At 36.3% G+C, this 115,343-nt stretch carries 102 protein-coding genes, 1 other RNA gene and 1 riboswitch (1 of these 104 running past the window's edge); of the genes, 66 read left to right on the forward strand and 37 right to left on the reverse strand.

What is annotated here, in order from left to right; all coding sequences use genetic code 11:
- Positions 1-219: 219 nt before the first annotated feature.
- From F5ESL0259_RS03850 to def, 4 genes are all read right to left on the reverse strand, one after another.
- Positions 220-1,170, reverse strand: coding sequence for a diacylglycerol kinase family protein (locus F5ESL0259_RS03850; RefSeq protein ID WP_122037537.1), 951 nt, complete (start codon positions 1,168-1,170; stop codon positions 220-222).
- A 45-nt stretch (positions 1,171-1,215) separates the two neighbouring features.
- Positions 1,216-2,895, reverse strand: coding sequence for a ribonuclease J1 (gene rnjA / locus F5ESL0259_RS03855; RefSeq protein ID WP_122037538.1), 1,680 nt, complete (start codon positions 2,893-2,895; stop codon positions 1,216-1,218).
- 5 nt (positions 2,896-2,900) lie between these two features.
- Positions 2,901-3,125: a DNA-dependent RNA polymerase subunit epsilon gene (locus F5ESL0259_RS03860; protein ID WP_046324764.1), complete on the reverse strand. Its 225-nt coding sequence runs from the start codon at positions 3,123-3,125 to the stop codon at positions 2,901-2,903.
- Between the two features lie 174 nt (positions 3,126-3,299).
- The gene (def, locus tag F5ESL0259_RS03865; RefSeq protein ID WP_122037539.1) at positions 3,300-3,854 is read right to left on the reverse strand and encodes a peptide deformylase; all 555 of its coding nucleotides are present in this window, start codon (positions 3,852-3,854) and stop codon (positions 3,300-3,302) included.
- Positions 3,855-4,108: 254 nt separating this feature from the next.
- Here def and typA point away from each other — a divergent pair, with 254 nt between their 5' ends.
- The 9 genes from typA (at position 4,109) to holA (ending at position 13,659) form a co-directional block, all read left to right on the forward strand.
- Entirely contained in the window at positions 4,109-5,950 is a 1,842-nt protein-coding gene (gene typA, locus F5ESL0259_RS03870; protein WP_122037540.1) for a translational GTPase TypA, read from the forward strand.
- Between the two features lie 101 nt (positions 5,951-6,051).
- Entirely contained in the window at positions 6,052-7,230 is a 1,179-nt protein-coding gene (locus F5ESL0259_RS03875) for an FtsW/RodA/SpoVE family cell cycle protein (protein ID WP_122037541.1), read from the forward strand.
- Complete coding sequence (locus F5ESL0259_RS03880; RefSeq protein ID WP_122037542.1) at positions 7,227-7,568, forward strand: YlbG family protein; 342 nt, start codon at positions 7,227-7,229, stop codon at positions 7,566-7,568. The genes F5ESL0259_RS03875 and F5ESL0259_RS03880 overlap by 4 nt, the downstream gene beginning before the upstream one ends.
- A complete protein-coding gene (gene rsmD, locus F5ESL0259_RS03885) occupies positions 7,565-8,113 on the forward strand; it encodes a 16S rRNA (guanine(966)-N(2))-methyltransferase RsmD (protein WP_122037543.1) in 549 nt (182 codons plus the stop codon). Before F5ESL0259_RS03880 ends, rsmD begins: the two co-directional genes overlap by 4 nt.
- 7 nt (positions 8,114-8,120) lie before the next feature.
- Positions 8,121-8,600, forward strand: coding sequence for a pantetheine-phosphate adenylyltransferase (coaD, locus tag F5ESL0259_RS03890; RefSeq protein WP_122037544.1), 480 nt, complete (start codon positions 8,121-8,123; stop codon positions 8,598-8,600).
- Positions 8,597-9,646, forward strand: coding sequence for a SepM family pheromone-processing serine protease (locus F5ESL0259_RS03895; protein ID WP_122037545.1), 1,050 nt, complete (start codon positions 8,597-8,599; stop codon positions 9,644-9,646). Before coaD ends, F5ESL0259_RS03895 begins: the two co-directional genes overlap by 4 nt.
- A 59-nt stretch (positions 9,647-9,705) precedes the next feature.
- A complete protein-coding gene (locus F5ESL0259_RS03900; protein ID WP_122037546.1) occupies positions 9,706-10,419 on the forward strand; it encodes a helix-hairpin-helix domain-containing protein in 714 nt (237 codons plus the stop codon).
- 208 nt (positions 10,420-10,627) lie between these two features.
- Positions 10,628-12,676, forward strand: coding sequence for a DNA internalization-related competence protein ComEC/Rec2 (locus F5ESL0259_RS03905; RefSeq protein WP_233558040.1), 2,049 nt, complete (start codon positions 10,628-10,630; stop codon positions 12,674-12,676).
- The gene (gene holA, locus F5ESL0259_RS03910; protein WP_122037548.1) at positions 12,673-13,659 is read left to right on the forward strand and encodes a DNA polymerase III subunit delta; all 987 of its coding nucleotides are present in this window, start codon (positions 12,673-12,675) and stop codon (positions 13,657-13,659) included. The genes F5ESL0259_RS03905 and holA overlap by 4 nt, the downstream gene beginning before the upstream one ends.
- A gap of 78 nt (positions 13,660-13,737) precedes the next feature.
- On the opposite strand, the gene rpsT is transcribed toward holA, so the two are convergent.
- A complete protein-coding gene (gene rpsT, locus F5ESL0259_RS03915) occupies positions 13,738-13,989 on the reverse strand; it encodes a 30S ribosomal protein S20 (protein WP_046324775.1) in 252 nt (83 codons plus the stop codon).
- 200 nt (positions 13,990-14,189) lie between these two features.
- Here rpsT and rpsO point away from each other — a divergent pair, with 200 nt between their 5' ends.
- The 7 genes from rpsO to yihA all read left to right on the forward strand — a co-directional run bounded on the left by rpsO (position 14,190) and on the right by yihA (position 22,058).
- Positions 14,190-14,459: a 30S ribosomal protein S15 gene (rpsO, locus tag F5ESL0259_RS03920; protein WP_034979304.1), complete on the forward strand. Its 270-nt coding sequence runs from the start codon at positions 14,190-14,192 to the stop codon at positions 14,457-14,459.
- Positions 14,460-14,619: 160 nt separating this feature from the next.
- Entirely contained in the window at positions 14,620-16,404 is a 1,785-nt protein-coding gene (locus F5ESL0259_RS03925) for a ribonuclease J (RefSeq protein WP_122037549.1), read from the forward strand.
- On the forward strand, positions 16,405-17,238 hold the full coding sequence (locus tag F5ESL0259_RS03930; protein ID WP_122037550.1) for a tetratricopeptide repeat protein: 834 nt from the start codon (positions 16,405-16,407) through the stop codon (positions 17,236-17,238).
- Between the two features lie 185 nt (positions 17,239-17,423).
- Positions 17,424-18,614, forward strand: coding sequence for an elongation factor Tu (tuf, locus tag F5ESL0259_RS03935; protein ID WP_045928030.1), 1,191 nt, complete (start codon positions 17,424-17,426; stop codon positions 18,612-18,614).
- A gap of 143 nt (positions 18,615-18,757) precedes the next feature.
- Entirely contained in the window at positions 18,758-20,083 is a 1,326-nt protein-coding gene (gene tig, locus F5ESL0259_RS03940; protein WP_122037551.1) for a trigger factor, read from the forward strand.
- Positions 20,084-20,206: 123 nt separating this feature from the next.
- The gene (clpX, locus tag F5ESL0259_RS03945; RefSeq protein WP_046324779.1) at positions 20,207-21,484 is read left to right on the forward strand and encodes an ATP-dependent Clp protease ATP-binding subunit ClpX; all 1,278 of its coding nucleotides are present in this window, start codon (positions 20,207-20,209) and stop codon (positions 21,482-21,484) included.
- Entirely contained in the window at positions 21,474-22,058 is a 585-nt protein-coding gene (gene yihA, locus F5ESL0259_RS03950) for a ribosome biogenesis GTP-binding protein YihA/YsxC (protein WP_046324780.1), read from the forward strand. The genes clpX and yihA overlap by 11 nt, the downstream gene beginning before the upstream one ends.
- A 38-nt stretch (positions 22,059-22,096) precedes the next feature.
- Here yihA and F5ESL0259_RS09035 read toward each other — a convergent pair whose 3' ends face one another.
- Positions 22,097-22,219 carry an SPJ_0845 family protein gene (locus F5ESL0259_RS09035; RefSeq protein WP_255409580.1) on the reverse strand — a complete coding sequence of 41 codons (123 nt, stop codon included), beginning with the start codon at positions 22,217-22,219 and terminating at the stop codon, positions 22,097-22,099.
- A 212-nt stretch (positions 22,220-22,431) separates the two neighbouring features.
- Here F5ESL0259_RS09035 and uvrC point away from each other — a divergent pair, with 212 nt between their 5' ends.
- From uvrC to F5ESL0259_RS03990, 8 genes are all read left to right on the forward strand, one after another.
- Positions 22,432-24,234: an excinuclease ABC subunit UvrC gene (gene uvrC / locus F5ESL0259_RS03955; RefSeq protein WP_122037552.1), complete on the forward strand. Its 1,803-nt coding sequence runs from the start codon at positions 22,432-22,434 to the stop codon at positions 24,232-24,234.
- Between the two features lie 66 nt (positions 24,235-24,300).
- On the forward strand, positions 24,301-25,605 hold the full coding sequence (obgE, locus tag F5ESL0259_RS03960) for a GTPase ObgE (RefSeq protein WP_122037553.1): 1,305 nt from the start codon (positions 24,301-24,303) through the stop codon (positions 25,603-25,605).
- A 21-nt stretch (positions 25,606-25,626) separates the two neighbouring features.
- Positions 25,627-27,546, forward strand: a complete 1,920-nt coding sequence (locus tag F5ESL0259_RS03965) for an acyltransferase family protein (RefSeq protein ID WP_122037554.1) — start codon at positions 25,627-25,629, stop codon at positions 27,544-27,546.
- Positions 27,547-27,557: 11 nt separating this feature from the next.
- The gene (rnz, locus tag F5ESL0259_RS03970; RefSeq protein WP_046324784.1) at positions 27,558-28,499 is read left to right on the forward strand and encodes a ribonuclease Z; all 942 of its coding nucleotides are present in this window, start codon (positions 27,558-27,560) and stop codon (positions 28,497-28,499) included.
- A complete protein-coding gene (locus F5ESL0259_RS03975; RefSeq protein WP_122037555.1) occupies positions 28,492-29,286 on the forward strand; it encodes an SDR family oxidoreductase in 795 nt (264 codons plus the stop codon). Before rnz ends, F5ESL0259_RS03975 begins: the two co-directional genes overlap by 8 nt.
- A gap of 8 nt (positions 29,287-29,294) precedes the next feature.
- Complete coding sequence (locus F5ESL0259_RS03980) at positions 29,295-29,516, forward strand: lipopolysaccharide assembly protein LapA domain-containing protein (protein ID WP_046324786.1); 222 nt, start codon at positions 29,295-29,297, stop codon at positions 29,514-29,516.
- Positions 29,517-29,625: 109 nt separating this feature from the next.
- A complete protein-coding gene (rpmF, locus tag F5ESL0259_RS03985; RefSeq protein ID WP_034979275.1) occupies positions 29,626-29,817 on the forward strand; it encodes a 50S ribosomal protein L32 in 192 nt (63 codons plus the stop codon).
- 91 nt (positions 29,818-29,908) lie between these two features.
- Positions 29,909-31,456, forward strand: a complete 1,548-nt coding sequence (locus F5ESL0259_RS03990; RefSeq protein WP_122037556.1) for a bifunctional UDP-sugar hydrolase/5'-nucleotidase — start codon at positions 29,909-29,911, stop codon at positions 31,454-31,456.
- A gap of 36 nt (positions 31,457-31,492) precedes the next feature.
- On the opposite strand, the gene F5ESL0259_RS03995 is transcribed toward F5ESL0259_RS03990, so the two are convergent.
- Positions 31,493-31,699: a YjzD family protein gene (locus F5ESL0259_RS03995; RefSeq protein ID WP_046324788.1), complete on the reverse strand. Its 207-nt coding sequence runs from the start codon at positions 31,697-31,699 to the stop codon at positions 31,493-31,495.
- A gap of 107 nt (positions 31,700-31,806) precedes the next feature.
- Between F5ESL0259_RS03995 and F5ESL0259_RS04000 the strand changes: the two genes are divergently transcribed.
- From F5ESL0259_RS04000 to F5ESL0259_RS04075, 16 genes are all read left to right on the forward strand, one after another.
- Positions 31,807-34,947 carry a DNA polymerase III subunit alpha gene (locus tag F5ESL0259_RS04000; RefSeq protein WP_122037557.1) on the forward strand — a complete coding sequence of 1,047 codons (3,141 nt, stop codon included), beginning with the start codon at positions 31,807-31,809 and terminating at the stop codon, positions 34,945-34,947.
- Between the two features lie 163 nt (positions 34,948-35,110).
- Positions 35,111-36,070, forward strand: coding sequence for a 6-phosphofructokinase (pfkA, locus tag F5ESL0259_RS04005; RefSeq protein ID WP_110446052.1), 960 nt, complete (start codon positions 35,111-35,113; stop codon positions 36,068-36,070).
- 29 nt (positions 36,071-36,099) lie between these two features.
- Positions 36,100-37,869 carry a pyruvate kinase gene (gene pyk, locus F5ESL0259_RS04010; RefSeq protein WP_122037558.1) on the forward strand — a complete coding sequence of 590 codons (1,770 nt, stop codon included), beginning with the start codon at positions 36,100-36,102 and terminating at the stop codon, positions 37,867-37,869.
- A gap of 173 nt (positions 37,870-38,042) precedes the next feature.
- Positions 38,043-38,930, forward strand: a complete 888-nt coding sequence (locus tag F5ESL0259_RS04015; RefSeq protein ID WP_122037559.1) for a S1 RNA-binding domain-containing protein — start codon at positions 38,043-38,045, stop codon at positions 38,928-38,930.
- Complete coding sequence (gene xerD / locus F5ESL0259_RS04020; RefSeq protein ID WP_122037560.1) at positions 38,923-39,822, forward strand: site-specific tyrosine recombinase XerD; 900 nt, start codon at positions 38,923-38,925, stop codon at positions 39,820-39,822. The genes F5ESL0259_RS04015 and xerD overlap by 8 nt, the downstream gene beginning before the upstream one ends.
- Before the next feature lie 9 nt (positions 39,823-39,831).
- Complete coding sequence (locus tag F5ESL0259_RS04025) at positions 39,832-40,191, forward strand: reductase (RefSeq protein WP_110446055.1); 360 nt, start codon at positions 39,832-39,834, stop codon at positions 40,189-40,191.
- Positions 40,188-40,925 (forward strand): ScpA family protein, encoded by a 738-nt coding sequence (locus F5ESL0259_RS04030; RefSeq protein WP_122037561.1) that lies wholly within the window; start codon positions 40,188-40,190, stop codon positions 40,923-40,925. The genes F5ESL0259_RS04025 and F5ESL0259_RS04030 overlap by 4 nt, the downstream gene beginning before the upstream one ends.
- Complete coding sequence (scpB, locus tag F5ESL0259_RS04035) at positions 40,915-41,523, forward strand: SMC-Scp complex subunit ScpB (RefSeq protein WP_046324796.1); 609 nt, start codon at positions 40,915-40,917, stop codon at positions 41,521-41,523. The genes F5ESL0259_RS04030 and scpB overlap by 11 nt, the downstream gene beginning before the upstream one ends.
- Positions 41,524-41,525: 2 nt before the next feature.
- A complete protein-coding gene (locus F5ESL0259_RS04040) occupies positions 41,526-42,242 on the forward strand; it encodes a pseudouridine synthase (protein WP_046325201.1) in 717 nt (238 codons plus the stop codon).
- Between the two features lie 29 nt (positions 42,243-42,271).
- Positions 42,272-42,386: riboswitch (FMN riboswitch) on the forward strand.
- An 82-nt stretch (positions 42,387-42,468) separates the two neighbouring features.
- Positions 42,469-43,155 (forward strand): ECF transporter S component, encoded by a 687-nt coding sequence (locus F5ESL0259_RS04045; protein ID WP_110446702.1) that lies wholly within the window; start codon positions 42,469-42,471, stop codon positions 43,153-43,155.
- A 103-nt stretch (positions 43,156-43,258) separates the two neighbouring features.
- The gene (locus tag F5ESL0259_RS04050; protein WP_122037562.1) at positions 43,259-43,747 is read left to right on the forward strand and encodes a LysM domain-containing protein; all 489 of its coding nucleotides are present in this window, start codon (positions 43,259-43,261) and stop codon (positions 43,745-43,747) included.
- Positions 43,748-43,785: 38 nt separating this feature from the next.
- The gene (gene cmk / locus F5ESL0259_RS04055) at positions 43,786-44,472 is read left to right on the forward strand and encodes a (d)CMP kinase (RefSeq protein ID WP_122037563.1); all 687 of its coding nucleotides are present in this window, start codon (positions 43,786-43,788) and stop codon (positions 44,470-44,472) included.
- Positions 44,473-44,532: 60 nt separating this feature from the next.
- The gene (rpsA, locus tag F5ESL0259_RS04060; protein ID WP_046324799.1) at positions 44,533-45,738 is read left to right on the forward strand and encodes a 30S ribosomal protein S1; all 1,206 of its coding nucleotides are present in this window, start codon (positions 44,533-44,535) and stop codon (positions 45,736-45,738) included.
- A 58-nt stretch (positions 45,739-45,796) separates the two neighbouring features.
- Positions 45,797-47,104 carry a ribosome biogenesis GTPase Der gene (gene der, locus F5ESL0259_RS04065; protein WP_122037564.1) on the forward strand — a complete coding sequence of 436 codons (1,308 nt, stop codon included), beginning with the start codon at positions 45,797-45,799 and terminating at the stop codon, positions 47,102-47,104.
- Between the two features lie 184 nt (positions 47,105-47,288).
- Positions 47,289-47,564: an HU family DNA-binding protein gene (locus F5ESL0259_RS04070; protein WP_046324801.1), complete on the forward strand. Its 276-nt coding sequence runs from the start codon at positions 47,289-47,291 to the stop codon at positions 47,562-47,564.
- Between the two features lie 116 nt (positions 47,565-47,680).
- On the forward strand, positions 47,681-48,937 hold the full coding sequence (locus tag F5ESL0259_RS04075) for a lipopolysaccharide assembly protein LapB (RefSeq protein WP_122037565.1): 1,257 nt from the start codon (positions 47,681-47,683) through the stop codon (positions 48,935-48,937).
- A gap of 141 nt (positions 48,938-49,078) precedes the next feature.
- Here the strand turns inward: F5ESL0259_RS04075 and F5ESL0259_RS04080 are convergent, their stop codons facing one another.
- Positions 49,079-49,966: a YitT family protein gene (locus tag F5ESL0259_RS04080; protein ID WP_046324803.1), complete on the reverse strand. Its 888-nt coding sequence runs from the start codon at positions 49,964-49,966 to the stop codon at positions 49,079-49,081.
- Positions 49,967-50,050: 84 nt separating this feature from the next.
- Here F5ESL0259_RS04080 and F5ESL0259_RS04085 point away from each other — a divergent pair, with 84 nt between their 5' ends.
- Positions 50,051-51,250: a CCA tRNA nucleotidyltransferase gene (locus F5ESL0259_RS04085; RefSeq protein WP_122037566.1), complete on the forward strand. Its 1,200-nt coding sequence runs from the start codon at positions 50,051-50,053 to the stop codon at positions 51,248-51,250.
- Position 51,251: 1 nt separating this feature from the next.
- Here the strand turns inward: F5ESL0259_RS04085 and F5ESL0259_RS04090 are convergent, their stop codons facing one another.
- A complete protein-coding gene (locus F5ESL0259_RS04090) occupies positions 51,252-51,917 on the reverse strand; it encodes a hemolysin III family protein (RefSeq protein WP_110446703.1) in 666 nt (221 codons plus the stop codon).
- Positions 51,918-52,038: 121 nt separating this feature from the next.
- Between F5ESL0259_RS04090 and F5ESL0259_RS04095 the strand changes: the two genes are divergently transcribed.
- The 11 genes from F5ESL0259_RS04095 (at position 52,039) to F5ESL0259_RS04145 (ending at position 63,035) form a co-directional block, all read left to right on the forward strand.
- Complete coding sequence (locus F5ESL0259_RS04095; protein WP_122037567.1) at positions 52,039-52,899, forward strand: DegV family protein; 861 nt, start codon at positions 52,039-52,041, stop codon at positions 52,897-52,899.
- Positions 52,900-52,902: 3 nt separating this feature from the next.
- The gene (locus tag F5ESL0259_RS04100; protein ID WP_046324806.1) at positions 52,903-53,133 is read left to right on the forward strand and encodes a YozE family protein; all 231 of its coding nucleotides are present in this window, start codon (positions 52,903-52,905) and stop codon (positions 53,131-53,133) included.
- Between the two features lie 51 nt (positions 53,134-53,184).
- Positions 53,185-54,024, forward strand: coding sequence for a ribosome biogenesis GTPase YlqF (gene ylqF, locus F5ESL0259_RS04105; protein ID WP_046324807.1), 840 nt, complete (start codon positions 53,185-53,187; stop codon positions 54,022-54,024).
- Entirely contained in the window at positions 54,021-54,776 is a 756-nt protein-coding gene (locus F5ESL0259_RS04110) for a ribonuclease HII (protein ID WP_122037568.1), read from the forward strand. The genes ylqF and F5ESL0259_RS04110 overlap by 4 nt, the downstream gene beginning before the upstream one ends.
- A 45-nt stretch (positions 54,777-54,821) precedes the next feature.
- The gene (gene dprA, locus F5ESL0259_RS04115) at positions 54,822-55,652 is read left to right on the forward strand and encodes a DNA-processing protein DprA (RefSeq protein WP_122037569.1); all 831 of its coding nucleotides are present in this window, start codon (positions 54,822-54,824) and stop codon (positions 55,650-55,652) included.
- An 81-nt stretch (positions 55,653-55,733) separates the two neighbouring features.
- Positions 55,734-57,845, forward strand: a complete 2,112-nt coding sequence (gene topA / locus F5ESL0259_RS04120) for a type I DNA topoisomerase (RefSeq protein ID WP_122037570.1) — start codon at positions 55,734-55,736, stop codon at positions 57,843-57,845.
- 85 nt (positions 57,846-57,930) lie between these two features.
- Entirely contained in the window at positions 57,931-59,247 is a 1,317-nt protein-coding gene (gene trmFO, locus F5ESL0259_RS04125; RefSeq protein ID WP_122037717.1) for a methylenetetrahydrofolate--tRNA-(uracil(54)-C(5))-methyltransferase (FADH(2)-oxidizing) TrmFO, read from the forward strand.
- Entirely contained in the window at positions 59,248-60,174 is a 927-nt protein-coding gene (xerA, locus tag F5ESL0259_RS04130) for a site-specific tyrosine recombinase/integron integrase (protein WP_122037571.1), read from the forward strand.
- Complete coding sequence (hslV, locus tag F5ESL0259_RS04135; protein WP_046324812.1) at positions 60,174-60,698, forward strand: HslVU peptidase proteolytic subunit; 525 nt, start codon at positions 60,174-60,176, stop codon at positions 60,696-60,698. The genes xerA and hslV overlap by 1 nt, the downstream gene beginning before the upstream one ends.
- Before the next feature lie 18 nt (positions 60,699-60,716).
- Entirely contained in the window at positions 60,717-62,126 is a 1,410-nt protein-coding gene (gene hslU, locus F5ESL0259_RS04140) for an ATP-dependent protease ATPase subunit HslU (protein WP_110446070.1), read from the forward strand.
- Between the two features lie 18 nt (positions 62,127-62,144).
- Positions 62,145-63,035 carry an aldose 1-epimerase family protein gene (locus tag F5ESL0259_RS04145; protein WP_110446071.1) on the forward strand — a complete coding sequence of 297 codons (891 nt, stop codon included), beginning with the start codon at positions 62,145-62,147 and terminating at the stop codon, positions 63,033-63,035.
- A gap of 154 nt (positions 63,036-63,189) precedes the next feature.
- Here the strand turns inward: F5ESL0259_RS04145 and plsY are convergent, their stop codons facing one another.
- Positions 63,190-63,825: a glycerol-3-phosphate 1-O-acyltransferase PlsY gene (gene plsY, locus F5ESL0259_RS04150; RefSeq protein ID WP_046324815.1), complete on the reverse strand. Its 636-nt coding sequence runs from the start codon at positions 63,823-63,825 to the stop codon at positions 63,190-63,192.
- Between the two features lie 95 nt (positions 63,826-63,920).
- On the opposite strand from plsY, the gene parE reads away from it, so the two are divergent.
- From parE to F5ESL0259_RS04170, 4 genes are all read left to right on the forward strand, one after another.
- Positions 63,921-65,879, forward strand: a complete 1,959-nt coding sequence (parE, locus tag F5ESL0259_RS04155; RefSeq protein ID WP_194240777.1) for a DNA topoisomerase IV subunit B — start codon at positions 63,921-63,923, stop codon at positions 65,877-65,879.
- A gap of 16 nt (positions 65,880-65,895) precedes the next feature.
- Positions 65,896-68,349: a DNA topoisomerase IV subunit A gene (parC, locus tag F5ESL0259_RS04160; RefSeq protein ID WP_122037572.1), complete on the forward strand. Its 2,454-nt coding sequence runs from the start codon at positions 65,896-65,898 to the stop codon at positions 68,347-68,349.
- Positions 68,350-68,488: 139 nt separating this feature from the next.
- Positions 68,489-69,424 carry a LysR family transcriptional regulator gene (locus F5ESL0259_RS04165; protein WP_122037573.1) on the forward strand — a complete coding sequence of 312 codons (936 nt, stop codon included), beginning with the start codon at positions 68,489-68,491 and terminating at the stop codon, positions 69,422-69,424.
- A 128-nt stretch (positions 69,425-69,552) separates the two neighbouring features.
- On the forward strand, positions 69,553-70,482 hold the full coding sequence (locus F5ESL0259_RS04170) for a manganese-dependent inorganic pyrophosphatase (RefSeq protein WP_122037574.1): 930 nt from the start codon (positions 69,553-69,555) through the stop codon (positions 70,480-70,482).
- A 41-nt stretch (positions 70,483-70,523) separates the two neighbouring features.
- On the opposite strand, the gene F5ESL0259_RS04175 is transcribed toward F5ESL0259_RS04170, so the two are convergent.
- Positions 70,524-70,883, reverse strand: coding sequence for a helix-turn-helix domain-containing protein (locus tag F5ESL0259_RS04175; RefSeq protein WP_034979176.1), 360 nt, complete (start codon positions 70,881-70,883; stop codon positions 70,524-70,526).
- A 1,501-nt stretch (positions 70,884-72,384) separates the two neighbouring features.
- Between F5ESL0259_RS04175 and xerS the strand changes: the two genes are divergently transcribed.
- Complete coding sequence (gene xerS / locus F5ESL0259_RS04180) at positions 72,385-73,470, forward strand: tyrosine recombinase XerS (RefSeq protein WP_110446075.1); 1,086 nt, start codon at positions 72,385-72,387, stop codon at positions 73,468-73,470.
- A gap of 18 nt (positions 73,471-73,488) precedes the next feature.
- On the opposite strand, the gene F5ESL0259_RS04185 is transcribed toward xerS, so the two are convergent.
- From F5ESL0259_RS04185 to F5ESL0259_RS04195, 3 genes are all read right to left on the reverse strand, one after another.
- Entirely contained in the window at positions 73,489-74,124 is a 636-nt protein-coding gene (locus F5ESL0259_RS04185) for an NUDIX hydrolase N-terminal domain-containing protein (RefSeq protein WP_122037575.1), read from the reverse strand.
- Between the two features lie 48 nt (positions 74,125-74,172).
- Complete coding sequence (locus F5ESL0259_RS04190) at positions 74,173-75,051, reverse strand: DegV family protein (RefSeq protein WP_122037576.1); 879 nt, start codon at positions 75,049-75,051, stop codon at positions 74,173-74,175.
- 88 nt (positions 75,052-75,139) lie between these two features.
- Complete coding sequence (locus tag F5ESL0259_RS04195; protein WP_174794452.1) at positions 75,140-75,541, reverse strand: MarR family winged helix-turn-helix transcriptional regulator; 402 nt, start codon at positions 75,539-75,541, stop codon at positions 75,140-75,142.
- A gap of 338 nt (positions 75,542-75,879) precedes the next feature.
- On the opposite strand from F5ESL0259_RS04195, the gene F5ESL0259_RS04200 reads away from it, so the two are divergent.
- A complete protein-coding gene (locus F5ESL0259_RS04200; protein ID WP_110446078.1) occupies positions 75,880-77,568 on the forward strand; it encodes an NFACT family protein in 1,689 nt (562 codons plus the stop codon).
- A gap of 31 nt (positions 77,569-77,599) precedes the next feature.
- On the opposite strand, the gene F5ESL0259_RS04205 is transcribed toward F5ESL0259_RS04200, so the two are convergent.
- The 10 genes from F5ESL0259_RS04205 to F5ESL0259_RS04255 form a co-directional block, all read right to left on the reverse strand.
- Complete coding sequence (locus tag F5ESL0259_RS04205; protein ID WP_122037577.1) at positions 77,600-80,776, reverse strand: carbamoyl phosphate synthase large subunit; 3,177 nt, start codon at positions 80,774-80,776, stop codon at positions 77,600-77,602.
- Positions 80,777-80,778: 2 nt separating this feature from the next.
- Entirely contained in the window at positions 80,779-81,834 is a 1,056-nt protein-coding gene (locus F5ESL0259_RS04210; protein WP_046324826.1) for a carbamoyl phosphate synthase small subunit, read from the reverse strand.
- Positions 81,835-82,746, reverse strand: coding sequence for an RluA family pseudouridine synthase (locus tag F5ESL0259_RS04215; protein WP_122037578.1), 912 nt, complete (start codon positions 82,744-82,746; stop codon positions 81,835-81,837).
- Positions 82,736-83,203 (reverse strand): signal peptidase II, encoded by a 468-nt coding sequence (gene lspA, locus F5ESL0259_RS04220; protein WP_122037579.1) that lies wholly within the window; start codon positions 83,201-83,203, stop codon positions 82,736-82,738. The genes F5ESL0259_RS04215 and lspA overlap by 11 nt, the downstream gene beginning before the upstream one ends.
- Before the next feature lie 9 nt (positions 83,204-83,212).
- Complete coding sequence (locus F5ESL0259_RS04225) at positions 83,213-84,889, reverse strand: formate--tetrahydrofolate ligase (RefSeq protein WP_122037580.1); 1,677 nt, start codon at positions 84,887-84,889, stop codon at positions 83,213-83,215.
- A gap of 547 nt (positions 84,890-85,436) precedes the next feature.
- Entirely contained in the window at positions 85,437-86,666 is a 1,230-nt protein-coding gene (locus tag F5ESL0259_RS04235) for a metallophosphoesterase (RefSeq protein ID WP_122037582.1), read from the reverse strand.
- Positions 86,653-87,786: a class I SAM-dependent RNA methyltransferase gene (locus F5ESL0259_RS04240; protein WP_122037583.1), complete on the reverse strand. Its 1,134-nt coding sequence runs from the start codon at positions 87,784-87,786 to the stop codon at positions 86,653-86,655. Before F5ESL0259_RS04240 ends, F5ESL0259_RS04235 begins: the two co-directional genes overlap by 14 nt.
- Positions 87,787-87,851: 65 nt before the next feature.
- Positions 87,852-88,221: RNase P RNA component class B (gene rnpB, locus F5ESL0259_RS04245), an RNA gene on the reverse strand.
- Positions 88,222-88,247: 26 nt separating this feature from the next.
- Positions 88,248-88,688: a DivIVA domain-containing protein gene (locus F5ESL0259_RS04250; protein WP_122037584.1), complete on the reverse strand. Its 441-nt coding sequence runs from the start codon at positions 88,686-88,688 to the stop codon at positions 88,248-88,250.
- 92 nt (positions 88,689-88,780) lie between these two features.
- Entirely contained in the window at positions 88,781-89,347 is a 567-nt protein-coding gene (locus tag F5ESL0259_RS04255) for a DUF1273 domain-containing protein (protein WP_046324835.1), read from the reverse strand.
- A gap of 69 nt (positions 89,348-89,416) precedes the next feature.
- Here F5ESL0259_RS04255 and recU point away from each other — a divergent pair, with 69 nt between their 5' ends.
- Positions 89,417-90,049, forward strand: coding sequence for a Holliday junction resolvase RecU (gene recU / locus F5ESL0259_RS04260; protein ID WP_046324836.1), 633 nt, complete (start codon positions 89,417-89,419; stop codon positions 90,047-90,049).
- Complete coding sequence (locus F5ESL0259_RS04265) at positions 90,039-92,405, forward strand: transglycosylase domain-containing protein (RefSeq protein WP_122037585.1); 2,367 nt, start codon at positions 90,039-90,041, stop codon at positions 92,403-92,405. Before recU ends, F5ESL0259_RS04265 begins: the two co-directional genes overlap by 11 nt.
- Before the next feature lie 39 nt (positions 92,406-92,444).
- Here the strand turns inward: F5ESL0259_RS04265 and F5ESL0259_RS04270 are convergent, their stop codons facing one another.
- From F5ESL0259_RS04270 to F5ESL0259_RS04305, 8 genes are all read right to left on the reverse strand, one after another.
- The gene (locus F5ESL0259_RS04270) at positions 92,445-92,645 is read right to left on the reverse strand and encodes a DUF3923 family protein (RefSeq protein ID WP_122037586.1); all 201 of its coding nucleotides are present in this window, start codon (positions 92,643-92,645) and stop codon (positions 92,445-92,447) included.
- A 60-nt stretch (positions 92,646-92,705) separates the two neighbouring features.
- Positions 92,706-93,335 (reverse strand): endonuclease III, encoded by a 630-nt coding sequence (nth, locus tag F5ESL0259_RS04275; protein ID WP_122037587.1) that lies wholly within the window; start codon positions 93,333-93,335, stop codon positions 92,706-92,708.
- The gene (locus tag F5ESL0259_RS04280) at positions 93,336-93,977 is read right to left on the reverse strand and encodes a DnaD domain protein (RefSeq protein ID WP_046324840.1); all 642 of its coding nucleotides are present in this window, start codon (positions 93,975-93,977) and stop codon (positions 93,336-93,338) included.
- A 73-nt stretch (positions 93,978-94,050) separates the two neighbouring features.
- Complete coding sequence (gene asnS / locus F5ESL0259_RS04285; protein ID WP_122037588.1) at positions 94,051-95,349, reverse strand: asparagine--tRNA ligase; 1,299 nt, start codon at positions 95,347-95,349, stop codon at positions 94,051-94,053.
- Positions 95,350-95,416: 67 nt separating this feature from the next.
- The gene (locus F5ESL0259_RS04290; protein WP_122037589.1) at positions 95,417-95,899 is read right to left on the reverse strand and encodes a hypothetical protein; all 483 of its coding nucleotides are present in this window, start codon (positions 95,897-95,899) and stop codon (positions 95,417-95,419) included.
- Positions 95,886-98,675: a helicase C-terminal domain-containing protein gene (locus tag F5ESL0259_RS04295; RefSeq protein WP_122037590.1), complete on the reverse strand. Its 2,790-nt coding sequence runs from the start codon at positions 98,673-98,675 to the stop codon at positions 95,886-95,888. Before F5ESL0259_RS04295 ends, F5ESL0259_RS04290 begins: the two co-directional genes overlap by 14 nt.
- A gap of 21 nt (positions 98,676-98,696) precedes the next feature.
- Entirely contained in the window at positions 98,697-102,338 is a 3,642-nt protein-coding gene (gene addA / locus F5ESL0259_RS04300; protein WP_122037591.1) for a helicase-exonuclease AddAB subunit AddA, read from the reverse strand.
- A 2-nt stretch (positions 102,339-102,340) separates the two neighbouring features.
- The gene (locus F5ESL0259_RS04305) at positions 102,341-105,814 is read right to left on the reverse strand and encodes a PD-(D/E)XK nuclease family protein (RefSeq protein WP_122037592.1); all 3,474 of its coding nucleotides are present in this window, start codon (positions 105,812-105,814) and stop codon (positions 102,341-102,343) included.
- A gap of 75 nt (positions 105,815-105,889) precedes the next feature.
- Here F5ESL0259_RS04305 and mvk point away from each other — a divergent pair, with 75 nt between their 5' ends.
- From mvk to fni, 4 genes are read left to right on the forward strand one after another with little or no spacing between them, the layout of a single operon-like run.
- Positions 105,890-106,798 carry a mevalonate kinase gene (gene mvk / locus F5ESL0259_RS04310; protein ID WP_122037593.1) on the forward strand — a complete coding sequence of 303 codons (909 nt, stop codon included), beginning with the start codon at positions 105,890-105,892 and terminating at the stop codon, positions 106,796-106,798.
- A gap of 3 nt (positions 106,799-106,801) precedes the next feature.
- Positions 106,802-107,761, forward strand: a complete 960-nt coding sequence (gene mvaD, locus F5ESL0259_RS04315; RefSeq protein ID WP_046324847.1) for a diphosphomevalonate decarboxylase — start codon at positions 106,802-106,804, stop codon at positions 107,759-107,761.
- Between the two features lie 36 nt (positions 107,762-107,797).
- Positions 107,798-108,880 carry a phosphomevalonate kinase gene (locus F5ESL0259_RS04320; protein ID WP_122037594.1) on the forward strand — a complete coding sequence of 361 codons (1,083 nt, stop codon included), beginning with the start codon at positions 107,798-107,800 and terminating at the stop codon, positions 108,878-108,880.
- 9 nt (positions 108,881-108,889) lie between these two features.
- Entirely contained in the window at positions 108,890-109,906 is a 1,017-nt protein-coding gene (gene fni / locus F5ESL0259_RS04325; RefSeq protein ID WP_122037595.1) for a type 2 isopentenyl-diphosphate Delta-isomerase, read from the forward strand.
- A gap of 64 nt (positions 109,907-109,970) precedes the next feature.
- Here the strand turns inward: fni and F5ESL0259_RS04330 are convergent, their stop codons facing one another.
- From F5ESL0259_RS04330 to F5ESL0259_RS04345, 4 genes are read right to left on the reverse strand one after another with little or no spacing between them, the layout of a single operon-like run.
- Positions 109,971-110,756, reverse strand: coding sequence for an HAD family hydrolase (locus F5ESL0259_RS04330; RefSeq protein ID WP_122037596.1), 786 nt, complete (start codon positions 110,754-110,756; stop codon positions 109,971-109,973).
- Positions 110,757-110,771: 15 nt separating this feature from the next.
- Positions 110,772-112,157, reverse strand: a complete 1,386-nt coding sequence (locus F5ESL0259_RS04335; protein WP_122037597.1) for an RsmB/NOP family class I SAM-dependent RNA methyltransferase — start codon at positions 112,155-112,157, stop codon at positions 110,772-110,774.
- Positions 112,150-113,115, reverse strand: coding sequence for a hypothetical protein (locus tag F5ESL0259_RS04340; protein WP_122037598.1), 966 nt, complete (start codon positions 113,113-113,115; stop codon positions 112,150-112,152). Before F5ESL0259_RS04340 ends, F5ESL0259_RS04335 begins: the two co-directional genes overlap by 8 nt.
- The gene (locus F5ESL0259_RS04345) at positions 113,105-113,863 is read right to left on the reverse strand and encodes an SAM-dependent methyltransferase (RefSeq protein WP_122037599.1); all 759 of its coding nucleotides are present in this window, start codon (positions 113,861-113,863) and stop codon (positions 113,105-113,107) included. The genes F5ESL0259_RS04340 and F5ESL0259_RS04345 overlap by 11 nt, the downstream gene beginning before the upstream one ends.
- Positions 113,864-113,947: 84 nt before the next feature.
- On the opposite strand from F5ESL0259_RS04345, the gene lepB reads away from it, so the two are divergent.
- A complete protein-coding gene (lepB, locus tag F5ESL0259_RS04350; protein ID WP_110446101.1) occupies positions 113,948-114,526 on the forward strand; it encodes a signal peptidase I in 579 nt (192 codons plus the stop codon).
- A gap of 62 nt (positions 114,527-114,588) precedes the next feature.
- Complete coding sequence (locus F5ESL0259_RS04355; RefSeq protein ID WP_046324857.1) at positions 114,589-114,780, forward strand: LBP_cg2779 family protein; 192 nt, start codon at positions 114,589-114,591, stop codon at positions 114,778-114,780.
- A gap of 266 nt (positions 114,781-115,046) precedes the next feature.
- Here the strand turns inward: F5ESL0259_RS04355 and F5ESL0259_RS04360 are convergent, their stop codons facing one another.
- A protein-coding gene (locus F5ESL0259_RS04360; RefSeq protein ID WP_122037600.1) for a hypothetical protein crosses the window boundary here: on the reverse strand, positions 115,047-115,343 show its 3' end. 540 nt of this gene lie beyond the right edge of the window; only the last 297 of its 837 coding nucleotides appear in the window; its start codon lies beyond the right edge, outside the window; its stop codon occupies positions 115,047-115,049.

The following is a 115,343-nucleotide window of genomic DNA, read 5'->3' on the forward strand; positions in this document are numbered from 1 at the left end:
CCATCAATAGATCTATGTGATGTGATATGTAATTTCTCTTGAATTTCTTTTGTACTAAATCCTCTTTGATACAAATCTACTGCTTCTAATTTTGTTTTTAGTAAATATTTAGACATAAGAAAACCCCCGAATTGGAATCTTTGTCCAATTCTAGGGGTTAACTTCATAGCAAATGCTCGGTTTTTGTGTTTTTTCTAGGTAGTGACAAAACTAATTTTTTTAGCGTAAAAGATTAAAACTTGAAACAGAAAAATTAATGTTAAAAATATTACGTTTAATTTCTTCCCCATCTACTTGGGCATATTCTTTTTTTATTGTTGTTACTTTAACTTTATTAGTTTCAAAATAATGAAATTGAGGGTCATTGACATGTGAGCCATCTTTAAGGAGGTTGATAAATAGTTTAATCAATTTGGCTAAGCTAAATTTTTCAACCACCACGGTGTATATTTTATGGCTGTCAATTCTAGCACTGGGTAAAAGGGGAAGACCTCCGCCCAAATAGGGATGATTAGTTGTGGTAACCATAAAAGCATCGTCAAAATGGAATTTTTGACCATTTTTTTCAATATCGACAATAAAAGTATCTTGCTTGGTAACAGTTGCTAAAACATTACAGCCGTAAATTAATTTACCTTCACTAAGATGATTCAGAACCTTTTTCAATTTTGAAATATTACTATTATGGTTGACAAATGCGTCAAAGCCAATGCCAAAGCTATTGGCAAAATAATACTTCTTATTAGGGGCAATATCAGGAAAAATAAAAGTCCCGCAGTCTATCCGCTCTGGTTTAAATTCTTGTTGTAAATGATCTATAAGAACTTTCGGATCATTAGTTAAGTTAGCAGCGCGCGCAAAGTCATTACCTGTTCCTGCAGGTAGGTAGGCAATAGGAGTTTTCGGATTTTTGGATCTTTTAATTCCGTTTAGCACCTCATTAAGAGAACCATCACCACCAATTACCAACAAAATTTCCGCGGGCGAATGCTTTTGGTCACCATATTCTTGCGCAATGTAAATAGACTCACCGGCATAAGTACTTTTTCGCAAGTCAAAGTTAATGTTTTCATTGATTAATAAAGCAGTAGTCTTCTTGAGTGCTTTTTTAGCACGACCGTTACCAGCTACTTCATTAACCAAAAGATGTATTTTTAATTTGTTATCCATAAAATTTCATTCATTACATAAAAAGCCCTTAAAAAGGGCTTTTCGTTATTTTTTCTCAACTAACATTGGTAAAATCAGCGGCCGTCTTTTTGTCTTAGAATATAGAAAATCAGAAAGGTTAGTAATAATGGCATTGCGAATTACACTGTCTTTAGGATGCTCCGTTTTGTCCATTTCAGACTTTATAATGTGATAAATATGCTTTTGAGCCTGGTTGATTAATTCAGTAGATTCCCGCATATAAACAAAGCCTCGACTCAAGACATCGGGTCCAGCTAAGACACGTTTGTGCTTGTAATCAACTGTTGCCACTACAACTACTAAACCGTCTTCGGATAAGACTTGGCGATCATGAACGACGACATTGCCTACATCGGCTGTGCCAGATGTATCAACATAGACATCGCCAGCTGAAATATGACCAGCTATGCGGGAGCCTTCTGGTCCAAAACAAATGACTTCACCATTTTCCAAAACAAATGTATTTGCGGCTGGAACTCCTGCTGCTTGTGCCAATTCAGTATGAATGACTTGCATGCGGTATTCACCGTGAACCGGAATCATGTACTTAGGTTTTGTTAGACGAACCATCATCTTTAATTCTTCTTGACCACCGTGTCCTGAGGTGTGGACATTATTAATGCGGCCATGAACTACGCTGGCCCCACCTTCCATTAACTTGTTAATCAAATGATTGACACTTAACGTGTTGCCAGGTATTGGGTTTGAAGAAAAAATCACTGTATCGCCGGGCTGTAAACTAATTTGTCTGTGAGTACCATTTGCTATTCTGGAAAGAGCAGCTAAAGGTTCGCCTTGTGAGCCGGTACATAGAATCATCACTTGTTCAGCTGGTGTGTGATTTATTTCATTAGCATCTACAATCAAACCATCAGGAACATTCAAATAGCCTAAATCAATGCCATTTTGCACACCGTTTTCCATACTGCGTCCAAAAATGGCAACTTTACGTCCAGTATCTATTGCTGCCTGGATAGCAGTCGATACGCGGTAAAGATTAGAGGCAAATGTAGCAAAAATTATGCGACCGTGGATCCCCGTAATGATGTCATGCAATGATTTAGCTACAAAACGCTCGGACTTAGTAAATTGGGTGACTTCAGCGTTAGTTGAATCGGATAATAGCACCAAAACTCCCTCGTTACCTAATTTAGCCATCTTTTGAAAATCCGGAGCAGGTTGGTTCATTACCGGTGTTAAATCAAATTTGAAGTCTCCTGTAAACACGACCGCACCTAGCGGGGTATGAACAGCTATGCCTAAGGTATCCGGAATAGAGTGAGTGGTTCTGAAAAAAGTAACCGTTAGTTTCTTGAATTTAAGAACAGTGTCCTCGTGCTCTTCGTGTAATTCTGTTGTTCGCAAAATGCCGTGTTCTTCAAGCTTGCCCTTAATTAAAGCTAAGGCAAATGGTGTGGCATATACGGGAATTTCCGGAATCTTTTCAAGCAGAAATGGTATTCCGCCAATATGATCTTCGTGTCCGTGGCTAACAACAAGTGCTTTAATCTTTTTGCGGTTTTTAATTAAATATGAATAGTCAGAAATGACGTAATTAATACCAAGAAGATCATCTTCAGGGAATTTAATTCCGCAATCCATAATAATAATTTCGTCTTGGTACTGTACACAGTACATATTCTTGCCTATCTCGTGCAACCCCCCGATTGCAACGACGGCAACTTCATTATTTTTTATTCGCACAGATATTACTTCTTACTCTCAAAAGAAGTTAGCTTAAAATCAGCATGCTCCTTTTCGTAAGTCAGTGAATTGCCGGCTAATTCTTGGATGAGTTCAATATTATAGGGGGTATTTTCCTCAACCATAGTCCTTGCGGCGACCAAATTTTCTGCCTCAAGGTAAAGAGTTTTAGTTGTTTCCCGTCTAGGATTGACAACCTTGTCTTTTTGATACAAAACTTTGTAGATCATATTTGTATTCTCCTTATTCAGTTAATAAAACGTTCTAATTTTGGACAGCTTAAAGCTTCCAATAGCTAGTAAAATTCTACCATACATGCAAAAACAAGTATAGAATCAAGTTTTGCCAGCTTTATTAAAAAAGCCGTCAAAACGATAGCTGACGACATAAATATTTGTGAAAAATTAATAAATGACTACGGTATCTTCATCTAATTTAAAGGGGTCTTGCTTATTGATGCGGTCGTAAAAAAGGTGGCCTCGCAAATGTTCAATTTCATGTGACGCTACGATTGCAGGATAATCCTTTAACCGAACTGTTTTTTCTTCACCAGAAACAGTATAATAATGAATTTTCAATTTATCAGGACGGGGCACATAGCCATCAATTACTTTATCAACGCTCAGACAGCCTTCACCTTCGCTTAAACAAGCCTGTCTGACAGATTCGGACAAAATTTCCGGGTTAACAAAAGTTTCCTTGAAAACTATTTCATTTTGATCATTTGGTACTAACAATGAGGCCATCTGGACGCTCTCACCAACTTGAGGTGCGGCTAAACCAACGCCAGCACGTAATTGGTGCTTTTTTGCAATTTTAGTATCTTGGGAGTTAATCAAATATTCCATCATTTCTTTTGCTAAATTTTGATAATGTTCGCTTAAAGGAAAAGTTAGTGGTTTGGCTACCTTGCGTAATACCGGATTTCCATCTCGGGTAATATCTTTCATTAAAATCAATTACATTCACTCTTTCATAAAAGTTTATAGTTATATTTGTAACATAAAATAAACTAATTTGTCTGCTTTTTATTCTATACTAAATTTTTAATTTGAAAAAGAGGGATAAACGTTGACCCTTAAACAGTTAGGTGGTAAAATCAATGAGCGTAAATATACAGATATGAAACACTTCGATCAGCATGTTTTTGACGTGCCGCCGAAACTGTGACCACGTCACAGTTTTTTTATTGAGGAGTGGAGGAGGAATACTTTTGTCAGAAAAAAGAAGAAACGATATTAGAAATATAGCTATCATAGCGCACGTTGACCATGGTAAAACTACCTTGGTTAATCAATTATTGAAGCAATCCGACACTCTCCCTGAACATATGGCTCTGGAAGATCGGGCAATGGACTCCAACGATATTGAGCGTGAACGTGGTATTACTATTTTATCTAAAAATACAGCGGTTAAGTATGGTGACACTACCATCAATATTTTGGATACTCCAGGGCATGCCGATTTTGGTGGTGAAGTTGAACGAATCATGCATATGGTCGATGGTGCTTTATTGCTGGTTGATGCTTACGAAGGAACTATGCCGCAAACTCGTTTCGTACTAAAAAAGGCATTAGAGGCTGGAGTTAAGCCCATTGTGGTTATCAATAAAATTGATCGTCCAGGTGCTCGTCCGAAAGAAGTTCTTGATGAAGTTTTGGAATTATTTATTGAACTTGGCGCTAACGATGAACAACTTGATTTTCCAGTAGTATATGCATCTGCCTTGAATGGTACCTCATCCTATGATCCAGATCCTGCTAAGCAGGAAGAAACGATGAATCCTATTTTTGACACTATTATTAAGGCTATTCCTGCGCCTGTTGACAATGCTGATGAGCCTCTGCAGTTCCAAATTACAATGCTTGACTGGGATGATTATGTTGGTCGAATTGGCGTTGGCCGTATTTATCGCGGTAAAGTTAAAGTTGGCGATAATATCACTGTGATGAAGCGTGACGGTTCTACCCAAAACTTTAGGGTTACCAAATTATTTGGTTTCTTCGGTTTGAAGCGTAATGAAATTACTGAAGCTAAAGCAGGGGATATCATTGCCATTAGCGGTATTAACGATATTTTTGTTGGTGAGACTATTGCTTCTGCCGAAAATCCGGAAGCATTGCCACTTCTTAAAATAGATCCGCCAACTTTGCAAATGGATTTTGTTGCCAATGACTCACCATTTTCTGGTCGTGAGGGTGACAAAGTTACGCCTAAGAAGTTAGAGGATCGACTAATTAAGCAAACACGTACCGATGTGTCGTTAAGAGTTGAGCCGACAGACCAATTGAATGCCTGGACTGTATCTGGTCGTGGTGAATTGCACCTTTCAATTTTAGTTGAAGAAATGCGGCGGGAAGGTTTTGAATTACAATTATCAAGACCAAAGGTAATTTATCGTGAAATTGACGGAAAAATGTGTGAACCATTTGAAGCTGTCCAGGTTGATACTCCTGATGAATATGTTGGCTCTGTCATTGATTCTCTTTCACAAAGAAAAGGTGAGATGAAGAATATGACTTCAACAGGCAATAATCAAACCCGTTTAGACTTTTTGGTTCCTTCTCGTGGCTTAATTGGTTACAATAATGAATTTATGTCCCAAACTGGTGGCTACGGCATTATGAACCACAGTTTTGATTCATATAAGCCAGTTGTCAAAAATTGGGAACCGGGCCGGCAAAATGGTGCTTTGGTGTCAATTAGCCAGGGCAAATCAACTACATATTCTCTACAAACTGTTGAACAACGTGGTGAATTATTTATTGGTGCTGGAGTAGAAGTTTATGAAGGGATGATTGTTGGCCAATCTTCTCGTGATCGTGATATTGCGGTCAACGTTATTAAAGGTAAGAACTTAACAAACACTCGTGCTGCCGGTAAAGACCATGCCGCTGCAATCAGAACTCCTAAGACCTTAACTCTAGAAGAGGCTATTGAATTTTTAAATGATGATGAATACTGTGAAGTAACTCCTGATTCAATTAGATTAAGAAAGAAAATTCTCAATACTTCAGAAAGACAAAAAGCTGATAAGAAACGTAATAAAAAATAAATAAATGTTTTAGAAGGGCACTCACTGATGAAGTGGTGCTCTTTTTGTTTTATAATGCTTATAATAAAGGTAGATTAAGTTACAGAAGGAGAGGTCGGCTAGTGCGGCAAAAACTTCACCATTTAAATTACAATATTTTCATACCTTATATTCTCTTAGTCGTTTTTGGAATAGTAATGGTTTATTCGGCTAGTTCGGACATATTATTAGTTAATGGCTTTAACCCGGCAATATATGGTATTCGCCAGGCTCTGTATGCCGTCTTTGCCGTTTTTGTCTGCTGTGCTCTGTGCTTTTTCCTAAAACTAGAAATTTTTAAGAGTCGCAAATTTGTTATCTGGTTTTTAGGTCTTAGTTTTTTGCTGCTCATTTACCTAATTCTCTTGAAAATTTTTAAGGGATCTGCCGCAGCTGTAAATGGTTCTGTTGGCTGGATTGATTTAAAGATAATAAAGATTCAACCATTAGAAATTGCCAAACTCTCGCTGATAATTTATTTAGCATATTTTTTAGACCGTCATGATGGAGCTTTTAAAAAAGGCCAAATTATTCATAATTTATATAGGCCAGCAATCTTAGCTGCTTTTATGATGTTTTTGGTTATACTTGAACCGGATTTTGGCGGTACTGCTATTTTAGCCATGATTGTGATTATCATGTTTTCTGTTTCTGGTGTTCCTGCTAAAAATGCAGTATTATGCTTAATTGGTATTGCAGTTGGAATATATTTGTTTATCTTCCTGGTTATCAAATTGAATCCTGCTTTCTTACAAAATAAGTATCAGTATCACCGTTTTATGTCTTTTCTGCACCCTTTTGAACTTGAGCAAAAGGGTGGTGCACAGCTAGTTAATTCGTATTATGCTATTCATAATGGTGGTTTGCTCGGGGTAGGATTGGGCAATAGCATGCAAAAACGGGGATATCTTCCGGAACCATACACAGACTTTATTTTAGCCATAATTGCGGAAGAAATTGGCGTTATTGGTGCTTTAGTCGTACTAAGTCTTATGTTTTATCTGATATGGAGTATCATGGAAGTTGGTATCCATGCCAGTTCTCAATTTAATGCTCTGGTATGTTTTGGAGTTACTACAATTATCTTTATTCAAACTCTGTTTAATGTAGGGGCCGTGCTTGGTCTATTGCCTATAACCGGGGTCACGTTACCTTTTATCTCTTATGGTGGCTCTTCTTTAATTATCTTATCGGCTGCTATTGGGATTGTACTGAATATATCAGCAAATGAACGAATCGAAAAAGAAGGAAGTTTTAAATGAGCATCAAGCAAGACTTAACCAATAAAAATATTAGCCAAAGGCTGAGCATTATTGTTTATTTAAATTCAGTCAGCAACCAATATAAGCTAAGGCATTATGGTGATATAGTATATTTTTCTAAAAAATTTGGTTATTGTATTTTATATGTAAATCAAAATGAGATCGATCAAGTTATGCGGAATCTGAATGCACTTGATTTTGTTGACAGGGTTGAAAGATCAAAATGGGATCAAATCGATCTTTCAAGTGATCATATTGAAAAACAGATTACGGATTTAGCAGCAGATGCTGAAAGAAAGTTACAAGAACGTCAGGAAAATACAGAACAACTATTATGAGAATTATTTCTGGAAAATATGCTAAAAGAAATTTATTTACTTTAAAGAGTCAAAAGACAAGACCGACTAGTGATAAAGTTAAAGAGTCACTGTTTAATTCATTAGGTCAATCTTTTTCTGGTGGTGAAGTTCTTGATCTATATGGTGGAAGTGGTGCTTTAGCAATAGAAGCCGTTTCGCGGGGTTGTCAGCATGCTGTGATAATAGACATTAATTACCAGGCCGTAGCAATTATTCGCAAAAATGTTGCCTTGACTAAAGAGCCAAACCTTTTCTCTGTATATAAAATGACCAGTAAAGCCGCCTTGAGTAAATTGGCTGAAGAGCAACAGAAATTTGACTTAGTTTTTTTGGATCCACCATATGCTAAGCAAAAAATTGCGTCTGATATGGCAAAAATGCGTGATTTAGCTTTGCTACATCGAGGAGCAATAATAGTAGCTGAAACAGATGATCGGACTGATTTAGCAGCAGTTGCGGGTTTTGAGCTTATTAAAGAAAAGCACCTGGGTAAAACTATTATCCGTTTTTATCGAAAGGAATAAAAAAATAATGAGTGTAGCAATTTTTCCGGGCAGTTTTGATCCTGTTACTAATGGACATGTTGATGTTATTGAGCAGGCAGCTGCAATTTTTGATCAAGTTTATGTTGTAGTAATGGTTAATACGGCCAAAAAATATCTTTTTAAAGATAAAGAAAGGCAAAAATTATGTCAGGCTGCTGTTAAAAAGTTGCCAAATGTTGAAGTCCTGCTAAAGCCTGATCAGCTGACAGTTAAGGTAGCACGAGATTTACACGCAAATGCCATTGTGCGCGGGGTCAGAAACACGACAGATTTTTTATTTGAACAACAGATTGCAGAAATGAATAGAAAAATGGCAAATGATATTAGTACAGTCTTGCTTTTTACTAAACCGGAAAATAGTTATGTTGCCTCAAGTATTATTAAAGAAATTGCCCAATTTAATGGTGATTTTAATAGTTTCTTGCCCAGCGAGGCTGCAAAGGCTTTAAAGGAAAAATTTTTATGAACAAAGTAGAAAAACATGCTAAAAAAAATAGTAAGACACGAAAATGGCTGCTTTTTATTCTAACTATTTTTCTGGTTTTTATTGGGTTGAACTGGCCGACAAATTATTATATTGAAATGCCGGGAAGCGCAGTGCCAGTAGGACAATTTGTGAAAAGTAAGGCTAAGGCTCCCAATAATTTCTATCTTGTTACAGTTAGTGAAACTAGCCAGCCGGCATCTGTCTGGGAATATCTTTTTAGTTATACGCAAAAATATACCAGTCGCATTCCCAAGTCTGAATTACTGGGTAATTCAAGTAACAGTCAGTATCAGGAACTACAAAATTGGTATATGCAAACAAGTCAGCAAAATGCACTTTATTGTGCGGCAAAAAAGGCAGGCCTTAAGCCTAAACTGCATTATAAAGGCGTATATGTGATGCAGGTGCAAAAGGGTTCCAGTTTTAGAAATAAGTTGCAAATAGGAGATACCGTGTTAGGTGCGAATGGTCATAAATTTCGCTCTACTGAAGAAATGATCAATTACTTTCAAAAGAAAAAGATTGGCTCTGAAGTTGTGATTAATGCTTTGCGTGAACAGAAAAGAATAGATTTTAAAGGCAAAATCGTTAAAGTTGCAGGAACTGGGAAGCCAGGTATTGGCATTCAATTGGTCGAACATTTACAGGTAGAAACCAATCCTCAAGTAACGATTAATGCTGGCGCAATTGGCGGTCCTTCAGCTGGTTTAATGTTTACCTTGACCAGTTACGAAGTCTTTTCAGGTAAACACTTAGCTCCAGGACATAAAATAGCTGGGACTGGAACTATCAGTCCTACTGGCAAAGTTGGCATGATTGGCGGTGTAGATAAAAAAGTAGTAGCTGCTGACAAGGCTGGTGCTGAAGTGTTTTTTGCCCCGACTGATACGGCAGGAATGAAAAAAGTCACCAGCAATTATTTATTAGCTAAAAAAACAGCTAAGCAAATTGGAACTAGAATGAAAATTGTTCCTGTTCGTACTTTTGATGATGCTCTCCATTATTTACAACGAAATTATCATTAAATACTAAAAGCCCAAGTTTTTGGGCTTTTTTTGCGTACTTATAAATGGGGGTTGAAAAAATGAACTGGGAAAAAATTAAAGCTTTTATTGAGGAACACAAACAATATTTTTTGATTGGAATGGTTCTTTTAGTCATTGTTCTAGTAGTTTGGTCTAAAAGGCCAAACTCAAATGACACTTTTGACGAATTTGATTATAAAAATGAGAACACTGTGCAAAATAAAAATAAAACCGGCAGTGATTCAAGCAAACAGTTGTCAAATACTGAATCTGTTACCAAAAAAGTAGCTGTAACTAAGCCTAAAGATGTGACCTGTGACATATCAGGCGCGATTAATCACCAAGGCGTTTATACATTAAAAAGTGGAGCACGTTTAAACGATTTAATTGCGGCCGCAGGGGGAATTAAGAACAATGCTCAACTAAAGAATGTTAATCGAGCATTGATATTGAAAGATCAAGATAAAATTCACATTCCATACAAAGGTGAAAAAATTAAAGCAGAACAAGTCGTTGAATCGGTTTCTGCCAATGCTTCTAATTCTGCCCCTGAGACAACAAGTGACCAAACTAATGCCGATAACAAGGTGAATATTAATACTGCAAACGTAAGTCAACTGCAACAACTAAATGGTATTGGTGAGAAAAAGGCTCAGCAAATTATTGCTTACCGTCAAAAAAGCGGAAAATTTAAATCTATTGAAGATTTGATGCAGGTATCAGGAATTGGAGAAAAAACTTTTGCTGCGCTTAAAGACCAACTGGAAATTTGATATTCTGCGACCTGGGTTTTTCCTGCTACTGGCCTTATTACTAATTAATTTAAGTTTCTTGGAATATCAATGCTATACCTTTGTGCAAAAATGTACTTGCCTATTAATAGTTTTTTATTTAGGTTTTTTACTTTTATGTAAATTTAATTCTTTAAAATGGCTAATTTTTATTATTCTTTTGGCTACTATTTTTGGTTTTCACTCTGACATGAGTAAAACTAATTTTGCACTTAAACCCAATACAGCTATTACCTTTTTTCCAGACAAAATGAAGATTTCCGATGACTGGTTTACGGTTGAAGGGCAGACGGCTGGAAGTAAGATTTTAGTTTCTGGCAAATTGAGTTCAAGTCAGCTAAAGCAATTAAATTATGGCTATAAAGTTATATTACATGATTTGTCTGGTGAGGTTAACCCAATTGAACCAGCTCCTAATTATGGAGAATTTGACCAGCAAAAATATTATCGCAGTAAAAAGATTACTCAGCAAGTTAATTTAACGAGCTTTAAGATTCAAATTAAGAAAGGAGGATTAGCAAATTACCTGCATTACTGGCGTTTTCAGTTAAAGAAATTTTTGCAAAAGTTTCCACCGATTTTGTCTTTTTTTAGTAATGAACTTATATTGGGAGAAAGCCCTGACCAGAAATTCCAAACAATACTCAATAATTATCGTGACCTCGGTGTCATTCATATCTTAAGCATTTCTGGTTTGCATGTTGGTATTTACACGCTGGTAATAAGCACAATGTGCTATTACTTTAAATTAACTGAAAAAGAAACTTTCATTTTTTGCTTGTTGATCTTATTAGTCGGTATTTTTCTGAGTAATGGTCAAGCTGGATTTATTAGAGCGAGTTTAACCTATATCTTGGGGCAAATTTTTTCGTTGCATAAGCTAAAAATTAATAAGGCAGATCTGCTAGGATTAACGGCTGTTTTGCACTTGGCTGTCAATCCTCGGCTCATGATGAGTACTGGAGCTCTTTTAAGTTACACTTTGGCCATGGGCCTTGAAATGACTAAAAACCTGAGTAAGTTTAGACAGTCCTGGGCTTTAAACAATTTGTTATTGCCACTACTTTTATTTCATTTCTTTCAGTTTAATCTGCTAACGGTCTTTTTTAATTTGTTGGTTGTGCCATATTTTAACTGGGTTGTTATGCCTTTGACTTTTTTTAATTTAATTATCTTTAGCATTAGTTCACGAAGCAGTTACTTTCTTGAAAAGATACTTGAACAGGGAGAGAAAGTGATTGCGAAAGTTTCAAATAGTAAAATTGGTCTTTTAACATTCGGAAAAATTAATTGGTGGCAATGTCTGTTTTTATTACTGTTAACTGCTATATTGTTAGCGTTAATAAATGAAAAGTCTAAAAGTCAAAAACTGATCAGACATCTTTTTAAGCTTGCGTTCATTATGTATGGATTAATCTTCTTAACGATTCATTTTCCCATCAAAGGTCAAGTAACTTTTATTGATGTAGGACAGGGAGATAGTATCTTAATTTCTACGCCCATTTTTAGGCACGTTTATCTCATTGACGTTGGTGGAAAGTTAAATTTTAACGGTAAAAAAATAACCCCGCAGATTAATAAAATCACCGTGCCTTTTTTAAAAGCACAGGGAATAAATAAAATTGATGGAATTTTTCTTAGCCATCAGGATGCTGATCACGTAGGGGACTTAAGGCCACTTTTGAGTCAAATACGAGTAAAGAAATTGTATATGGCGGAGGGATTGATCAGAAATCCTTCATTTTGCAAAAGAATAACAGGTCGAATTCAAAAAGGGCAGATTGTACAGCTGCTAGCCGGTGAAACAATAAATGAGCCACAAATTTCTTTCAAAGTTGTATACCCCTTTAAGCCAGGTATTGGTAAAAATGAAGATTCACTTTCGTTATTATTTAAATTAGCAAACAAAAGCTGGCTTTTTACTGGAGACCTGGGCCAAAAAGGGGAACTGGAAATATTGAGCCGTTATCATTTACATGCTGATTATTTTAAGTTAGGACATCATGGAAGTCGAACCGCTTCCAATAAAGAATTTTTGCAAGCTTTGCAACCAGAAAGAGTCTTTATTTCTGCTGGCCGCAAGAATCGCTTTGGGCACCCTCATCCAGAAACTATTGCTACTCTTCGAAGCCAACATATTCCATGGGCTTCGACTCAGGACTGTGGTATGATAACTTGGAACTATGGTGTTTTAATAAAACCCAAATTTAAAAGATTTTTGCCGGTGATTAAAAAATGACATTACTTTCTTTATTTAAAAACTCAAATAAAAAAATTTTGCATACTTTAATTAATGGAAATGATAGTTTTTTAAATGAATATCTTACTAGCTCGTATATACATGATGAGATTTTCGCAGACTATGAAAAAGTATCCGTTGATTGCGAAGCAGAGGGGCTAGACGAATTAATTGCTGATCTTACTGAATCAAGTCTTTTTAGCCAGAAAAAAGTAATAACAATTAAGAACCCTTTTTTCTTAACGTCAAAGGTTTCCAAAAAATATCAAAAGCAGATTACCCAGCTGCAAAATATTTTTGTAAATACTGCAAAACTTGAAGATGTCATAGTTATTGTCGCCTCTTATGAAAAATTAGATCGGCGCAAAAAAATAACGAAGTCCGTCACGCAAAATTTTAACGTTGTTGAGACTCAAGTTCGGCCTTATGATCTGAATAAAGTAATTAAAGCAATTATAACGACCGAGGGCTATCATATTACAAATTCTGCTGCAACATTGTTGCTTGAACGCAGTGACCAAGTTTTAGATATAGTTTTAAGTAATTATAATAAGCTGAAGATGGTAGCTGTTGACAGGAATATCACTACTGAAATAGTTGAAAAGAATGTTGATTTATCACTAGCACAAAATATTTTTGCAATTTTAGATTCAGCTTTAGCCCAAAACTACCAAGAAGCTATTGCGCGGTTAAATAATCAACTTCAAAACGGAAATAATCCAATTCAAATACTTGCGGTTTTTGAAAATCAATTAGAAATGATTTTGCTAGTTAAAATACTTAAAGCTAGAGGGAGAAGTGAAGCTGAAATTGTAAGAAAACTTGGTGTTCATCCTTATCGTGTTAAGTTGGCGCTAAAAAATAAGTTAGCAAAAGAAAAAGTAGCACAGTTATTAGAGCAAGCAATTAAGCTGGATTATAAGTATAAAAACGGTCAATATCGAGCCGATAATTTTTTGAAGCTCTTTATTCTTAATGTCTAATTACGTATAAATTTTGGTAAATAAAAAGACAGAAATGATTTTCACTTCTGTCTTTTTGATTATCATTTAATCAAATTATTATTTTGCAAGTTTAGCTAAACGGCTCTTATCACGGCTAGCTTTATTCTTGTGAATAAGTCCTTTTGAAGCTGCCTTGTCAATAGCACGAGCAGCAGCTACATGTAATTCGGAGGCGTTATCAGCACCAGCAGCTTGAGCAGTCTTGAACTTCTTAACGGCAGTTCTTAACTTGTTCATTTGAGCAGCATTGCGCTTTCTAGCAGCATCTTGAGTCTTAACACGCTTAATAGCTGATTTGATTTGTGGCATAAAATTCACCTCCATTGATCGTAATTCTACTTTATAGATTATACTGAAAGATAATTGCAGATGCAAGATAAATTATACTTGCTTTTTAAAAAAATTGTCTGTATTATACTATTGTTGTGAACCGTTAACGCTGTTTGCACGCTCACACCTGACGGTTAACGTTGTTAACGGCAATTATTTTAGTGAAAGGTGAAAATATTATGGCAATTTCAAAAGCTGAAAAAGATGAAATCATTCAAAAATTTGCGACTCACGAAGGTGATACAGGTTCAACTGAGGTTCAAGTGGCAATCTTGACTACAGATATTAACAATCTGACTGAGCATATGAGAAATCACTCACATGACCACCATTCTTATGTTGGCCTGTTGAAGAAAATTGGTCACCGTCGTAACTTGCTTCGTTATTTACAAAACAAAGATATTAATCGCTATCGTGAATTAATTAAGAAGTTAGGCTTACGTCGTTAATTTTAATTGAGATCTAAAAAAGCTGGTTCGAGTATTGAATCGGCTTTTTTATTTTTGTCATAATACCATTTTATGCTAGAATAAAAAAAGATACTTTTTACGTTGTGATCATCTGATCCATAAATAACAACTGAATAGCAATTAAAGAAAAGGAAATATAATGACTGATCAAGTTAAAATTATGATTCTGAGCGGTGTTCGTGAGCAAGGAAAAGACATGTTCGCTGTTCAAGTTAATGATGAAATTTTTGTTCTTGATGCCGGCCTTAAATATCCCGACAGTACATTGTTTGGAATAGATCTGGTTATTCCAGATCTGGATTTTTTCGAGCAATATGGTGATCAGGTAGTCGGCATCTTTTTGACACATGGACATGCAGATTCAATTGGGGCACTGCCTTATATTCTACGAAAATATGACATTCCAGTTTTTGGCTCCCAATTAACAATTGAATTGGCTAAGATAACAGTAAGACGTGAGAATAAACGGTGTAAAAACAGTCTCTTTCACGTGATTGATGCGGAAACAGAGATTGAATTTAAAAACGCCAATATCTCTTTTTTCCCAACTACGCATTCCATCCCTGATTCTCTTGGTATTGACGTGCATACTCCAGCCGGAGAGGTGGTTTACACAGGCGATTTTAAATTTGACCCTTCCGCTGCTCCTAAATACCGGACTGATCTAGATCGATTAGCTGAAATTGGTCAAAAAAAGGTATTGGCTTTATTAAGTGATTCTTCAAATGCAGAGGCATCTTTACCAAATGTTGCTGAACAGGACATTGGAGATTATGTTACAAAAGTTTTTCGTAATGCCAATGGTCGGGTAATTGTTGCTGCAAAAGCCTCGAATTTGATTAGAATTCAAGAAGTTTTAAACGCGGCCTATCAAACGGGTAGACATGTTTTACTGACTGGAAGAGATTTAGCCAAAATCGTTCGTACTGCAATGAATCTGGGTTATTTGAATGTCCCTAAAGGTTTATTAATGAGGGTTAAAAATTTAAAAGAAACTCCAGATGAAAAGACGGTTATTTTGGAAACCGGTCAAATGGGTGAGCCCTTAAATTCATTGCAAAAAATGGCTAAGAACCGTCACAGCATGATCACAATTCATAAGGGCGACCTAGTCTTTATTGCGACAACACCTTCTCATTCTGTGGAAACGGTTGTGGCACAAACCAGTGATCTGGTTTATCGTGCTGGTGGGACCGTTATTCAATTAGGTAAGGCAAAGCATACCAGTGGACACGCGACAGGCCGTGATTTGCAACTACTTATTGATATTTTGAAACCGCAATTTTTAATTCCCGTTATTGGTGAATATCGACTGCTTGAAGTACACAAGGACTTAGCTATTAGGGCAGGAATGGATAAAGATAATATTTTTATTAACAAGAATGGAGATTGCTTAAGCTACGATTTCAATCAAAAGCGCCTTTATTTAACAGATCCGGTCCCAGGTGAGGATACGATGATTGACGGTTCTGGTATCGGGGATGTTGGTAATATTGTTTTACGAGACAGAGAAGTATTATCAGATGACGGTATTTTCATTGCTGTAGTCACAATTGATCGCCGTAAGAAAAAGATTATTGCTCAACCACAAGTTACCAGCAGAGGCTTTGTTTACATTAAGGCCAATCAGCAACTGATGCGTGACAGCATTGAATTGATTAAAAAAACTATCAATAATAATTTTGAACATAAAAAATTTGATTGGACTGAAATTAAGCAGGATGTTCGTAATGATTTGGAAAAGTTTCTCTACCGCAAAACGAATAGACGCCCAGTAGTTTTACCAGTAGTAATGGAGGTTAACCAAAACCGCCATCGTGCTATGCAAAAGAGAAACAACAAGAGCGAGTTGCCCAAGAAAGAAACCCATCATCCTGTTGATGTCAATAAAACCGGTCAGAGAATTATCAAGAAAGATAAATAAATGACCTCATTAAGTCAAAAAAATCTGCTTAGTTTAGCCCAAAAATCCGCAGCAAAAGGAGATTTTGCTCAAGCAATACAAAATCTTGAAGAGGCATTAAGAATTGGACCAAGTAATGAAATCGTACTTTGTCTTTGCGAGCTTTATCTCAAGGATAAACAAAATTATTCAGCTTATGAGTTAATTAAAGAAGAAAAAGACTTGTTTACTAATCCTAAAATTTTTCGTGAATACAGTAGAATTCTGAAAATGAATCACTTTGCTATTGAAGCATTAGAGGTAAAAAATATTACTGCCTACGAGTTACCGGATTTAGTTGAACCTGTTAGTAAGACGAAGCAGCAGCAAATAATGGTTACTTTCAAGCAAAAAACTAAGCCGACAAAATTTGATTACGAACAATTATTTAAGTTAGATTTACCAAATTTTAAAAATTTTGCTCAGAGTTTGTTGCTGGATCCCAGTTTAAACTTTGCAATTCGGCTGGTTTTAATTGAGGATTTGTTTCGACTGGGACTTCAGGAAACATTTAGGGTTTTGGTATTGGGGCAGGAAGAGCAATTTATTCCACAAAAAATAAATTTACTCGAAAAAGATGCGATATATCGAGAAGTTGTATCAGGCATCGGCTCTCGGTATTATCATAAACCGAGCCAGCTTCCTGCAGTTTTAGGCGAAGTAAATTTGATTTTAGGCAGTCTTTATCCTAAACTATATAAGTATGTTGATAATCCCGACAGTTTTGCCAGCGATATTGCTTCTTATATTGAAAATCATGATGGCCGAAGCAATCAAAAACTGTTTGAGAAAATCGATAATAATATATCCGAATAAAATTGGATAAAATGTCTTTACTTTTTCAAAGTATTTAGTATAATAGCAAAGGACGTTTTCATTAGGCATGGCTCTATGCATTAAAATACTAGGCATTTGCCTATGAAAGTAGTACAATATTCAACAGAGAACTATCCGTTACTTACTCAACGGACTTCTTGCAAATTTACAGGAGGGTCATTTTAATGGCAGAAAAAGAACATTACGTTAGAACAAAGCCACACGTAAACATTGGTACTATCGGTCACGTTGACCATGGTAAGACCACTTTAACAGCGGCTATTACTAAAGTTTTATCAGAAAAGGGCTTGGCTAAGGCAGAAGATTATTCAGAAATCGATGCAGCTCCAGAAGAAAAGGAACGTGGTATTACTATTAATACTGCTCACGTAGAGTACGAAACTGAAAATCGTCACTACGCCCACATGGATGCCCCAGGTCACGCCGATTACATCAAGAACATGATTACTGGTGCCGCACAAATGGATGGAGCTATTTTAGTTGTTGCCGCAACTGATGGTCCTATGCCACAAACTCGTGAACACATTTTACTTGCTCGTCAAGTTGGTGTTAACTACATCGTTGTTTTCTTAAACAAGACTGACTTAGTTGACGACCCAGAATTAATTGACTTGGTTGAAATGGAAGTTCGTGACTTGTTGACTGAATACGATTATCCTGGTGATGACATTCCAGTTATCCGTGGTTCAGCATTGAAAGCTTTACAAGGTGACAAGGAACAAGAAGAAGTTATCATGAAGTTGATGGACACAGTTGATGAATACATTCCAACTCCTGAACGTCAAACTGATAAGCCATTCTTGATGCCAGTTGAAGATGTCTTCACTATTACTGGTCGTGGTACTGTTGCTTCTGGTCGTATCGATCGTGGTACAGTTAAGATTGGTGATGAAGTTGAGATTGTCGGCTTGGTAGATAAAGTTCTTAAATCAGTTGTAACTGGTTTGGAAATGTTCCACAAGACTTTGGACTTAGGTGAAGCTGGAGACAACGTTGGTGTATTGCTTCGTGGTATTGACCGTGACCAAGTTGTTCGTGGACAAGTTTTGGCTGCACCTGGCTCAATTCAAACTCACCACGAGTTTAAAGGCCAAGTTTACGTTTTGAAGAAAGAGGAAGGCGGACGTCATACCCCATTCTTCTCAGATTACCGTCCACAATTCTATTTCCACACTACAGATATTACTGGAGAAATTGAATTACCAGAAGGTACTGAAATGGTTATGCCTGGCGATAACACAGAATTTACTGTTAAATTAATTAAACCAGCAGCCATTGAAAAGGGTACTAAATTCACTATCCGTGAAGGTGGTCGTACTGTTGGTGCTGGTCAAGTTACTGAAATTCTTGACTAGTTCGTTAAAAACAGTTTAAAAAGATGTACTTCTTCATAGAAGTACATTTTTTTTTGCCTAAGTTTGTTTTTTGCGAGCGTTTAATGTAAGATAATTTAGTATGTAACGATGCAATTTAACTTGACATTGGAGGTATTTAATTAATGTCTGTAAAATGGAATAAAACCGATAAAACTACCGGTGAACTTACTTTTGATATTCCCCAAGCTGATGTAAAGCGTGGGCTAGATCAAGCCTTTAAAAGGGTAAAGGGTAGCCTGCGTGTTCCCGGCTTTAGAAAGGGACATGTTTCTCGTGTGATCTTTGATCAATATTACGGTGAGGAATCTTTATATGAAAATGCATTAAACATTGTGCTGCCAAATGCTTATTCTGCAGCGGTTAAAGAAGCTGGTATTGCTGCTGTAGGTCAACCCCAAATTTTGCCGGTTTCAATGGAAAAAGGTCAAGATTGGCAAATGAAAGCCACTGTTACTATTGAGCCAGAAGTAAAATTGGGTGAATACAAGGGAGTTGAAGTTCCAAAACAAAACACTCGTGTATATGCTAAAGATGTTGATGCCAAATTAAAAGAAGAGCGTGAAAAGAATGCTGAATTAGTATTGAAGAAGAGCGCAGCTGCTAACGGAGATACTGTTACTATTGATTATAAGGGAACAGTTGATGGTAAGGCATTTGAAGGCGGTTCAGCTGATGATTATTCACTTAGTTTAGGTTCAAATACTTTTATACCAGGCTTTGAAGATCAATTGGTTGGTCATAAGGCCGGTGACGAAGTTGATGTTGTTGTCACATTTCCTGAAGACTATGGTGCAAAAGACTTAGCTGGTAAAGAAGCTCATTTTGCTACTAAGATTCATGAAGTTAAAACTAAGCAATTGCCTAAGCTAGATGACGAATTTGCTAAAGATGTAGACGATTCAGTTGATACTCTTGATGATTTAAAAGAAAAAATCAAGAAGGACTTAAAGTCTCAAAAAGAAGAGGCTGCAAGAGACGAAATCGAACAAGCTGCTATTGAAGGTGCAGTTGCTAATGCTACTATCGATAAGATTCCGGATGCTATGATTCAAGAAGATATCGACACGCAAATTAATCAATATTTAGGCAATATGCAGCGCCAAGGCATCAGTCCTGAAACATATTACAAGATAACTAATACGACAGAAGCACAATTGCGTTCACAATTCAGTAAAGATGCTGAAGAAAGGGTTAAAACTAACCTTGTCCTTGAAGCTATTGTCAAAAAAGAAGATATTAAAGCTTCACAAGAAGAAATTGACAAGGAAATTAAGGACCTGGCAGCCGAATACAACATGGATGAAAAAACTGTGCGCAATACTTTGACTGATGATATGCTTTCACATGATATCAATGTTCGTAAGGCTATTAAAATTGTTGCTGACAGCGCAAAGCAAGTTGCTAAATCCAAAACAAAAAAAGATGAAAAAAAGTCTGACGAAAAATAGGATTTTAATATCTAGGTAAAAAGGTGGTGTCAAACTGCCTTTTTATTTTTCTCCAAGCAAATAATTCATATACATAGCGCAATTTATGCTAATCTAGGACTTGTAGATATTAGGAGGAAAAGAATGGCATCACAATTTACTGATCAAGAGGAAATAAGATGTTCCTTTTGTGACAAAACACAAGATCAAGTTAAAAAGATGATTGCGGGCAACGGGGTTTATATTTGTAACGAATGTGTTGATCTGTCTAAGAGAATAATTGATGATGAACTAAAATCTGATTCTTTGAAAAAAGCACAAGATTTACCTAAACCAATGGAAATCAAAAAGCAGCTTGACCAATATGTTATTGGCCAAGAACGTGCCAAAAAGATTCTTTCAGTAGCTGTTTATAATCATTATAAACGGATTACTCAAATGGATGTTGACTCTTCAACAGAATTGCAAAAATCGAATATTGCTTTAATAGGACCAACTGGTTCTGGCAAAACTTATTTGGCACAAACTTTGGCACGAATTTTGGATGTGCCTTTTGCGATTGCTGATGCAACGACTTTAACAGAAGCCGGTTATGTCGGTGAAGATGTCGAGAATATTTTGCTTAAGCTTTTGCAAAATGCTGATTACGATATTGAACGTGCAGAACGTGGCATCGTTTATATTGATGAAATTGACAAGATTTCCAAAAAATCTGAGAATGTTTCAATTACAAGAGATGTTTCAGGTGAAGGCGTTCAACAGTCTTTACTGAAGATTTTGGAAGGAACTGTTGCTTCTGTTCCCCCTCAGGGCGGGCGTAAACATCCCCAACAAGAGTTAATCCAGATAAATACTACTAATATTTTATTTATTGTTGGTGGAGCTTTTGACGGTATTGAGCAAATCGTTAAAAGTCGTCTGGGCAAAAAAATAATCGGTTTCAGTGCCGAAAAAGAACTTAATAAGGTTCAAGATGATTCTTGGATGAAACATTTGACAACCGGGGACCTCGTCAAATTTGGCCTGATTCCAGAGTTTATTGGACGTATTCCGATTATCGCAACACTTGATAAACTTGACAGAAACGATCTTGTAAGAATTTTAACCGAACCAAAGAATGCTTTGGTAAAACAATATAAAAAATTGCTATCACTTGATCAAGTTAACTTGGAGTTTACACCAAGTGCTTTGAACGCTATTGCAGATTTGGCAATTGAACGCAATATGGGGGCTCGTGGTTTAAGAACCATTATAGAAAATGCAATGATGGGTATTATGTATCAAACACCGAGTGAGCCTGATATTGAGAGTGTCAGAGTTACAAAAGAAGTGATAGAAGATAGTGCCGAACCGGTAGTAACTCGTCGCTCAAATGATGAACAAGACGACGGAGAAGAAATTAAGGCAGCCAATGATCATTAAAAATAGCTCGTATGCGATTAGTGCCGTGCGTGAAGACCAGTATCCAACAGATAATTTGCCTGAAATCGCGCTTTCCGGTCGTTCAAATGTAGGTAAATCCAGCTTAATAAATACACTGCTGAGTCGCAAAAACTTAGCAAGAACATCAGCACAGCCTGGGAAAACTCAAACACTAAATTTTTATTTGGTAAACCAAGAGTTTTACTTAGTTGATGTACCCGGTTATGGTTATGCTAAAGTTTCGCAAAAAAAGCGACAGCAGTTTGGAACTATGATTCAGGATTACCTTGAAACGCGAGCAAACTTGCAAGGGCTAATTATCTTAATGGACTCACGGCATGAACCTACCAAAAATGATGTGGCCATGTATAATTATGCACTTTATCTGAATTTACCTATTTTGATAATCTGTACCAAAATTGATAAGGTCAAGAAAAATCAGCAAAATCAAGTTATTAATACTTTAAAACAAAAGATAAACTTAAATTATGACAATGTAAGTGTAATTACTTTTAGTTCTGTTCAAAAGTTGCATGTAAAAGAAGTATGGCAATGGATAGAAGAAAATCTGTAAATTTGTAAGAAAAAATGGTTCTCGTTGTAGAACCATTTTTATTTATTATCTTTGACTTTCTGATTGTTTTTAGATATTTTTTTCTTTTTATCTTCAGGAACAGTAGCAAATTTATCAAATAATTTTTCTAATTCATCTTGTTTTTTAAAAGTTAAACCCATAATAATTTTCCTTTCTATTTTTATTATATTAAAAATAGCATTAACAAGCTAGAAAAACAGGTTTTAATTAACTTGAAATAATTAATTTTATGTAAAATAATTTACAATAAAATATTTTTATCCTTTACTTAATCTGAATCGTTAAGCAAAAGCAAATTTCAAATTACGAATTGTATGTTAAAATATGATAGCGAATTTGGGGGAGTGATTTTTTGGCAACTCAGTTAATTGAAAACAAATTAAAACTTTTGCCGACTAAACCAGGCTGTTACTTAATGAAAGATGTTAACGGTAAGGTAATATATGTCGGTAAGTCGAAAAATCTTAGAAGCCGTGTACGGTCATATTTTAAGAGTACCCAAGTTGGCAGAAGGGCAGAACTGGTCGAAAATATTCGCGATTATGATATTATCACCGTTTCAACCGATAAAGAAGCCTTTCTACTTGAAGTAACTTTAATTAAAAAATACCAACCGTATTATAATGTGCAGTTAAAGCAAGGTACTGGCTATCCCTATATTGAGATTACTAACGAGCGGGATCCCCAGACCAAATTAACTAGTATTATTAGAAAAGACGGAGGCTATTATTTCGGACCGTATCCAAATGTCTACGCTGCACAGGCAACTCTTAAGTTTATTCAAAAAGTTTTCCCTTTAAGGCGCTGTCATGGCAAACAGGGAAGACCTTGCCTGTACTATCATATGGGACAATGTTTAGGTGCTTGTTTTAAAACAGTACCAAAGTCTGTTTATGAGGCACAAATAAAAAAGATCAAAAGCTTTTTAAACGGTGATATTGGCTGGGTTAAAAAAGACCTTAACCAAAAAATGGCTGTTGCATCCAAAAATCTTGAATTTGAGCGTGCTGCCGAAATTCGTGATCAACTTAATTACATTGAAGAAACAGTTGAGAAGCAGAAAATTATTTCTCACGATAATACTCAACGTGATATTTTCAATTTCTACGTTGATAAATCATGGATAGCTATTCAAATTTTCTTTTTAAGGCAGGCAAAGCTGCTTAGAAGTGAAACCAGAATGTATCCTTTGACCGATACTAATGACCCCGAAGATACATTTTCCTCATTTATTGTTCAATTTTACGGGCAAAGAAACAGAATCGTACCTAAAGAAGTTTTAGTACCTGCTAAAATTGATAATGAAGCCCTAAGTGAAGTTTTGCATGTACCGGTCAGAACACCTAAGAGAGGGCAAAAACGGTCTTTGTTAAATATGGCTAAGGATAACGCCAAACTTAAATTAGATGAAAAGTTTCGTCTCTTAGAGCTGGGCAATAGGAAAACTAAAGGCGCACAAAAAGAAATTTTCGATTCTTTAGGACTGCCATATGGTCATGTGATTGAAAGCTTTGACCATTCGCATATTCAGGGAGCCGACCCCGTTTCTGCTCTAGTTGTCTTTAAAGACGGTGAACCTGATAAAAATTCCTATCGCAAATATAAACTAAAAGGTGAAGTAGAACACCAAAATGGTGGCGATGAAGTGCGCAACACTCGTGAAGTGGTGCGCAGAAGATACAGCAGACTACTTAAAGAACATAAACCCATGCCAGATTTGATTTTGATGGATGGTGGCCAAATCCAAGTAGATGCTTGTGAGGATATTTTACGCAATGAATTAAATCTTAATATTCCTGTTGCCGGTATGGTAAAGGATAACAAGCACAGGACTAATCATTTACTTTATGGCGATCCTATTAATGGTATACCCTTGAAACTAATTCCTTTAGATCCTAAATCTCAAGGCTTTTATTTAATGACTAGAATTCAAGATGAAGTACATAGATTTGCAATCACTTTTCACCGAAGAACACATGCTAAAAATGCTTTGTCCAGTAAACTAGATGCGATCAAAGGAATAGGTCCAAAAAGTAGAAATAAGCTTTTAAGACAATTTGGCTCTCTAAAGAAAATTAAGGAAGCTTCTATTGACGAGTTACGTTCTGCTGGTTTAACTTTGCCTCAGGCGCAAACAGTTAAGTTAACCTTATAACAAGTGATATTAAACATAATAGTGTGGTATAGTAATGTAGTTAAGAAAGACGGAAGGAGATTCTATATGCCTACATTTGTCGATCAAACTAAGATTGAAGTCCAAGCTGGTAAAGGCGGAGACGGCATGGTCGCTTTCCGCCATGAAAAATATGTGCCGAATGGTGGCCCTGCCGGCGGCGATGGTGGCCGCGGCGGAAGCATTATTTTTATTGCCGATAGTGGCCTTAGAACATTAATGGATTTTCGTTATCGCCGTAAGTTTAAAGCTGAAAATGGTGAAAATGGTCGTATTAAGTCCCAATATGGTCGCGGAGCTAAGGACTTATACTTAAAAGTGCCAATTGGAACGACTGTTTATGATTTCAACACTAATGAAGAAATTGGTGATTTAACTAAGAATAAACAAGAATTAGTTGTAGCCCGCGGTGGCCGTGGTGGTCGCGGCAACATTCACTTTGCAACGAGTGTCAATACTGCGCCCGAAATTGCAGAGAATGGGGAACCGGGAGAAGACCGTGTTTTACGCCTGGAATTGAAAGTTTTGGCTGATGTCGGACTGGTGGGCTTTCCCTCAGTTGGTAAGTCAACATTATTATCAGTCGTAACTAAGGCTAAGCCGAAGATTGCAGCGTATGCTTTTACCACCCTAACACCAAATTTGGGTATGGTAATTTTACCTGATGGCCGAGATTTTTCAATGGCTGATTTACCCGGCTTAATTGCAGGAGCCAGTCAGGGAGTCGGGCTTGGTTTACAGTTTTTGCGTCATATTGAGAGAACAAAAGTAATTTTGCACTTAGTAAGTATGGATCCTAACAATGGGCGAGATGCAATCAAAGACTACCAGACTGTTAGGCAAGAACTACTTGAATATGATCAAAGTCTTAAAAACAGGCGCGAGATTATCGTAGCTACTCAGATGGATCTTCCAGGTTCTGCTGAAAAGTTGCAGCAATTTAAACGCGACTTAGAAGATCAACAAATTAAAAAACCTGTATATGCTGTTTCCAGTGTGACACATCAAGGCGTTGATCAGTTAATGCAGGATACAGCATCACTAATAGAGCAGGTAGAAAAAGAGAAGCAAAAGCAGGAACCACAATCTCAGCAAGTTGTAAAAGAATATAAGTATCAAACACAGCAAAAGAACATTTTTACAGTCACAAAACTGGAAGATCATGTTTTTGAAATTAAAGGTGAGAGTTTGGAAAGACTAGTAGCTCGAACCAATCTCGATTACCAGGATGGTGTCATGAGATTAGCTAGAAAGCTTAAAAATCTAGGAGTAGATGATGCTCTGCGTGAAAAAGGAGCCGTTGACGGCGATGATGTAATCATAGGCTCATTCAATTTTGAATTTGTCCAATAAAATAGAAAAGTTTTGAAAAATATGGCAAAAAATCGATACATTACAGGATATTCTGGACTTAGGGCTTTAGCGGTAATCGGTGTTATACTTTATCACCTCGACCCTAATACTTTTGCAGGCGGCTATCTTGGTGTACCGATTTTTTTCGTACTATCAGGATATTTAGTTACCTGTCAGATGCTTAGGTCATATGAGGAAAGTGGCTTTTACGATACTAAAAAGTTTTACTTGAGCAGATTAAAAAAGATTTATCCGCCATTAATTGCGGTATTATGGCTATCTGCGGCATATATAATTCTGTTTCAACGCAATTTATTGGCCAAGTTAAGTCAAATAGTCGTGACTAATTTACTCAATGTTTATAATTTTTGGCAGATTTTAAACGGACAAAGTTATTTTGAACGTTTTGCAGCTAATGAATCACCTTTTGTTCATTTATGGACAATGTCCATTAACGGTCAGTTTTACATATTATGGCCGCTAGTTATTTTTTTATTAGTGAAGTACGGTAAAAAGAGAAAAAACATTTTTAAAATTATTTTGTTTTTCACTTTACTTTCTGCAGTTGAAATGACGGTATTGTACAACTCTGGCGCCGACATCAATCGCATATATTATGGCACCGACACTAGATTTTTTTCTTTGGGCTTAGGGGCGGCTTTAGCAGTTATTTGGCCAATGGACAAGTTAAAAACTACTATAAAGCATAATGATTCAATTATTTTGGATATCATTGGTATGATTTGTCTCGTTGGTATAATCGCTTTGCTGTTTAATCCGTTAATGGCTGCTGAAAAGCCCTTTACATATTGCGGGGGAATGCTTTTGTTTACGCTGCTCGTAACTGTACTTGTTGGTATAATTGCTCATCCGGCAAGTCGCTGGAACAGGTGGTTAACTAATCCAATTTTTAACTGGGTTGGATCTCGAAGCTATGAAATTTATCTTTACCAATTTCCCGTAATGATATTCTTTGAAGATAAAGTTTTTGACATGGCCGATCATGTGCAACTTTACCATCTAATTGAGCTTGTTCTAATCATTTTTTTAAGTGAAGCTGCGTACAGGCTGGTAGAAAAGCCTTGTGGAAAAATCTCAGGGCAAAAAGTTAAAAAATACTGGCAACAAATTTGGGATAAAAACACTAAAAATTATCTAATGAAGGCAAAAGCGGTACTGGCAGGTTTAATTTTTCTTACAGGGAGTACTGCAATTTTGATTTCACCAGCAGTTAAAGCGCAAAACTTTAATCAAAGTCAATTAGCGCGCAGAATTAGAGCTAATCGCAAACAACAAAAAAGAGATAATAATGAGTTAATAGCACAATATAAAAAAATTAGGCCTAAAGAGCAAAAAAAAGCTAAACTATTAAAAGAAGCTGAGCGAGCTGCAAAAAAGCATCCCGTTAATAAGTCTTTTACAAAATTTGGTATTTCACAAACGGAGTTACAGTTGGCACGAAAGGTAGAATTAACTGCAATTGGTGATTCTGTCATGGCGGGTTCGAGTGCAGACTTAAATCGTCTGCTGCCTAAAGCCGTGATTGATGCCGCAATTTCCCGGCAGCTGAATGTTTCCTTTGGCTTATTAAAACAATACCAAAATAAAAAAGTTTTAAGTAAAAATGTCTTAATCGGCTTAGGAACTAATGGCCCTTTCAAAATGTCCGATATAGATGATTTGATGAAACAACTAGGAAATAAACGACAAGTATTTTGGATTAATACCTATGTGCCGGCTAAACCCTGGCAAAATAAGGTTAACGGCTTATTAGCCAAAGCTGCCAAAAAATATCATAATTTTGTAGTAATTGATTGGCACGCTGATGCAGAAAAGCATCCTGACTGGTTTTATGAAGATAGAACACACCCTACGCCATTAGGATCGAAGCATTATAGCGTCTTAATTGTTAAAAAAATAGTTGAAAAAGCTAAGTATTAGATAGGAATAAGATGGAGTTACAATTTTTAGGAACTGGAGCAGGACAACCTTCAAAGAAACGTAATGTATCAAGTATTGCGCTAAAAATGCTTGATGAGATCAATGAAATTTGGTTATTTGATGTGGGAGAAGCAACACAACACCAAATTTTACGAACCAATATTAGGTTGCGTAAAGTCACCAAAATATTTATTTCCCACAATCATGGTGATCATATTTTTGGGCTACCGGGATTACTGGCAACGAGATCTTTTCAAGGTGACGTGGGACCAATTACCATTTATGGTCCTGCTGGCTTAGAACAATTTGTACGGACAGCTTTAAAAATTTCTCGTACAAAAATTAGTTATCCAATCAAATTTGTCGTTTTGGACGAAGGTGGGTTAATCTATCAAGGAAAAGGTTTTAGAGTTTATACAGAAAAATTAGCCCACCGAATACCTAGTTTTGGCTATCGTGTAGTTGAAGATGATAAACCGGGAGAACTTTTAATGGATAAATTAGCGCAATATAATGTACCTAATGGTCCGTTACTTGGTAAACTTAAAAATGGGGAAGAAATAACTCTAGAAAATGGTACTATATTAGATGGTAAGAACTTTTTGGGACCTGATAAAAAGGGCAGAATAGTTACTATTATCTATGATACGCGCTCAACTCCTGCAATAGCCCAGTTGGCACAGAATGCGGATGTTTTGGTACATGAATCAACTTTTGCGGGTAATGAAACTAATTTAGCTCATTCGTACTATCATTCTACAGCCGTTGAAGCAGCAAAGATTGCACGTGATAATAATGTTAAATATTTATATTTAAATCATATTTCTGCCAGGTATTTGGGTGCTAAGGCCAAAAAATTGGAAAATCAGGCACAAAAAGTTTTTTCAAACACTAAATTGGCTAACGATTTTGATCGGATTGTAATTCCTATGAAAGGGGAAAAAAATGAGTGATTCTCTTAGAAATAAAGTAGTGGTAATTACTGGCGCTTCCAGTGGAATAGGTCACTCTATTGCGCTCGAAAGTGCTGGTAGAGGCGCAACGGTTATTCTGATTGCCAAAAATAAAGCTAAACTGGAAAAAGTGGCTTCTGAAGCCCATGAATTGTCGGGAGCTGCTTCTTATACAATAGTAACGGATATGAGTCAAAGTGATCAAATTGATACTGCTTTTACTGAAATTATTAAATTAACTAAGCATATTGATTATTTAGTCAATTGTGCTGGCTTTGGCAAATTTGAAAACTTTGTGGAATCAGATCGTCGCGAAGTTACTGCGATGTTTCAAGTTAACGTTTTAGGATTAATGTATTTTAGTCGTTTAGTGGGCCGCCTAATGATGGAACAAAAAGCTGGTCAAATCATTAATATTGGTTCGATTGCCGGCAAAATTCCTACTGTGAAATCAGCAGCCTACAGCGCGTCAAAAGCGGCAGTTATTCAGTTCTCCAATGTATTGCGGTTGGAGCTAAAACCATTTGGTGTTAAGGTGATGACGGTTAATCCTGGTCCTGTTTACACGAATTTTTTCAATATTGCAGACACCAGCGGCCATTATGCCGACAACGTGCAAAAATTTATGCTGGATCCCGATGATGTTGCCTGGCAAGTAGTTCATTTCTTCGGCAGTAATAAACGGGAACTGAATTTACCTGTCAGTCTGGCTGTTTTGGCGAAATTATATAACTTGTTTCCCAAGATTGGTGACAAGCTGTCCCTTAAGTTTGCTTCCAGAAAGTAGTGCGGATTATGAAAAGTAAAACTAGTCAAATTAAACTTATTTTTACCTTAATTTTAACGTTATTGGCAGTGGTATTCGTTGTTTTGAATACTAATAATGTGGCTATTAATTTTGGCTTGTTCAAACTGAAATTACCTTTGATCATTATTTTAGTATTAATGATTATAATCGGAGTTTTGATTGGTTATTTTTGGGGCTCCTATGGTCATAATCAAGACAAGAATAACTAATATAGCTTGATTTATTTGGGATACAATAGTATCATTAACAAGCGTGAAGTATTTTGGGCGACTAAAAGCAGCCTAAAATCGTAATTCTACAAAAAAGGAGATCAGTTAAATGGCAGTTCCTAAAAGACATACTTCTAAGCAAAAGAAACGTTCACGTCGTGGTCATATTAAGCTAACTGTGCCAGCAATGCACTATGATGCAACTACTGGTGAATATCGCTTAAGCCACCGCGTTTCACCTAAAGGATATTACAAGGGTCGTCAAGTTGTTAGTCAAACTAACTCAAATGACAATCAATAATTAAGAGGCACCAAGAAGCGGTGTCTTTTTTTATGCAAAAAGATACTGATTTTTATTTGCTTAGTTTGATTAGAAAGATTAAAAAGACGAAATGAAATTAGTAATTTTACATTCTAGCGATATTCATGGTTTTATTATGCCTACTGACTATCAAAACCAGAATGATTATTCGGCTCCTTTCGGACTTAGCCGGCTAAAAAGCGCAATAGAAGAGCAAAAAAGAAAATATGGACCTGAAAACGTGATAGTTACGGATGCAGGTGACAGCCTGCAGGGTTCGCCTTTAGCAGCCTATGTTCACGAAAGCAAAAATAACTCTGCATTAAAAAAGTTTGCTGAGTGCTATAACCAAATTAACTATGATGCGCGCTGTTTGGGTAATCATGATTTTAATTTTGGCTTGGATTATTTAAAACAGTATCTCTCATATAGCAAAGCGCCCTTTGTAAACAGTAATATTTTAGCTGAAAAAACTGGTCGACCGGCTTTTGGTCAAGATTATATCATTATAAATAAAAATGGCATAAAGGTGGGAATTATCGGAATTGCTACGCAGAGAATACCTTTTTGGGAACCAGCAGAACATGTTGCAAACTTGGAATTTAGGTCTGCTTTTGCACAGGTTAAGCATTTAATACCTTTTTTAAGGCCAAAAGTTAATGTTTTAGCTGTCCTTTATCATGGCGGCTTCGAGGCTGATATTGAATCAGGAACTCATACCGAACCAGCTACAGGAGAAAATGAGGGCTATCGTCTTTTACAAGAAATTCCCGCCATAGATCTATTGTTAACTGGACATCAGCATCGCAAACTGAGTGCAGTAATAAATAAAACGGCGCTTGTCCAGCCGGGTTATCGTGGAGAAGCTCTGGGCAAGATAGTGCTGGAGATTGACAAGCAAAGTAAGAAGATTAAATCAATGTCAGCTGAATTAATTGATGTAAGTGCTTATAAGCCCGCTGCCGCAATTAATTCAGTCAGCTTAGCTTTAGACAAAAAGACGCAAAAATGGCTTGATCAGCCAATCGCTCATTTAGATAATCCTGCACCTGTAGCAAATGCTAATCAGGCAAGAATTGAGGGTTCACCTTTTATCAATTTGCTGCAAAATATGCAGCTTTATTTTACCCATGCTGATATTTCAGCAACTGCATTAATGAGCGAAACTACCAAGGGCTTTGGCAAAAATGTTTCAATGCGCGATATTTTGTTAAATTATCCCTTTGCTAATCAGTTATGTGTTGTTAAAGTAACCGGTAAGGAATTACGCCATATTGTTGAATACTCACTTAAATTTTTAACTAAAGACCAAAAAGGCAATGTTAGCTTTGCTCCTCAATATCGCAGTCAACTTTTTAATTTTGATTTGTTTTACCCGCTTGTTTATGAAGCTGATATCAAAAAACCAGAAGGTGAACGTTTGACAAAGTTGGAATTACACGGACAAGCAATTTTAGTCCCCAAGACATATCGCTTGGCTGTTAACAACTATCGTGCTATGGGTGGGGGTTTTTATCCTGAATACAGTATTAATAAGATTGAAAAAATTTGGGATAAAGATTATATAGAAATGTTTCAAGAATACTTAACTAAAGGTCAAATTAAAAGCGAAGTAACACATAACTATCATTTTAAGTAAGAAAAAAGTCATCAACGGTAAGCTGATGACTTTTGTTTACTTAAGTTTAGAATATTTGCTCTTGTCTTTATGAGAATGTGCTGTAATTGTAGGAATAATTGCTGCAAATAGCAAGCCGAAGATTAAACCTACAATAGCAGCCTCGCCAAAATTAAAAACATGTTGGGTTAACGGAGCGGCAATAAAGCCTACAATTAGCATGTAAACGACGCTCCAGCAAATAGTTACAATATATCGACCCATAGCGTTTCCTTCTTTCATACCCTTGAATTCTAACAAATATTATGCAGGTTTTCAATCCAAAAGATAGCTTTTTGGTATACTAAATTATATGGAGGGTGACCCGAAAAATGAAATATGCTGCATTACAGAATCTTAGTTCTTTCACACTTTTAGAAAGTCCAGTAAAAATTTATGATTTGGTTACTACTGCCAAAAAATTAGGCTATGAAGCTGTTGGATTGACCGACGTGAATGTCACGTACGGTCTGGTTAACTTTTTTGAGGTAGCCCAAAAAGTTGGTATTAAACCTCTTTTAGGGATGCAATTAAGATTAAACGGCTTAATTGACAGTGCTCACCAATATGATCTGATAGCACTGGCAAAATCTGATGAGGGTTACCGTAATATTTTGCGTTTATCAAGTAGAATTAACCTTTTGACGGATAATGGCAATAAGCAAAAAATCTTAACTTTAGCAGATTTGACTAAGGATTTGCATGAACTGATTTTGATAGAACCGGCAAATTCTCACAGTGAGTTGTTGAACTTGCAGGTACAAAATGACAAATTAGGGACAGATTTTTTGCGACAATTAATCAGTTTAGTACCTAAGTCAAGTTCTCTTTATATTGGTGTCTATGGCAATGAAAAGCAAAAAAAATACATTCAATATGTTAAAACTTTGTCAAAGCAATTTGAAGTACCATTAGTTAGCGTTGAAGATACTTGTTACTTAAAACCGCGTGACCAGTTTTTACGCAAAACTTTGCAGGCCATTAAAAAAGGAGAGGTGTTACAAGATACTGCTGAACTGGCAAAGCAGTCAGGTTCACATTATTTACCAGCCGTTCAGGAATTAAGTAAGCGCTACCATGAACTAGACTTGGATGAAGCATTAAGTAATACCGGAAAGATAGCATCCTTATGTAATGCTAAAGTTATTTTTCAAACGCCTGTCTTACCGAAATATAAGCAAAAAAAATTTACGAGCTCAAAGGATTACCTAAGGTATTTGGCCGAGAACGGCTTAAAGAGTCGTTTTAAGCAGCGCCAAGTTCCTGCAAGTTATCAAAAGCAGCTCAATTATGAGTTGCAGGTGATCGATCAAATGGGCTTTAACGACTATTTTTTGATTGTTTGGGACGTAGTAAACTATTGTCATCGAACTGATATTGTGATGGGTCCTGGCCGGGGATCGGCATGTGGATCTTTAGTTTCATATGCACTTAACATCACAGAGGTTGATCCACTTGAATATCATTTACTTTTTGAGCGTTTTCTTAATCCAGCTCGCCACGAAATGCCTGATATTGATTTAGATATTCCTGACAATCGCCGTGACGATGTCATTAAGTACATGTTTACCAAATATGGTATGGATCACGCGGCACAAATTCTTACTTTTGGTACATTAGCGGCCAAACAGGTTTTGCGTGATACCGGACGAGTTTTTGGCTTGCAGGAAATGCAATTGAGTGAATGGTCAAAAAGCGTGCCTTTTGCAAAGGGTAAAATTAGTCTGGCTCAAGCCTATAAGGAATCTAAAAAAATGCAAATGCTGGTAAATGCTAGTGATAGCAATAAACTGCTTTTTGAAACTGCCAGTGGCTTAGAAGGGTTACCGCGACACTACTCAATTCATGCTGCTGGTTTAGTTGTCAGTGATAATTCTATTGCAGCCATTTCTGGCTTACAGGCGGGTCAACTGGGGATACCGCTAACGCAGCAAACTAAAAAATACGTGGAAGCTCTGGGTTTGTTAAAGATTGACTTTTTAGGGTTAAGAAATTTGACTATCCTTGGAGATACAGCAAAAATGATTCGTGATCAAGGTAAAAAAATCGCTTTTAATCAGATTCCTTTGGACGATCCGCCAACTTTAAATATTTTTCAAAAAGGCGAAACAGAACTAGTTTTTCAATTTGAATCTGCTGGGATTCGTAATGTGCTTCGGGAACTGCACCCAGATAATTTTGAAGATCTGGTAGCAGTCAATGCACTTTATCGTCCAGGTCCAATGCAGAATATTAACACTTTTATTGCTCGCAAAAAGGGTAAACAAAAAGTCACATATCCTGATCCCAGTTTAAAGACAATCCTGGCTCCAACATATGGAATTTTAGTCTACCAGGAACAGGTTATGCAGACTGCTCAGGTTTTAGCAGGCTTTTCTTTAGGCGAAGCTGATATTTTACGCAGGGCAATGTCAAAGAAGGACCAAAAAGTTATTGAACAGGAAAAAGCTAAATTTATCTCTGGTGCTGTAAAAAAGGGTCATAGCACTCAAGTTGCCACTCGGGTATATGACTATATTGAACAATTTGCTAATTATGGCTTTAACCGCTCGCACGCTGTGGCATATACTATGATCGCTTTTTGGCTAGCTTATTTACAGGTTCATTATCCCGCTGAGTTTTATGCGGCTATGCTTAATTCCAATATCGGTAATCAAAATAAAGCAAGTGAATATATAATGCGAGCACAAGAAGATGGCGTTAAAATTTTGCCACCTGATATTAATAAAAGCTCTTTATGGTATCAGGTAATTGATGGTCAGATTTTAGTTGGTCTCAGAGCGATTAAGGGTGTCAGAATTGACTTTCTTAAAGAAATAATTGCTAAACGCAAGACAAAACCATTTACATCTTTAGCAGGCTTTTTACGACAAATTGATACTAAATTTATTAAAGCCAATAGTATTACAAATGTCATTGAAACTCTTATTAAAGCGGGCTGTTTTGATCGGATAAACAAAAATCGTAACGAATTATTGCAAAACTGCCCTGAAACTATTGAAAATGTGAAATTGACAGGAGAAAATTTAGCTTTATCGGAAGGGCTGGGAGGCATACCCGTCAAAGATGCCCCTGAACCAAGTAAACAGGAAAAAGCAGTCATGGAGGTAGAGTCCTTGGGCTTTTCCACGTTAACATCACCTTTAATAACGGTAGAAAAATACGCGCAAAAGTTTAATGCAAAAGCACTAAGTGAATTTCAAATTCATGAAAGTGGCATAGCCGTAGGAAAATTAATGTCATTAAAGTTAGTCAGAACTAAAAAGGGGCAAACCATGGCTTTTGGTAATTTTGCCGATACGACTAGTAAGCAGGATATTGTAATTTTTCCTGGTGTTTATGATAAAATTCAATCGAATTTAAAGGAGGGTAATATTTATTTATTAGGCATTAGAGTTCAGAACAATCGTTTCGATTCGAGTAAAAAACAATATATTTTAACAAATTTAAAGGTTGTTAATTTACAAGAGTAGGGTTTTTGGTTAAGCGGTAACAAATAAGTATTGTTACCGCTAACATCAAAAAAGACCGTCAAATCAAGAATTTTAATCCTTTTTTGTGAGATTTTTTCGTGAAAGAATGTTAAAATTTAGTGGATGTGAGAAATTACACAATAAATCTTGATGAGGTGAATTCATGAAGCGAATTGGAATTTTAACGAGCGGTGGCGACGCTCCTGGCATGAATGCGGCTGTTAGGGCAGTAACTAAAACCGCTATTCATCATGGACTTGGTGTTGTTGGTATTCGTTATGGTTTTGCCGGGCTTGTAGCTGGTGACTTTGTAACCTTAACTGCTGAAAATATTGATCACATGATTAATGCAGGTGGTACTTTTCTCTACAGTGCCCGTTACCCGGAATTTGCACAAAAAGAAGTGCAAGAAAAGGGAGTAGAGCAATTAAAAAAGCATGACATCGATACTGTAATTGTTATTGGTGGTGATGGTTCATATCATGGTGCGCTGGCATTAACCCGTTTGGGAATTAATTCTATTGGGTTACCGGGTACCATCGATAATGATATTCCATACACTGAATATACAATTGGTCTTGATACCGCCTGCAATACAGCCATGCAAGCCATCGACAGAATTCGTGATACTGCCAGCAGTCATCACCGTGTTTTTGTTGTGAATGTGATGGGACGTGATTGTGGTGACATTGCTATGCGCGTTGGTTTAGCCAGTGGCGCCGATGCTATCGTCGTTCCAGAACGGCAATTTGATATTAAAGAAATTGCGGAGAGATTAAAACGTGGTTTCAAAGACGGCAAAGACAATGGTATTATCATTTTAGCTGAAGGTGTCATGAATGCTGCTGATTTTAGAACTGAGCTTTTAAAATACGGCGATTTCGATTGCAGAGCCAATATTATTGGTCATATGCAGCGTGGCGGATCACCTACAGTTTTGGATAGAATAAATGCTACAAAGATGGGCAATTATGCGGTTAAGTTACTTCTTGATGGTAAAGGCGGTTTAGCTGTCGGCATGGAGAATGGCCAACTGGAAACCCACGATATTCTGGATTTATTTGATGAAAAACATGCCAGCGAAGAGTCGTTAATTGATATTAATGAAGAAATGACTAAATAATTAGTCGATTTTGGGGAGATTTTTAAATAATGAAGAAAACTAAAATTGTTAGTACCTTAGGGCCAGCTTCAAATGATATTGAAACTATTACAGCTTTGGCTAAGTCAGGCGTAAATGTATTCCGTTTCAACTTTTCACATGGTGATCATGCTGAGCATCTGTCACGGATGAAAATGGTTCGTCAAGTCGAAAAAGAAACTGGCTTAGTACTTGGTATCGCATTAGACACCAAAGGTGCTGAGATTAGAACCACTGATCAAGAAGGTGGCAAGTTTACCATTAATACTGGAGACCAAATTCGTGTATCAATGGACGATTCCAAACCGGGTAACAAGGACATGATCCATGTTACTTACGAAGGTCTTTATGGTGATACCCACGTTGGTGGTCATGTTTTAATTGATGATGGTTTAGTTGACTTATTAATTAAAGAAAAAGACGAAGAAAAGAAAGAGCTAGTTTGTGAAGCTCAAAACACTGGTGTTATAGGTTCCAAAAAGGGTGTTAATGCACCTGGAGTTGAAATTCGCCTGCCAGGAATTACCGCAAAAGATGCTGATGACATCAAATTTGGTTTAGCTCATGGCATTAACTTTATTTTTGCTTCGTTTGCACGTAAGGCACAGGATATCCTTGATATCCGTAAGTTGTGTGAAGATGCAGGTTGTGATTATGTTAAGATTTATCCTAAGATTGAATCACAAGAAGGTATCGATAATGCAGATGAAATCTTGCAAGTTTCAGATGGTTTAATGGTTGCTCGTGGTGACATGGGGGTTGAAATTCCATTTATTGATGTGCCATTTGTTCAAAAAGATTTAATCAAGAGAGCAAACGCACTTGGCAAGCCAGTTATTACTGCTACCCAAATGCTTGACTCAATGCAAGAAAATCCTCGTCCAACTCGTGCTGAAGTTTCAGACGTAGCTAACGCTGTACTTGACGGTACCGATGCAACTATGCTTTCTGGTGAATCCGCCAACGGTTTGTACCCAGTTAAGGCTGTTTCTGCAATGGCTGAAATTGATGAAAGAACTGAACAAGAACTTCTTAAGCGTAATACATTGGCTCTGCAAAGATTTGAAGAATACAAGGGTTCAAACGTTACTGAAGCTATTGGTGAATCTGTTGTGCGGACTGCCCAAGAATTAGGTGTTAAAACCATTATTACTGCAACTAATTCAGGCTATACTGCCAGAATGATTTCTAAATATCGTCCAAACGCCAATATCTTGGCCTTAACTTTTGACGAAAAGATTCAACACTCACTTGGCATTTCTTGGGGTGTTCAACCTTTACTTACTGACAAACCAGCTTCGACTGATGATATGTTTGAAGTAGCAGCTAATGTTGCCAAGGAACAAGGCTATGTTAAAGATGGTGATTTAGTAATCATTGTTGCTGGTGTTCCTGTTGGTGATTCAGGTACAACCAACTTAATGAAATTACAAATCATTGGTAGCAAATTAGCTCAAGGTCTAGGTGTTGGTAACGGCTCAGTTGTTGGCAAGACAGTTGTGGTTAATAGTGCTGAAGAAGCTATCAGCAAGGTTAAAGAAGGCGACATCATGGTTGCCAGAACTACTGATCCTGATTACATGCCAGCTATTAAGAAGGCTTCAGGTTTAGTTGTTGAAGCTTCTGGATTGACTTCACACGCTGCAGTTGTCGGGTTATCATTAGGAATTCCAGTTGTTGTTGGTGTTACTGGTGCTACTGAAAAGATTGGCAGTGGTATTACTATTACTGTTGATGCTCGTCGTGGTGCTATTTACCAAGGTGAAGTTTCAAATCTTTAATTAAAGTAAAATGTGAAAATAGCCAGTAATCAGTACTGGCTATTTTTGTTTGCCTTTGATCGTGGTAAATTAAATGAAAATCATTAGTTAATTTGGTTTGACTGATATCAATTTAATCCGCTAAAATGATATACTTATTATCAGATCCAATATCTAGACTTAGGAGAATAATCATGCTCGGCACTATTGCAACTGGAAAAATAATAGATCAAAATGAAAATTCTTTTTTTGTTCAAGTCGAAGGTTTGACTTACGAATTAAAAAGAAAGGAAATTACTCAAGAAGAAAAGCCAAAACTGGGGGATCAAATCAAAGGATTTCTGTATGATAATAAACAGCATAATCGGGAAATGACCCAGTTTCTACCCTTTGCTCAAGAAGATCAGTATGCTTGGAGCAAAGTGACTGAAGTCAAGTATAACTTAGGTGTTTTTGTAGATATTGGTTTGCCAGATAAAGATATAGTGATTTCCTTGGATGATCTCCCTTATGACAAAGAACGCTGGCCTGAAGTTGGTGATCAACTGCTAGTTCATCTTGAAACTGATGAAAAAGATCGTATTTGGGCAAAAATGGCTGATGAAAATATTTTTGAACAACTTGCAGCTCATTTTCCAGACGGTATGAATAATAAAGATGTTTTTGGGACTGTTTATTCAGCCCGTGAAGTAGGAGCATTTGTAATTACTAAAGAATATTATTTGGGTTTTGTTCATCCGTCACAAATGGCTCGGCCACTACGTTTAGGTGAACAGTTTAAGGGTAGAGTAGTTGGTGTCAGTCAGTATGGTCGCCTAAATTTGAGCAGTCTGCCGCGATCATTTGAAGAAATAGATGATGATGCGCAGATGATTTTGATGAGTTTGCGCAGAAAAAAAGATAAAACATTACCTTTTTATGATAAATCTGATGCAGAGGATATAAAAAGCTATTTTGGCATCTCAAAATCTGCTTTTAAACGAGCATTAGGTCACTTGTTGAAGGGAAAATACATAGTGGAAAATAAAACTACTGGAACAATTTCATTAGTTAACGACCCCGAAGAAGACAAAAATGAATAATTTAACAGAACAAGTTGAGGACTATTTAAGATATAGTCAAATTGAGCGAGGACTAAGTGCTAATACAATTACTGCTTACAAGCAGGATTTAAGCTCTTTCATTAATTTTTTGCAAAAGGAAAATTTAAGTTCTTGGCCAACTAAAGCAATTGATATTGATGCTTTTTTGGCCGAGCAACGCGATCAAAAGAAAGCAACAAGTTCTATTAGTCGTTTAATTTCAAGTCTGCGGAAATTTTACCAGTGGCTGGTAAGACAAAATATTCAAAAATTGAATCCTATGCTTGAAATAGACTCACCCAAAAAACGTCGACCTTTACCAGTTGCTTTAACCACAGTTGAAGTTACTGACTTACTTAAGCAACCTGATATAAAAAAGAAACTGGGTTTACGAGACCGTGCTTTACTTGAAACGTTGTACGCAACGGGCATAAGGGTGAGCGAATTAATAAACCTTAAATTTACCGACTTGCATGAAGAATTGAAATTAGTCAAAGTTTTTGGTAAAGGGTCAAAAGAACGGTTGATTCCTATTAGTAAAGTTGCTTTGTCCTGGATTGATAGTTATAAAGAAAAAGTACGTGATCCCTTGATATTGAAAGTGGGAAAAAACACGGATTTTATTTTTCTGAACAGTCGCGGCGGTTCTCTAACTCGACAAGCTGTGTGGCAAATTATCAAGCATTACTGCAAGTTGGCTGGTATTCAGAAAAACGTTACCCCTCACACTTTAAGACACACCTTCGCTACTCACCTACTTGAAAATGGGGCTGATTTGCGTGTGGTTCAAGAAATTTTAGGACACTCGGATATTAGTACTACACAAATTTATACCAATTTGTCTCAGAAACATATCATACAAGTATACGAGAAAACTCATCCCCGAATTTAAGGTGATTAAATGTTAATTGAATGTAAAAATGACACGGAAAAAGTAGCAATGGGTTTGTTATCCTATTTACCGGATTTTAAAAATCTCGCAAATCTTAAGGATGAAATTCAATTAAATAAAAATAGTGCTGAATTTTGTCTATATCTTTATCGGTCTAAAGATCCTAATTTTATTGGTGTGATTGGCACGCAAGCGAATAAACAATTTGTTGTCATTCGCTACATTTCATTTGCTCCTGATTTTCGCAAAGCTAAATACGAAGCAAAGGCAATACAAGAACTGGCTCAAAGTAATCCCCAAAAAAGAATTACGGCTGTTCCTGAATATATTGATCTGATTAAATATTTAAAAAAGGACTCAAAAATATGAGTGCTAATCTTACTTTGGAATTACCCAATTTTGAAGGCCCTTTAGATTTGTTGCTGCACTTAATTAAAGTACAGAAAATTGATATTTATGATATTCCGATAGCCCAAATTACCAGCCAATATTTAGCCTATTTACATCAAATGCAAAGTCTTAATTTGAAAATTGCCGGTGAATACTTTGTCATGTCATCATTGTTGTTACGCATAAAGTCTCAATCATTACTGCCGCAAAATGATTTCATAGAAAATGATGAGGAACAGGAAGATCCTAGGGATGAACTCGTACAGCAGCTTATTACCTACTCAATATTCAAAAAAATCTCGGTTTACTTTAAAAAGCGTAACGAAAAGGTTCCCATTACTGCTGCTAAAGAGGAAAGCGTGCCCCTTAGTAAAAAGATTCAGCCGTTACCTCGAGGACAAATTACTTCCACTGAATTGGCTAATACGTTTATTTTAGTATTACAAAGAATGAAGATCAGACAGCCAGATATTGTTTCGGTTGAGGTGAAAGAGACCTCTGTTAAAGAGATGAGTACTTTTTTGCAAACCGAATTGGCAAAGTGCAAAAAGGTCAGTTTTTTTGCATGTTGTCAAAAAATGAAAACTTTATCTGATGTTATTGGTTTGTTTTTAGCATTGCTTGAACTTTGTAAAAAGCAAGAATTGCGGGTAACACAAAATAGAACATTTGGCGATCTGAACTTGGAAAGAATTGATAGCGATGATAACTAAAATTGCCCAGTTAGAGGCTCTATTGTATGTGGCCGGTGATAATGGCATTGAAAGCACTAATTTGTGTGAACTGCTGCAAATTGGCAAGCCTGCACTGCGCGAATTAACTAAAAGCTTGCAGGAAAAATTACAGCAAAATTCGGATTCAGGTCTGCAAATACAGCAGCTGAACGATTCTTATAAATTAACAACCCGGCCGGAAGTAAGCAAAACAATTGAAAACTTTTTTCAAAAAGATTTAACTAAAAGTCTTAGTCAGTCCGCTTTGGAAATATTAGCAATTGTTGCTTATAAGCAGCCTATTACTCGGATAGAAATTGATGAAATCAGAGGGGTAAATTCATCTGGTGCTTTACAAACATTAATTTGGCGGGGTCTTGTAAAGATAAATGGCAAAAAAGAGGCTCCGGGACACCCTAATTTATACGTGACCACTGACTATTTTTTGCAGTATTTTGGTTATCAAAGTTTAGCCGATTTACCTCTAATTGAAGATTTTGAAGATGATAGTGTTAATGCCGAAGGTGAAATCGATTTATTTGCGGCTAAGGGTCAAGCAGATAAGAATATTGCTAAAACTCAAAAAGGAGAATCATAATGGTGTTAGAACGATTACAAAAAGTAATTGCTGAAGCTGGAATTGCTTCACGACGCAAGGCTGAAAAAATGATCACCGCAGGGCGGGTGACAGTTGATGGTAATGTAGTTACAAAATTAGGTACTAAGGTAGATACATTTAGTAATATTACCGTTGATGGTGAACCAATTGAGCGGGAAAGTTTGCACACATACCTTTTTTATAAACCGCGTGGGGTGGTATCGACTGCCAGCGATGACAAAGGCCGAAAAACCGTTGTTGACTACTTTAAAGAATTGCCCTACCGCTTGTACCCAATTGGCAGACTAGATTATGACACGTCAGGTTTACTCTTGATGACCAATGACGGAGAGCTTGCAAATTTATTGATGCATCCACGCAATAATGTAGCCAAAGTATATGTTGCTAAAATTACGGGTGTGCTTTCTCCTGCAGAAATCAGTCAGCTTACCCACGGAGTAAAAATTGATCGTCATAGATGTGCTCCAGCTAAAGTTAAAGTAATTAGAACTGACCGCAAAAAAAATAGCCAAATAGTACAGTTAACTATTCATGAGGGGCAGTATCATCAAGTAAAAAGAATGTTTAAGGCCGTTCATCATCAGGTTAAAAAATTAGCACGTGAAAGATATGCCTTTTTAACCCTGGATTCTCTGATTTCCGGAAGTTTTCGCGAATTATCCCATGAGGAAGTTGACAGATTAAAAGACGTAGATTAAGATGGTATTTGAAAATTAAATATTAAGTTTGTTGTCTTCATGGCAGGGTGAAAATCCCGACCGGCGGTGAGAGTCCGCGACCCACGAAAGTGGTGGAATCTATTGTGATACCGATAGTTAAAGTCTAGATGAAAGAAGACAGACTAAACTAAAAGCCAAGATCTTTAGCTTACTTTTACTCGGTCTGTTGCTAGAAGCAGCAGACCGAGTTTTTTTGGAGGTAAGAATTTTGCAAAGAAAAGGCAGAAATAATTTGGTCAATATAGTAGCATATACTTTAATTGGAACAATTGCATATGTGTTAATGCTTTTGGAAATACCATTGCCTGTCACCAGCTTTTTAAAATTTGATTTTTCTGATGTTGTAATTACTATTGGTACTTTTTTATTTGGTCCATTACCCGGCATTTTCATCGCGTTTGTGAGAATGCTAATTAATTTAATATATAAAGGTTTTGCGCTACCAAGTTTAGTGGGTCAATCTGCGGCCTTTTTAGCATCAATTTCATTTGCTTTGCCGTTTTATTATTTGACTAGAAATATCAATAAAGATGAAAAGAGTTTTACTAAAAAACATTTAAAACCAATCTTAGGTATAGTTCTTGGCATTATAGCGATGGCTTTTGTTTTGTCAGTTTTAAATGCTCTGGTTTTAACACCTTTTTATGCAGCAACTACAGTACCCAATTTGCCAACTATTCATGGTTATTCAGGTTTACTGGCATTTACTGAGAAAGTGTACTTGGGCAAATTGCTTCACATTCCTTCAATGAGTGCCTACATTTTTGGCATTATTGTGCCGTTTAATTTATTAAAAGGCGCAATAAATGGTACGGTGGTTTACTTACTGTTTGAAACTGTTTTGAGAACAATCAAACCATTTGTCAGGAAAAACTTCAATTTAAAAAACTAAAATCAGAAATTATGAAATCGGTCTATTAAATGACCGATTTTTTTATCCACTTAAATGGTAAATATGCTAAAATTAAACAAGTTAGGTAAGGAGGCTTTTTAAGATGACTAATAATCCTAAGGGACCATATCAACATTATAAACGTCCGCAAAAAACCAGAGTTGAAACATACAATTCTGTTTCTAAAGGTTGGATTGTACTCATTGTTTTACTTATAATGATACTAATTGGCCTTGTTCCAGTAGTACATCATTTAGCAGCGAATAATAATTCAAGTAATAAAATAGTTGAAGTACGCAAAACTCATAAAAAAGCTGCCAAAAAAGCAAACGTTAAAGCTTCTCCTGCAAAAAACAAACTTGTCGAAAATAAAACTAAGAGCAAACCGAAGGCAAAACCCAAACCTAAGGTTAAGCAAAAAAGGAAACACGCAAAAACTAAACCCAAAATTAAACAATATATAGTTCAAAGTGGAGATTCTTTAAGTAGTATTGCTCGTCGTTTTAAAATTTCTGTTGGTCAGTTAGCTGAGTTAAATCAACTTGACCCTAACAGTCAGGTGGATATCGGACAAGTATTGCGTATCAAATAATTTAGAAAGGATAGGGACTGCAGTCCCTTTTTTATTGAATGCAAATAGCAATTGATGGACCAGCTTCAGCTGGAAAAAGTACAGTAGCAAAGATAATAGCTCAAAAATTGAACTTTACGTATATTGATACGGGAGCAATGTACCGTGTTTCTACCTGGTTAGCACGTGAACACAAACTTAGTTATAGCGATGAAAAAGGCATATTGGCTGCTATTGACAAAGAAAAAATTGAACTGAAAAACGAAAATGGCCAACAAAAAGTTTTTGCCGGCGATAAGGATATATCTCAAGATATACGTACACCGGATATTTCTGCTCACGTTTCTCAAGTATCAGCTTTGGCAGGTATCAGAGCTAAAATGGTCAGTTTGCAAAGACAAATGGCCGGTCAGATGAATGTAGTGATGGATGGTCGTGATATTGGGACCACGGTTTTGCCTGCAGCTGACGTTAAAATCTTTTTAGTTGCGTCTGCTCATTCTCGAGCCCAAAGAAGAATGCTTGATTTTAAAGAAAGGGGAATTAAAACTAACCAGTCCCTTGAAGAAATTGAACAAGACATAGCGGAAAGGGATTATAAAGATTCGCATCGTAAAATTTCACCATTAAAAAAGGCACTTGATGCTATTGAAATAGACACAACTTCTATGACTATAGACCAGGTAGTTAATGCAATCTTATCTGAAATTAAAAAAAGTCAAAAAAACTATAAAAAAAGGGTATAAAACAGTAGAAAAATATCAAACTTTCATTTAGAATTAGAGTATGATATTGGGAGGTAAATAATGTCAGAAAACAGTAATCAATTTTTAGATGCATTAAAGCAAATGCAAGGAGTTGAGGTCGGAGATATTGTAGATGTTGAAGTCTTAGACGTTGAAGAAGGTCAAATCGATGTTGGTGTTGAAAATGCCGGTATTGAAGGTGTAATTCCTCGTCGTGAATACACTTCAGATCGCAACGTTGACCTACGTGAAGCAGTTAAACCAGGCGATAAGCTCAAAGCTTTAGTTTTAAGAAAAGCCGGCGGAGACAAAGAGAATGGTGAATTTTTCTTCTCAGTTACCCGCTTGAAGGAAAGAGAAGCTTACGATGAACTGCAAAAAGATTTTGAAGCCGGAAAGACAATTGAAGGCACAGTTACTTCTTCAGTTCGTGGTGGTTTGTTAGTAGATGTAGGCACTAGAGGATTTTTGCCTGCGTCATTAATTTCTAACCGTTATGTTTCGGATCTTAAGCCATTTATCGGCAAAACCATGAAACTTAAAATTACTGAAATTGATCCAAGTAAGAACCGCTTAATCCTTTCTCACAAAGATTTAATTGAAGAAGAACGTGAAGAAGCTTTTGACAAGGTTGCATCACAATTAGTTGTGGGTGATGTTGTTGAAGGCAAGGTTTCCCGTTTAACTAATTTTGGAGCTTTTGTTGATGTTGGCGGTGTTGATGGTTTAGTCCACATTTCCGAGATCTCATACAAACATGTTGATAAGCCAAGCGATGTTTTAAAGGCTGGTCAAGATGTCAAAGTTAAAGTAATTGGTATTGATGATGATAGACATCGCATCTCCCTTTCAATTAAGCAAACTGAACCTTCTCCTTTTGAACAAGCTACAGCTGACTTACACGAAGGCGATGTGTTTGAAGGCGAAGTTAAATCTTTAACTAACTTCGGTGCTTTTGTTGAAGTTGCTGATAATATTCAAGGTTTAGTTCACGTTTCTGAAATATCATATAAACACGTAGACAAGCCAAGTGATGTTTTAAAGGTTGGTCAAAAAGTTAAAGTCAAGGTCTTAAACATTGACCCTGGTGAGCATCGCATTTCACTTTCAATGAAGGCTGCTGAGCCCAAGAACTCTGAAAATGAAGGCAATCGTTCACACAGTTCATATAACCGCAATTCAGTAAATAAAAAATATATGAACAATGATGACAGCGGCTTTGCTTTAGGTGACATCATAGGTGACCAATTAAAAGATCGTCGTTAATTTAATAAAAAAGCCGACTCTTAAGTCGGTTTTTTTATTTGTAAAAGGAGGCTGAAAAATGGTTTTACCCGTAGTTGCAATTGTAGGACAGCCTAATGTTGGTAAATCAACGCTTTTCAACCGGATTATTAATCAACGGTTAGCAATAGTTGAAGATAAACCTGGCGTGACTAGAGACCGTAATTATGCGCAAGCTGAATGGTTGGGGCACAAATTTGATTTGATTGATACTGGTGGAATAACTTGGGAAAATAGTAATATTGAAGAAGAAATAAGAGCCCAAGCTGGAATAGCAATTGAAGAAGCTGATGTAATCATCTTTTTAACTAATGTTGCTAATCACGTAACAAATCTTGATGAGCGCATTGCCCAAATGCTTTATCAAACTAAGAAGCCAGTGATTTTAGCTGTAAATAAAGCTGATAATCCAGAGCAGCGGATGGACATTTATGATTTTTATAGCTTAGGTTTTGGCGATCCTATTCCTGTTTCAAGCGTGCATGGCACGGGTATTGGAGATTTGCTGGATCAAATAGTGCAAAGTTTGCCTAAAGACTTGAAGCAAAATGAGAAGGAGCAAATTTCTTTTAGTGTAATAGGTCGGCCTAATGTAGGAAAATCATCAATTGTCAACCGCCTTGTCGGAGAAAATCGTGTAATTGTTAATAACGAAGAGGGAACGACCCGTGACGCAGTTGATACCCCTTTTGAAACAGATGGTACTAAATTTAGAATTGTTGATACAGCTGGTATAAGGCGCCGGGGAAAAGTTTACGAAAAGACTGAAAAATACTCAGTAATGAGAGCAATGGGTGCAATTGAGCATTCTGATGTAGTCTGCCTAGTACTTGATGCCAGCACAGGCATTAGAGAGCAGGACAAGCATGTTGCTGGATATGCCCACGATGCTGGAAGAGGAATTATTATTGTTGTCAATAAATGGGATTTGCCTAAAAAGACAAGTAACAGTGGCAAGGATTTTGAACAAATTATTCGTTCAGAATTTCAGTACCTAGATTATGCTCCTATTTTGTTTGTTTCAGCAAAGACGGGGCAGAATCTGGCTATAATTCCGGAGATGGTTCGAAGAGTTTCTCATAATCAACAACAAAGAATTAAATCCAGCGTTTTAAATGATCTCTTACTAGAAACAAGTAAGTTAGTTCCAACGCCTATGATTAAAGGAAAAAGATTACGAGTTTACTACATGACGCAGGTAGCCACTAATCCACCAACTTTTGTCGTATTTGTCAATGATCCTGAATTAATGCATTTTTCATATCAGCGCTTTTTAATTAACCAATTAAGGGAGAATTTTGACTTTTCCGGCACTCCCATAAAAATTATTGCTCGAAAAAGAAAATAGTTTGTATCTACCAAAGATATAAAAATCACTTTTTTAGAAATAATTGCTTGTTGTATCAAGGGTTTTGTGCTATTTTAAAATCAAGGAAAAAGTGATTTCAATAATCATTTATTCCCTGTTCCTCAATTGAGGAATTAAATAAGGATCTTACTAAGAGATTCAAGTTACAGGAGGTGAATTCCCAATGGCAAATAAGGCAGAATTAGTCACTGAAGTTGCAGCAAAAGCTAAATTAACTAAAAAAGATGCAGCTACAGCAGTTGATGCAATTTTTAGTTCAATCCAAGAAGATCTTGCTAAAGGCAAAAAAGTACAATTAATTGGCTTTGGTACTTTTGAAGTACGTAAGCGCGCAGCTCGTAAAGGACGTAATCCACAAACAGGCGATGAAATCCAAATTCCAGCAAGTGTTGTACCTGCATTTAGACCTGGTAAAGCTCTTAAGGAAGCTGTTAAATAGCTCAATGACTTTATTTAAAAGATGGTGGCTTAATTCGCCATCATCTTTTTTGTTTGATATTATTTGTAGCTGTAATTGACCTGATCGGCTAAAATAAAATAATGGAGGAATGAAAAATGAGCTATTCGGAAAAGCTGCTTGACGCAATTGAGCGGCAAGATTTTTCTCAAGAAAAGTCATTATTACAAAAAGCCTTGGACAAAGATGAACCAGAGATTTTAGCATCACTGGCTGAGAATTTGGTGGGATTAGGATTTACCGATCTAGCAAAGGAAATTTATCGCAGTTTAATTGCCCGTTTTCCCAAAGAAGACTTATTTAAAATTTATTTAGCTGAGATATTATTAAATGACGGTCAAGATGATGATGGTTTAACTTTGCTTTATAACATTAGTCCTGACTCCTCCGCCTATCTTGACAGCTTGCTTGTTCAAGCTGACTATTATCAGACTAACGGTCTGCTTGAAACGGCCTATCAAAAATTGCTAGCAGCTGAAAAAATTGCACCTGATGAAGATGTCGTAAAGTTTGGTTTGGCTGAACTCGATTATCTGAGTGGCCATTATGAACAAGCACTTTCCAGATACCAGGATTTGTTGAAGCGTCATAAAACATTTAGTGAAGTCAATTTAAATGACCGTCTGTTTCAAACTTTAGCCAAATTAGGTCGTTACGAAGAGGCAGGGGAAGTAATTGCTAAAAATGGCAATGATATTCTTGATATTGACAGTAAGTATCAGGCTGCCTTGGTAATGTTAACTCTGCATAAAGATGACCAGGCAATTAAGTATTTGAATGAAGTAATCGATCAAAGTCCTGATTATGTTAATGCTTACAGGTTGTTAACTACAGCATATGAGCATAAAAACGATAACGAACAAGAATTACGCTCGGCTCAATTAGGAATAGCATATAATGAACTTGACCCCGTTCTTTATAAAAAAGGAGCACAAGCAGCTGTTAGGTTGAATGACTTAGATACAGCTAAAAACTTGTTACAAAAAGGAATAAAAAAACTTCCTGAAAACTTTGATTTGCGTTTGCAGTTATCTAATCTTTACGTTAGAGAAAATGACAATGAAGCAAATATTGCTCTTTTTGCCCAGGTTGACGATGAAGACTTAGAACCACAGGTTCACTGGAATTTAGCTCTTTCTTACCAAAATTTGGATCAAAGTGCAAAAGCAAAAAGTGAGTTTTTATTAGCCTATCCAGAATTTAAAAATAATAGTGCTTTTTTAAAGCAAATGCTACTATTTTTTAATACCGAACCCAATTCTCAAGACATCGTAAAGGAATTATTAGAAGCCTATCTAAAACTCGAACCCGAAGATACTGAGATGCAGGAAATGTATGATGAATTACTGTTATAATTGCTAAATTAATATGATTACCTGGATTTGAAAAAAACAGATAGTTTTGTAATCATCCACCTTAGATTTAATAATTTAAAAAGGCAAATTAACTTAGTTGCGAAAAACTTGAGTTATTTGCCTTTTTAAATCTTTATGAAGCTATTTCCTAATCAGAAGGTGGTGGCTTTTTTGTTTATAAGTAAAGCCTTCGCCTAAAACCTCATGAACTTCAATAACGCTTACAAATGCCTGGGGATCTTCTGCAGCTATTAATTCTTTTACTAGGGGAATTTCTCTGGGAGAAACTACTAAGTAAATTACTGGTCTTTTAGTTTTTTTATAACCACCACGAGCCTCAAGATAGGTGAAACCGCGATCCAGCTTTAAGTCAATCATTTTTGCAATTTCTTGATAATGATCAGAGATAATAAGCAGACCACGTGCAGAATATGCACCCTGTTGAACTGCATCCATAACACGTGACAGAATAAACGCGGCTACTAGGGTATACATGATATGTTTGAGGTCAAGGTATGTTAAAGAAGATAATAAAATAATGGTATCGCAAAACAGTAAAACTTTGCCAGAAGATATGCCATATTTCATTTGCATAATTCTGGCGATAATATCTGTACCACCTGACGTACCATTAAAACGAAAAACTAACCCTAACCCAATGCCAGAAAGCGTGCCCGCCAGAATTGCTGACAAGAAGAGGTCGTGTTCTAGGTTTAATTGAGATATAATAGGAATTAAGCGCCAGAACCATAGGAAAAAGGACAGCCATAATGTTCCCCAAATAGTATAGGCCAACAGTCTTTTGCCCATAAAACGATATCCTAGGATGATTAGCGGTATATTAAGTAGTAAGGACGATAATCCCATATTAATGCCCCAGAAGTGTCTTAATAACAAGGTAATACCGCTGATACCACCATCTGTGAGTTTATTTGGTACTGAAATCATGTCAAGGCTGAGAGCATAAATCGCACAGCCAATCATAATCATTAACAGTTCCATAATGCTTTTTTTGTTAATTTTTTGCATAATAAAAACTTTCTTTTCTAAACCATTACCTTAAGACTACCATAAATTAAAGACAAAAAAACTAATAAATGAGTTGATTTAATAATGATGAAAATAAATAATTTACCAGCTATTTTTACAGCAGCTTTTCCGGTACTTCAACAGTTAGAACAAGCAAATTATGAAGCATATTTTGTTGGTGGTTCTGTTCGCGACCTGCTTTTAAAAAGGCCGATACACGACATTGATATTGCCACGAGTGCCTATCCAGAAGAAGTTAAACAGCTTTTTCCTAAGACAATTGATACCGGAATTAAGCATGGTACAGTTACCGTTTTGCATGGCGGTTCAAGCTATGAAATAACTACCTTTAGAACAGAATCAGGTTACCAGGATTTTCGCAGACCCGATCATGTTACTTTTGTGCAAAATTTAGCTGAAGATTTAAAAAGGCGTGATTTTACCATTAACGCTTTAGCGATGAATAGAAAGGGTGAAATAATTGACCTTTTCAACGGCATAGGAGATTTACAAAAGCACCTCATTAAAGCAGTAGGAGATCCAATGAAGAGGTTTCATGAAGATGCTTTACGGATGATGAGGGCTGTTCGTTTTATGAGTCAGCTTTGTTTTGACCTGGAACCTCAAACTGAAAAAGCCGTAATGGATATGCATCAACTATTGCCCAAAATTTCAGTTGAACGAATTCGTGATGAGTTTGTCAAAATGGGTACCGGAATGAACTCACGCGCAGCTTTCAAAGTGTTTTTACGGACGAAATTAAGTGAGGGTGTGCCGGATTTTGCTGGTAAAAGTGAGTTGCTGGGGATCTATCCCAAACTGAAATTTAACCCAAGTATGGAAACCAGTTTGTGGGCTATCATAATCATTTTATTGAAAATTACTGATAATCAGATAACTCAGTTTATGCGTGATTGGAAAAATTCAAATGCCATGACGGAAAAAGTTAAAAAAATTGTAAATTTGTTTGACTTAATTTCTGCAAAATCTCCTTCTGACCTTGAATTATTCAATGCTAGTAAAGAGACTCTCCTTAACACTATTGATGTAGCTCACATTTTAGGACAACCAATCAATTCTGAGGCTTTAGTAGATCGCTATACAGCATTGCCGATTAAATCAATGTCTGAACTTGCCATTGACGGGCAATTCTTAATAGCTAATGGCGTAAAGCCAGGACCAAACTTAGGACAAATACTTAATCAAATAAAGCAAAAAGTCATTGCAGGTGAATTAGTCAACTCTGAAGATGATATTCAAGAATATTTAGAGCAAATTAAGTAATTCAAACGTACAGTAGTACGGAGAAAAACATTAGGGTTGAGCCTAAAATAACGAATAGATGCCAGATTACATGAATAAAGGGAATACCTTTCATTGTGTAAAAAAGGGCACCAACTGTATAAGCTACGCCACCGCCAACTAAAAGCCAAAATCCCGTGGGACTGAGACGAACATAGAGGTAGTTGCCAGCCAAAATTACGAGCCAGCCCATTGCGACATACAAAATAGTATCAAGTATTACATGCTTACCCCTATTAAAAATATAGTAAATGATGCCAAATATAGCGATGATCCAAACCAAACTGAACAGTAAAATACCCCATTTACCACCAATGGCGACTAATGAAAAAGGGGTATACGAACCGGCAATTAGCAGAAAAATTGATGAGTGATCAAAAATTTGAAAAACATTGCGGGCGCGGGTAAAAATTAAACTATGAAAAAGTGTAGAGAATAAATATAGGAGAAGCAAACAGGAACCATAAATAGTAAAAGTGACGATTCTTAAGAGGCTATGGGTTGAAACTGCTTTAATGATTAACAGAACTAGACCTGCTACTGCTAAACAGAAGCCGATACCATGGGTGACAGCACTTAAAATGTTATCTACTAAGTAGTATGTTTTGGATCTTTGAGCAGGTTCCTGCCACAATTTTTGCAATTTCATCATGAAACAGTTTGTTCGCTTTCTTTTATTTACAAGTTTTTTTGCTATAATGATTTATAATTAATACAGTTCACATTCTATCATAAATGAGAACATCTAAGCAGAATTGAGGGCGAGTACGTTGTCAGAAATTAAAATTTTGACTGATTCTTCCGCGCAGTTAACGCCAGAAGAAATAAAAAAATATCATATTACCGTTGTGCCTTTGTCGGTCACAATTGACGGCAATACCTATATTGATGGAGTGGAAATAACCAGACAGCAATTTGTCCAAAAAATGAGCGAGTCTAAAAAGTTGCCAACCACGAGTCAACCACCAATCGGAACAATAGTTGATACCATTAATGAGCTGACTAAAGATGGCAGTGAAGTCATCGGCATTTTTCTAGCCAAAGTGTTAAGCGGAACAATTGATGCTGCTCGTCAGGCTGTGAAATTAACGGGTAAATCTGATCTGGTTCATATTGTTGACTCTGAATTGACGGATCGTTCTGAAGGCTTTCAGGTTTTGGCTGCTGCACGCGATATAGCTGCAGGCAAAACTATTCCTGAAATTTTAGCTCATATTGAAAAAATTAAAAAAACTCAGCGTTTGCACTTACTAGTTGTTAATTTAGAAAATGTTATTAAGGGTGGACGTTTGGGTCCCTTAGCCGGCAAAATTGTGAACATGCTTAATATCAGAATTGAATTGCAGATGCCCAATGGCCATTTGAAAATTGCTAAAAAAGGTCGCGGCAAGAAGTTCTCTTTAGCTTTTGATAAGCGCATTTTAGATGAGATCGAAGCTAATAAAGAAAAAATTAAAGAAGTTGGCATATCTTATGTCGCAAATGGTAGTACGCCGCAGAAGCTTCTTGATTTAGCCCAGAAAATTAAAGATATCAATTCCAAAATAGATGTTTTGGTGAGAGAAACCAGTCCTATTATTGCTACACACGCAGGGATGGGTGCTTACGCAATTTTGTATTATACGGAGTAGAAATTGGCCTATAGAGAAAGTTTTTATCGTTATTTGATGACTCAGCGCAATGCTGATTCAAATGATGAAGTTGCACAATTTGCCAATAACGCACAAAATGATCAGACTTTTCCTAAACAAGAACAGAATTATGAGAAATTATCTGATTATCTTGAGCTCAATGCTGGCTATTTACCAAGTATGAGCATTTTTGATAAAGCATATCAAATGTATCGTGAAAAGATGACGTATTAATTTAAAGCTTCCTTGAAATTTGAAGCCATTTTAGTTTGGGAAAGGCAGATAATGGTTAACATTCAATGGTATCCGGGGCATATGAATAAAGCTCGAAATCAACTTGAAGATAAAATGAGCTTGATTGATGTCTTCGTTGAAGTTTTGGATGCAAGAATTCCTCAGTCTTCACGTAATCCAATGATCGAAAAATTGGTGGGAGATAAGCCACATTTAATTATTTTGAATAAGGCAGATTTAGCTGATCCAGTAATGACCAAAAGATGGCAAAAAAAATTTACCACCAAAGGAAAATATGTGATGGCTTTGGATTCTCTTCATAACACCAATATGCAGATATTAGTGAAAATGATTAAAAAAGCTGCTGCTAATAAAATTAATAAGTTGACCCAAAAAGGGGCAGTCAGCCCAGTGATTAGAGTGGCTATTGCCGGCATACCTAATTGTGGTAAATCAACCATTATTAATCGTCTTGTAGGCCGAAATGTGACTCAAGTTGGTAATAAACCGGGAGTGACAAAGGGCCAAAATTGGTTAAAAACTACTGAAAATATTCAAGTCTTAGATACTCCAGGTATTTTATGGCCTAAGTTTGAAGACCAAACAGTTGGATTAAAGCTTGCCGCTCTTGGTGCCATCAAGGATACTGTTTTTAGTGCCGATGATGTTGCTTTATTTGTTTTATCAAAATTGCGCAAACATTATTTAAACGATTTAAGTAAGTTTGCTCGCACACCAAAAGCTGAAATTGAACGAATTAATGATACTGATTTGTTATTGGCATTAACTGAAGAATACGGCATGCGTGATGATTATGATCGCTTTTCTATGTACCTATTACAAAGGCTGCGCAAGGGAAAAGTAGGAAGGATTACATTAGATCGCATATGACGATTGGAGAAATCAAAAAATTACTTGCTAAGGATGCAGTTAGTCCAGAAGATTTGAATATCTTAAAAAATGATACGCGTGTTGGTGTGCAGAAATTACTACTTAGTTACAATAATCGTCAGCAAAAATTAGCTAAGAAGAAAGCGGCTTTTTTAAAAAGATTTGCATATGAAAAAACGTTTTGGGCAAAAAAGCAAATAGTTGCTGGCGTAGATGAGGTGGGCAGAGGTCCATTAGCCGGTCCGGTGGTGACAGCTGCTGTAGTCATTGATAACAGTTTTGATCTAATTGATGTTAATGACTCTAAAAAATTAAGCGCCAGTCGGCGTTTAGAATTATATCCATTAATTTTAGAAAAAGCAGTTGATGTGGCAATTGGAGTTAAAAGTCCTGAGATTATTGATAAAGTAAACATATACGAGGCAGACCGGTTGGCAATGGCTGAAGCGGTAAAGGATTTACATGTTAAAACTGATGCCTTGCTGGTTGATGCTATGCAAGTACCGGTGAATCTACCGCAAATTCGATTAATTAAGGGAGACTCTAAGTCAAACTCTATTGCCGCAGCTTCAATTGTAGCTAAAGTTTTTAGGGATAAATTGATGGCGGATTATGCGCGAATTTATCCTGAATACCATTTTGACGAAAATGCTGGTTATGGCACTCAGACTCATATTCAAGCACTTAAGAAATACGGACCATGCCCGATTCACCGCAAGACTTTTGCACCTGTAAATTCCTTTTATCAATAAAAAATATTCCTCCTTTTTACGTATTTGTATTTAGGAGGTTTTTTTATGAAAATTACCAGCTTTCTTTTGCGCTTGAAATTACAAAAAAACATCGGTTATGTTAAGATGTTACGGGTTGCAAGTCAGTTAAATGTTGATGAGGTCACTATTCAAACTATCAAAAATTTGGACTTGACAAGCAGCTTGATTAAAACCTGCATTAATGCTTATAATGACATGCATGCAGATAAAATGATTAAAAGAGTAGAAAAACAATGTCAAATTATCAGTTTTTTTGATTCTGAATATCCTGAGAACTTACGTCAAATATACCAGCCACCGTTAATTTTATTTTTACAAGGTAATGTACAATTGCTGCAAAAAAACATCGTAACAATAGTCGGCTCACGGCAGGCAACCAATTACAGCAGTATTGTTTTGAATAAGATTGTACCTAACTTAATAAAGAATGACTATGTTATTGCCAGTGGCTTGGCCAAAGGCGTAGATGTAATGGCACACAAAGCAACATTAAATTATCATGGTCAAACAATAGCGGTGGTAGGTAATGGCTTAAATCATTATTATCCCATGGTAAATTGTCATGTGCAGGAACAGATTGCACAAAAGGGGTTAATACTAAGTGAGTACCTGCCAGATACTCCGCCTAAGCCATTCAGATTTCCTCAACGAAACAGAATTTTAGCTGGTATAGCTGAAAGTGTAATTGTCACAGAAGCCAAGCAAAAATCTGGCTCTTTAATTACAGCTAATTTAGCTTTACAAGAAAATCGTAATATTTATGCTGTTCCGGGACCAATTACCAGTGAGCTTTCTCAAGGACCTAATAAACTCATTCAAGCAGGAGCTTATCCCATTACTGATTTTGATTTCTAACTTGAAAGATTTGACAATTAGTAGTTAAATATTCTATTCTCAATTAAGTATTTAAAAAAGAATTTAATGAGGAGGCTTTTGATGCCTACTAAATCAAAGCCAAAGAAACGTAAAAAAACATTAGTCATAGTTGAGTCTCCGGCAAAGGCTAAAACTATTGAAAAATATTTGGGGCGTAATTATCGTGTTATCGCTTCAAAAGGACACATTCGTGACTTACCTAAATCACAGATGGGAATTGACTTCGACCATAATTATAAGCCAAAGTATATTTCAATTAGGGGTAAGGGCGATACCATTAAGGAACTTAAGTCTGAAGCTAAAAAAGCTAAAGATGTTTATTTAGCATCCGACCCCGATCGCGAAGGCGAAGCCATTGCCTGGCATGTTGCCCATGTTCTTAATTTAGACCAAAAAGACAAAAATCGAGTTACTTTTAATGAAGTCACTAAAGATGCCGTCAAAAACAGTTTTAAAAATCCTCGAACCATCGACATGGATACTGTTAACGCGCAACAGGCCAGGAGAATTCTGGATAGAATTGTGGGCTACTCTCTTTCTCCTATTTTATGGGAAAAAGTTAAAAAAGGCTTGAGTGCTGGACGTGTTCAGTCAGTTGCTTTAAAGCTGGTGATTGATCGGGAAAAAGAGATCAAGAACTTTAAGCCCCAGGAATACTGGACAATTGATGCCGAATTCAAAAAAGCGGCCAAGACTTTTAAAGGTCAATTTTGGGGTATAAACGGCAAGAAGACTGATTTACCCGATAATGATGCCGTACAAAAAGTTCTAACTCAAGTCGATAAAAAGAAAATTTTTCAGGTTGAGAATGTGGTTAAACGTGAGCGCCGGCGCCAACCAGCTGCTCCGTTTACTACTTCCACTTTGCAACAAGAAGCCAATAAGCGCTTGAATTATCGTACTAGAAGAACAATGAGTATTGCTCAACAATTGTATGAAGGAATTAGTCTGGGTAAGCAGGGTACTGTTGGTCTAATTACTTATATGAGAACGGATTCCAAGCGTACTTCTCCCATAGCGCAGGCTGAAGCTTCCAAATTTTTAAACGAGAAATACGGTAAAGAATACGCTGCCAAAGGGGCTCGCCATTTTAAAAATCAAGAAGATGCTCAAGATGCTCACGAAGCAATTCGTCCAACTAGCGTCTATCGAACACCAGAGTCGCTTAAATCCGTTTTAACAACTGAACAGTATCGTTTGTATAAATTAATTTGGTCCCGCTTTTTAGCCAGTGAAATGACCCCAGCTGTATATGATACGGTAAGAGCAGATATCACTCAAAATGGGATAATTTTTAGAACAACTGGTTCTAAAATGAAATTTGCCGGTTTTACCAAGGTTTATGACAACCAGCAGGAAACCAATATTGAACTGCCGGAATTAAATAATAGCGATGAAGTCAAACTGACTAAATCAGATAATAAGCAACATTTTACCATGCCACCTGCTAGATATACCGAAGCAAGTTTGGTTCATGCGCTAGAAGAAAATGGTGTCGGTCGGCCTTCAACTTATGCGCCTACTATTGATACAATTCAGCGGCGTTATTATGTTAAATTGGATGGTAAAGCGATTGTCCCAACCGAGTTGGGAGAGATCGTAGACAATTTAATTGAGCAGTTTTTCCCTGACATCGTCAATATCGATTTTACAGCCCAACTCGAAAATGACCTTGACGGAATCGAAGAGGGTAAGAAAAACTGGGTTAAAGTCATTGATGAATACTACCATCCCTTTAAAAAAGAATTAGACAAGGCCGATGCCGGTATTAAAAAGGTGCAAATTAAAGATGAGCCTGCAGGATTTAATTGTGACATCTGTGGCGCACCAATGGTTATTAAAATGGGACGTTATGGTAAGTTTTATGCTTGTTCTCGTTTCCCTGATTGTCGTAACACTAAAGCAATAGTGAAAAAAGTAGGCGTTACCTGTCCTAAATGTGGTAAGGGTGACGTAATTGAGAAAAAGTCTAAGCGTAACCGTAAATTTTATGGTTGCTCGCGCTACCCGGATTGTGATTTTGTTTCCTGGGATAAACCGATTAACCGTAATTGTCCCAACTGTGGTCATTTTCTCATTGAAAAGAGAAATAAAAAGGGGCCTGTTGTCCTCTGTCCGAACGGCGATTATAAAGAAGAAGCTAATAATGAGAAAAACCCGATAGAAAGTTAAATTTATGTTAATATCATCAGATCATTTGTGGTTTGATGATATTCTTGTATATAAGAAAATAATTTTAGTAAAGGAATATGATGATATGCCTGAAAAAGTAACTGTAGTCGGTGGTGGCTTGGCTGGTAGTGAAGCAGCTTGGCAATTAGCCAAACGTGGAATCACGGTTGATTTTTATGAAATGCGTCCGCAAAAAATGACACCTGCTCATAAAACAGACCAGCTGGCCGAACTGGTATGTACCAACTCAATGCGTTCGAATCAATTATCTAACGCGGTTGGATTATTAAAAGAAGAAATGCGGCAACTTGATTCATTAATTATGGCGGCTGCTGATCAATCTCAAGTTCCTGCAGGAGGAGCACTTGCAGTTGATCGGACTGAATTTAGCGGCTATGTCACAAGCAAGTTGCACTCTTTACCTAACATTAATTTTCATACAAAAGAAATTACACAAATCCCGTCTGACACGATTGCCATTGTTGCAACGGGTCCTTTAACTAGTGACAAGCTTGCCGCAGAAATACAAAGGTTTTCTGGTGCAGAAAGTTTGCATTTCTTTGATGCCGCAGCTCCGATAATTGCTGCTGATTCGATCGATATGAATATCGTTTATAAGAAATCACGTTATGACAAGGGAGAGGCTGCATACTTAAACTGCCCCATGACAAAGCAAGAGTATGAGAATTTTGCGCGGGAATTAGTCAATGCCGAAACGGCTGAAGTTCATGATTTTGAAAATAGTGACGTTTTTGAAGGTTGCATGCCGATTGAGGTCATGGCAAAAAGAGGACCTAAGACAATGCTTTTTGGTCCCCTTAAGCCGGTAGGGTTAGAAGATCCGACTACTGGTAAAATTCCTTATGCTGTGGTTCAGCTCAGGCAGGATAATGCAATAGCATCAATGTATAATATAGTTGGTTTCCAAACGCATCTTAAATACGGTGAACAGAAACGGGTTTTTTCAATGATTCCCGGACTTGCTCATGCTCGTTTTATTAGGTACGGTAAAATGCATCGCAATACTTATATGGCTTCACCAGCAGTTTTAACTCCAGCGTATGAGGCAAAAAAGCAGCCTGGTTTATTTTTTGCTGGTCAAGTTACCGGGGTTGAAGGTTACGTTGAAAGTGCCGGCAGTGGTCTTGTTTGTGGAATTAATGCTGCCAGAAGAGCTAATGGGCAAGAACCGGTGACTTTTCCCAAATTAACTGCTTTAGGTTCGATGGCTAATTATGTCACTAGCGCCGATATTAAGCATTTTCAGCCAATGAATGCCAGCTTTGCACTAATTCCTGGACTAGAAGGGCGTAAGATCCGTAATAAGAAAGAACGTCATTTACAAATAAGCCAGAGAAGTTTAGAGAACTTAAAGGAATTTCAACAGAAAGTATTGAATTAAATGAATGAACAACAAGATGATTTACTAGTTCTTTTTACCGACTATTTACTCAATGAGCGTCAGTACAGCCCTAAAACAATTGTCTCCTATCAAACCGACTTAAAATCTGCAAAAAGGTTTTGGCAGGATTCAGGGGGATTTGATGGTTGGGAAAAAATAGGTAGAAGAGACATTGAAATATATCTGCAGCACTTAGCCGATCAAAATTTAGCGCGTTCGACACAGTCGCGCAAGATGTCTAGTCTTAGGTCGTTTTACCGCTTTTTAACTAGACGCAAAATTGTTAAAATAGATCCAACCCAGACTATAATTCTGCGTGCTAAGGAGCGCAAACTACCTCAGTTCTTTTATGCTCCTGAACTTAAGCAGGTTTTTGACTCATTATCTGGAACTGACCCGTTAACTTTGCGCAACTTGGCATTAATTGAATTGTTTTATACTACGGGGATGAGGGTCAGTGAAGCAAGCAATTTAAAAGGAAAACAAATAGATTTAGATTTAAAGATAATTTTAGTTCATGGTAAGGGCAATAAAGACCGTTATGTTGCTTTTGACGATCAGACTAAAGCTGCTTTAATCAAGTACCTAGAAGATGGACGCAAGCAGCTTTTAAATGATCAGGAAGATTCTGGCTATGTATTTCTAAATAACACGGGAAAGCGGCTAACAGAACGCGGTATCGAGTATATAATGCAAAAAGTTTTCAACAAAGCCGGCATTAATGGTAAAGTACATCCACACGAGTTGCGCCATTCATTTGCGACGGCAATGTTGAATAACGGCGCGGACTTGCGTAGTGTACAAGAACTCTTAGGCCATGATAATTTGTCAACTACTCAAATATACACGCATGTAACTATGAGTCATTTGCAGGCAAACTATGAAAAATACTTTGCTCGCAACGATAAGAAAGATGGGGCAAAATAATGACAACAATATGTTCAGTAAAATTTAATGGTAAAACCGCAATTGCTGGTGATGGACAGGTTACTTTAGGAGAAAAAGTAATAGCCAAAGCTACTGCCAAAAAAATAAGACGAATTTATCATGATCAAGTGGTAATTGGTTTTGCTGGTGGTGTAGCTGATGCTGTCAGTCTGCAGGATATGCTTGAAGGCAAACTGGAAGCTTTTGGTGGAGATTTACGCAGGGCAGCCGTTGAAATGGCCCAGGCTTGGCGTAAGGATGCCACTTTGCAAAAGCTGGAAGCAATGCTGATTGCGTTTAATGAAAAAGATCTTTTGCTAATCTCAGGTAACGGTGAAGTGCTTGAACCCGATGAAAATGTAGTGGCGATTGGCTCTGGCGGAAATTTTGCCCAAGCGGCTGCAATTGCAATGACCAGACATTCTTCTAATATGACTGCCAGTGAAATTGCTCATGAAGCCGTTGAAATAGCCTCTGGAATTGATATCTTCACTGATGATCAGATTATCACAGACGAATTGTAATAACGGAGCGTAAAAAATATGGAAACCAAAACACCTAAACAAATAGTTAACTTACTTAATGAATATATAATAGGGCAGGATGAGGCCAAGAAGGCTGTTGCTGTTGCTTTGTATAATCGTTATCGCAGAATGCAACTGCCAAAGAAAATGCAAGAGGACATTACCCCCAAGAATTTGTTAATGGCTGGCCCTACTGGTGTTGGTAAAACAGAAATTGCTAGAAGGCTGGCCGCAATTGTCAACGCCCCATTTGTTAAGGTAGAAGCTACAAAATTTACTGAAGTTGGCTATGTGGGCCGTGATGTGGAATCGATGGTCCGCGATTTGGTCAATGAAGCGGTTCGTATGGAAGAAAAGGATCAATTTGACCGTGTTCGCCCTCAGGCAGCTAAAGAAGCCAATAAAATTTTAGTACGCTTGCTTGTACCCGGAATTAAGCGTGATAAACGCAAGAATCAAATGCAGGAATGGCAAGACATGATGTCGATGATTATGGCGGCTGGTCAAAGCAATGATCAGACTGCGCCAGCAGATCAAGAAGAGATAACAGATGATATTCGCAATGAGAGATTGACTGTTTCAGAACAGCTAAATAAGGGCCTGCTTGAAAATCGTGAGGTTACAATCGAAGTTGACCAGGCTCCAAAGGTTAACCCGATGGGTGACATGATGGGGCAAATGGGAATAGACATGAGCTCAATGCTCAATGATTTAGTACCTAAGAAGAAAATCAAACGAACTCTCCTTGTCAAAGATGCCCGGGAAGTTTTAATTCAGCAAGAATCCCGTAAATTGGTTGATTATGATTCCTTATATCAAAAGGCAATTGAACGTACCGCCAATAATGGGATCATTTTTATTGATGAAATTGATAAGATTACAGCTGGCAACCAAAAAACTTCTGGAGAAGTATCGCGTGAAGGAGTACAAAGAGATATTTTGCCAATTGTTGAAGGTTCAACAGTTCAAACTAAATATGGCCCGGTAACTACAGACCATATTCTCTTCATTGCAGCTGGCGCTTTTTCAGAGTCCAAGCCGAGTGACCTTATCCCCGAATTACAAGGACGTTTCCCAATTAGAGTGGAACTTAATGCCTTGTCAAAGGATGACTTCGTTAAAATACTTAAGGACCCAGAGGACTCATTATTAGAACAATATGTAGCATTGATGAAAGCCGATGGGATAAAGTTAGTCTTCACACAAGAAGCAGTTGAGCGGATTGCGCAAATTGCTTACGATGTTAACCAGGGAACAGATAATATTGGTGCCAGACGGTTGTCAACAATTCTTGAGAAGTTGCTGGAAGATGTCTTATACGAAGGACCGGACATGACAATGGGAGAAATTACTGTAACTGAAGCATATGTTAATGAAAAACTTAGTGATATAATAACAAATAAAGATCTAACTAAGTTCATTCTTTAACAAAGGTGATGATTAAACATGAATTACACTATCAAAAATAGCATTCTTAAAGTTGAAATCGCTAGTAAGGGTGCTGAAGTGCAAAGTGTAAAAAGTTTACATAGTGGATACGAGTATATTTGGCAGGCAGATCCTCAAGTTTGGAATAGACATGCACCTGTTCTTTTTCCAATAGTCGGCAGACTAAAAAATGACGAATATACTTACCAAGGGAAAACATATCATTTAACTCAACATGGTTTTGCCCGTGATTTAGAGTTTAAAGTGGTGCGTCATACAGATGAAAGTATTACATTTTTGCTGACTGACTCTGAAGAGACCAGGAAGGTTTATCCGTTCAAGTTTGAACTACGAGTGAATTACAATTTACTCAATAATCTCTTAGAAGAAAACTTCACTGTTGTTAACAAAACGGATGGCGAAATGATCTTTGGTATTGGTGGTCACCCTGGATTCAATATTCCTACAAGTAATACCTTATCTAAGGAAGATTTTTACTTTAGTACCAAACCTTCTCGTGCGCGTGTTCATATTCCTTTGAAGGGCGCATTTCTAGATTGGCCTAATCGGTCGTTGGCTTCTACTAATAGCTTAATTACTCTTAGTGATCATCTATTTAAAAATGACGCGCTGATTTTTCAAATGCGCGGCCACGATAATAGGATATCTTTAAAAACTGATGCTAATAATTTTCATGTAAATGTGTGGTTGCGAGATGCACCTTTTGTGGGTGTGTGGTCACAATACCCGACAACTGCAGATTATGTCTGTATTGAACCGTGGTGGGGGATAGCAGACCGCTTTGATACCAACCAAAAGCTGGAAGAGAAGTATGGTATGAACCATCTGGAAGCGGGAGAGACTTTTACTGCTGGTTTTAGCATGGCTTTCCATGACCAAGACGAATAAATTTTGAGTTCAAGATAATAGACGCAAAAAAGGAAGTACCAGACTTCCTTTTTTTATATCACCAAAATAAAAATTAAATATTGCGAACAAGTGTTCATACATCTATAATATAATAGCTAGCTGTTGAGGCTAGCCGTATTTATTTGCTATGCAATTATAGTTTGTGGTGCTTTTTCTTATACCAATACCACAAGCCAAAGGGAATAATATTTTCTTGGTGCTGCAATAAGCGTTTAATATTGCTTCTGTGACGAATAAACAAGATAATCATGATGCAGCCAACAATGATCTCCAAAAAAACATCATGAAAAAAGAAAGTTGCAATAAATATCAGAACCACAGCAATCAGGCTTGAAAGGCTTACATAAGACGTGATAAAAACTAATGGTAGAAAAATAAGAGCACAAATGCCAAAGAACTTGAGATTATAACCTAAGAAGAGGCCGGCACTGGTTGCTACAGCTTTACCGCCCTTAAATTTGAGAAAAATAGAGAATGTATGTCCTAAGATCGCCAGACCACCCGAAATTAATAGGATATATTTGGGCACATTAAGATGGAATATCCTTGGCAAGTTGGTAGCGAGTGTTCCTTTTAAAACGTCAACGATGAGAACTACACTGCCGGCAAATGGTCCGAAGACGCGAAAAGAGTTGGTGGTACCGATATTGCCGGAGCCATAGTTTCTAATATCTTCAGCAAAAAAGATTTTACCGACGATCACGCCTGTAGGAAAAGACCCTATTAAATATGCTAGAATAAATATCAGAATTAAATTTAAATTTATCATTTTTATCCCACTCTCTTAAAGTCTAATGCTATTTTAGCAGAGATTATTGCGTTTGCGGGCTAAATAATAAATGATTTTTAACTGGAGGAGTCTATTTGGTTAAAACAAATAAAAAAATAAATTCTTATGATGACTCATCAATTCAGATTCTTCATGGTCTGGAAGCCGTGCGTAAACGGCCGGGAATGTACATTGGGTCGACTGATGTGCATGGCTTAAACCAGCTAGTCTACGAAATTGTAGATAACTCGGTTGATGAAGCAATGGCCGGATTCGGTAACGAAATTGACGTGACGATTCATAAAGATAACAGTGTGACGGTTCGTGACTTTGGCCGGGGTATGCCTACTGGAATGCATAAATCGGGTAAGCCCACTATCGAAGTCATCTTAACCGTTTTACATGCTGGGGGTAAGTTTACCGAGCAAAACTACAAAACTTCAGGTGGACTTCATGGGGTTGGATCCTCTGTGGTTAATGCTCTTTCCAGTTATATGGACGTGAAAGTTGTGCGAGAAGGCACTGCTTATGAAGAAGAGTTCAAAGATGGTGGTCATCCAGTTGGAACTTTAAAATGTTTGGGTAAAACTAAAGAGCCGACAGGCACTACCATTACTTTTAAACCTGATGAGAAAATTTTTTCAACAATCAGATATAAGTATGAAACTATTCAAGAGCGCATCAGAGAGTCTGCTTTTCTGTTAAAGGGCGTACGCTTTGTTTTAACTGACGAACGTGAACCCGAACATCATGATGACTTTAAATATGATGATGGCATTAAAGCTTTTGTCTCATATCTCAATGAGGGTAAAGATTCTTTAAGCGATGTTTTTTATTTTTCCGGAAAACAAGATGAAATTGAAGTTGAGTTTAGCGGTCAATACAGTGACAGCTACTCAGAAAATCTGGTTTCTTTTGTTAATAATGTGCGCACTTCAGACGGTGGTACTCATGAAGTAGGAGCTCGTAGTGGCTTTACGCGTGCTTTTAACGATTATGCCAAGAAACAAGGCTTGTTAGGGAAAAAAGATAAAAATATTGACGGGTCGGATTATCGTGAGGGCTTAAGCGCGGTTTTATCAGTTAAGATTCCAGAAGAGCTATTGGAGTTTGAAGGGCAGACTAAAGGTAAATTAGGCACTCCGCAAGCAAGATCTGTAGTTGATGCGATTGTCTATGAAAAAATGTCTTACTACCTAATGGAAAAAGGTGAGCTGGCTCAAGAGCTGGTAAAAAAGGCGCAAAGAGCAAGGGATGCTCGTGAAGCTGCCAAAAAAGCGCGCAATGAAAGTCGAAATGGTAAAAAACGGCGCAAAAAAGAAGTGCTTTCAGGTAAGTTAACTCCAGCACAATCACGCAACCCCAAAAAGAACGAATTATTTTTGGTTGAGGGTGACTCAGCTGGTGGTTCCGCAAAACAAGGTAGAGACCGTAAGTTTCAGGCTATCTTGCCTTTACGTGGTAAAGTTTTGAATACCCAAAAGGCCAAGCTCCAAGATATCTTTAAGAATGAAGAGATTAACACCATGATCTACACTATCGGCGCCGGAGTCGGAGCTGAATTTAACGTGGAAGATTCCAATTACGATAAGGTAATTATCATGACGGACGCCGATGATGATGGTGCCCATATTCAGATTTTGTTGTTAACCTTTTTCTACCGTTATATGAGGCCAATGATTGAACATGGTAAAGTTTATATTGCTCTGCCTCCTCTTTATCGTCTGCAAAAAGGTCGTGGTAAAAAGGCTCAAGTGCAATATTCCTGGACCGATGAAGAGCTTGCTGCCGCTGAAAAGAAAATGGGTCGCGGTTATACTTTACAGCGATTTAAGGGACTGGGAGAAATGAATGCCGAGCAATTATGGCAAACAACTATGGATCCGGAAACCAGACTGCTTATTCGGGTCAAAATCGATGATGCTGCTTTGGCAGAACGGCGCGTTACCACATTAATGGGAGATAAGGCTGGAGCCAGACGAAAATGGATTGAAGAAAATGTTAAGTTTAGATTAGGCGATAACACTTCAATTTTAGAAGAAGAAAATGAATAAAAGAGGTTTTTAATTAATGGCTACAAAAGAACGAATTCGTGAAATGCCGCTTGAGCAGGTCATGGGTGAACGTTTTGGAAGATATTCCAAATACATTATTCAGGAACGGGCCTTACCGGATATTCGTGACGGGTTAAAACCCGTGCAAAGAAGAATCCTTTATGCCATGTTCCAAGATAACAATACTTACGACAAACCATTTAAAAAAGCAGCTAAAGCTGTGGGTAATATTATGGGTAATTTTCACCCTCATGGTGACAGTTCAATTTATGGAGCTTTAGTCCACCTCTCACAAGATTGGAAAATGCGTGAGCCATTAATTGAAATGCATGGTAATAACGGCTCAATGGACGGGGATGGCCCCGCAGCTATGCGTTATACTGAATCTCGTTTGAGTAAAATATCTAACATGTTACTGCAGGATATTGATAAAAATACAGTCAATATGGTCCTGAATTTTGACGATACCGAATATGAGCCCACCGTTTTGCCGGTACGTTTTCCCAATTTACTAGTTAATGGTTCTACCGGTATTTCAGCGGGTTACGCCACGGAAATACCACCACATAATTTAACCGAAGTAATTGATGCCACTATCTATTTGTTAAAAAATCCTAATGCCACTCTTGACGATCTGATGCAATTTGTCAAAGGTCCTGATTTTCCAACTGGTGCCATCGTTCTGGGTGAAAAAGGCTTGCGTGAAGCTTATGAAACAGGACGTGGCCGTATTCAGGTAAGAGCTAAATCTTCTATTCAAGAAATAAGAGGGCACCGTGAGGAAATTGTAATTACGGAAATTCCTTTTGCTGTTAATAAAGCACTGTTAGTTAAAAAAATGGATGAGATTCGGCTTAACAGAGAAATTGATGGTATAGCTGAGGTTCGGGATGAAACTGACCGTCATGGTTTGTCAATTGTAGTCGAATTGAAAAAGGGCGCCGATGCACAAAATATTTTAAATTATCTCTTTAAAAATACTGAACTGCAGGTTTCCTATAATTTCAATATGGTTGCGATTGATCACATGACGCCAATGCAGGTTGGTTTAAAGCATATCTTGTCTTCATACTTAGAACATGAAAAAGAAGTAGTTACCAAAAGAACTAAGTATGATTTAAATAAAGCTGAAGAACGTCTGGAAATTATCCAGGGCTTGATTCATGCCATGGACATTTTAGATCAAGTTATCAAAGTCATTCGGGCATCAAAGAATAAGACCGAAGCTAAGAAAAATTTGTCTAATGAATTTGAATTTTCAGCTCGACAAGCAGAAGCAATTGTTTCTTTGCAACTATATAGACTTACTAATACCGATGTAGATGCTTTAGTTAAAGAGCAAACGGAATTAAGCGAAAAGATAGCTCGTTTTAAGGAGCTTTTATCTAATAACAAAACTTTGGAAAAGGAAATAGTTAAAGAACTATCACTTGTTAAAAAAGAATTTGGTAATCCAAGAAGGACCGAAATTTCTTCTGCAAATGCTAAGATCCAAATTGATGAAAAAGCTCTAGTAGCCGATGAACAGGTACGTGTGTTGATAAGTCGCGATGGCTACTTGAAAAGATCTTCTATTCGTTCCTGGCAGTCAAGTGATGATGAGGATAACGGCTTGCCAAGCGGGGATGATGTAGTATTTGAAAAAACAGTATCTACTTTAACCAATTTATATCTTTTTACCAGTCGGGGAAATGTCATTTACCGTCCAGTAAATGAACTAGTTGAGGCAAAGTGGAAGGAAACTGGCCAACATTTGTCTCAAGAAATTGGTTTAAATGAGGATGAAAACATTATTCGTGTATTTGACTTTGACAATTTAAAGCAAAGTGTCAACTTTTTACTTGCTACCAACGATGGCTATATCAAACAATTACAATTAAGTAATTTGCAACCTACAAGAACTTATCGTTCACGAGCAATTACAGCGCTAAAAATGAAAAAACCAGACAGTATGGTCGTCCGCGTTGATTTAGTTAAGAGTAACAGTAATGACGAAATAATTTTATTTACTCATAACGCATATGCTATTCGCTATAATTTGGCAGAAATTCCAGAATCTGGCGCCAAATCGTTTGGAGTAAAGTCTGTCAATCTGAAGCCTGCGGACTATGTCATTTCATATATCTTAATAAATCCTGACTATCTTGACCTGGTTCATGTTGGAATCATTACACAAAGGGGAGCATTTAAACAATTTAAAGCTGATTTAGTAAATAAAGTATCACGGGCTAAACGAGGAGTACTTGTATTAAGAGAACTTAAAACTAAACCTCACCGCATTGTTGCAGTTACGTCTTATGGGCAAGACCATACTCTGATTGTAACCACTAAGAGTAAGAGGCATATAAAGATCTTAACTAGTGCTTATCCGTTAGGTGATAGATATTCGAATGGTTCATTTGTGATTGATACTACTAGTGACGGGGAGCCAGTTAATATAAAACTAAGTAGGCCATTAAGCAATAATTAATTTTAGTTTATTTAATGATATCAATAAATTGTGAAAGTGCTTTATTGAATTACAATAATACTTTGACACAAGGGGGTTTTTGATTGATAATAGCATATATATAGAGCCATATTATTGTTAAGATAGAAGGAATAATTTTATGCCTAAAACAGATACAATACTCTCAACCAAGTCCTTACATTATTTTTTGCAATTAATTGATACTATGAATTATACCCAGGCAGCCCAGATCCTGGGCATTACTCAACCGGCTTTAACTCAACAAATTAAGAAAATCGAGCATGCAATTGGAACACCGTTATTTGGGCAGATGGGCAAAAAGCTTTACCTAACGGAAGCGGGTAAGCAATTGCAAACTGGAGCGATTCAATTGCTTGGAACCATTAATTCTGTGGTTAGTGATATTCAAGAATTTACTCAGTCTGATAAGGGTAATATTGCAATCGGTGTTTTAGAAAGTGTTGATTCTGATCTCCTCAGACGGTTTTTGATTGAGTTTAACCAAAAGTTTCCGAATATAACTATTAGTGTCTCTTATTTTAACCGGAAAGATCTTTGGTATAATCTTGATAATAATTTAATTGATTTAGGGTTGCTTTATGTTCCTGAAACTGCTAAGAAAAGTCAATCCAATATTCAGAATCAGTATGAACGAATGAAAGTCACACAAGAGAGATTGACAATTTTGACACACAATTCTAAATTTAAGGCAAAAAAGGCATACCCAGTTTCCAAATTCTTAGGAAAAAATTGGGTACTTTATCCGGATAGTTTTTACTTAACTCAATTGTTAAAAGATAAATTAGGCTCTAAATTAAATGCTAAAAACGGGTTAAATGTTCCTTTAACCTTTACTTCAACCAAGCAAATGGTTGATACAGCGCAGGAAACTGATTATGAGACAGTTGTAGGTGAATCATATTATCAGCTCCACCAAGACGAAATTGATTTAACACCAGTATTTTTAAAAGGTGTTCCCAAATTTACAACATCAATTATTTATCGCAAGGGTAAGAGAGAAGTTCCTCGGATTGAAAACTTTTTAGCCGAATTTAAAAAGTTTTTGCAAGCATAATTCTTCATACATGTGCTAAGACATAATAAATTATTTAAACTAAAATTTACATTTTACTGGGAAGAAAAGGTTTTATTAGGTAAACTAGAAGATAAGTAAAAAATTTAAAAGAAACAGGGGAAAGTTAAATGGAAAAAGAATTAGTTTTTGGTCATCAAAATCCAGATACAGATGCCATAGGAACTGCAATTGCTTATTCATATTTGCAAAATAAATTAGGCTACAATACAGAAGCGGTTGCTTTAGGTGAGCCTAACGATGAGACAGCCTTTGCGTTAAAGAAATTTGGTTTTGAAGCACCAAGAGTTATTAAAACAGCTGCTAATGAAGTGCAGAAGGTAATGCTAGTCGATCATAATGAACCGCAGCAAAGCGTTTCCGATATTGATAAAGTAACTGTAACTCATGTGGTTGACCATCATAGAATTATGAATTTTAATACAAGTATGCCTCTGTTTTATCTTGCAGAACCTGTAGGTTGCACCAGTACGATTATGTTTGGACTGTACAAGCATTTTAAGGTGGAAATTCCCCAAAATATTGCTGGAATTATGCTCTCTGCAATAATATCAGACACATTATTGCTAAAATCGCCCACTACTACTGAGAGAGATAAAAAGGCCGTTCAAGAACTTTCAGAAATTGCTAATGTGGATTACCAAAAATATGGTTTGGAAGAATTGAAGGCTGGTACTAATATAGCAAGTAAATCGGAAGAAGAATTAATTGATTTAGATGCTAAATCATTTGATTTGAACGGTAAGAACGTTCGGGTTGCTCAAATCAATGTAGTTGACTTACCAGAGGCTTTGGAACGTAAAGAGGCTTTCTTAAAGACAATGAGCGATTCAGCCAAGTCTGAAGGCTACGATTTATTCATGCTGCTTATAACTAATGTACTTGACTCAGATTCAACTGCATTAGTTATAGGTTCAGATGAGGCTTTGGCTTCATTTGAAAAGGCATTTGGTGAGGTTAAGGATTCTGAAATTAGCTTGCCAGGTGTTGTTTCAAGAAAGAAACAGGTTGTGCCACCGTTAACTGAAGCTTTTAAGTAATTTAAAAAACACGAAATAGAGAAAATCTATTTCGTGTTTTTTTAATCTTTGTTAATTTCCTTAGCCAAAATGATGAATGATTTGCATACTCTTTCAGCTTTGTCAGGTGACATTTTTCTAAGTTCATTAAGAACCTTCTTAATAAATACTGGAGTATTATCTTGATGATTTTCAACTTTAACTTCTTTAAAGCGATAGGCATTCATAATAATATCTGGTGTAGTTGTATTTAAGGCTCTGGCAATGGAGTCAAGCTTTTGAATACTAATATTCTGGTTTTTGGTACGCTCAAGACGGGAAATAAAATTGACCGATAAATCGCTTAATTCAGCGAGATCCTCCTGGGTTAATTTCTGTTCACGTCGCCTGCGACATATTTCTTTTCCTAAATTTATACTCATGGAATAAATTCAACCCTTTCAAAAAAATAAATCCATATTCTATAATAACAGATTAATTATAGAATTAAACATTAAAATAAAAAAATAATGAATAAAACACTTGCTTTTAGCAAAATTAAACTCAAACTAAATGTTTTAAACTATACCCCACATAGTATTGTAAGCTATTTTTTGAGAAAATAAAATAAAAAAGCACCAATTAATAACCTTAAAGTGAAAAAGGAAAGAGTGGCAAATATTATATTAAAGACTGCTTTCGCTTGCCAAGTCTGCGAGTAGAAAGGCGCTTGTTTAAAAAAGAGAACAACTAATTGGGTTTATATATTTATAAAACCTAGAAAGCGCTTTTATTTATATTTTTCCATATTTATGCTAGTTATTTTGAATATAGAAATTAATGACGTATAGTTTAACTATATTTTGGGGTAGTATTTTATATCTGTTCGCATAATTCTTATATTGTAAATTAAAATTAAAACTGAAGTTTCTATCTAAATCAAAAATACACTGTCAGTCTTTATCAGAAAACTTTTGGCAACTTTTGAATATCAAGTAATTTTTGTTTGAGTTCAAGCGGGTGATTTAGGTTTGATATATTTCATCATACTGCAGTAGTAATATACAACTTCGTATAATATATATTATGTAAAGTTATATTAAAAATTCAGGATAGAGGGTTAATCAACAAATACATTGGTTAAAATATTTATGTTGACACAAGTATTTAGAGTCTTTTAAAATTAACTGATCATTTAACAGCAATTAATTATCTCAGTAGTAATTTAAATTTTTCTTACATAGATAGATTTCCATCTTTGAATTCACAAAATTTAATATAGAAACAACTAGTTCTAAATCGTAAAAGTTTATGTATTAAGTGGCAAATCATCATAAGTGTGAATCGTTAATGTAAGTGGTAAGTTTAGTGTCTTTTTAATTGGTATAAAGAAAGTGTGCGATTTACTGGAAATAGTAATTTGGTGTTACATTTATTTTATTGCTTTCATTAAAATTATAGTTTTAATGAAAGCAAATAAAGGAAGTATTGCAGTCAAAATTTTCTTTATATCAGACTCTAACGCTCACACAAAGTTAGCAATTAGCGCGTAAGTTTTTAAACGAGATATTTTAAATTGTTGCTTTAAATATGTTAATGTATAGCTTAAAAATAAAGCTGTTTCCCCTCTTTTAAAGTAAGCTGCAGCTAGCTCCAATTACCTGGTTTTCTCTCCTAATGCTCTATAATTTTGATCTGAACACTCTATTTTTAGTAATTAATTATCAGGCTTAAACAACTAAATAATATTTAACAAATCACCCTCTTAATTTCTAGCAAATTAAACCGCAGTTCAAAAATCTGTGCGATAAATGTACTTGAGCGACTATCTGTTTGATTTTTCCCCTTTCTTTAAGGTAACCAAGAATAAAAAAGACAAACATACATTCTGATTTTGCTTTATAATAGAATACATAATTATTTCAGTCAGGAGAATTTTGCTACGTGGAAACAAAAAGATACTTAGATCTAATCGATGATGAATTGAAAAAAATGCCGGATTTTGTCAAAGATTATAACTTTGGTACCAGTCATTCTTTAGCTACATCCTATCAATATTTAACAGAAATCAGACGTTTCTTTGACTGGCTGCGCCAAGAAGGCATTTCACAGGCTAAAAATAATCAAAAAATTGAAACCGAAACTTTGGCCAAACTGCAGCGTAATGACATTATGCTTTATATTAACTATTTGGGTCACGTCAAAAATAAGCAGGGTAATCTTAACTCCCCCACTACTATCAATCGTTCCATAAATGCGTTAAGGTCCTTGTTTAAGTTTTTAACCATAACCGCTGATAATATTAATGGTCAGCCATATTTTGAACGAAATGTAATGCTTAAAATTGATTCACTCAATAATACAGAAACGCTGAACTACCGTGCACATGTCCTTGAATCACACATGTATACCGGCAAATTAAAATACCAGTTTCTAGACTTTATTGCTACTAAATACGAACTTCAATGCAATAAACATGCTCTACCGGGTTTTAAAGTTAATAAAGAACGTGATATGGCAATTATTGCATTAATTTTGGGAACAGGGATAAGGGTCTCAGAATGTGCAGGAATTGATGTTTCTGACATTAATTTTAGAAAGGCTACGTTGGACGTAACACGTAAAGGTGGTCAAAGAGACAGCGTTCCAATTGCCGAATGGACAATAATTTATATCAAAGGATATAAAAAGATTCGCCAGGAACGCTATTCAGCCTCAAAAAAAGATGCAGCATTTTTTCTTACACGGTGGCACAATAAAACAAGAAGAATTACTGCCAGTGCAATTGAAAAGATGGTTAATAAATATTCAGCTGCCTTTGGACATCCACTTACCCCTCATAAATTGCGCCATACTGTGGCTTCTGAATTATATGATGTGACTAAAGACCAGGTTTTGGTTGCCCAGCAGCTGGGACAAAAAGGAACTTCAGCAACTGATTTATATACTCACGTCGATCAAAAAAAGCAAAGAGCTGCCTTGAATGAGATTACTGAAGCTGATAAAAACAATAGTAAAAAGCAAGCATAATAGTGCTTGCTTTTTTGGTTATTCGAATCTTGTCTGCCAATTTGAACTTTGATTAGCCTCAAAGCACATTTTTATTTCTGCTAAAGAGTTTCGTGGTACTGACAAAGCTGGCAGATTATCAAAGTCAAAGAACGAGCATTTTTCAGTTTCAGTATTATTGACAAACTTTCCTCCTAAATCTCTGCAGAGAAAAATAACATTGCACACATTGATATCGCGTTCAACTCGTTTATTATCATAAATGTTAGTTGAATGGTTATTTACGGCAATAATTTGCTCAACCGCAATTCTATGTCCAGATTCTTCTTCTGCCTCCTTTATACAATTTGCTTTAACCGTCATATTTGGCTCACACCACCCGCCAGGCATTGACCATAAATTGTCGGTAGACTCTTTCACCAGCAAAATTTTTTGGTTATTAAAAATTGCTGCTCTGGTAGATACTTTAGGGGTTTGATAGCCATCATCACTACTAAATAACCCCTTAACCACATCAATCGGCTCACCAGTTTTAGCAGCCATCATCTTTGTGGCAATTTCTCTTATCTGCTGGTATCTTTCTCTATCAAAACGATCGTGGCCGTATTCAATACCATCTTGAGCAATACTTTGTAGTTCTATTGCCCACCTTGAAAGTTGGTCTAATTTTTTCATAAAAAGCCCCAATTTCTTAGCAAAAGAGCAACCTTTCAAAGGTTGCCCTTACTTTGTTAAATCAATTTTATCAATATCTATCATCCAGCCAATAGCAAAAGATTTTTCTCCCAAATGTGTCGCAATAACGGGACTAAACTTCGTTACTGAAATATTTTGTTTAGGAAACTTTTTCTTTAAAAAGTCCTCTGCTTCTTCAACTTGACTTTTATCATTAGAATCAATGATAAAAAGTTTAATTTTGTCTTTATAAGGCAACTTATCAATCTTTTCCACTGTTAAACTTTTAATTTTGATAAAAGCCCGTTTCATTGATCGAATCTTATCAAATGCCACAATATCGCCATCTTTAAAAGTAAGCAGTGGCTTGATGTTCAGCATGGATCCGATAAAAGCAGTGGCATTGCTTAAACGTCCCCCACGACTCAGATTTTTTAAATCATTGACTACAAAAATCTCATCAATGGTTGATTTGATTTTATCTAATTTTACCAGAATGGTATCAAGGTCAAGACCATTCTTTATCATTCTGGCTGCAGCTAAAACCAAATTTCCCTGCAGACGAACTGTCATCCTTGAATCTATAGCATGTAGATTATATTTGGGATTGTTTTCCGATATATTACAAAGTGTCTGATAAAAACCTGAAATTCCGCTTGAAAGTGTAATTGCGATAATAGCTTCATACCCTTCGTCATGTAAGCGATCAAAAAGACGAATTAAATCACCGCTACTTGGTTGAGAAGTCTTAGGAAAATCAGCTCCCTCTCTTTGCATTTTAAAAAGCTGATCAGAAGTAATATCAACATTTTCTAAGTACTCTTTTTGACCTATGATTATGGGAATAGAAATAACAATAATATTGTTTTTTTCCGCCTCTTGTTTTGTTATGGCGCTGGTACTATCAGTAACTAAAGCAATCTTCATCTAACTTACCTTTCGCTTTTGTCTGTACAACATACAAGAATTATAGCATAAAAAAATAAGTGTTTCGACCATCAACTAGTAGAACAAATTATTTTTCACTTCTTTGTAATAACTCACTGAAGATGTGGTTAAAAGTTGCTACTTCTTGTTTGCTAAGACCTTGCAACAAGGATTCTTCTATCTCTTTTAATACTTGTTTTAATTGGATAATTTTTTGAAGTCCTGTTTCATTTAACAAAACAATTTTGCTTGAATCTTTCTCAGATCTTTTAACTGTAATAAAACTAACTGTTTTCTTCTGCTGTAATTGTCTACTCAATGTAGATAACGAAATTTTTAAATTGTCAGCTAAATCTCCCATTTTTAAAGCTGTATTGTTATTTTGATCGAAATATAGCAAAATTCTAGTTTGTGATAAATTTAAGCCACATTTTCTATTTATTTCGTTTTTTATATTTCCCGCAATTGTGCTAAAAGATAAAACATCCATTTAACTACCTTTTCTGATAAAAACCAAAATAACTTATAAGCATGTATTTAAAAAGTCCATATGTTTTCCCAAAGAAAATTAGTTTGTGAAACAATTGGGTTACCTGTATAGTAATATTATTTACTATTATTTTTTGCTTATAAATATTTATATTAATAACTTTAAATCTATATTACCAGTATATCAGTTTTTTGCAATAGCTGCTTTAAAAAGTAGATTTATAATTAATATATGATTAGTAGTACTCTTTTTTAAGATTTAATCATAAAATCTGCCTAAAGCGAATACAAATTGTTTAATAATTGATATAATAGTAAGCGTGTTTTGAGGTGATAATTATGGCTTTTGACGGCTTATTCATACATAGTCTTTTAAATAGTGTTAAGCCAAAAATAATCAATGGTCGGCTTTCAAAAATATACCAACCATTTGAACAAGATTTAGTATTAACTTTTAGAAAAGAGCGCAAAAATATTCAGTTGTTACTATCAGCAAATGCGCAATACCCTCGGTTTTACATAACTAGCCAGACTATTGCCAATCCTGATAAGGCTCCTACTTTTGTCATGGTACTGCGCAAATATTTGGAAGGCTCAGTATTAAAAGAGATTGAACAGCTGGGTGTGGACCGCATAGTAAATTTCAATTTTAGTAATCGTAATGAGCTGGGAGATCAAGTTCAGTTAGTTTTATCTTTAGAATTAATGGGACGACATAGTAATGTCATACTTTATGATCAAAAAAGTGGACATATAATCGATTTGCTTAAACGGATTAATCCAGATGAAAACAGAGTGCGGCTGCTTTTACCTAAAGCAAAATATGAATTACCGCCCTTAATATCTGGAATAAACGGCTTTGAAGTAACAGAAAAAGAGTTTAAAGAAAAAACTATGCATTCTGATCCAGTAGATTTTGCCAGTCAAATTGGTGGCCTGGATCGTGACGATCGTCAGGAGCTCACTGGTTATTTGGAAGATGATTTTTCTTATTCGTCCTTTAAAACTTTTATGGATCAGTTTAATAAAAAAGGCGCTTTTATATTAAAAACGCCAAAAAATAAACGTAAGATTTTTCCCTACCTACCCTACCATCTTAACCTGACAAAAGAAAGTGCTGATCCGGATATTAATCATGCTTTAGATGAGTTTTACGAGTATCAGTCAAATCAAGATTGGGTACGGCAAAAGTCAGCTCAAATTGAGCGGCTAATCAAAAATGAGTACAAAAAATTAACCAAAAAAATTGTTAAGCTCAAAAAGCAGCTAGAACAGGCAGAAAATTCTGAAGGATACAGGATACAAGGAGAAATACTTAACGCAAATTTATCGCAAGTTAAGCCAGGGATGGCAGAGGTTTCTTTGCCAAATTATTATGATAATAATCGCCCATTAAAAATTAAACTTGATGTTGCCCTTTCTCCGGCCCGTAATGCGCAGAAATATTTCACTAAATATAAAAAATTACGTGATTCTATTAAACACGTTAAAGAGCAAATATCTATTGCTCAGGATAACTTAGATTATTTTGATTCTGTTCAGACTGCAATTGATAATGCTGAACCGCAAGATATCGATCAAATTACTGAAGAGTTAATGAACCAGGGATATTTGAAGAAGCCCCAAAAACCAAAACGGAAAAAGAAAATTACCGAAAAAAATCTGAATAAATTTCGTATATCTTCGGGTAAAACTGTTTTAGTTGGCAAGAATAATTTGCAAAATGACTGGCTAACTTTAAAAAAGGCCAATAAAACTGATATTTGGTTTCATGTTAAAAATATTCCGGGCTCACACGTGATTTTGCAATCAGCTGAGGCGACAGATGAGGACATTCGAGAAACAGCTGAAATTGCCGCATATTTCTCTAAAGCTAAAAATTCTGCGCACGTACAAGTCGATTATGTTCAAGATAAACGTGTCAAAAAACCAAATGGAGCAAAGCCAGGCTTTGTAATTTATACTGGTCAAAATTCAATTGAAGTAACCCCTGAAAAAACCAGGGTATTATCGAAGAGAATAAATTAAAAAGCGAGGATGATTTCTTCATCCTCGTTTTTTAAATCGGCTGAGTGGTTAATGATAAAGACTCTAAAACACTTAAAATAAGTTCAGTAGTTTCGATACTTGAAAACACTGGTATGTTCTGATTCAAAGCCTCATCGCGTATTCTAGTTGCATCATCACTAGCGGAATCAGATAAATTTGTAATATTTATTACCATATCAATCTTATGCTGGCGAATCTTGTCTAATAAGCTGCGAGAGCCATGACTAATTTTTGACACTATTCCAGTTGTAATACCGGCTTCTGCCAGTTCATTAGCCGTGCCCTCGGTTGCAATTATTTTAAAGCCTAACCGATAAAATCTTTGAGCCAATTCTGTAACTTTTTTCTTATCTTCGTCACGCACAGATATAAAAATTATTCCATAATTTGGTATTTTTAAACCACTAGCTTCATACCCTTTGTATAAGGCCTTTGCGAGTTCGGTATCCCTGCCCATAACAGAACCAGAAGACTTCATTTTAGAATCGAACGTATTTTCGCTTTGATAATTAATATAAGAAAAGACTGGCATTTTAACAAATATAAAGCTATTTGAACGCCATAATCCACTTTTGTATCCCAATTCAGGCAAAGACTTTCCGATTAAAACTTCTGTCGCACATTTGGTAATATCCTTACCAAGAGCCTTGGAAAGAAAAGCAATATTATGGCCGGCATAAGGCTTAATTTGTAATAAATATACTTTCTTATCAACAATTAAGAAATGTAAAGTAAAAATACCACGCATATTGATACGCTTAACTAGTGCAATAGTAAATTCAGTTAATAATTTCTTGGCCGTTTTGGATAAGTTTTGTGGTTTAAAAACAGCTATTGAATCTGACGCATGTGAACCTGTTTGTTCCAAGTGCTCAATGATACCTGGAAGGGTTACATTTTTTCCATCTGAAATGGCAGTTATCTCATATTTATTTCCCTCAATAAAATGAGATAAGCTTACCTTAGAAAGCTGATTTTCTTTTAAATATTTTTTTAAGGCTGGTAAATCATAAACGACAGCCGATTTTTGCTTTACTCCCAAATTATTAAAACCACCAATTAAAATTGGAAATCCGTGTTCTTTAATGAACTTCTGAGCAGCACTTTTATTAACAGTCGTTAAGAGTTTGTTTTGACTTAAATTTTTTACTGGTTTATTTAACGCCTGTTTTATGCGATCTTTAGGATTAACATCCTTGTTACCTAAAATATTCAGACCGTTTTCGATAAGTTTCTTACGCAGAGCATTCATTTCTTTACCAGAAAACTGTATTAAAACATCTTTGATTTTTTCTTTCTTGGCAATTTGAAGAATACTTTCAACTGTAATTGGCTCAAAATAAACTTTAGCTACTCTTTTGTAGCTAATAGCAACTGATTCATCGTTATTTGAAAGTAAAATAATGTCATAATTATTATTATGTAAAGTATCAATTGCATGACTTATCATGTAGTCGAATTCACTCGTAACTGACACTTGTGATGGCAGCATTCCAATTATTAAAACCTTTTTAGAGGCAGTCAAAACTTGGCTTTCGTCTTGAACTCCAAATGAACTATAATATGCTTTAACTAATGGCTTAATGGTTCCCGCAGTGCCATCAATTTGCTGGAAGGCGGGTTTTAAATGTATTTTTACAAGTCTTTTTTCAATCGCATCCACACTGATCATAGATAAGTTAGCAATTAAAAGATTACGAAACCCCCTCTTTTTGGCTTCAATTAATAATTCATCGGTTAAGTGCTCATTTACTAATTTATGACCAATTTCAACTATATGAAACAGCTTTTGGAAATATACTGGATGAATATGAACAATTTCATGTAATTCTTGATAACTAAAACCTTTTGCAATTGCAGCGAGTAGCTTAAGTAAATGTAACTCATCAGGTTCTTTTAGATCAGAAATAATTTCTGATTTATCCTTAGCTTTTTCCGCCTGCAAAACGCTTAGTGACATTTTTATATTTACTGTTGAAGCCAGACCTTTTAAAAAAGCAGATTCAAAATTTGTACCTAAACCAATAGCTTCCCCACTCGCCTGCATTCTGCTGCCTAATTTGTAATGATTGCTACCAGATTGCGTTAATGACCAAAATGGCATCCTAATGGCTACTTTGTCTAAGGTTGGTTCGATTGCAGCATTAAGTCCTGATAATGGATCTTTAATTTCATCTAAACGATAACCGAGTGCAATTTTACAAACAATATAACCCAAACTATACAGTCCTATCCTCTTAGACCAAATAGCACTACGCGTTAGTCTGGGCTTTATCGATAAAACTTTGACAGCAAATTTAGTACCTTCGTGTTTAACGGCGAAATGTATATTAAGAATTCCTACTATTTGCAGACTATCTGCTATTTTTTTGGCAATTGTCCGAATCATTTGTACTTGGTCATTGTTAAGGGTCAAGGCTGGCATTACAGCCGCCGAATCACCGGCATTAATAGCTACAGACTCAATAGTATCTGCTAGATTAGTAAAAAGTGTATTCCCTGAGCCATCACGAATAATATTGGCAATTATTTCGTCCCAAGAAGATAAGTCTTCTGCTAAGTGATAATTGCCAAACGAAAAATTTTCCAGTCGTTTTTCTTTTTGTAAATATTCGTTTAGATCAGTAATATTATTAAAAATAATTTTTTGGTTAAGCACTGAATCATTTTGTTTGATAAGCATCACAGGAAAGTGAACGGACTCTTCCAGTTGTTTTTGCAAATTAATTGCATCGAAATCAGTTAGATTCCAATATTTGCTGGCCTCAATCTGATTTTCTGTCAGAAAAGCGTTCATTTTTTGATGATTGTCAATTGCCAAAGTGCGTTTGTTTAAAGTTAACAAGCGCACTCCCATTTGACTCAGAATACCATCTTGAACAAGTTCCCGGGTAACTTTTAAACCAGTTGTAGAGCCGTAAGCAGAGATAATGGCATTTGGTTCTTCCATGCGAATTATTCTTTTGAGAAATTCCAAGGTCATTGGTTCAAGATATACGGTTAAGCCGGGTTTTTTATCAGTAGAAATAGTTGCAGGGTTAGGATTGACTAAAACAACTTGAATATCTTCTTCAAAAAGTGCATTAATAGCGTCTTCAACTAATAAATCAGTTTCGGATACTTTACCGACTAAAGTTGGACCTGATCCGATGATTAATACTTTATCTAAATCATTATCTAAAGGCATGTTTACACCATCATCTTTACAAAGTTATCAAAAATGGGAAGAGCATCTAGACTTCCTGGTGCTCCTTCGGCATTGAAAGCTGTACCAATTACCTTATTGGTTTTATTGCTGTAACCGGCAAGTAATTCACTGTGAAGATCGTAAAATTCTCTTTCCATTTTGAATTGAACGCTGTTTGGCAGAACCAGTTGATCAATATTCATAGCCACTTGCCAAATCTTGTTTGTATTTTGATCAATTACAGGGTAATTAATACCATTATATGGTTGTGGTAAGTCGACAAGTTCAAAATTCAAAAAATCGCTTAATGTTAAAAACCCTAAGCCAATTCCCCAAATGGGAATTTGACCATAAAATGCTGAGAGAATTGGTTCTAGGTCTGGCATTAATTCATTTGGCCTGCCAGGCCCTCCCGAGATGATAATTCCTTGCGGTCGCAAATTTTCAATATCGGGCACAGCAACATTATATGGTAAAACTGTAGCATTAACCTTTCTTAAAGATAATTCTCTAAGCATGGAATGCTTTAAACCAAGATCAATTATAGCTACAGTTTTCCCTACATTCGGTACTGCATAGGCATTCTTAGTAGAAACAGCTGCAGATTTGTTTTTGGGCAATACCAAGGCTTTAATTTGGTCAAAAGCGTGTTCATCATTTGTGTCCATAATCGACGCTTTGATTGTTTTCTCCTTATTCAAAAGATGAACTAAGGCTCTGGTATCGACATTAAAAATTGCTGGTATATTTTTTTCTTTTAAAAAAGAAGCTAAATCCTGAAAGTTGCCACTTTCGGAAATATTTTGTGCAACATCATTGGCGATTATTCCTTTTACTGTCGGATTAATGCTTTCATAGTCAATAGCATTAATACCGTTGCCACCAATCATTGGGGCAGTAAATACGAGAATTTTGCCTGTATTGGTTGGGTCAGTCAGTGCTTCTTGATAACCAAAATTACCCGTTTGAATTGCTAACTCACCGGTAGAAATTATTGAAGCTCCTAATCCTTCTCCTGGAAAAGATTGACCATTTTCCAGAATCAAATATCGTTTCATTTAATCACTTTTTTCTCTCAATTCAGTCAGTCTTTGCAAAAAAATTCGTGGAGGTTTTACTGCAAATTCGAGCCATTTACCAGTTGTTGGCTGTCTGAACCCTAATACTTGAGCATGCAAAAATTGACCATTTCCCTTTAAGGTATGATGCGGTCCGTATAATGGGTCCCCTGCAACAGGATGTCCAATATAAGCAAGGTGTACCCTGATTTGATGAGTTCGACCTGTTTCAAGTTGACATCTGAGTAAACTGTAATTTTGAAATTGTTCAAGAACAGTAAAATGTGTAATGGCTTCTTTGCCGTTTGCTACTACAGCCATTTTTTTACGATTATAATGATCGCGTCCAATTGGAGCTTCTATTGTTCCTTGTTTTTCAGAAAAATTGCCGTGTACTATTGCTAAATACAGTCTTTTATTAGTTTTTGTGGCCAATTGTTCTTCTAAACTTTCACGCGCCAAAGCATTTTTGGCCACCATTAATAAACCAGATGTATCCTTGTCAATGCGATGGACAATGCCCGGACGAAATCCTTCAGGGCTTTTAGCCAGATTTTTCGTATGAAACAATAATGCATTAACGAGTGTGTGATCTGGGTGTCCAGCAGCTGGATGGACTACCATACCCTGTGGCTTGTTAACTACTATAACGTCTTGATCTTCATAAACTATGTCTAATGGAATATCTTCTGGGACTAGAGCCAGTGGCTTTAATTTTGGAACAATAACCGTAATTAAGTCATTTTTTTGAACCTTATAGGACGACTTAACTATTTTTTGGTTAACCAGGATATTTTGATCATGGAGCAATTCCTGAATTCGCGAACGTGATAAAGAAGGAATTGCGTTTGCCAGCACTTTGTCTATTCTGCCCTTTTCATCATGGATAACAAGCTGGTATTTATTTAGCATCGTTTTTTTCGCTTTCGTCAAAAAAGAGTAGATAAATAAATACCAATATTATGCCAATTGTAATGGCAGAGTCAGCAATATTAAAAATATTGAAGTGAATAAAGTCAACTTGAATCATATCAATAACATACTTTAAATGAATACGGTCAATTAAATTGCCAATAATTCCGCCTAAAACCAGTGCTACACCAGAATCAAAAAGCTTACTGTGAAAATTGTTTCGTAACAGGTAATATAAACAAATTACGATAGCGATAATACTAATCAGGTAAAAAAGTCCCATTTGACCGGGCAAAATATTCCAAGCAGCTCCGTCATTTTGTACATAAGTAAATGAAAAAACGTGGGGAATAATCTGCTGCGTTTCTCCCAGCTGGTAATTACCGGCAATAAAGGATTTCAACCATTGATCAAGAAGTACAATAAATAGTGAAATAATTAAATATAAGAATTGCATTGATACTTTTTAAAATAAGCCACTAATTTTACCATTATTGTCAACGTCAATATCTAATGCTGCTGGGTGTTTAGGTAATCCTGGCATATCTAAAACATGTCCAGTGGTGATAACAATAAATCCAGCTCCATTTTTCAGACTTGCGCCCTTCACATGCAAAGTAAAATCGGTTGGTGCTCCTAATAGTTTTTGATTATCAGTAAATGAATACTGTGTCTTGGCAATAATGACTGGCAGCCTATCCTTCCCCATTTTTTCAAGTTCATGAATATCATTTTCGGCTTTTTCAGTATATTCTACTTTAGCTGCATGATAAATTTTTTGTGCTATTTTAGCAATTTTAGTTTTTACCTTATCATCTTTTTGATAAGTGGGTACCAGCTTGCCTGCTGCTGAATTTGCTAAATCAAGGACAGCTTTCGCAGCTTCTATTCCGCCTTTTGAGCCCTGTTCATGATAATCAACGACAACAGAATCAATTCCTTCTTCTTTAATCAATTGCTGTAAAAGCGAAAGTTCATTTTCGCTGTCAGTTGCAAAATGATTAATTAAAACAATCACAGGAATACCATAATTACGCATATTGTTCATATGTCTCTTAAGATTTGCAAAACCGCTACGTAAAGCAGACAGATTTTCTTTACTTAAGTTTTCAGTAGTACCTTCTGCTTGATATTTTAAGGCACGTACGGTCGCCACGACCACGCTGGCATCAGGCTTTTTATCCAAATGCTCAGATACAAAGTCCATGAATTTTTGACCACCTAAGTCGCTGCCGAATCCTGCTTCAGTTAAAACATAATCACTTAAATGCAATGCTAAATTAGTTGCCATAACGGTATTGGCACCATGGGCAATATTGGCAAAAGGTCCACCGTGTACAAGAGCGGGTGTATGTTCAATTGTTTGCACTAGATTTGGCTTTAAGGCGTTAGAAAGCAAGGCTGCAATTGCACCCTCAAATCCCAAATCCTTGACATACACAGGCTTATCATTTTTAGTGTAGCCTACGAGCATTAGACCAATTCTCTTTTTTAAATCATTAATGTCGGTAGCCAAACACAAAATGGCCATTAGTTCATTGGCAACTGTGATTGCAAAACTGGATTTGTGCTCAATTCCGTTGAACTTTGAACCTTGTCCTACAGTGATATTTCTTAAACTGCGATCATTTACGTCAATTCCTCGTTTCAAGAGAATCCGGTCAGGATCTAGTCCAAGTTCATTTCCCTGATAAATGTAGTTGTCTACTAAGGCTGCCAAAGTGTCAATAGCAGCTGTCAAGGCATGCATATCTCCCGTAAAATGGAGGTTAATGTCTTCCATTGGAATTACCTGGGCTTGTCCACCACCAGTTGCTCCGCCTTTTAAGCCAAAAACTGGGCCCATTGAAGGTTCGCGCAAGGCAATCATCGTTTTCTGGTGTAATTGATTGTTAATAGCATCTCCCAGACCAATAGTCATTGTTGATTTACCTTCTCCAGCTGGAGTTGGAGAAATTGAAGTAACCAGAATCAGTTTACCAAGGTGCTTGTTCGCCAATGTCTTTTTAATTGCCTGCCAATTAATCTTGGCTTTATTATTGCCATATGGCTCAATATCTGAGCTGCTTAAACCAACTTTAGCAGCAATTTCGTTAATGGGTAATGCGTGTGCTTCTTGTGCAATTTGAATATCTGATTTCATTGCGCATGCCTCTTTCTGTAAAAAATTAATAATAATATCTCATCTTATGTAATATCCTTTTCATATTAGAATTTAGGTCCCACCTTTTGTATAATCAATTGTCATTATATCAAACATTAAGCAATTTTTATGCATTACCTGCTATAAATTAAGAATAAAGCTAAATTTTCTGCTTTGGCGCTCACATCACTATTCTATTTTGACTATTTTTCAAATCTTAACAAATAATAATGCCCAAATTCCTCCAATTTAATTTCATAAATCTTAAAAATATGCCATTGCAGCAAAATTGTTGGCTCAGATAACATTTTGGTCTTAGAACGAAATGGGAGTTTGAATATGCTCGTATCCCAGTATGAATTAAAATAAGTATAGAGCAATAACATAAAGAAAAATAAAATACAAATAAGTGCTGGCCAATTAAAAGCTTTAGTGCTTTCATATAAAAATATCAGACTCAAGAAAAATACAATTAAGATCCAGCAAAAATATATTAATCCACTACGACCTAAAATAATAAAATGCTTTTTTTTCATAAAAATCCCTGTTAATACCAAATTTTTGTATTGAGGTTACTGTGATTAGTAGTATCGAATAAAGTTTTCATATAGTCGCTAAATCGCGGCCTTTGACTAACTAAGATTTTAAATTCCTTAGAGGAGTATAAATTTTTTAGTTGCTTTTTTTCTATATGATTATGGCCAGTAAAATATTGATAATTCATTTCAATAAAAAGACGGTTTACCTTTTGTAGCAGTCTAGCTTGTTCATCGTTTAAGTGATCTTTTTTATTTGAATTACCAGTTAAATTTCTTATTTGAATGTTCTTTAAGTAGCTGTGAAAGTGAACCAGATTCGGATCTAGCCGTTCTTCTTTAGTTAAAAAAGGTTTCATATCAAATGTATGACGCTGATATTCAATGTGATCGGGTTTTACTTTGACTATGCCATATCCTTGATCGTATGAACAAAAACTTGAAGTAACAATTTCTGTAGTGGGTGTTTTTGCCTGTGGCTCGACGATATTTTGAGCATGAATGTGGCCGGAAAAAGCCACTTTAACCTTATAATCCTGGCATAAACGGCATAATGTTTGTGCATTGTTTAAAACAAAGCCGCGATTAACCGCTGGATTATGAACATAAAGATTATGGTGCATGAATAAAAGTGGTTTAAGGTGCCTCATCTTGGCACTTTCTAACTGCTTTTCTAACCAGACAATTTGTTCTTCGCTTATTTGCCCTTCAGTAGAGGGAGCCCCACTAGCTTCATGTTCACCATAAATGTTGGAATCAAGTAATAGTAAGAGGTATTCTTTATTTAATTGTACGCTGTATGCCAATGAATTGGGATCAATACTTTGAGCACAATCATATGAGCTTTTAAAAATTCCTTGCCAATCAGTGGGACTTATTTGATGGGCATAAAGCTGATTAGGACCTTGAAAAGCTCTGGCCCACCCATCATATATGTCGTGGTTTCCTGGCAAAACCAGTAATTTAGTTTCACTTAAATTACGAAATATTTCTGCAAATTTTTGTGCCGAAATAAGCTCACCGTTAAAAGTAACGTCACCAGTAACAATAATAGCTGCCGGCTTTTTTTCATTAGCAAAAGCAGCAAAAGCCCTCAAAGCTGTTTCTTGATATACCAGGTCTTTACCCTGACTGGTATCTTGAATACGTTGAAACGCTTGACCATCATCATGCAAGCTATCTGCAATTAAATGCGTATCTGTAATCACCCAAAATTCGGTATTCGCTTTATTTGTAATCATTTTTTCTTGCCCAATATTGGTAGAAATCAACTCTTAAGTTGCCATTAAATAGTTTGCGCTTTTTGGTCGCTTTTTTACCGAAAAAATTTTCAAATGCTGGATCGCCAACCAAATAATACTGGCTGAATGTGTCATATTTTAAAAGTGACTCACCCATTTGTTTATAAATTACCTCAGCTGATTCCCGATCTTTCAGCCTTTTACCATAAGGCGGATTAGCGATTATAACCCCATTTTCTAAGTCTGTGGCAAAATCCTTTACTGCAACCTGCTTAAAGTAAATATCCTGTAAAACACCAGCATTGTTGGCGTTTAATTTGGCAATTTCTAAAATGGATTGGTCGATATCACAGGCCCATATTGGCTGGTCAAGAGGCTTAATTTCACTTTTAGCTTGCGCCACCAATTCATCATGAATAGAGCTGTCAAACCAATCAAAACCATCAAAAGCAAATTGCCGCCAAATCCCAGGAGCAACATTTTTCCCTATTAGAGCTGCTTCAATAGCTAAAGTACCTGAACCTGTCATGGGGTCAATCAAAGGATGGCTGCCATCATATGGAGTTAGTTTTAATAATCCTGCCGCAAAATTTTCTTTCAGCGGTGCTCCACCATGTTCAATCCGATAGCCTCTCTTAAATAAACTGGCACCAGTAGTGTCTAGCGATATGCGGGCAATGTCTTTATTAATATGAATATCAAGGGGATATTCATTACCATTTTCTGGTAAAAAGCCACGACGATGATACTGATCGGACATTTTATTTACAATCGCCTTTTTTACAATTGATTGAATACCAGGTTCAGAGTGCAACTTTGATCTGACTGACCGGCCTTTAACAGGAAACTTAGCGTCAACTGGTAATAGCTCAGCCCAATCAATATCATAAACCTGATTAAAAAGGGTATCAAAATCGGTCGCCTTGAACTCCTTAAGTAAAATTTTAACGCGGTCTGCTGTTCTCAACCATAGATTGGTTTTGACAATATCTTTTTGATCGCCCTCAAAAAATACTCTACCATTCTCCGTATGGGTTTGATATCCCAGCGCTTGTAGTTCCTTTGCAACAACGCTTTCAAAGCCGACACCCATGGTTGTATATAACTGATATGTTTTCATCTTTTATTCTTTCCTTTAAAAAAAGCGTTGAGCCCTTTGAAAAGCTCAACGCTGCCAATGCAAATTTCTGTAAGCCACGTTCTGTTCGGGTATTTGTGGCATAAATACCTGTAGCAGCCATCTATCTTTGCTAAACTAGTAGCAATCCAATCTTTAGTTCATTTTCTTAGATTGAACGCCCCCACCAAGTTTGGGTTGCACGCTCGCAGGGTTTACCTCGTTCCACCAAAAGTGTTTCCACTTCTGCTTCGTCACTGTGGCACTTTTCAGAATATTCATGCATATCATTAAAATGACTTAGCACTTTTTTCGCCGTAACTTAAAATTCTTTAGCTTATTGGGCTAAATACGAACACTACAAGCATCTCAGCTCGTGCGTGCGTGGACTTTCCTCAGCCTGACCTTTTTCAGATCAAACCGCGACTGCTCAAAAATTGCACCATTAAGAATTATATCAAAGCTTACTCTTTTTGTAACCCATAAACTCGTTGTTCAAGATTATAAACTTTGCGTTCAAGAGTAGAAATTCGTTGAATAATGGCCATATTAGTGGAATTTTCAGTTTGTGTATCTGATTTATTAATTGGATTGAAGCTCTGCGTTGAACGTTCATGATTGGGGGTATATGTCTTGATACTTTCCGCAGATGTTACTGGAGTTATTCTCCTTGTTTTTTGTGATTCAAGAGCTTGCTCTTTATGATGGTCATCCATTAATTCACCTTGCAGCTTGCCAATTTGGCCGTAAAGGTCTTCAATTATTTGCTCAAATGTGTCATAATCTGCAATTACTTTATCTAAAAAAGCGTCAACTTCATCAGGGTCTAAGCCTTTAACTTTTGTCCTAAATTGTTTTTTTAAAATATCCTGTGTGGATAGTTGAATATCATTTAAATCTGCCATGATAAAATACAACTCCTTTTTTTATCACTTTTATTCTAGCAAAAACTAGCCATGCTTAAAACAAAAATGTTAATTTTAAAATAAAGTTATCCTTATTCTTTATAATTATCTTCTTGATTTTCTTGATACTCCTCAGCTTCATCTTGTAGATCATAAAAATCAATTAATTCAAGCGGATATTCTTTTGTTTCTTGATATTTCTTGATTAAATTATAATCAAACTTGGGTTTACCTGGATTTTCAGGGTCATAAAGCATTAAGGCTCTATCTGTATGTAGTAGCATAAAATTCTGGTAATTACGCAGTTGAACTGGGTTTTGATACGGTTCTTTAGATGTAGAAGCAAAAAAGTCAACTTGACTTTTTAAATTAAGATACTTTTCTTGATTGCTTTCATTCCATCTGCCGGCAAAGTCTTCATAGGGCACAATAATAGATGTTCTTAAAGGATATTTTTCCCGCAAGGAAACGGCCACTTCACTTGCCCATTGCTCTACTCCCAGATTTGCTCCAGTTATTACCCAATCTAGCTGGTTATTCTCCAATAAATTTAACATATGTTTTTTTAAAACTAATTTTATGATTTTGATTTTGGGATCCTTATCTCCGAAGGTATTTAATTCGTAGTTACGGTACCCAGTTACCCATAGTCTTTGCATAATGAAACAAATGGCTCCTTGTTCAAAAACTTTTTCTTTATTGCTATAATGCTAGCAGGAGTGATATTTATGGTCAAATATCCAACCGGCAGTTCTGCCGCTTTTCGCAACTTAAATGATAAGCCCCAAGCTTCACATAAAAGAAGAAAACATAAAAATATTAATTTTTCCGATCGAGGGATGAACCTTGAACAGATGATTAATGAATCTAATAAATATTATCGTACTAAAGAAATAGCCGTGGTACATAAAAAACCTACGCCTGTTCAAATTGTTAAGGTAGACTACCCTAAAAGATCACGTGCAGTAATAAAAGAAGCATACTTTCGCCAGGAATCGACCACAGATTATAATGGTGTATATAAAGGTTACTATTTGGATTTTGAAGCTAAAGAAACCAAAAACAAAACTAATTTTCCCTTAAAAAATTTCCACGAACATCAAATAGTTCATTTAGCAGAATGCTTGAAGCAAAAAGGAATATGCTTTACAATAATAGGATTTACAAGCTTAAACCGCTATTTTGTTACTCCCGCAAGCGCAATTATCAAAGCTTGGTGGACAAAAAACAAAAGTTCATTAACATTAAAAGAAGTCGAGGATTGGTCAATAGAGATTAAGAACGGTTTTCAACCAACACTTCCGTATTTGAAAGCTGTAGATTCTTTTATCTCGGATAGGAAAATACACGATGACAAATAAAAATTTCAACTCAAATAATGGACGTGAATCACGTAAAAACTACCGCCAAAGTTTACCTAAACCATTGTGGCGCCGCATACTTAAGTGGACGTTTTTGGTTATTTTTCTATTTCTGGTAGCCGGCGTTGGTCTATTTGCATTTTACGCTAAGGATGCTCCCAATATTAGTCGCGCTGACCTTGAAAGTGGCGGCTCTTCAGGATTATATAATACAAATGGTAAATTTGTAATGTCTTTAGGTACCGAAAAGCGACAATACGTCAAGGACAGCAAAGATTTGCAACTGTTAAAAGATGCTATCGTGTCGGTTGAAGATAAACGCTTTTATAAGGATAAGTTAGGAATTGATCCGATTCGAATTGTAGGATCAATGTTAACTAATGCCAAGAGTAAAAGTATCTCTGCCGGCGGTTCTACCATCACCCAGCAATTAGTTAAGCTGACAAAATTTTCAACAGCTGCTTCCCAACGGACCTTACGCAGAAAGGCTCAAGAAGCCTGGCTGGCCATGAGGGTGCAGCGAGAATACAGTCATGATGAAATCTTAGAATTCTACATTAATAAAGTTTACATGAATTATGGCAATACTGGAATTGGCACCGCGGCTAATTTTTATTATGGTAAAAAAATTGGAGACTTAGACTTAGCTCAAACAGCGATGCTGGCAGGGATGCCTAACAGGCCGACTGTTTATAATCCTTATACCTATCCGCAATATGCCAAATACCGCCGTGATATCGTTTTAAAGGCGATGTTGAAGAATAAGAAAATCTCGCAAGAACAATATGATGAAGCCAGCAAGGAAAGCATTAAAAAGGGTTTAAAACCACATAATCAGCGCAAACAGTCAAACTTACGTAAAATTAATGATCCATATGTTAAAGAAGCAATTGCCGAAGTTCGGGCAAAGGGTTTTGATCCTTTTCGTGATAATTTAAAAATTACGATTAATATGGATCAGAAAGCTCAAAAGAAACTATATCAATTGGCTAATAATGGGCAGGTTCCCTTTACTAACGATAAAATGCAGATTGGTGCTTCCGTAGTTGATCCTAGCAATGGTCATGTGGTAGCTATATTGGGCGGCAGGCACCTGCCTTCTTCAGTCCAGCTAGGCTTAGATCGGGCTGTGCAAACTACTCGTTCAACTGGATCTTCAATTAAGCCTGTTCTAGATTATGGCCCTGCCATTGAATACCTTAATTGGTCAACAGCTAAAATGCTAGATGATAGCAAATACGTCTATCCGGGAACCAACGTTCAATTATACGACTGGGACAATAAATATGACGGTATGATGACAATGCGATACGCATTGGAACAATCACGTAATGTTCCTGCAGTAAAAACGTTAAGAGAAGTCGGCATACCTCGTGCGAGAAAGTTTGCCGGCAAAATGGACATTGATATTCCGAAAGATTCCGGACTGTCTGTAGCCATTGGTGCGAATGCTTCCAGTTTACAAATGGCGGGAGCCTTTAGTGCATTTGCAACGATGGGTATTTATCATAAACCGCAATTTGTTTCAAAAATTGAAACTCCTGATGGATTAACCAGAAATTATGATTCTGAGGGTATTCGTGTTATGAGTAAAGCCACAGCTTACATAATTACGGATATGTTAAAAGGTGTTATAAAACATGGTTCCGGCAGAAATGCCCAGATTAATGGTTTGTATCATGCAGGCAAAACCGGATCAGTTAAGTATTCAGAACAGGATTTAGCACGTTACCCAGGGTACGCAGCTACGCCAAAGGATTCTTGGTTTGTTGGTTACACACCTCGTTATGCAATAGGTGTTTGGACCGGCTATGATAACCTGAAAGATGGGACTATTTCCGGTATTGGTCAGCAATCAGCGCAGCTTTTTTATAAAAATATGATGACCTATTTAATGAGAAATAAAGAAAATGTAGATTGGCAAAAGCCGGACTCGGTAATTAGGGCAAGAATTGCTAAAAATTCGAATCCTCCAGAGGTTTCTTCTACTGGGGAATGGCAACTGTTTGTTCGTGGACATTCTCCTGTCGGCATAGTTGATGATAGCAGTGACTATGATGAAGATGATGAAAAAACTAATACTAATAATTCATCTTCTACCAGCAATACTCAAGAAAGAAATGCTGTTCATCACGAAAATGGTTCTACGACCCAAAATAATAAAAATGAAAAGAAGGATAAGGATTTAAAAGATAAGCCGCAAACTGGTAATACTGGTAAAGACAATTCCTCTGATTCTAGTCAAAATAATGATACAAATAATTCCAGTTCTGAAAATAACCCGCACCATGAACAAAAGCCGAATAAACCTGGAGGCGAAAGTAATAACTCGGCCAATGACGAAAATCATCATTAATTAACAGAACCGCTGAAAATAATTTCAGCGGTTCTGTTATTATTTCCTCACAAATAAATAAACAATTAGTTCTATTAGGCCAATAAATGCAAAGAAGATTATTAAAACAGCCAAAGAAATGAGTTTAACGTTCACTGTATTAGCTGTACCCGTGCCATCATAGGGACGCAGCCAGAGAAATAATGCCAAACTTGCAAATAAAACCACTAAAATAATGTTGGTTATGCGCCATATACTCATATTTTTAAACCTCTTTTTAATTAATTTGTTAAAGGAATTATACAAAAATTTTTTAAAATACTATTTTTCTTTTAAATAAGTATAAGGGTCATTCTTGTCCCGTGCTGTCATTGAGTAGCGACCAAATAAAATCATAGCGTGATGTGTATGAATCCATTCACTTTTAGGTAAAATTTCCTCTAATCTCTTTTCTACTTCCAGTGGCTTAGCATTTTGCGGTACTATATGAAAGCGCTTGGAAATTCGTGACACATGAGTATCGACTGCTATCGCAGGTATGCCAAACCCTTCAGCTAAAACAACGTTAGCCGTTTTCTCTCCGACTCCAGGTAAAGAAATCAGACTTTTTTTGTCATGAGGAATTTTACTATCATATTTTGAAACTAAAATTTCAGCAGTTGCTTTTAAGTGTTTAGCTTTAGAATGATAAAGTCCAATTTGAGAGATATGTTTTTCTATTTCCGGAATCGTTGCTGTTGCTAAATTTTTTGGTTCAGGATAGTCTTTCATAAATTTAGGCATTACTCGATTTACCATTTTATCAGTGGTTTGAGCGCTCATTAAAACCGCGCATAATAAATGAAATTTATTATCCCACACCAATTCACTTTTTGCGTCAGGATACATTTTGTTGATACATTCTAAAACTTTTCTGGCTTCTTTAGCACTAAGAATTTTTTCTGTTTCCATTTAGCGATTCCTCCTCAAAAACTTTTGGACCTCACTCACTGTTTTTAAATTATGCCTTTGCCAATTTAACAGAATGCGATCGATGTACTTTAAACTATATGCCTGAGATAAAACAGCTTCCCGCAAAGCCAGCCTGATAATAGCAGGATCATAATGGTCAACGTTTAGCCAAGCAGCAATTTCTTCGCGTTCGATTGGGCTTAAGTAGCGGCCAAATTCAATTTCAAATTGGCGAACTAATTGATTTAGAGGACTGTTGTCAATTACAGAGGTTGAATTATCTTTGCCATTTTTATTGAGGGTACTATCAGTTTTTCCTGCCAACAATTTATCCAGTTTGTCGTACAGCTGGTTAAGGTTATATTTATTTCCAATCATGCCCTTTTGATCAGTTACTTGATCAATTACCAAAAAATTTTGTTCAATTAATTTTTGCAATAAGGATCCAATTTCTGCAACGGAAAAATTAGTGTTGGCCGCAATTTCTTCATTAGTTGGAAAAAAGTCTCCTTTTTGAGCAAACATTTCCAGTTGCAAAATGACCATCATTTCAGCGTCATCAATTTTTAGCTGGGGATAATAAGCTAGCAAACCGTTTGATAACAGAGTTACACCTAAAGCACGGTAATCATTATATTGCATGATTTTTCTCCTTTAAAAAAGTTGAACTAAAGTAATTTTAGTTCAACTTTTAATTATCTTATTGATTTTATTATTAAGGCTCAAGTCTGTTAATCATTCTTGGGAATGGGATAGCTTCACGAACATGGTCTAAATTACAAATCCAAGCAATTACCCGTTCAAATCCCATGCCAAAGCCAGAATGAGGTACGCTACCATATTTACGCAAATCCAGGTACCAGCTATAATCATTTTCATTTAAGCCAGCTTCATGAATTTGTTTAAGTAAGGTATCGTAATCACTTTCACGTTCAGAACCACCCATAATCTCGCCATAACCTTCAGGTGCTAGAACGTCTGCACATAAATATTCCTTAGGGTTCTCAGGATTCTTCTTCATATAAAAAGGTTTAATAGCGGTTGGATAATTTACAATGAAGAACGGACGATCAAATTGTTCAGAAATAAAAGCTTCATCAGGTGCGCCAAAATCATCCCCCCATTTAAAGTCTCGTCCATCATCCTGCAACATTTTTACTGCATCATCATAAGACAAGCGGGTATAATTGCCCTGAGAAGCTGGCTCAAGCTTCTTAGGATCTCTTCCCAAAATTTCCAGTTCATATTGGCAATTTTGTAAAACTTGTCCAGTAACATATGACAAGAACCGTTCCTGCAAAGCAAGAGATTCAGCTTGATGCATCCAGGCCATTTCCGGCTCCATCATCCAGAACTCGGTTAAATGACGACGAGTTTTTGACTCCTCTGCTCTAAAAGTTGGGCCAAACGTAAAAATTTTTCCGAATGCTTCAGCCCCTACTTCACCATAAAGTTGACCAGATTGAGAAAGGTATGCATCCCCACCGAAATATTCAGTATGGAATAATTCCGTAGTTCCTTCGGGAGCAGAATGCATAAAGATCGGAGCATCAAATTTTATAAAATCTTCATTTTCAAAGAAGTCAACAGTTGCCTTGAAAATGACGTTTCTGATTCGCATGATCGCAAATGGGCGCTTGCTTCTTAACCACAAATGCCTGTGATCAAGAAGAAATTCAATACCGTGTTCTTTATTGCCGATAGGATAGCCTTCATTATTAGTAATAAGCTTCAAATCCGAAATCTGAATTTCATAACCAAAGTGAGAACGTTCGTCTTGATGAACAGTCCCCTTGATGTAGAAACTTGCTTCTTGATGCAGTGATTTTGCTGTCTCAAAAACTTCATCTGAAACAGCATTTTTACGAACAACGCCTTGGAAAAATGCTGTACCATCACGTAATTGTAAGAAAACTATCTTGCCACTTGAACGTTTATCCGTCAGCCAAACGTGCATTTGCACTTCCTGGTCGACATGATTGCGACAATCTGCTATAGAAATTAATTCTGTCATAAACTTTTATTCCACTTTCCTTATCATAATCAAATTAATAATACCAAAGTTTGAGCAATTTAGCGACTTAACCTACTAATTTTCCATTTTTAAAATCAAAAAGTTGATAATGATATTCCCCCGCATCATTTTTAGCACTTACTTCCCAAACCGGCTTATTCTGATACCAGCCTAGATTTACCTCAGTAATTTTTGCAGTTGGCCTTTTAGCACTGTATTTGTTGCGGATAACTGCTTCATTAACACCCTTACTTGCTGGATATAGATATGCTTTTTTAGACCCAGGCAAATAAATAAAATAATAGGTCTTATGATTCTTAGTCAGACCTTTTAAAGAATAGCTGTTAATGCCACGATTCAAATGATAGGTCTTTTCGGTGTACTTGATCGGAGTCTTTTGTAGGGCAATTTTGTTAAGCTCGCGGGTTTCTGCTCTTTCAGGATTACCAGCTTTATAAAAAATTATAATAAAAGCAAAGTATAACAATACCAATATTAAGAATACCCATGCTAAAAATTTAAGTGTTTGTTTTGTATCATCTTGTATCATAGTTCTCTAGCTTTTCTTGTAAATCATTCAAAGATATTTTTTTGACTTTAACCGGAACAGCAGCCAGAAAAATAGGACCATAATCTTTAGACCAAATTCTGGAATCTAATATTAAAAATTGCCCTTTATCCTGCTCTCCCCGTATTAACCTGCCCATTCCCTGCTTAAACCGAATAACCGCACGTGGCATCGTATCAGAATGAAAAACGTCAATTCCGCTGTCAATGAGCTGTCTTTGGCGCAATTTAACTTCAGGTAAATCAGGGGCTTCAAATGGCAATTTGGTTGCTATGACCAAATCTACACCACATTCGTGAAAATCTATTCCTTCCCAAAAACTATCTGCCCCAAGTATCAGAGCTTTTTTAGCGATGGCGAATCTTTTGATAATACGATTATTTGACCCGGAAACACCCTGAGCCAAAATTTCAAAATCGCGTAAGTTGGGCGAATTGATAATAGCACTAAAAGTGTTTTTAATTTGTTCTAAATTTGTCATTAGTATTAAAACATGATTTTTATTTACCAAGTCATTTTCAATAATTTGTGTTAGCTTTTTTTCGCAGGTAGGATCATTGATATCTGGAAAATCAGTTACAGATAAAACCTCAAGATGTTTTGCTAATTTAAATGTGCTCGTCCCGATGTATTTTTGGGGTGCTAAGTCAGTTAAGCCCAAAAGCTTAATTATAAAATCAAAACCATTTTCACTAGTCAAAGTTGCACTTACAAATGAAATGTGATCGAAGCGAGCGTATATTTTGTGCAACTCTGGCGTTGCATCCAGCATCAGCCAGCTTAAGTTAGCACTCAAAGGATCTTGAGGATTAGTTAAAGCAACAATAAAGCCTTCTGACTCAACATAAGCTTTTTTACGAAGTAAATCAGATAGCTGATAGCTTTTTGTAATAAAATCATCCAGTTGATCAATTTGGCCTGAAGTTTCACTTAAAATTGCATCCCGGTCAATATTTGAATTGTCAGTTTCATTGTACATCTTAAATAAAATTTGATTGGTATTTTGCCTGATGTCTTCCAGTTTCCGCTGCAGTTCAGTCAGCTTAACTAAAAACTGACTATTTTTGGGAAATAAATCTCTTCCTCTAAAGCTAAGCAGCAAATTACCATTAGCCAAAGTGTTTTGGCTAACAGCCTTTTTCTTTTTGGAGCAAAGCAAACGCTGCAAATGATTAATTACCTTAATTAAATCAAGGATTGCTGGATCCAACTTTTCCAATAAAAAATTAAACTGAACGTCATTACCGTATTGATTAAATACACTGTCATCGGCATAATAAAGCAAATTACGCAAATGGTTGAGAGCTCCCCATAAAGATTCGAACTGAAACGAATCGTTTCTAGAACTGATAACATTGTCTACAAAGCGGTGAGCCTCGTCAATAACAAGATACGGATTTTGTCCCCAAATAGTATCATTATAATGGTTGGCTAAATAGGCATGATTTGTCACTAAAATGTCAGCCTGCTCTTGCCTTTGCCTAGCCAAGTTCCAAAAATCAACGCCCGCAAAAATGCTACCAACGCGAGCATCTCCAGGATGGGCAATTTGAGTAAACAAAGGTGCACGATAGTTAGTGAGCTGCAGTTCGTCTAAATCGCCGGTCTTAGTTTCGGTTAACCATACTAAAATACGCATTTGCAAAACTAAAGTCAACTTATTAGGAGTATCTTGATATAAACTCTGATAAAAGCCATCAAGATCAAGATAATGGCTGCTGGCTTTGACTTCTTCGGCTTTTAAGTCCAACTTGGTAACGTTCAATAATTGGGGTATTTCATGATTAATTATCTGTCTTTGCAAAACTTTTGTAGGCGTAGCAATTACTAATTTTCTATTGGTATATAAATGATAGGAATAAGCAAATAAATAAGAAAAAGTCTTACCGGTGCCATTAGGAGCTTCAACTAATAGTGTCCTTTGCTTTGAGGCGCTTAAAAACTGTTCGATGCGATTAATTAGGTCTACCTGCGGTTGCCGGTAATTAATTTTATTTTGAAACAGCTTCTTTTTTCCGCTATCACTTTTCGGAAAAGTAGTTGACGACTGACCTGCGGTGATTGCTACTTTTTCCTGCTTACGCAAGATTATTTGTCGTACTTGCTGGTATGCAGAAGATAAAGGACGTTTCTCTTTGCGTGCATCATCAGCAATAGTCGTAAAGATCCAAGAAGTGTCGCGAATTAAACCGTGTGCCAAAGAACTTAAAGTGTTAAGAGTAGCTTGGGGTAAACTTTCGAGCCGCTCAATAATTTTTATTAGTAAAACTGCAGTGCCATATGCATCAGAGTCAGCTTTATGGGGGTTTAAATGTTTAATGTGCAATAATGCCGTTAAATCGCTCAATTTATATGATGGTTCCGTAGGAAAAGCAATTTTGGCCAGCTCCACGGTGTCAATTGCACGATTGGTTAAGGGCTCATAACCATGTTGTACTAATTCATAATTTAAAAACGGCAAATCAAAATTGACGTTATGAGCAACGAAAACAGTATCTTTTAAAATTTTTACAATCTTTGGTGCATAAAAAGAAAAATCTTTTGCATGAGCCACATCCTTATTGTGTATATGAGTCAGATTTTGGACCGCTATTGGAATTTCACGGTGGGGGTTTATCATAAACGAATATGTTTTGACAACTTTCATATTTTTAATAATGGCGCAGCCAAACTGGATAATATGATTGTTATCTTCTCGCTGTGTTCCGGTAGTTTCCAGATCAACGACCGCAAAAACGGTCTGCTCAAATGATTTCATTCTGCATTACCCCTCCTTTCTTTACTTAACTTCAACAATTTGGCATGCATCTAATAAGATTAAATATTTAGCTTTAACTTTTTGGTCGGAAAAAGAATTTAAAGCTCTTTCATATAAACGCAATTGCCCCGCATACTTTTGCTTAATTTTGGCGATAGCTAATTCTAAGTGGCTGTGATCGATATGATCAGTTTTATAATCAAACAATATTATGCCATCTTTTTCACTAAAATAACCGTCTATTGTACCATGAATTAAAATTTTTGCATCCGGGTCACTGAAATTGGCAAATAGAACGTCAGCTGGCAGCAGACTTGAAAATTCGACTTCGCGCTGCAGATTTGCAGGATTTTCCCAAAATTTTTGGGCAAAATCACTATGAACAAACCAATTTATTTGTTGCAAATTTAAACTGGCAACAATTTTGCTGTTGAGCTTATTTTGTTTTACTAACTGCCGCACTTCTTCTTCAACTTGGTCTGCTTTGCCTGAGCCATGATAATCATAGTATTGCAGGATCAGGTGCATTGCTGTACCAATTTCTGCCCCGGTAAATTTTGTCTGATATAAAAAATCAGGTTTAGTATCAATCGGTTGCAAATAACGGTTGGTAGAAGAAATCAGGTGCGCGTTTTCCAGTTCAGCATCAAGAGGGTCATTAAAAGCTTTTTTTATTTCAGATACAGACTGATAAGCAGTTGTGTGACTTGCGTCTTGAAAAGGATAACTGAAGTTGTATAATTTTTTGGCATATTCTGTTAACGCTGACACATTATCTTTTTCAGCTTTTTCTGGAACTGCTTGCTCTTTTAAATTGATATTTTCACCCTGATATTGCAGATAAAGCAGCTTTTGACTTGTTTCTGCAGCTAAATTAATATCTGTGATTTTTTGACTTAGAAGTTTCTGCCAGTCAATTGCAGGACCGATGAAACTCATGGGGTTAGTAGCATTAAGTTTACTGCTAAGAGTTATCTGACCATGTTGATTAACTTGATCTTGCCATTTTTTGATAGTTTTTGGTAAATTTTTTAAATCCGCCACTAAGATCAACTTTTGCTTTGCACGCGTCATTCCGACATAAAGGATACGTGCTTCTTCTTCTAAAAGCTGTCTTTTTTTGGTGACATTATCAATTGCTTTGATAAGTGTATCAGCCCGATACTGGGTCTCTTTAATAGTAAGACCTACTGACTTGCTATTGATAATATAGTTATTACTTAAATCCCGCATTTGAAAGAGGTGCTGCAAACCTAAATAGAACACAATGGGAAATTCAAGTCCTTTGGAACCGTGAACTGTCATTAAGCGCACTGAATTTCCTGCTTCTTTAGTTAAAAGTGGTTGAGCCAGGTCTTTCTGGCTACGCCGCATTCTTTCGATGAAATTAATGAATTGGTATAATCCCTTAAAGCCCGCACTTTCATAGGATGCAGCTCTTTCATACAAAGCTTCCAAGTTAACTCTGCGCTGCTTGCCGTTAGGTAGCGACGTCATAATTTCCAGTAAGCTGGTTCTTTCATAAATACTCCAAATCAATTCTGAAATTCTGTGCGTTGCCGCAAATTTGCGCAAATCTTCAAGCTGGTTCAAAAAATCTTTTACTCTCTGACTGAGCTCATCGCCAACAGCCACGTAAGAAGTTAAAGCATTGTAAAAACTAGCTTTGGGGGTATGAATTCTAATAAGACTTAAATCGGGCTCTTTAAAATTAAATAAGGGTGATCTTAAGACGGCTACCAGTGGAATATCTTGGTCCGGATTATCAATTATGCGCAGGTAATTCATAATGATAGTTAATTCCAGAGTTTGAAAGTAATTTTTAGCATCCGTAACCATGATTGGGATATTATTCTTTGCGAATTCCTGCATGATCTCAAGGTTGTTGCTACGGCTTCTGGTTAAAATCACAATATCGCTGTATTTGAAAGGTCTTAAATGATTATCATTAGTTGAAGACTTGTCATAAACTAAGAAGTTTTCCTCTGTGAATTTTTTAATGCGGTTAATAACCATGGCAATTTCAGCTGAATCGATATCATTAGCAGTATCATCCTGAGCAGTATTTTCATCATTATCTTTTTCGTGAAAAAGTATTTCTGTTGCAGCTGGTAAGTTCTCAGGATAAAAGCTCGCTCCATAGACCAGCTGACTTTCAGTTTGATAGTCAATCCCACCAAAGTCTGTGGTAAGAATGTTTTTAAAGACTTGATTAACAATAGCAATTACTGGCCTAGTTGAGCGGAAATTATCAGATAATAAAATTCGTTCTTCTTTTTGTTCATTTTCTTTAAGCGCTGCTTCCTGATATTTATGCAAGAACAAACTCGGTTCGGCCTGTCTGAAACCATAAATTGACTGTTTGATGTCACCCACCATAAAAATATTATTTTGGCCGTCTTTTTTAACCAGCTGCAATATTTTTTCTTGCAGGGGATTGATATCCTGATACTCGTCAACCAATATCTCACTGTATTTATTTTGATAAAAAGACCGCGCCATCTGGGATGCAGAAGTATCCTGACTGAGGATTTGATAAGCTAATTGTTCCATGTCGCTGAAATCAAGAAGATTCTCTGCTCTTTTTAACTGAGTAAAATGATCAATCAATGCCAGCTCAGCTTTTACAATCGCTGACATAATCTGCTTACCCTTTTGCATTAAAGCCAATTGTTCTTGCTCGTCCGTGGCATAAAAAGAAGTAAAAGAGGTAAAAATCTGTTCCGCTGCTGCTTCTTTTACGCTATGACATTCATCATAAAAGGCAATGACATCTTCATCCCACTTCGCAGATTTACGCATACTTCCACGAAAAATACAGTCACGTAGTTTTTCTCTTTGGTCATCGTAGTCGGCATCATTTTTGAGAGCAGCCAAATAATTGGCAAGACATTTTGCAAATAAGTCAAAACTTTCTTTGACTTTATTTAACTGCTTGGTAGCCATGGTAGTACTTTGGCAAAGTTGCGCAATATTGTCAGCTAAACTCTGAAAAAGATCTAATAAATACGGTTTGATTGCCTTTTGCCATAATGAAGATTTAACCACTTCAGGTCCGCATTGATATTTTTGCGGTAGTTCTTTAAGCCAGTCACGATAATCAGGCTTAGTCATGGCATAATTATACAAATCTAGTAATAAATTCTGTGGCGTCTGTGCATCCCTGTCACCAGCAAAATTATCATAGAAAGCAACAAAATCAGCGTCTTTATTTTCTAAAAACTCTCCTTCTATATCTTTTAATGCTCGCTCGCGCATTAGCTCAGCTTGAGAATCATCAGTCAAAATACTGAAACTGGGATCAACGTCAATCACGTAATAAAAATGATGGATTACATCCAGGCAAAAAGCATCAACTGTCGAAATATTAGCAGAGTCGACCAAGTTAAGCTGTTGACGCAGGTATGATTTGGAGGAAGCTTTTTGTAGCTCCGCTAATAATGCTGTTTTAATTCTTTTCTTCATTTCGGAAGCAGCAGCTTTAGTAAAAGTCACTACTAGTAGCTTGTCAACACTGGTTCCGGCAAGTATTTCGTTTATTAAGCGCTGCACTAATACCGTTGTTTTCCCACTTCCAGCGGAAGCTGATACCAAAATATCACGGCCATGATCATTAATTGCTTTTTGCTGAACTGGTGTAAACCGTTTTTCTCCTAGGGACATTCTTATTCGTTCTCCTTTAGCCGTTTTTTGATTTTTTCAAGTAATTCTTCCTTTTTAATATTACCAATTTTATGATATTTATTTTCTTTCAGCATGGCATCAAAAAAGAAAATGTCACGGTAATCTGAATATGTTAAGGCATTGATACCATTGCCGTATTTATAAGGGTTTAATTTTATTTGCCCTGATAAAATTTGACTGGAGGCTTCTTTAATCAGTTCTTCGTCATATTTGAGCAGCAAGTCAAGTTCATCATCTTTAAAAGAACTGCCACTAAATTTTAAAGTGCCATCTTTTTTGGATCTGACCCCGGTATAAAGAGAAGATGAATAGCTTGGCTGTTTTAAATCAGGCTCAGCTTCCAGCATTAATAATTGGTCGTTATTGATCAAACCTGTATATTTAAGCTTAACTTGACCATCTAAATTGGCTTTTTTGACCTGCAAATTATTACTATATAAATCTTTACCATTTAGTCTATCCGTTTGCCTTGTGACAGTTTGGTAAAAAGCACCTAAAAGTGAAAAAGGCGTAGACCCTGCAAAAAACTTTTTATTTTGCAGCAAGACATCCAAATAGGAAACCATTTGTAAAGAGATACCATGATAAAATAATCCTAAATTAAATTTCTTAGCGGAAGACTTATAGTCAATTACTTGAGCTAGTAATTCATTCTGATCAGCAACCCGAGCTAAATCTACTCGATCTATTTTGCCCCTTAAATTGACGTAATGTCTGCCAGAGAGATTAGGAATTTTCAAGTTAAGTCCCTTGACCAGTTCATCATTACCAAAACTAAGTTCTGAATATTTAGCACGTAACGGCGTTTTGGTGACTGCCTTGTGCCAGTTAGTAGCAACTTTAGTAGTGGTTTGGTCAAGACATTTAAATAAAAATTCGTTAAAGGGATCGTTCAAAAGCTGCTTATACCGGGCTTCACTCTGCATTTTAGTGCGCGCCACTTTGAGGAGCTCATTAAGTGTTGGGCCATCAATTTCTTCTAAATCGAGTGAGCGTTCATTTAATTCTTTAACTAACCTGTCAAAAGTTTCATGAAAGTAGTTTCCGGCCTGGATGGTATCAAGTTCATTTTCAAATCTTTTATGCAGATGCAAGCCATAAGTTAGAAAATATTCATATGAATTTTCATAGAATGTTTCTAGCTGAGAAACCGAAGAATTAAGGTTACTGCCGTATAATTTTTGCGCCAAGTCAGGCCCAATGTTTTGGGGTTCATTAATAAATTGGCTTGCGGTGATAACTTTAGTCGTCTTTTGTGGTAAGAGATCACGAGTTAGCTTTAATAATTCTTTTACGCCAATATTTTTTTCAGCCTTATTAAGGTAACCTAAGTAGCCTAAACTTGCTTGGGCATTAGTAATAAAAGACAGTAGCTGACTCGTTTCTTCTGGCAGATTATGCTGCGAAAATTCTGCTGCACCAGCGTTCTTAAACCTTTCATAATAGATTGAAGGTTGAACTGTGTCTCCTTCATCAGAGGCTAAAGAATAAGTTAAGTAAACTTTATCCTGTGCTAGAGCCAGGCAATTACCAAACTGGTAATTTTGATCCCAGTTGCTTAATTCTTGTCTGTCTTCAATATATGAGTCTTCACCAAAATCCTTTTTCAGTTCTGCTAGGTTTTCTGGACTTAAAAACCCGGGAGTGTTTTGTATCTGGGGCAGCCCATTAACCGTTGCGCCCATAATAAAAACTTGTTTATAGCCACTAACTTGAACAATCCCCATTTCAGATAAATTGACTGCATCAAGTGTGGCCGGAATTTGCGAAAAGGTAGCTTCCTTAAAACCATTGATCAGTACATCAAAAAAGCTCTTAAGGTCAAAACTGTCCGGATTAATCAGTAAATAATCATGTAAGAGGTTGATCAATAAGTCCCACACCTGCTCAGACTGACGCGCTTCTTGCAAGGCTCCACTCTCTTGAGCATCAGCACGCCATTTTTCTAAAATATTATTCACACCGTTTCGAGTTAAAAAGTCGAAAAAGGTCGTAATTGCTTTTTGGGTATCTGTCTCATCTTTTAAGCTTTGGAACAACTTGGTAATTTGTTTAACAAAAAAATCCTTTAGTTTATCTATTTTGTTAACTTCTTCTGGTACCTTGTCTAAATCAATTACCTCTGCAGCCATATATTCAGTGAAACTTCTGCGCCAAAGATTATGGTTAATGCCGTGTGCCAGAACAAAATTTTCCAGCTGATCAACATCGTATATATAAGCAGATTCATCTTGATACCACTTCGGGATAATAAGCCTAGTTTTCATGATTGCCAGCATATTTTGCGTTTGAAATGGTCTATTCAACAACTGCGCAATATTTTCAATCAAAACAACCAGAGGATGATATTTCATTTCCTGTTGCAAGTCATTAAAAAAGGGAATTTGATTCTGCCTTAAAATTGGGGTTAAATAGGTTTCGTATTCATGTAAATTAGGTGCCAAAACCAAAAAGTCCTGGTAACGATAATGCCTTAAAGCAACCTGCTGATAAATGGTATGAGCAACGTAATAAGCTTCAGCGTATCTATTGTCAGCACGCACAAGCTGCACCTGATCCAGTTCACCAATTTCACTAACCGTCCCCGTCCAAAATTCATTGAGTAACTCTCTTTTGGTAGGTTTGCGACTAATAGTTGTCGTTGATATTTGATGAGGCAAATTACGAGTTTGAATGTACTGCAATAGCTTATTGATGGTAGTTTGAATAACGTAATCATAGTCTCCCGGTTCAGGTTTAGGGTTAATTTCACCCTCTTTGGTTTTGAAGGCCAAGGTGACGCTATGAGCTTTGGCCATTAGTAATTTGACGGTTAAGCATTCTTGCAGTGAAAAATGGGAAAAATCACTGAAGTAAAAGTCGGTTGTGCTTAGTCCCTTGCAGACAGCCAGATATTCATTTAATTGCAATTGAATTTCATTTGAAGTAGAAAATTTACCTTTAATAGCCTCAATGAAAGCAGAATATAAAATATTCAAATCTGCAACTTTGTTTTTGGTTTCAAGATCAAGAGTATCCAGATCAATCTCGTTAAGGTCCAAGTTACCTTCGCGTATTTGCAAAATTGTGTCATACAATTGTTTGAGCAAGCCGGGATTTAAATTGGTAGTTTGAAAGAGATGCAGCTGCTCTTTTTTTTGCTCAATGATTTTTGCTAAAAGCATAGCCGCTGCAGCATCATCCAGCTCTGTTGGTAAGCCCTGCTTAGCATCTTTTAAGAAGAACCAGGCCAACCTGGAAAAAGATAAAACTTGTAAATTTTTCACTGATTGCTCTGTCTGGTTTTTACTAACAGCTAGCCTGTTAATTGCCCTGACTTCTGTGGTAAACTTAATGTGATTAGGAACGATGACAAAAGTTTTATGATTAGGAAAACGCTGATAATTTTCTATTGCTTCCTGTAAAACTTTTTCCTGCATGGGATCGGTTTGCCGACCTAGTAAAATTTTAATCATCTGTTCTGCGCTCCTTTGCCATTATTTTAGCATAGGAACTAAAAATTTTTAAAAACAATAAGGATCTTAAATAAAATGAAATCAAGTTTTTTAGGACACGGAAAAGTTATTTTAATTGGTGAACATTCAGTAGTTTATGGCTACGATGCTTTGGCATTGCCAATCACTTCTTTGCATATTAAAACAACTGTAGAACCATCTGAAAAAATGTGGATGGATACGGCTCATTATCAGGGGCCTTTTTTTATGGCTCCGGATGAATATGATGGCTTAAAATATGTAGTTAAAACAATGTTAAAAAAAGCCGCAAGTCAAGCAGCTCTTAAAATAACCTATACGGGAGAGATTCCAATTGAACGCGGCTTAGGTTCCAGCGCCACCGTGGCACTGGCGACTACGCGCGCAATGAATGATTATTTCCACTTAAATTTAACTGAAACTGAAATTATTAATATAACTAACCACGCAGAAATGATCAACCATGGTAAAGCATCGGGCCTTGATGCTGCCACTGTTAATTCTGATTGCCTCATCTTTTTTAATCAAAAAGATGGTCCCAAGCCGCTAAGGTCGAAATTACAAGCTACCTTACTTATCATGGATACAGGTGATTTGGGTAGTACGAAAAAAGCTGTCACTCAAGTTCATAAGTTTCTAAATGAATCCCCGACAGCGCAAAACAATCTTGAGCAATTAGGTAGATTAGCTGATGAAACTAAAACTGCCTGGTTAAATAAAGATGCAGCGACAGTAGGCTCATATTTTAATCGGGCTCAAGAAATATTGCATTCATTTAACCTTTCAACTGGTAAGATTGATCAATTACAAAAAATAGCTCTCGCAAATGAGGCCTTGGGTTTTAAATTGTCTGGCAGTGGACTGGGCGGCATCGTGATTGCTTTGTGTCGCAATGAGGATGATGCTTTTAAAATAGCCCATAAATGTCAAAATATTGTGGCACATAGTTGGATTGAGGAAATTTAATTTATGGAAAAAACAGTTCGTGCTCATACCAATATTGCCCTGATCAAATATTGGGGAAAAGCAAACCAAAGCCTGCGTTTACCACTAATGTCCAGTTTGTCTATGACACTTGATCAATTTTATACTGATACTAAAGTTTCTGCAGGTCCTAAAAACCAGTTTTGGTTAAATGGCGTTGAACAAAGCGGACACAGTTATCAAAGGGTTTTTTCTTTTTTAAAACTGTTACAAGAAAAATTTGACGTTAAGGGTAATTTAAAGGTTGAGTCAGTTAATCACGTTCCTACAGCTGCAGGCCTGGCCTCTTCCAGTTCTGCTTTTGCGGCCTTAGCCGGAGCCTTTTGCGTGCACTATGGTATTAATCTGTCAGCAGTTGAACTTTCCCGTCTGGCTCGTTGGGGTTCAGGTTCAGCCAGCAGGTCAATATATGGCGGCTTTGCGATTTGGCAAAAAGGTACTGATAATGAATCATCCTATGCATATGCTTTAGATGAAAAACCCCAAATGGATCTACAACTATTAGTGGTTGAACTGGATAAAAACCCTAAAGAATTATCCTCTACTCAGGGCATGAAACAAGCACAAACCTCTCCTTTTTTCAGGCCGTGGCTTGAGCGTAATCAAGCTGAGTTGGCCCAGATGGTTGCTGCTATCAAAGCAAATGATTTTTCAAAACTGGGTAGCTTAGCAGAATTAAATGCGTGTGAAATGCATGCTGTTAATTTAACTGCCCAACCGGGTTTTACATATTTTGAGCCTGCAACTATTAAAGCAATCAAATTAGTAGCTGATTTGCGCAGGCTTGGTATAGAATGTTACTTCACAATAGATGCCGGACCTAATATAAAAATCTTAAGTCAATTAAAAAATGTAAAAGATATTACTAAGAGGTTTGTATCCGAATTCCATAATGTTAACATAATAAATGCAAGTTTTGGTCCAGGTATTTCATGTCTGAACTAGTTAATGTAAATTAATTGATTAGGAGATTTAATTCTTTTGATAACAGAACAAGCACCCGGAAAATTATACATAGCTGGCGAGTACGCAGTATTAGAACAAGATTGTCCTGCAATTTTAGTCGCAGTCAATCAGTTTATTCGCGTTTCAATCATTAAGTCGAAATCAAAAACTGGTTTAATCCACTCTAAACAATATTCTCAAAGCTCCATTCATTGGGTTAGAAATGGCGCAAAAATGGTTATTGACAATCGTGATAATCCATTCGAATATATTTTGGCTGCAATTTCATACACGGAACGTTTCTGCTTGGAACAAAAAGTCAAGATGAAAGTCTATGACTTATATGTCAATTCAGATCTTGATTCTTCGGATGGGAAAAAATATGGTTTGGGCTCCAGTGCTGCAGTTACAGTAGCCACAGTCAAAGCAATCTTGCGTTTTTATAATGTTGCTTTTAGTAATGAATTAGTTTATAAATTATCAGCCATTTCTCATTATTCAGTTCAAGGAAACGGTTCGGCTGGTGACATTGCAGCCAGTGTTTATGGTGGCTGGATTGCCTATCAGACTTTTGATAAACAATGGCTTGCTAATGAACTGGCACATAAAACATTATCTGAAGTGGTCAATGAAGCCTGGCCTGGTTTGAAGATACAACTTTTAACCCCTCCCGCCGGCTTAAAACTAATGATTGGCTGGAGTCAAAAGCCTGCCTCCACTTCACGGCTTGTTGATGAAACTAATGCCAATAAGGCCGCCTTAAACGGACAATATCAAGAATTTCTCAAACTTTCGCGTAAATGCGTACTAAAGATGATTGCCGGATTTGAACAACAAGATATTCAGTTAATAAAAAAGCAAATTCGAGTTAACCGTAAATTGTTGCAACATTTTGCACAAATAAATCAAATTGCAATTGAAATTCCGCGACTTTCCCAACTGATCAATATCGCCGAATCATTTGGAGGAGCTGCTAAAACTTCCGGTGCCGGTAATGGCGACTGCGGTATTGTAATCGCTGATGCAAATACAGATACTGCCTATCTTGAAGATAAATGGCGCCAAAACGGTATAATGCCGCTAGACTTTCGCGTTCACCAAATTCGGGTTGCAGACTAGAGGAAGAACATGTCACTTAGATCTAATCGTAAAGAAGAACATTTGGTTTTAGCACAAAAATTTTATCAAGATAATAAACAAAATAGTTTTGATCAGATGCATTTGGTGCGGCCGGCTTTACCTGAAACTGAAGTAAGTGTCAAAGCCATACAAACCACAATGTTTGGCAAAAAAGTGGCAGCCCCCTTTTTTATTAATGCAATGACCGGTGGTTCTCGTAAATCCTATTTGATTAATAAGAAATTAGGACAAGTTGCCGCTAAAACCAATATTGCTCTGGCACTTGGCTCAGCCAGCATTTTGACGAAAGAGCCTTCTCTTAGTGACAGCTTTTTGATTGCACGCCAGCAAGACCCCACTGGCGTTTTAATTGCAAATGTAAATGCTAAAACTGCGGCCGAACAAGCACAAAAAATAGTTACAGAATTAAAGGCTGACGCTTTACAAGTTCACTTGAACGCAGTGCAAGAAATAGCCATGCCTGAAGGAGACCGTGACTTTTATTGGCTAAATAATTTAAAAAAATTGCGTCAAAAAGTAACCGTGCCAATTATCATTAAAGAAGTCGGCTTTGGTTTAGATGAAAGAACAATTCATTTGTTGAAAAATGAAGGCTTCCAATTTTTTGATGTTGCTGGCAGTGGGGGCACAAATTTTGCCCAGATAGAAAATGCTCGTAATACCAATGATGTTTCTTATCTGAAAGATATCGGCTTACCCACTGTCATTTCAAGCTTAATGGCTGCTAAACAGCAGGTTGATTTTATTGTTTCAGGTGGCGTGCGTAATCCTTTGGACGTTTTTAAGGGATTATGTCTAGGTGGAAAAGCTGTTGGTATATCAAATGTTTTTCTGCAAGCTTTAATCAAACACGATGTTAATTATTTGCAAAATCTTATTTTAGAATGGCAAGAAGAACTTGCTAATCTGCTAGCTATTTATGGTCAAAATGATTTAACAAAGTTAAACGAGATTAAAAAATATTATGATTTACCATTGAAAACAGCCATTGATCAGCTATTATAGGTTCTTATAAAAAAACAAATAACTATTGTCTTACATATGATTAGTTATTTGTTTTTTTGTTTTTTTAATTTAATAGACGCCAAATCTCTTTTTGAACGGCGCTGTCATTGCTTGAGCCGATAATGTGAGTAGCAGCCTTCTTAGCCACGGGAAGTGCTGTTCCTGTGGCATAACTGGTGCCAGCATATTTTAGCATCCCCACGTCATTGCCGCTATCACCAAAAGTTACCATTTCTTTAGGATTAATTTTGAATTTACTACTTAAAAACTGTAAGCCCTTTGCCTTATTCATACCTTTTGTTGACATATCTATCGATGAAGAAGAGCCAGAAACAAAGTCAATTTCAGGATAATTACGTCTTAATTTTTCTAAAAGATGCGGCATTTTATTTTCAGCAACATCAAACGTAACCTTGAAGATTTGATCATCAAGGTGATTAAAACTCTCAACAACTGTCAGTTTTTCATAGTACTTTTTTAGTTCTTTAGCGTACTCAGGTCCATCTTTTTTTAAAATATAAGCGCTGGCAAGACCCGAAACCGTGACTTTTTCATTACTTTCCTGAATTATCTTCATGATTGTTTGCCAGTCCTTTTCAGAAAGACAATCAACGTGAATTACCTGCTTGCCTTGTGCTACTAATGCCCCATTCTCCGCTATGTAGAATAGCTGATTGGCCACTTGTGGAAATCGCGAATATAAATTTTCGAACTGATTTCCGCTGGCAACAACAAACTTAATTCCCTTTTTTTGCATAATCTGAAATTCTTGCAAAAACAATTCCTGATCATACGTTTTCTGATCTGTTAACCAAGTTCCGTCCATATCTGTAGCGATTAGTTTAATCATTCTTTTTTCTTTCTATTAAACTCGTAGTCCCTTAGGATAATAATTCTTAATAATATGATTGCTGATTTTACCAAAACCTAAAATGAAATTTTGGCAACTGACTAAAACAAAGCCTGTTTCGTTAGCTTGCGTTCTTAATGATTCTCCGTGTAAATACTTTAAATAGCTTTCCCTGCTTAGTTCAACTACTCTGTTTTGTTTCTGTTCTGCTAACACCATGGCTAATTGATGTCCGGGTTCAAAACGGTTTTTCTTTAACACACCCAGTTCAACGCCATTTGCTAGTATCTGCAAATGAAGATTCGCACTATCTGATAATGCCGGTATAAAAATGTGATTATTACGTACTCGACTATTTAACCGCCAATTTTTTATTGCTGCTGGTAAATTAAATTTATCTAGTACTTCCGCTATTAATTGAATTTCAGATTTAGTTAGAGCTTCTTTTTGAGGCCTTCTTTTTTTCTTCTTTTTTTGATTTGGCGAGATTTTGGCTTGAACCACCACGTTTGGTGATAATTTTAATTTTGCAGCAAATTGCCCTTCACCTAGGTCAGCCGTAGGCCAAAATCGTACTGTCTTAATGAGATCAGGGTTATTGTCAGCCCATTCAGGGTGTCCATGAGCAATAGCGTGCGTTTTCACGGCTAGTGACATAATAGTCAAATTAAATTTTTGGCTTAGCCACGAAACTATTTGTTCATTTTCCTCTGGAGAATATGTACAGGTAGAATAGACTATTTCTCCTTCTGGCTTTAACATTTTGACTGCCGCATTTAAGATTTCCTTTTGCCGTTTTTGACAAAGCAGGACGTAATTTTGTGACCAGTAATCAATAGCCTGAGGGTTCTTACGAAACATACCTTCACCACTACAGGGCGCATCAACTAAAATTTTATCAAAATAATGAGGAAAACACTGTGCTAATTTTTTTGGCTTTTCGCTTACAATTAAAGAATTTGTTGTGCCCCAACGTTCAAGATTTTCGCGCAATACTTTTGCTCTGGTGTGTGAAATTTCATTTGCAACCAAAAGTCCTTCACCCTTTAGCTGTTCGCTGATTGCAGTGCTTTTACCGCCAGGTGCAGCACATAAATCAAGCACTTTTTGTCCCGGACGCGCTTCAACAAATAATGCTGGAAACATTGCCGTTGGTTCCTGTGAATAAACAGCTCCACTTACCCAGGCTGGATCTTGACCACTGATTTTACCATAATAGGCTTGGGGTATGCCTGAAACTTCTTTTTTTGGATCACAAGAAAGACAGTGGTTTTCTTTTAATGAATTAACGCGAAATGCACTTTTGGGACTATCATTAATTGAATTGAAAAACTGCTGTGCTCTACTTTTTCCTAATAACCTAGTATATTTTTCCTTAAAATCCTCAGGCAGTTTAGGCATTATTTTGATCCTTTCGTGATAAATGCAAGATGCATATGCTGTATATAATAGAAATGATGATCCAGCAGCCTGTAAGAAGCCAGATTAATTGCTGCGGCTTTGATAAAAATGTTCGCCATATCAAGAAGAAGTATGCACTGATAGTTACCAATACTTCAATCAATAAAATTCTGATACCGTGATTTATTAACCAATTACGCAATAAATTGCCCTTTAAGTGAGTTGACTTAACCGTTTTCCAATCTATAAAAGCTAAAACTAAATTGCTAAATGAAGCAATTAACAAGAAGATTATGATAAATGTAATTTCCCTAATGATTGAAAACTGATGTATTTGGTGATTTTTCACAAAAAGCGGTATTTTAGCCTTAACCCCATAATGTTTGGCAATTTGGCGAATTACTTTATTTGAACTATCTATTATAATTTGATAATCACTTAATTTGAATTTTCCAGTTGGCTGTTTGGGACTAGTACTAAGATAATAACTATCCTGCTTCATTTGGCGATAATGTTTTAAAGTACCTACAACTGTATAATATTTCTTATTCAAATACACATATTCGTTCCCTTGCACCTTATAGGTAGGGACTTTCGCATTTAATCCCAGTACAGCAAAAGAAACCCGGCCTTTAAAGTCTTCTTTAGTAAAATATCTGCCAGACTCTGTCGGCAAGTTTAATACATCATGGTTTGACCAGACCAAAGTTTGATTTTTTTTAGATCTGCAAGTCATATGAACTTGAATTTTGTTATGGGGATATTTTTTTTGCAAATAAAGCAAAAAAGATCTAACATTTTGCTTATTTTTTATTTCAATGTAGCGGGTATTATTACTTAGACCATATGCCTCAAGTAGTTGATCCGCTTCTCGTGACTGAACGTTTGACAGCATACTGCCAATTCCTAGAAACGATAAAAATATAATAATAACTAAAATTGTTTTTTTAAATTTCATGTGCTATCTCAAAAATTTGTTCATCAATAAAATCAAAACTTGTAAATGTCTGGTTGATTAGCCTTAGTTCCTTTGAATGAAGAAATGGCTCCTTTTGCCAAAAACTTGCAGAGTTGGTCACACCATTTCTTTCACCTACAAACAATAAATGTGTGGCAGAATTTAATTTTTGCCAAGCGTTAACGGCTTTTTCATCACTGTTGCCAAAGTTAGGCGCCCAGGAGCAAATTATCAAATCGACATCACTAAACTGCTTGACAGCTCTTGCAGCATCATAATTACTAACCGGCACAAATGCTTGGGCTCCAGTATTTGAAGTCCTTGACCAATCTAAATTATCCGTGGCAGTCATTTTGACGCCAACCTGAGACAATGCTTTACTCCAATAGCCGTTACCTGCCATTATTTCCAAACCTTTATTAATTTTTAGCTGATCTTTAATTACTTGGGCTGTTTCTAGATTCGGAATTGACCATAAGCCAAACTTAATTGCTAAAAATTGCCGAGTATTATTTAGCAGCTGATTAATTGTTTTGAAATCATCTAGCTGATCTTTAGAATGAAAATGGTTGCTGCAAATTTCCTCAGCAACATCGGGTAAAAATCCCAGCTTTTTGGGTGCTCTTTTTAAAACCTGCTTTTGCCTTATAGTAGCAACAATATTATTAATTTCCTCTACTTGTTGATGTACAGACTCAATAATAAGTCTGGCATCCAATTGGTTAATTTTACTTAAAAAATCTGTCATTATCAAATACCTATAATGATTTTAACATTCAAACGACCATATTTCAGTTATAATAAAGAGTAACATGAAAAAGGAGAATATTTTATGGCAAAAAAAGTTACAAAAAACCAAGACGAAGAGGAAGAAAGCTTAGGCAAATTTATTCTTGATGTTGTCATAATGATGGCAGTAATTTTGGGAGTTTTCTTTGTTTTATTCCATTTCGTACTTTCTAATGATAGAGTTTCAGGGCCATCGATGCAACCAACGTTTGAAGATAATGATCGTTTAATCGCTGTCCGCCATTTCACTCCCAAGCGCAATGACGTGGTAGTGCTTCTTGCTCCAAAAGCTGCAAATGATACCCCTGGTGCTTATTACATCAAACGCATCATTGGTTTACCGGGTGATAAGCTGGTTTCCAAGAATGATAAGATGTACGTCAATGGTAAGCTCTTACCTGAGCCTTATCTAGAAAATCATTTTAAAAAAGCTAATAATGCTCAAGGACAGACGTATACGACCAATTTTACTTATAAAGTCCCTAAGGGTTATTATTGGGTAATGGGTGATCACCGCGATATATCTAAGGATTCGCATATGTTTGGACCTGTTAAAAGACAGAATCTGATTGGTAAAGTCAAATTCAGGTATTGGCCATTTAATAAAATTCAAGGTTTTTAACTTTAATTTTCTTTGAATTTTAGTATTTTTCCGTTAAAATAAATTGTAAAGGAGAATTTAATATGAATCAGCAGTTAGAGGAATTATCCGATGCAATTATTGACTTTCAAGTCAAACATCATGTTACTGATACGGATTTAGCTTTTGCTAGTCATTTGTCAGTTGAAAAGATTCATGCGATGAAAACTGGTGAAGGTGAATTTACTCCTGAAGAAATCAATCAGCTGTATGATTACCTTGCTGCGAATCATTGAAAAGTTTGTTATAAATATAGCCTGCAGTTCATCTTGGATAATTGCAGGCTTTTATTTTTGGTAAATTTAGAAGAATGCTCATTATAGGACTAGTTGCAAAAATATTCTACTTTTGCAAAGTTTAGTAGCTAAAAGCATTGTTGCTTAGACTATATCGCCTTTTGTCTTTTATCTGGTTTAACATTTTTATTATTTGTCTCATGGCTCTTTTTTGGCTGTTAAAAAGACGCTAAAAAATTTTTTAGCGTCTTTTAGTATGCCTATTTTTATTTACCCTCCCTTGCCTCAAAAAACTTACTGAAAAGAATGGTGTCAAAAAACCAAAACAATATGTTAATTAGAAGCATTAATAATAATGCTATAGCTAAATCATCATTTGTACCTGTGGTTTCTCCCATCATAAACCTAAACGGAAACGAAATTATTTGTAGGCCAATACTGGCTTTGATTGCAAGCCAGGCAACTAAAATAATGACTAAAACGGCAATTATTCGAAAATAAGCTTTGCTGAGCGCTTGCGGTAGATAGTCTAAAAGTGCACGACTAGAGTAATTTAAAAAGCT

The sequence above is a fragment of the Lactobacillus sp. ESL0259 genome (assembly GCF_003693045.1).
GTDB lineage: Bacteria > Bacillota > Bacilli > Lactobacillales > Lactobacillaceae > Lactobacillus > Lactobacillus melliventris.

Coding starts and splice junctions, on each gene's coding strand:
- F5ESL0259_RS03850 (WP_122037537.1), bottom strand. CDS start 1,170: ATGGATAACAAATTAAAAATACATCTTTTGGTTAATGAAGTAGCTGGT.
- F5ESL0259_RS03860 (WP_046324764.1), bottom strand. CDS start 3,125: ATGATCTACAAAGTTTTGTATCAAAAAGACAAGGTTGTCAATCCTAGA.
- F5ESL0259_RS03880 (WP_122037542.1), top strand. CDS start 7,227: ATGAGCATCAAGCAAGACTTAACCAATAAAAATATTAGCCAAAGGCTG.
- rsmD (WP_122037543.1), top strand. CDS start 7,565: ATGAGAATTATTTCTGGAAAATATGCTAAAAGAAATTTATTTACTTTA.
- coaD (WP_122037544.1), top strand. CDS start 8,121: ATGAGTGTAGCAATTTTTCCGGGCAGTTTTGATCCTGTTACTAATGGA.
- F5ESL0259_RS03895 (WP_122037545.1), top strand. CDS start 8,597: ATGAACAAAGTAGAAAAACATGCTAAAAAAAATAGTAAGACACGAAAA.
- F5ESL0259_RS03900 (WP_122037546.1), top strand. CDS start 9,706: ATGAACTGGGAAAAAATTAAAGCTTTTATTGAGGAACACAAACAATAT.
- F5ESL0259_RS03905 (WP_233558040.1), top strand. CDS start 10,628: ATGAGTAAAACTAATTTTGCACTTAAACCCAATACAGCTATTACCTTT.
- holA (WP_122037548.1), top strand. CDS start 12,673: ATGACATTACTTTCTTTATTTAAAAACTCAAATAAAAAAATTTTGCAT.
- rpsT (WP_046324775.1), bottom strand. CDS start 13,989: ATGCCACAAATCAAATCAGCTATTAAGCGTGTTAAGACTCAAGATGCT.
- rpsO (WP_034979304.1), top strand. CDS start 14,190: ATGGCAATTTCAAAAGCTGAAAAAGATGAAATCATTCAAAAATTTGCG.
- F5ESL0259_RS03925 (WP_122037549.1), top strand. CDS start 14,620: ATGACTGATCAAGTTAAAATTATGATTCTGAGCGGTGTTCGTGAGCAA.
- F5ESL0259_RS03930 (WP_122037550.1), top strand. CDS start 16,405: ATGACCTCATTAAGTCAAAAAAATCTGCTTAGTTTAGCCCAAAAATCC.
- tuf (WP_045928030.1), top strand. CDS start 17,424: ATGGCAGAAAAAGAACATTACGTTAGAACAAAGCCACACGTAAACATT.
- tig (WP_122037551.1), top strand. CDS start 18,758: ATGTCTGTAAAATGGAATAAAACCGATAAAACTACCGGTGAACTTACT.
- clpX (WP_046324779.1), top strand. CDS start 20,207: ATGGCATCACAATTTACTGATCAAGAGGAAATAAGATGTTCCTTTTGT.
- yihA (WP_046324780.1), top strand. CDS start 21,474: ATGATCATTAAAAATAGCTCGTATGCGATTAGTGCCGTGCGTGAAGAC.
- F5ESL0259_RS09035 (WP_255409580.1), bottom strand. CDS start 22,219: ATGGGTTTAACTTTTAAAAAACAAGATGAATTAGAAAAATTATTTGAT.
- obgE (WP_122037553.1), top strand. CDS start 24,301: ATGCCTACATTTGTCGATCAAACTAAGATTGAAGTCCAAGCTGGTAAA.
- F5ESL0259_RS03965 (WP_122037554.1), top strand. CDS start 25,627: ATGGCAAAAAATCGATACATTACAGGATATTCTGGACTTAGGGCTTTA.
- rnz (WP_046324784.1), top strand. CDS start 27,558: ATGGAGTTACAATTTTTAGGAACTGGAGCAGGACAACCTTCAAAGAAA.
- F5ESL0259_RS03975 (WP_122037555.1), top strand. CDS start 28,492: ATGAGTGATTCTCTTAGAAATAAAGTAGTGGTAATTACTGGCGCTTCC.
- F5ESL0259_RS03980 (WP_046324786.1), top strand. CDS start 29,295: ATGAAAAGTAAAACTAGTCAAATTAAACTTATTTTTACCTTAATTTTA.
- rpmF (WP_034979275.1), top strand. CDS start 29,626: ATGGCAGTTCCTAAAAGACATACTTCTAAGCAAAAGAAACGTTCACGT.
- F5ESL0259_RS03990 (WP_122037556.1), top strand. CDS start 29,909: ATGAAATTAGTAATTTTACATTCTAGCGATATTCATGGTTTTATTATG.
- F5ESL0259_RS03995 (WP_046324788.1), bottom strand. CDS start 31,699: ATGGGTCGATATATTGTAACTATTTGCTGGAGCGTCGTTTACATGCTA.
- F5ESL0259_RS04000 (WP_122037557.1), top strand. CDS start 31,807: ATGAAATATGCTGCATTACAGAATCTTAGTTCTTTCACACTTTTAGAA.
- pfkA (WP_110446052.1), top strand. CDS start 35,111: ATGAAGCGAATTGGAATTTTAACGAGCGGTGGCGACGCTCCTGGCATG.
- pyk (WP_122037558.1), top strand. CDS start 36,100: ATGAAGAAAACTAAAATTGTTAGTACCTTAGGGCCAGCTTCAAATGAT.
- F5ESL0259_RS04015 (WP_122037559.1), top strand. CDS start 38,043: ATGCTCGGCACTATTGCAACTGGAAAAATAATAGATCAAAATGAAAAT.
- xerD (WP_122037560.1), top strand. CDS start 38,923: ATGAATAATTTAACAGAACAAGTTGAGGACTATTTAAGATATAGTCAA.
- F5ESL0259_RS04025 (WP_110446055.1), top strand. CDS start 39,832: ATGTTAATTGAATGTAAAAATGACACGGAAAAAGTAGCAATGGGTTTG.
- F5ESL0259_RS04030 (WP_122037561.1), top strand. CDS start 40,188: ATGAGTGCTAATCTTACTTTGGAATTACCCAATTTTGAAGGCCCTTTA.
- scpB (WP_046324796.1), top strand. CDS start 40,915: ATGATAACTAAAATTGCCCAGTTAGAGGCTCTATTGTATGTGGCCGGT.
- F5ESL0259_RS04050 (WP_122037562.1), top strand. CDS start 43,259: ATGACTAATAATCCTAAGGGACCATATCAACATTATAAACGTCCGCAA.
- cmk (WP_122037563.1), top strand. CDS start 43,786: ATGCAAATAGCAATTGATGGACCAGCTTCAGCTGGAAAAAGTACAGTA.
- rpsA (WP_046324799.1), top strand. CDS start 44,533: ATGTCAGAAAACAGTAATCAATTTTTAGATGCATTAAAGCAAATGCAA.
- der (WP_122037564.1), top strand. CDS start 45,797: ATGGTTTTACCCGTAGTTGCAATTGTAGGACAGCCTAATGTTGGTAAA.
- F5ESL0259_RS04070 (WP_046324801.1), top strand. CDS start 47,289: ATGGCAAATAAGGCAGAATTAGTCACTGAAGTTGCAGCAAAAGCTAAA.
- F5ESL0259_RS04075 (WP_122037565.1), top strand. CDS start 47,681: ATGAGCTATTCGGAAAAGCTGCTTGACGCAATTGAGCGGCAAGATTTT.
- F5ESL0259_RS04080 (WP_046324803.1), bottom strand. CDS start 49,966: ATGCAAAAAATTAACAAAAAAAGCATTATGGAACTGTTAATGATTATG.
- F5ESL0259_RS04085 (WP_122037566.1), top strand. CDS start 50,051: ATGATGAAAATAAATAATTTACCAGCTATTTTTACAGCAGCTTTTCCG.
- F5ESL0259_RS04090 (WP_110446703.1), bottom strand. CDS start 51,917: ATGAAATTGCAAAAATTGTGGCAGGAACCTGCTCAAAGATCCAAAACA.
- ylqF (WP_046324807.1), top strand. CDS start 53,185: ATGGTTAACATTCAATGGTATCCGGGGCATATGAATAAAGCTCGAAAT.
- F5ESL0259_RS04110 (WP_122037568.1), top strand. CDS start 54,021: ATGACGATTGGAGAAATCAAAAAATTACTTGCTAAGGATGCAGTTAGT.
- dprA (WP_122037569.1), top strand. CDS start 54,822: ATGAAAATTACCAGCTTTCTTTTGCGCTTGAAATTACAAAAAAACATC.
- topA (WP_122037570.1), top strand. CDS start 55,734: ATGCCTACTAAATCAAAGCCAAAGAAACGTAAAAAAACATTAGTCATA.
- trmFO (WP_122037717.1), top strand. CDS start 57,931: ATGCCTGAAAAAGTAACTGTAGTCGGTGGTGGCTTGGCTGGTAGTGAA.
- xerA (WP_122037571.1), top strand. CDS start 59,248: ATGAATGAACAACAAGATGATTTACTAGTTCTTTTTACCGACTATTTA.
- hslV (WP_046324812.1), top strand. CDS start 60,174: ATGACAACAATATGTTCAGTAAAATTTAATGGTAAAACCGCAATTGCT.
- hslU (WP_110446070.1), top strand. CDS start 60,717: ATGGAAACCAAAACACCTAAACAAATAGTTAACTTACTTAATGAATAT.
- F5ESL0259_RS04145 (WP_110446071.1), top strand. CDS start 62,145: ATGAATTACACTATCAAAAATAGCATTCTTAAAGTTGAAATCGCTAGT.
- plsY (WP_046324815.1), bottom strand. CDS start 63,825: ATGATAAATTTAAATTTAATTCTGATATTTATTCTAGCATATTTAATA.
- parC (WP_122037572.1), top strand. CDS start 65,896: ATGGCTACAAAAGAACGAATTCGTGAAATGCCGCTTGAGCAGGTCATG.
- F5ESL0259_RS04165 (WP_122037573.1), top strand. CDS start 68,489: ATGCCTAAAACAGATACAATACTCTCAACCAAGTCCTTACATTATTTT.
- F5ESL0259_RS04170 (WP_122037574.1), top strand. CDS start 69,553: ATGGAAAAAGAATTAGTTTTTGGTCATCAAAATCCAGATACAGATGCC.
- F5ESL0259_RS04175 (WP_034979176.1), bottom strand. CDS start 70,883: ATGAGTATAAATTTAGGAAAAGAAATATGTCGCAGGCGACGTGAACAG.
- F5ESL0259_RS04185 (WP_122037575.1), bottom strand. CDS start 74,124: ATGAAAAAATTAGACCAACTTTCAAGGTGGGCAATAGAACTACAAAGT.
- F5ESL0259_RS04190 (WP_122037576.1), bottom strand. CDS start 75,051: ATGAAGATTGCTTTAGTTACTGATAGTACCAGCGCCATAACAAAACAA.
- F5ESL0259_RS04195 (WP_174794452.1), bottom strand. CDS start 75,541: ATGGATGTTTTATCTTTTAGCACAATTGCGGGAAATATAAAAAACGAA.
- F5ESL0259_RS04200 (WP_110446078.1), top strand. CDS start 75,880: ATGGCTTTTGACGGCTTATTCATACATAGTCTTTTAAATAGTGTTAAG.
- F5ESL0259_RS04205 (WP_122037577.1), bottom strand. CDS start 80,776: ATGCCTTTAGATAATGATTTAGATAAAGTATTAATCATCGGATCAGGT.
- F5ESL0259_RS04210 (WP_046324826.1), bottom strand. CDS start 81,834: ATGAAACGATATTTGATTCTGGAAAATGGTCAATCTTTTCCAGGAGAA.
- F5ESL0259_RS04215 (WP_122037578.1), bottom strand. CDS start 82,746: ATGCTAAATAAATACCAGCTTGTTATCCATGATGAAAAGGGCAGAATA.
- lspA (WP_122037579.1), bottom strand. CDS start 83,203: ATGCAATTCTTATATTTAATTATTTCACTATTTATTGTACTTCTTGAT.
- F5ESL0259_RS04225 (WP_122037580.1), bottom strand. CDS start 84,889: ATGAAATCAGATATTCAAATTGCACAAGAAGCACACGCATTACCCATT.
- F5ESL0259_RS04235 (WP_122037582.1), bottom strand. CDS start 86,666: ATGATTACAAATAAAGCGAATACCGAATTTTGGGTGATTACAGATACG.
- F5ESL0259_RS04240 (WP_122037583.1), bottom strand. CDS start 87,786: ATGAAAACATATCAGTTATATACAACCATGGGTGTCGGCTTTGAAAGC.
- F5ESL0259_RS04250 (WP_122037584.1), bottom strand. CDS start 88,688: ATGGCAGATTTAAATGATATTCAACTATCCACACAGGATATTTTAAAA.
- F5ESL0259_RS04255 (WP_046324835.1), bottom strand. CDS start 89,347: ATGCAAAGACTATGGGTAACTGGGTACCGTAACTACGAATTAAATACC.
- recU (WP_046324836.1), top strand. CDS start 89,417: ATGGTCAAATATCCAACCGGCAGTTCTGCCGCTTTTCGCAACTTAAAT.
- F5ESL0259_RS04265 (WP_122037585.1), top strand. CDS start 90,039: ATGACAAATAAAAATTTCAACTCAAATAATGGACGTGAATCACGTAAA.
- F5ESL0259_RS04270 (WP_122037586.1), bottom strand. CDS start 92,645: ATGAGTATATGGCGCATAACCAACATTATTTTAGTGGTTTTATTTGCA.
- nth (WP_122037587.1), bottom strand. CDS start 93,335: ATGGAAACAGAAAAAATTCTTAGTGCTAAAGAAGCCAGAAAAGTTTTA.
- F5ESL0259_RS04280 (WP_046324840.1), bottom strand. CDS start 93,977: ATGCAATATAATGATTACCGTGCTTTAGGTGTAACTCTGTTATCAAAC.
- asnS (WP_122037588.1), bottom strand. CDS start 95,349: ATGACAGAATTAATTTCTATAGCAGATTGTCGCAATCATGTCGACCAG.
- F5ESL0259_RS04290 (WP_122037589.1), bottom strand. CDS start 95,899: ATGATACAAGATGATACAAAACAAACACTTAAATTTTTAGCATGGGTA.
- F5ESL0259_RS04295 (WP_122037590.1), bottom strand. CDS start 98,675: ATGAAATCATTTGAGCAGACCGTTTTTGCGGTCGTTGATCTGGAAACT.
- addA (WP_122037591.1), bottom strand. CDS start 102,338: ATGTCCCTAGGAGAAAAACGGTTTACACCAGTTCAGCAAAAAGCAATT.
- F5ESL0259_RS04305 (WP_122037592.1), bottom strand. CDS start 105,814: ATGATTAAAATTTTACTAGGTCGGCAAACCGATCCCATGCAGGAAAAA.
- mvk (WP_122037593.1), top strand. CDS start 105,890: ATGAAATCAAGTTTTTTAGGACACGGAAAAGTTATTTTAATTGGTGAA.
- mvaD (WP_046324847.1), top strand. CDS start 106,802: ATGGAAAAAACAGTTCGTGCTCATACCAATATTGCCCTGATCAAATAT.
- fni (WP_122037595.1), top strand. CDS start 108,890: ATGTCACTTAGATCTAATCGTAAAGAAGAACATTTGGTTTTAGCACAA.
- F5ESL0259_RS04330 (WP_122037596.1), bottom strand. CDS start 110,756: ATGATTAAACTAATCGCTACAGATATGGACGGAACTTGGTTAACAGAT.
- F5ESL0259_RS04335 (WP_122037597.1), bottom strand. CDS start 112,157: ATGCCTAAACTGCCTGAGGATTTTAAGGAAAAATATACTAGGTTATTA.
- F5ESL0259_RS04340 (WP_122037598.1), bottom strand. CDS start 113,115: ATGAAATTTAAAAAAACAATTTTAGTTATTATTATATTTTTATCGTTT.
- F5ESL0259_RS04345 (WP_122037599.1), bottom strand. CDS start 113,863: ATGACAGATTTTTTAAGTAAAATTAACCAATTGGATGCCAGACTTATT.
- lepB (WP_110446101.1), top strand. CDS start 113,948: ATGGCAAAAAAAGTTACAAAAAACCAAGACGAAGAGGAAGAAAGCTTA.
- F5ESL0259_RS04355 (WP_046324857.1), top strand. CDS start 114,589: ATGAATCAGCAGTTAGAGGAATTATCCGATGCAATTATTGACTTTCAA.